At 57.2% G+C, this 113,968-nt stretch carries 108 protein-coding genes, 1 tRNA gene and 2 pseudogenes (1 of these 111 running past the window's edge); 69 read left to right on the top strand and 42 right to left on the bottom strand.

Annotation, left to right across the window (positions count from 1 at the left end; translation table 11 throughout):
- Positions 1–23: 23 nt before the first annotated feature.
- Positions 24–266 (top strand): glycine zipper 2TM domain-containing protein, encoded by a 243-nt coding sequence (locus ACR0DK_RS17550; RefSeq protein WP_170720688.1) that lies wholly within the window; start codon positions 24–26, stop codon positions 264–266.
- A 261-nt stretch (positions 267–527) separates the two neighbouring features.
- Here the strand turns inward: ACR0DK_RS17550 and ACR0DK_RS17555 are convergent, their stop codons facing one another.
- The 6 genes from ACR0DK_RS17555 to pepN all read right to left on the bottom strand — a co-directional run bounded on the left by ACR0DK_RS17555 (position 528) and on the right by pepN (position 8,417).
- Positions 528–974, bottom strand: coding sequence for a DUF4177 domain-containing protein (locus tag ACR0DK_RS17555; protein ID WP_480737352.1), 447 nt, complete (start codon positions 972–974; stop codon positions 528–530).
- A 98-nt stretch (positions 975–1,072) separates the two neighbouring features.
- Positions 1,073–2,311, bottom strand: a complete 1,239-nt coding sequence (gene pepT, locus ACR0DK_RS17560) for a peptidase T (protein WP_170424176.1) — start codon at positions 2,309–2,311, stop codon at positions 1,073–1,075.
- A gap of 153 nt (positions 2,312–2,464) precedes the next feature.
- The gene (gene gatB / locus ACR0DK_RS17565) at positions 2,465–3,976 is read right to left on the bottom strand and encodes an Asp-tRNA(Asn)/Glu-tRNA(Gln) amidotransferase subunit GatB (protein WP_170511261.1); all 1,512 of its coding nucleotides are present in this window, start codon (positions 3,974–3,976) and stop codon (positions 2,465–2,467) included.
- 77 nt (positions 3,977–4,053) lie between these two features.
- Complete coding sequence (locus tag ACR0DK_RS17570; RefSeq protein WP_170404131.1) at positions 4,054–5,313, bottom strand: hypothetical protein; 1,260 nt, start codon at positions 5,311–5,313, stop codon at positions 4,054–4,056.
- Between the two features lie 126 nt (positions 5,314–5,439).
- Positions 5,440–5,868, bottom strand: a complete 429-nt coding sequence (locus tag ACR0DK_RS17575; protein WP_170397141.1) for a hypothetical protein — start codon at positions 5,866–5,868, stop codon at positions 5,440–5,442.
- Positions 5,865–8,417 (bottom strand): aminopeptidase N, encoded by a 2,553-nt coding sequence (pepN, locus tag ACR0DK_RS17580; RefSeq protein WP_223118254.1) that lies wholly within the window; start codon positions 8,415–8,417, stop codon positions 5,865–5,867. The genes ACR0DK_RS17575 and pepN overlap by 4 nt, the downstream gene beginning before the upstream one ends.
- Before the next feature lie 204 nt (positions 8,418–8,621).
- Between pepN and ACR0DK_RS17585 the strand changes: the two genes are divergently transcribed.
- From ACR0DK_RS17585 to ACR0DK_RS17600, 4 genes are all read left to right on the top strand, one after another.
- On the top strand, positions 8,622–10,757 hold the full coding sequence (locus ACR0DK_RS17585) for a malate synthase G (protein WP_223117755.1): 2,136 nt from the start codon (positions 8,622–8,624) through the stop codon (positions 10,755–10,757).
- Between the two features lie 81 nt (positions 10,758–10,838).
- A complete protein-coding gene (locus ACR0DK_RS17590) occupies positions 10,839–11,264 on the top strand; it encodes a GlcG/HbpS family heme-binding protein (RefSeq protein WP_170466015.1) in 426 nt (141 codons plus the stop codon).
- Between the two features lie 134 nt (positions 11,265–11,398).
- Positions 11,399–12,178 (top strand): gamma-glutamyl-gamma-aminobutyrate hydrolase family protein, encoded by a 780-nt coding sequence (locus ACR0DK_RS17595; RefSeq protein ID WP_170397133.1) that lies wholly within the window; start codon positions 11,399–11,401, stop codon positions 12,176–12,178.
- 403 nt (positions 12,179–12,581) lie between these two features.
- The gene (locus ACR0DK_RS17600) at positions 12,582–13,943 is read left to right on the top strand and encodes an autotransporter outer membrane beta-barrel domain-containing protein (protein ID WP_480737356.1); all 1,362 of its coding nucleotides are present in this window, start codon (positions 12,582–12,584) and stop codon (positions 13,941–13,943) included.
- 51 nt (positions 13,944–13,994) lie between these two features.
- Here ACR0DK_RS17600 and ACR0DK_RS17605 read toward each other — a convergent pair whose 3' ends face one another.
- Entirely contained in the window at positions 13,995–16,235 is a 2,241-nt protein-coding gene (locus tag ACR0DK_RS17605; protein ID WP_480737358.1) for a xanthine dehydrogenase family protein molybdopterin-binding subunit, read from the bottom strand.
- Between the two features lie 3 nt (positions 16,236–16,238).
- The gene (locus ACR0DK_RS17610) at positions 16,239–16,703 is read right to left on the bottom strand and encodes a (2Fe-2S)-binding protein (RefSeq protein WP_480737360.1); all 465 of its coding nucleotides are present in this window, start codon (positions 16,701–16,703) and stop codon (positions 16,239–16,241) included.
- A 99-nt stretch (positions 16,704–16,802) separates the two neighbouring features.
- Between ACR0DK_RS17610 and ACR0DK_RS17615 the strand changes: the two genes are divergently transcribed.
- Positions 16,803–17,381, top strand: coding sequence for a TetR/AcrR family transcriptional regulator (locus ACR0DK_RS17615; protein ID WP_170424159.1), 579 nt, complete (start codon positions 16,803–16,805; stop codon positions 17,379–17,381).
- On the opposite strand, the gene kynU is transcribed toward ACR0DK_RS17615, so the two are convergent.
- The gene (gene kynU / locus ACR0DK_RS17620) at positions 17,374–18,567 is read right to left on the bottom strand and encodes a kynureninase (RefSeq protein WP_480737363.1); all 1,194 of its coding nucleotides are present in this window, start codon (positions 18,565–18,567) and stop codon (positions 17,374–17,376) included. The genes ACR0DK_RS17615 and kynU overlap by 8 nt on opposite strands.
- A 196-nt stretch (positions 18,568–18,763) precedes the next feature.
- Here kynU and ACR0DK_RS17625 point away from each other — a divergent pair, with 196 nt between their 5' ends.
- From ACR0DK_RS17625 to ACR0DK_RS17650, 6 genes are all read left to right on the top strand, one after another.
- Positions 18,764–19,213, top strand: a complete 450-nt coding sequence (locus ACR0DK_RS17625) for a methyltransferase family protein (protein WP_170397122.1) — start codon at positions 18,764–18,766, stop codon at positions 19,211–19,213.
- Positions 19,214–19,345: 132 nt separating this feature from the next.
- Positions 19,346–20,917 (top strand): Re/Si-specific NAD(P)(+) transhydrogenase subunit alpha, encoded by a 1,572-nt coding sequence (locus ACR0DK_RS17630; protein ID WP_170397119.1) that lies wholly within the window; start codon positions 19,346–19,348, stop codon positions 20,915–20,917.
- A 13-nt stretch (positions 20,918–20,930) separates the two neighbouring features.
- On the top strand, positions 20,931–22,385 hold the full coding sequence (locus ACR0DK_RS17635) for an NAD(P)(+) transhydrogenase (Re/Si-specific) subunit beta (RefSeq protein WP_170397117.1): 1,455 nt from the start codon (positions 20,931–20,933) through the stop codon (positions 22,383–22,385).
- A gap of 159 nt (positions 22,386–22,544) precedes the next feature.
- A complete protein-coding gene (locus ACR0DK_RS17640; RefSeq protein WP_480737365.1) occupies positions 22,545–22,901 on the top strand; it encodes a VOC family protein in 357 nt (118 codons plus the stop codon).
- 107 nt (positions 22,902–23,008) lie between these two features.
- Positions 23,009–24,286 (top strand): DUF3422 family protein, encoded by a 1,278-nt coding sequence (locus ACR0DK_RS17645; protein ID WP_170404096.1) that lies wholly within the window; start codon positions 23,009–23,011, stop codon positions 24,284–24,286.
- Between the two features lie 69 nt (positions 24,287–24,355).
- Positions 24,356–25,492 carry an MFS transporter gene (locus ACR0DK_RS17650; protein ID WP_170397111.1) on the top strand — a complete coding sequence of 379 codons (1,137 nt, stop codon included), beginning with the start codon at positions 24,356–24,358 and terminating at the stop codon, positions 25,490–25,492.
- 6 nt (positions 25,493–25,498) lie between these two features.
- On the opposite strand, the gene ACR0DK_RS17655 is transcribed toward ACR0DK_RS17650, so the two are convergent.
- The 3 genes from ACR0DK_RS17655 to ACR0DK_RS17665 form a co-directional block, all read right to left on the bottom strand.
- Positions 25,499–26,479, bottom strand: coding sequence for an ABC transporter permease (locus ACR0DK_RS17655; protein WP_170397109.1), 981 nt, complete (start codon positions 26,477–26,479; stop codon positions 25,499–25,501).
- Complete coding sequence (locus ACR0DK_RS17660) at positions 26,472–27,479, bottom strand: ABC transporter permease (protein WP_170397107.1); 1,008 nt, start codon at positions 27,477–27,479, stop codon at positions 26,472–26,474. Before ACR0DK_RS17660 ends, ACR0DK_RS17655 begins: the two co-directional genes overlap by 8 nt.
- Positions 27,480–27,573: 94 nt before the next feature.
- Positions 27,574–29,280, bottom strand: a complete 1,707-nt coding sequence (locus tag ACR0DK_RS17665; RefSeq protein ID WP_170404084.1) for a peptide ABC transporter substrate-binding protein — start codon at positions 29,278–29,280, stop codon at positions 27,574–27,576.
- A gap of 285 nt (positions 29,281–29,565) precedes the next feature.
- Here ACR0DK_RS17665 and ACR0DK_RS17670 point away from each other — a divergent pair, with 285 nt between their 5' ends.
- Genes ACR0DK_RS17670 through ACR0DK_RS17690 form a run of 5 tightly spaced genes read left to right on the top strand, consistent with a single transcriptional unit; the run spans position 29,566 to position 36,106 of the window.
- Positions 29,566–31,386, top strand: coding sequence for an ABC transporter ATP-binding protein (locus ACR0DK_RS17670; protein WP_170397103.1), 1,821 nt, complete (start codon positions 29,566–29,568; stop codon positions 31,384–31,386).
- A gap of 5 nt (positions 31,387–31,391) precedes the next feature.
- Positions 31,392–32,558 carry an acetylornithine deacetylase gene (gene argE / locus ACR0DK_RS17675; RefSeq protein WP_170397101.1) on the top strand — a complete coding sequence of 389 codons (1,167 nt, stop codon included), beginning with the start codon at positions 31,392–31,394 and terminating at the stop codon, positions 32,556–32,558.
- 22 nt (positions 32,559–32,580) lie between these two features.
- The gene (locus ACR0DK_RS17680; RefSeq protein ID WP_170818027.1) at positions 32,581–33,747 is read left to right on the top strand and encodes a M20 aminoacylase family protein; all 1,167 of its coding nucleotides are present in this window, start codon (positions 32,581–32,583) and stop codon (positions 33,745–33,747) included.
- Between the two features lie 14 nt (positions 33,748–33,761).
- Positions 33,762–34,925 carry a M20 aminoacylase family protein gene (locus ACR0DK_RS17685; protein WP_480705463.1) on the top strand — a complete coding sequence of 388 codons (1,164 nt, stop codon included), beginning with the start codon at positions 33,762–33,764 and terminating at the stop codon, positions 34,923–34,925.
- A gap of 17 nt (positions 34,926–34,942) precedes the next feature.
- Positions 34,943–36,106: a M20 aminoacylase family protein gene (locus ACR0DK_RS17690; protein ID WP_170404069.1), complete on the top strand. Its 1,164-nt coding sequence runs from the start codon at positions 34,943–34,945 to the stop codon at positions 36,104–36,106.
- Positions 36,107–36,180: 74 nt separating this feature from the next.
- On the opposite strand, the gene ACR0DK_RS17695 is transcribed toward ACR0DK_RS17690, so the two are convergent.
- Positions 36,181–37,479, bottom strand: a complete 1,299-nt coding sequence (locus ACR0DK_RS17695) for a 3-deoxy-D-manno-octulosonic acid transferase (protein ID WP_480737370.1) — start codon at positions 37,477–37,479, stop codon at positions 36,181–36,183.
- Position 37,480: 1 nt separating this feature from the next.
- On the bottom strand, positions 37,481–38,488 hold the full coding sequence (moaA, locus tag ACR0DK_RS17700) for a GTP 3',8-cyclase MoaA (protein ID WP_170404063.1): 1,008 nt from the start codon (positions 38,486–38,488) through the stop codon (positions 37,481–37,483).
- Between the two features lie 91 nt (positions 38,489–38,579).
- Between moaA and ACR0DK_RS17705 the strand changes: the two genes are divergently transcribed.
- A complete protein-coding gene (locus tag ACR0DK_RS17705; protein WP_170404060.1) occupies positions 38,580–38,993 on the top strand; it encodes a hypothetical protein in 414 nt (137 codons plus the stop codon).
- On the opposite strand, the gene ACR0DK_RS17710 is transcribed toward ACR0DK_RS17705, so the two are convergent.
- The 3 genes from ACR0DK_RS17710 to glmU are packed head-to-tail and all read right to left on the bottom strand — an operon-like array spanning position 38,981 to position 42,850.
- Positions 38,981–39,664, bottom strand: a complete 684-nt coding sequence (locus tag ACR0DK_RS17710; RefSeq protein ID WP_480737373.1) for a DNA alkylation repair protein — start codon at positions 39,662–39,664, stop codon at positions 38,981–38,983. The genes ACR0DK_RS17705 and ACR0DK_RS17710 overlap by 13 nt on opposite strands.
- 6 nt (positions 39,665–39,670) lie before the next feature.
- A complete protein-coding gene (gene glmS / locus ACR0DK_RS17715) occupies positions 39,671–41,494 on the bottom strand; it encodes a glutamine--fructose-6-phosphate transaminase (isomerizing) (RefSeq protein ID WP_480737375.1) in 1,824 nt (607 codons plus the stop codon).
- Between the two features lie 3 nt (positions 41,495–41,497).
- Entirely contained in the window at positions 41,498–42,850 is a 1,353-nt protein-coding gene (gene glmU / locus ACR0DK_RS17720; RefSeq protein ID WP_170424135.1) for a bifunctional UDP-N-acetylglucosamine diphosphorylase/glucosamine-1-phosphate N-acetyltransferase GlmU, read from the bottom strand.
- 134 nt (positions 42,851–42,984) lie between these two features.
- On the opposite strand from glmU, the gene ACR0DK_RS17725 reads away from it, so the two are divergent.
- The 3 genes from ACR0DK_RS17725 (at position 42,985) to ACR0DK_RS17735 (ending at position 46,213) form a co-directional block, all read left to right on the top strand.
- Positions 42,985–43,656, top strand: a complete 672-nt coding sequence (locus ACR0DK_RS17725) for an HAD-IA family hydrolase (protein ID WP_480737377.1) — start codon at positions 42,985–42,987, stop codon at positions 43,654–43,656.
- Between the two features lie 39 nt (positions 43,657–43,695).
- Positions 43,696–44,886: an aminotransferase class I/II-fold pyridoxal phosphate-dependent enzyme gene (locus ACR0DK_RS17730; protein WP_170424131.1), complete on the top strand. Its 1,191-nt coding sequence runs from the start codon at positions 43,696–43,698 to the stop codon at positions 44,884–44,886.
- 163 nt (positions 44,887–45,049) lie between these two features.
- On the top strand, positions 45,050–46,213 hold the full coding sequence (locus tag ACR0DK_RS17735; protein WP_223117768.1) for an isovaleryl-CoA dehydrogenase: 1,164 nt from the start codon (positions 45,050–45,052) through the stop codon (positions 46,211–46,213).
- A gap of 47 nt (positions 46,214–46,260) precedes the next feature.
- Here ACR0DK_RS17735 and ACR0DK_RS17740 read toward each other — a convergent pair whose 3' ends face one another.
- Positions 46,261–46,866, bottom strand: coding sequence for an OmpW family outer membrane protein (locus ACR0DK_RS17740; protein WP_170597050.1), 606 nt, complete (start codon positions 46,864–46,866; stop codon positions 46,261–46,263).
- A gap of 136 nt (positions 46,867–47,002) precedes the next feature.
- Between ACR0DK_RS17740 and ACR0DK_RS17745 the strand changes: the two genes are divergently transcribed.
- From ACR0DK_RS17745 to ACR0DK_RS17900, 32 genes are all read left to right on the top strand, one after another.
- Positions 47,003–48,529: an AMP-binding protein gene (locus tag ACR0DK_RS17745; protein ID WP_480737380.1), complete on the top strand. Its 1,527-nt coding sequence runs from the start codon at positions 47,003–47,005 to the stop codon at positions 48,527–48,529.
- The gene (locus ACR0DK_RS17750) at positions 48,526–48,990 is read left to right on the top strand and encodes a lysozyme inhibitor LprI family protein (RefSeq protein ID WP_170466002.1); all 465 of its coding nucleotides are present in this window, start codon (positions 48,526–48,528) and stop codon (positions 48,988–48,990) included. Before ACR0DK_RS17745 ends, ACR0DK_RS17750 begins: the two co-directional genes overlap by 4 nt.
- Entirely contained in the window at positions 48,987–50,594 is a 1,608-nt protein-coding gene (locus ACR0DK_RS17755) for a carboxyl transferase domain-containing protein (protein WP_480737382.1), read from the top strand. Before ACR0DK_RS17750 ends, ACR0DK_RS17755 begins: the two co-directional genes overlap by 4 nt.
- Position 50,595: 1 nt before the next feature.
- On the top strand, positions 50,596–51,021 hold the full coding sequence (locus tag ACR0DK_RS17760) for an ASCH domain-containing protein (RefSeq protein WP_170626412.1): 426 nt from the start codon (positions 50,596–50,598) through the stop codon (positions 51,019–51,021).
- 3 nt (positions 51,022–51,024) lie between these two features.
- Positions 51,025–52,956, top strand: a complete 1,932-nt coding sequence (locus ACR0DK_RS17765; RefSeq protein ID WP_480737384.1) for an acetyl/propionyl/methylcrotonyl-CoA carboxylase subunit alpha — start codon at positions 51,025–51,027, stop codon at positions 52,954–52,956.
- A gap of 79 nt (positions 52,957–53,035) precedes the next feature.
- Positions 53,036–53,890 (top strand): hydroxymethylglutaryl-CoA lyase, encoded by an 855-nt coding sequence (locus ACR0DK_RS17770; RefSeq protein ID WP_480737386.1) that lies wholly within the window; start codon positions 53,036–53,038, stop codon positions 53,888–53,890.
- 3 nt (positions 53,891–53,893) lie between these two features.
- Entirely contained in the window at positions 53,894–54,676 is a 783-nt protein-coding gene (locus ACR0DK_RS17775) for a crotonase/enoyl-CoA hydratase family protein (RefSeq protein WP_480612889.1), read from the top strand.
- A gap of 182 nt (positions 54,677–54,858) precedes the next feature.
- Positions 54,859–55,224, top strand: coding sequence for an NADH-quinone oxidoreductase subunit A (locus ACR0DK_RS17780; RefSeq protein WP_010442778.1), 366 nt, complete (start codon positions 54,859–54,861; stop codon positions 55,222–55,224).
- Entirely contained in the window at positions 55,215–55,748 is a 534-nt protein-coding gene (locus tag ACR0DK_RS17785) for a NuoB/complex I 20 kDa subunit family protein (protein ID WP_010442777.1), read from the top strand. The genes ACR0DK_RS17780 and ACR0DK_RS17785 overlap by 10 nt, the downstream gene beginning before the upstream one ends.
- A 12-nt stretch (positions 55,749–55,760) precedes the next feature.
- Positions 55,761–56,363 carry an NADH-quinone oxidoreductase subunit C gene (locus ACR0DK_RS17790; protein ID WP_170397059.1) on the top strand — a complete coding sequence of 201 codons (603 nt, stop codon included), beginning with the start codon at positions 55,761–55,763 and terminating at the stop codon, positions 56,361–56,363.
- Between the two features lie 3 nt (positions 56,364–56,366).
- Complete coding sequence (locus tag ACR0DK_RS17795; RefSeq protein WP_170397057.1) at positions 56,367–56,540, top strand: hypothetical protein; 174 nt, start codon at positions 56,367–56,369, stop codon at positions 56,538–56,540.
- Complete coding sequence (locus ACR0DK_RS17800) at positions 56,540–56,665, top strand: hypothetical protein (protein ID WP_010442774.1); 126 nt, start codon at positions 56,540–56,542, stop codon at positions 56,663–56,665. The genes ACR0DK_RS17795 and ACR0DK_RS17800 overlap by 1 nt, the downstream gene beginning before the upstream one ends.
- A complete protein-coding gene (locus ACR0DK_RS17805) occupies positions 56,665–57,888 on the top strand; it encodes an NADH-quinone oxidoreductase subunit D (RefSeq protein ID WP_480737389.1) in 1,224 nt (407 codons plus the stop codon). The genes ACR0DK_RS17800 and ACR0DK_RS17805 overlap by 1 nt, the downstream gene beginning before the upstream one ends.
- Entirely contained in the window at positions 57,888–58,988 is a 1,101-nt protein-coding gene (nuoE, locus tag ACR0DK_RS17810) for an NADH-quinone oxidoreductase subunit NuoE (protein WP_480737391.1), read from the top strand. The genes ACR0DK_RS17805 and nuoE overlap by 1 nt, the downstream gene beginning before the upstream one ends.
- Before the next feature lie 30 nt (positions 58,989–59,018).
- The gene (locus ACR0DK_RS17815) at positions 59,019–59,246 is read left to right on the top strand and encodes a DUF5337 domain-containing protein (protein ID WP_170397749.1); all 228 of its coding nucleotides are present in this window, start codon (positions 59,019–59,021) and stop codon (positions 59,244–59,246) included.
- Between the two features lie 7 nt (positions 59,247–59,253).
- Positions 59,254–60,552 carry an NADH-quinone oxidoreductase subunit NuoF gene (nuoF, locus tag ACR0DK_RS17820; RefSeq protein ID WP_170397053.1) on the top strand — a complete coding sequence of 433 codons (1,299 nt, stop codon included), beginning with the start codon at positions 59,254–59,256 and terminating at the stop codon, positions 60,550–60,552.
- Positions 60,553–60,557: 5 nt separating this feature from the next.
- The gene (locus tag ACR0DK_RS17825) at positions 60,558–60,974 is read left to right on the top strand and encodes an MAPEG family protein (protein WP_170424105.1); all 417 of its coding nucleotides are present in this window, start codon (positions 60,558–60,560) and stop codon (positions 60,972–60,974) included.
- Positions 60,971–61,474 carry a DUF3291 domain-containing protein gene (locus ACR0DK_RS17830; RefSeq protein ID WP_170403991.1) on the top strand — a complete coding sequence of 168 codons (504 nt, stop codon included), beginning with the start codon at positions 60,971–60,973 and terminating at the stop codon, positions 61,472–61,474. Before ACR0DK_RS17825 ends, ACR0DK_RS17830 begins: the two co-directional genes overlap by 4 nt.
- A gap of 76 nt (positions 61,475–61,550) precedes the next feature.
- On the top strand, positions 61,551–61,910 hold the full coding sequence (locus tag ACR0DK_RS17835) for a hypothetical protein (protein ID WP_170403988.1): 360 nt from the start codon (positions 61,551–61,553) through the stop codon (positions 61,908–61,910).
- 98 nt (positions 61,911–62,008) lie between these two features.
- The gene (locus ACR0DK_RS17840) at positions 62,009–62,413 is read left to right on the top strand and encodes a DUF5333 domain-containing protein (RefSeq protein ID WP_255612031.1); all 405 of its coding nucleotides are present in this window, start codon (positions 62,009–62,011) and stop codon (positions 62,411–62,413) included.
- 2 nt (positions 62,414–62,415) lie between these two features.
- Positions 62,416–64,437 (top strand): NADH-quinone oxidoreductase subunit NuoG, encoded by a 2,022-nt coding sequence (gene nuoG / locus ACR0DK_RS17845; RefSeq protein ID WP_223117776.1) that lies wholly within the window; start codon positions 62,416–62,418, stop codon positions 64,435–64,437.
- A 204-nt stretch (positions 64,438–64,641) separates the two neighbouring features.
- Complete coding sequence (nuoH, locus tag ACR0DK_RS17850; RefSeq protein WP_039534288.1) at positions 64,642–65,679, top strand: NADH-quinone oxidoreductase subunit NuoH; 1,038 nt, start codon at positions 64,642–64,644, stop codon at positions 65,677–65,679.
- A 1-nt stretch (position 65,680) separates the two neighbouring features.
- Positions 65,681–66,175 (top strand): NADH-quinone oxidoreductase subunit NuoI, encoded by a 495-nt coding sequence (gene nuoI, locus ACR0DK_RS17855; protein ID WP_170397042.1) that lies wholly within the window; start codon positions 65,681–65,683, stop codon positions 66,173–66,175.
- Positions 66,172–66,582, top strand: a complete 411-nt coding sequence (locus ACR0DK_RS17860) for a carboxymuconolactone decarboxylase family protein (protein WP_010442761.1) — start codon at positions 66,172–66,174, stop codon at positions 66,580–66,582. The genes nuoI and ACR0DK_RS17860 overlap by 4 nt, the downstream gene beginning before the upstream one ends.
- Entirely contained in the window at positions 66,579–67,181 is a 603-nt protein-coding gene (locus ACR0DK_RS17865; protein ID WP_170397038.1) for an NADH-quinone oxidoreductase subunit J, read from the top strand. The genes ACR0DK_RS17860 and ACR0DK_RS17865 overlap by 4 nt, the downstream gene beginning before the upstream one ends.
- A gap of 4 nt (positions 67,182–67,185) precedes the next feature.
- The gene (gene nuoK / locus ACR0DK_RS17870) at positions 67,186–67,491 is read left to right on the top strand and encodes an NADH-quinone oxidoreductase subunit NuoK (RefSeq protein WP_005984024.1); all 306 of its coding nucleotides are present in this window, start codon (positions 67,186–67,188) and stop codon (positions 67,489–67,491) included.
- 6 nt (positions 67,492–67,497) lie between these two features.
- Complete coding sequence (nuoL, locus tag ACR0DK_RS17875; protein ID WP_170397036.1) at positions 67,498–69,627, top strand: NADH-quinone oxidoreductase subunit L; 2,130 nt, start codon at positions 67,498–67,500, stop codon at positions 69,625–69,627.
- Entirely contained in the window at positions 69,627–71,171 is a 1,545-nt protein-coding gene (locus tag ACR0DK_RS17880) for an NADH-quinone oxidoreductase subunit M (RefSeq protein ID WP_170424095.1), read from the top strand. Before nuoL ends, ACR0DK_RS17880 begins: the two co-directional genes overlap by 1 nt.
- A gap of 15 nt (positions 71,172–71,186) precedes the next feature.
- Positions 71,187–72,629, top strand: coding sequence for an NADH-quinone oxidoreductase subunit NuoN (gene nuoN / locus ACR0DK_RS17885; protein ID WP_170424093.1), 1,443 nt, complete (start codon positions 71,187–71,189; stop codon positions 72,627–72,629).
- A gap of 56 nt (positions 72,630–72,685) precedes the next feature.
- On the top strand, positions 72,686–73,435 hold the full coding sequence (locus tag ACR0DK_RS17890) for a biotin--[acetyl-CoA-carboxylase] ligase (RefSeq protein WP_480737396.1): 750 nt from the start codon (positions 72,686–72,688) through the stop codon (positions 73,433–73,435).
- Positions 73,436–73,447: 12 nt separating this feature from the next.
- Positions 73,448–74,227 (top strand): type III pantothenate kinase, encoded by a 780-nt coding sequence (locus tag ACR0DK_RS17895; protein WP_223117778.1) that lies wholly within the window; start codon positions 73,448–73,450, stop codon positions 74,225–74,227.
- Positions 74,224–75,891: a ribonuclease J gene (locus ACR0DK_RS17900; protein WP_223117779.1), complete on the top strand. Its 1,668-nt coding sequence runs from the start codon at positions 74,224–74,226 to the stop codon at positions 75,889–75,891. Before ACR0DK_RS17895 ends, ACR0DK_RS17900 begins: the two co-directional genes overlap by 4 nt.
- Here ACR0DK_RS17900 and ACR0DK_RS17905 read toward each other — a convergent pair.
- Positions 75,888–76,589: an NUDIX hydrolase gene (locus ACR0DK_RS17905; protein WP_480737400.1), complete on the bottom strand. Its 702-nt coding sequence runs from the start codon at positions 76,587–76,589 to the stop codon at positions 75,888–75,890. The genes ACR0DK_RS17900 and ACR0DK_RS17905 overlap by 4 nt on opposite strands.
- Positions 76,586–76,984 (bottom strand): DUF983 domain-containing protein, encoded by a 399-nt coding sequence (locus tag ACR0DK_RS17910; protein ID WP_170647708.1) that lies wholly within the window; start codon positions 76,982–76,984, stop codon positions 76,586–76,588. The genes ACR0DK_RS17905 and ACR0DK_RS17910 overlap by 4 nt, the downstream gene beginning before the upstream one ends.
- Positions 76,985–77,205: 221 nt before the next feature.
- Here ACR0DK_RS17910 and ACR0DK_RS17915 point away from each other — a divergent pair, with 221 nt between their 5' ends.
- The 4 genes from ACR0DK_RS17915 to ACR0DK_RS17930 are packed head-to-tail and all read left to right on the top strand — an operon-like array spanning position 77,206 to position 79,089.
- Positions 77,206–77,661 (top strand): EF-hand domain-containing protein, encoded by a 456-nt coding sequence (locus tag ACR0DK_RS17915; protein WP_170403961.1) that lies wholly within the window; start codon positions 77,206–77,208, stop codon positions 77,659–77,661.
- 6 nt (positions 77,662–77,667) lie between these two features.
- Positions 77,668–78,282, top strand: a complete 615-nt coding sequence (locus tag ACR0DK_RS17920; protein ID WP_170403958.1) for an RNA polymerase sigma factor — start codon at positions 77,668–77,670, stop codon at positions 78,280–78,282.
- Positions 78,275–78,619, top strand: coding sequence for a hypothetical protein (locus ACR0DK_RS17925; RefSeq protein WP_170647710.1), 345 nt, complete (start codon positions 78,275–78,277; stop codon positions 78,617–78,619). The genes ACR0DK_RS17920 and ACR0DK_RS17925 overlap by 8 nt, the downstream gene beginning before the upstream one ends.
- The gene (locus ACR0DK_RS17930) at positions 78,616–79,089 is read left to right on the top strand and encodes a periplasmic heavy metal sensor (protein ID WP_170397015.1); all 474 of its coding nucleotides are present in this window, start codon (positions 78,616–78,618) and stop codon (positions 79,087–79,089) included. Before ACR0DK_RS17925 ends, ACR0DK_RS17930 begins: the two co-directional genes overlap by 4 nt.
- Before the next feature lie 4 nt (positions 79,090–79,093).
- On the opposite strand, the gene ACR0DK_RS17935 is transcribed toward ACR0DK_RS17930, so the two are convergent.
- Positions 79,094–80,500 (bottom strand): diguanylate cyclase, encoded by a 1,407-nt coding sequence (locus ACR0DK_RS17935; protein WP_480737403.1) that lies wholly within the window; start codon positions 80,498–80,500, stop codon positions 79,094–79,096.
- Between the two features lie 83 nt (positions 80,501–80,583).
- On the opposite strand from ACR0DK_RS17935, the gene ACR0DK_RS17940 reads away from it, so the two are divergent.
- From ACR0DK_RS17940 to ACR0DK_RS17960, 5 genes are all read left to right on the top strand, one after another.
- A complete protein-coding gene (locus ACR0DK_RS17940) occupies positions 80,584–80,868 on the top strand; it encodes a DUF3572 domain-containing protein (RefSeq protein WP_170397013.1) in 285 nt (94 codons plus the stop codon).
- 19 nt (positions 80,869–80,887) lie between these two features.
- The gene (locus tag ACR0DK_RS17945; RefSeq protein WP_170397011.1) at positions 80,888–81,583 is read left to right on the top strand and encodes an HAD family hydrolase; all 696 of its coding nucleotides are present in this window, start codon (positions 80,888–80,890) and stop codon (positions 81,581–81,583) included.
- Positions 81,584–81,696: 113 nt separating this feature from the next.
- Positions 81,697–83,256 (top strand): trimethylamine methyltransferase family protein, encoded by a 1,560-nt coding sequence (locus tag ACR0DK_RS17950; RefSeq protein WP_170564963.1) that lies wholly within the window; start codon positions 81,697–81,699, stop codon positions 83,254–83,256.
- 123 nt (positions 83,257–83,379) lie between these two features.
- Complete coding sequence (locus tag ACR0DK_RS17955; RefSeq protein ID WP_170403939.1) at positions 83,380–83,967, top strand: heme NO-binding domain-containing protein; 588 nt, start codon at positions 83,380–83,382, stop codon at positions 83,965–83,967.
- On the top strand, positions 83,964–84,962 hold the full coding sequence (locus tag ACR0DK_RS17960) for a diguanylate cyclase domain-containing protein (RefSeq protein WP_480737407.1): 999 nt from the start codon (positions 83,964–83,966) through the stop codon (positions 84,960–84,962). Before ACR0DK_RS17955 ends, ACR0DK_RS17960 begins: the two co-directional genes overlap by 4 nt.
- Before the next feature lie 25 nt (positions 84,963–84,987).
- On the opposite strand, the gene ACR0DK_RS17965 is transcribed toward ACR0DK_RS17960, so the two are convergent.
- The 8 genes from ACR0DK_RS17965 to ACR0DK_RS18000 form a co-directional block, all read right to left on the bottom strand.
- Complete coding sequence (locus tag ACR0DK_RS17965; protein WP_480737409.1) at positions 84,988–85,674, bottom strand: CbiX/SirB N-terminal domain-containing protein; 687 nt, start codon at positions 85,672–85,674, stop codon at positions 84,988–84,990.
- Between the two features lie 72 nt (positions 85,675–85,746).
- Positions 85,747–86,679: an AEC family transporter gene (locus ACR0DK_RS17970; protein ID WP_170424079.1), complete on the bottom strand. Its 933-nt coding sequence runs from the start codon at positions 86,677–86,679 to the stop codon at positions 85,747–85,749.
- A 44-nt stretch (positions 86,680–86,723) separates the two neighbouring features.
- Entirely contained in the window at positions 86,724–87,521 is a 798-nt protein-coding gene (locus ACR0DK_RS17975; protein WP_170511617.1) for an MBL fold metallo-hydrolase, read from the bottom strand.
- The gene (locus tag ACR0DK_RS17980; protein WP_480737411.1) at positions 87,518–88,324 is read right to left on the bottom strand and encodes a TatD family hydrolase; all 807 of its coding nucleotides are present in this window, start codon (positions 88,322–88,324) and stop codon (positions 87,518–87,520) included. The genes ACR0DK_RS17975 and ACR0DK_RS17980 overlap by 4 nt, the downstream gene beginning before the upstream one ends.
- A complete protein-coding gene (locus ACR0DK_RS17985; RefSeq protein ID WP_480737413.1) occupies positions 88,324–89,442 on the bottom strand; it encodes a DNA polymerase III subunit delta' in 1,119 nt (372 codons plus the stop codon). The genes ACR0DK_RS17980 and ACR0DK_RS17985 overlap by 1 nt, the downstream gene beginning before the upstream one ends.
- Before the next feature lies 1 nt (position 89,443).
- The gene (gene tmk / locus ACR0DK_RS17990; RefSeq protein ID WP_170403915.1) at positions 89,444–90,076 is read right to left on the bottom strand and encodes a dTMP kinase; all 633 of its coding nucleotides are present in this window, start codon (positions 90,074–90,076) and stop codon (positions 89,444–89,446) included.
- Positions 90,073–91,239 carry a D-alanyl-D-alanine carboxypeptidase family protein gene (locus ACR0DK_RS17995; RefSeq protein ID WP_170396992.1) on the bottom strand — a complete coding sequence of 389 codons (1,167 nt, stop codon included), beginning with the start codon at positions 91,237–91,239 and terminating at the stop codon, positions 90,073–90,075. The genes tmk and ACR0DK_RS17995 overlap by 4 nt, the downstream gene beginning before the upstream one ends.
- 18 nt (positions 91,240–91,257) lie before the next feature.
- Positions 91,258–92,571 carry an SPOR domain-containing protein gene (locus ACR0DK_RS18000; RefSeq protein WP_480737416.1) on the bottom strand — a complete coding sequence of 438 codons (1,314 nt, stop codon included), beginning with the start codon at positions 92,569–92,571 and terminating at the stop codon, positions 91,258–91,260.
- Positions 92,572–92,775: 204 nt separating this feature from the next.
- Here ACR0DK_RS18000 and ACR0DK_RS18005 point away from each other — a divergent pair.
- Positions 92,776–92,865: transfer RNA gene (locus tag ACR0DK_RS18005), tRNA-Ser, on the top strand.
- Positions 92,866–93,241: 376 nt separating this feature from the next.
- On the opposite strand, the gene ACR0DK_RS18010 is transcribed toward ACR0DK_RS18005, so the two are convergent.
- Positions 93,242–93,487, bottom strand: a complete 246-nt coding sequence (locus ACR0DK_RS18010; protein WP_223117786.1) for a hypothetical protein — start codon at positions 93,485–93,487, stop codon at positions 93,242–93,244.
- Between the two features lie 82 nt (positions 93,488–93,569).
- On the opposite strand from ACR0DK_RS18010, the pseudogene ACR0DK_RS18015 reads away from it, so the two are divergent.
- Positions 93,570–94,277 (top strand): annotated as a pseudogene (locus ACR0DK_RS18015) (IS6 family transposase).
- 88 nt (positions 94,278–94,365) lie between these two features.
- On the opposite strand, the gene ACR0DK_RS18020 reads toward ACR0DK_RS18015, so the two are convergent.
- The 10 genes from ACR0DK_RS18020 to ACR0DK_RS18065 all read right to left on the bottom strand — a co-directional run bounded on the left by ACR0DK_RS18020 (position 94,366) and on the right by ACR0DK_RS18065 (position 104,854).
- Complete coding sequence (locus ACR0DK_RS18020; protein WP_480737419.1) at positions 94,366–95,520, bottom strand: Gfo/Idh/MocA family protein; 1,155 nt, start codon at positions 95,518–95,520, stop codon at positions 94,366–94,368.
- A complete protein-coding gene (locus ACR0DK_RS18025; RefSeq protein WP_170819498.1) occupies positions 95,520–96,575 on the bottom strand; it encodes a sugar phosphate isomerase/epimerase family protein in 1,056 nt (351 codons plus the stop codon). Before ACR0DK_RS18025 ends, ACR0DK_RS18020 begins: the two co-directional genes overlap by 1 nt.
- Before the next feature lie 27 nt (positions 96,576–96,602).
- Positions 96,603–97,661: a LacI family DNA-binding transcriptional regulator gene (locus ACR0DK_RS18030; RefSeq protein ID WP_480737421.1), complete on the bottom strand. Its 1,059-nt coding sequence runs from the start codon at positions 97,659–97,661 to the stop codon at positions 96,603–96,605.
- A 7-nt stretch (positions 97,662–97,668) separates the two neighbouring features.
- On the bottom strand, positions 97,669–99,291 hold the full coding sequence (locus tag ACR0DK_RS18035) for a dihydroxyacetone kinase subunit DhaK (protein ID WP_170626548.1): 1,623 nt from the start codon (positions 99,289–99,291) through the stop codon (positions 97,669–97,671).
- Between the two features lie 11 nt (positions 99,292–99,302).
- Entirely contained in the window at positions 99,303–100,295 is a 993-nt protein-coding gene (locus ACR0DK_RS18040) for an ABC transporter ATP-binding protein (RefSeq protein ID WP_480737424.1), read from the bottom strand.
- The gene (locus tag ACR0DK_RS18045) at positions 100,288–101,385 is read right to left on the bottom strand and encodes an ABC transporter ATP-binding protein (protein WP_170734706.1); all 1,098 of its coding nucleotides are present in this window, start codon (positions 101,383–101,385) and stop codon (positions 100,288–100,290) included. The genes ACR0DK_RS18040 and ACR0DK_RS18045 overlap by 8 nt, the downstream gene beginning before the upstream one ends.
- A 2-nt stretch (positions 101,386–101,387) precedes the next feature.
- Positions 101,388–101,576, bottom strand: coding sequence for a hypothetical protein (locus tag ACR0DK_RS18050; RefSeq protein WP_170399676.1), 189 nt, complete (start codon positions 101,574–101,576; stop codon positions 101,388–101,390).
- The gene (locus ACR0DK_RS18055; RefSeq protein ID WP_010442361.1) at positions 101,573–102,511 is read right to left on the bottom strand and encodes a carbohydrate ABC transporter permease; all 939 of its coding nucleotides are present in this window, start codon (positions 102,509–102,511) and stop codon (positions 101,573–101,575) included. The genes ACR0DK_RS18050 and ACR0DK_RS18055 overlap by 4 nt, the downstream gene beginning before the upstream one ends.
- Positions 102,508–103,455, bottom strand: a complete 948-nt coding sequence (locus tag ACR0DK_RS18060) for a carbohydrate ABC transporter permease (protein ID WP_170403466.1) — start codon at positions 103,453–103,455, stop codon at positions 102,508–102,510. The genes ACR0DK_RS18055 and ACR0DK_RS18060 overlap by 4 nt, the downstream gene beginning before the upstream one ends.
- Positions 103,456–103,534: 79 nt before the next feature.
- Positions 103,535–104,854: an ABC transporter substrate-binding protein gene (locus tag ACR0DK_RS18065; RefSeq protein ID WP_223117787.1), complete on the bottom strand. Its 1,320-nt coding sequence runs from the start codon at positions 104,852–104,854 to the stop codon at positions 103,535–103,537.
- Positions 104,855–105,253: 399 nt separating this feature from the next.
- On the opposite strand from ACR0DK_RS18065, the gene ACR0DK_RS18070 reads away from it, so the two are divergent.
- Together ACR0DK_RS18070 and ACR0DK_RS18075 are read left to right on the top strand one after the other, a co-directional pair.
- Positions 105,254–106,033 carry an MOSC domain-containing protein gene (locus tag ACR0DK_RS18070; protein WP_480737426.1) on the top strand — a complete coding sequence of 260 codons (780 nt, stop codon included), beginning with the start codon at positions 105,254–105,256 and terminating at the stop codon, positions 106,031–106,033.
- Positions 106,034–106,476: 443 nt separating this feature from the next.
- Positions 106,477–107,099, top strand: a pseudogene (locus tag ACR0DK_RS18075) (IS6 family transposase); the annotation flags it as partial.
- A 306-nt stretch (positions 107,100–107,405) separates the two neighbouring features.
- On the opposite strand, the gene ACR0DK_RS18080 reads toward ACR0DK_RS18075, so the two are convergent.
- Together ACR0DK_RS18080 and ACR0DK_RS18085 are read right to left on the bottom strand one after the other, a co-directional pair.
- On the bottom strand, positions 107,406–111,020 hold the full coding sequence (locus ACR0DK_RS18080; RefSeq protein WP_480737428.1) for an autotransporter domain-containing protein: 3,615 nt from the start codon (positions 111,018–111,020) through the stop codon (positions 107,406–107,408).
- Positions 111,021–111,372: 352 nt separating this feature from the next.
- Entirely contained in the window at positions 111,373–112,275 is a 903-nt protein-coding gene (locus ACR0DK_RS18085; protein WP_170399690.1) for a LysR family transcriptional regulator, read from the bottom strand.
- 107 nt (positions 112,276–112,382) lie between these two features.
- On the opposite strand from ACR0DK_RS18085, the gene ACR0DK_RS18090 reads away from it, so the two are divergent.
- The 3 genes in view from ACR0DK_RS18090 to ACR0DK_RS18100 are tightly spaced (at most 26 nt apart) and all read left to right on the top strand, a layout consistent with a single transcriptional unit that may run on beyond the window.
- Entirely contained in the window at positions 112,383–113,006 is a 624-nt protein-coding gene (locus tag ACR0DK_RS18090) for a glutathione S-transferase family protein (RefSeq protein ID WP_480613026.1), read from the top strand.
- A 12-nt stretch (positions 113,007–113,018) separates the two neighbouring features.
- A complete protein-coding gene (locus tag ACR0DK_RS18095) occupies positions 113,019–113,495 on the top strand; it encodes a nuclear transport factor 2 family protein (protein WP_480613028.1) in 477 nt (158 codons plus the stop codon).
- A 26-nt stretch (positions 113,496–113,521) separates the two neighbouring features.
- Positions 113,522–113,968: the start of a pyridoxamine 5'-phosphate oxidase family protein gene (locus ACR0DK_RS18100; RefSeq protein WP_480737431.1), read on the top strand. The gene runs 1,527 nt beyond the window's last position; the window shows 447 of its 1,974 coding nt (coding positions 1–447); it begins with the start codon at positions 113,522–113,524; its stop codon lies off the right edge, out of view.

Consider the following 113,968-nt stretch of genomic DNA (forward strand, 5'->3'; position numbering starts at 1 on the left):
TTGGTATTTGAGAGGCAATCGAGATGAACAAAGCACTGATAACCTGTGCGCTTGCGACCTCACTGCTCTTGGCGGCATGCGGGGCTCCGACGACGCCAACTCAAGCGCAAGTACAGCATGACGCTCGCTGCGCTGCGGGAATCCTTGGTGGCGCTGCCCTTGGGGGAGTGGTTGGAAATCGGTTCGGCGGTGGTACAGGCAAGACACTCGCGACTGCAGCGGGTGCAGGCGTTGGGATGTATGCAGGCCAATCAGCGTGCAATTAACAACCTTGCAATAAACCCTCTTACCCCACCCTCGTTTTTGGCTCCGCAAATATTGGCTTCGCAGGTCATGTAGTTGCCCTGTCTGGTGGTTGCGCGCCTAGCTTCCCAGATGTGCCAAATTCATGGTCAGCTGGCTCAGCAGCAAAACCCTTACTGCGTCGTTTCTCGCCTCTGGGGTAACTGACAAAGCATGACTGTTATGGGGCAGGGTATAAGTGCCTTGCCCCTTCACGCGGTATCCTTCGATCGATTGTTATCTAATCACGGCTCGGCTGGGCGCGCGTGCTCGGGGCGCTCTTCGTCGTCCGCCACTTCGTCCGAAGGTTTCAAAGACAAGGGCGGGTCCTCGGGCTCTTCCGAGATTGGGGCAGGGGCGGCAGGTGTTTTGACCAAAACCTCTTCGGGTCCCGGGACTGCGCGCGCAGTTGGGGCGGCGTCCTCATCGACGGGTTCGGGCTGTTCAGGTTTTTCCAACGCCAGAGCCCGGCGGAATACCAGCACATTGCGCCAGTTGGTGGTGGATCCGGTCAGCCCCGAGCGTTCTTCGCTGGGCAGCAATTCGGCGCGCTGATATTCCCAGCCGTCCTGTCCCATCTGGTTCAGCAGTTGCTCGATCGAGGTGGCAAACCGGCCTTCGGGCGTTTTCACGCCTTTCGCCTTGGTGCCCTTTTGCGGAGCGGGGACAACTTTGTATTCGTAGCGCTGCATCAACTGGTCCTGATTGCCGTGTCGGGGCAAATTAACATTTTGACAGGCGGGCGAAAGCCAAGATCACGCATTGGCGAATTTCAGCCCGCACTGTTGCTTTAGCCTCGCGCTGCCTTGCTGACCAGCGACAGGCACGTTTCGGTTGCGACCGCCATGTCCTGAACCGAAATCCATTCCAACGGGCCGTGTATGCATTGCATGCCTGTGAAGATATTAGGTGTCGGTGTGCCAAATTCGGTCAGGCGCGAGCCGTCGGTGCCACCCCGGATCGGCACCGAGACCGGCTCGATCCCTTGTTCACGGCAGGCCTCGCGGGCCAGATCAACCGGCGTCATGTCATTTTCCAGCCAATAGCGCATGTTGCGATACTGATGGGAGATGTCGCAGGTGATGGTCGCACGCGGCTCGGTGGCCTGTACGGCGGCGCAGACTTGTCGGACGATCTCGCGCTGGGCTTCCAACGCATCCATCTCGAAATCGCGCAGGATCAGTTTTATCTCCATCTCGGACGAGCCGCCGTTCATATCGGTGACATGGATGAATCCCTGGCGCCCATCCGTCACCTCGGGCGTCATCGTTGCCTGAGGTAGGGTCTGCACGATCTTTGCAGCCAGATGTGCCGCGTTTACCATTTTGTCTTTGGCTAGCCCGGGGTGGATCGACACGCCGGTGATCTTGATTACCGCGCGGTCGGCCGAGAAGCTTTCGTATTCGATTTCACCCAGTTCCTGCCCGTCCAGCGTATAGGCGAAATCCGCGCCCAGATCTTTGGGCAGCTGTTCGGTAACACCGCGCCCGATCTCTTCATCCGGGGTAAAGGCGATGCGAATCGGACCGTGCGGCACGTCCTTGTTCTCAAGCAGGTGTCGCGCCATCGTCATCAGGATCGAAACGCCCGCTTTGTCATCGGCCCCCAGCAGAGTTGTTCCCGACGCAGTGATCAAATCATGCCCGATCTTTTCGGCCAGATAAGGGTGCTCTTCAGGCGACAGCACTAGCTCGGGATCATCAGGGAAAGTAATCTCGCCGCCATTATACCCTTTGATCACCCGAGGCTTCACGCCGGTTGCATTGAACTGAGGCGCGGTGTCGACATGCGCCAGAAACCCGATGGTCGGTCCTTCGGCCGTACCGGGGATGGTTGCCACTACGACGCTGTCACCAGTCATCTCAACATCCTGCGCACCGATTTCGGTAAGCTCTTGCTTCAGCAGGTTCAGCATGTCGAACTGGATTTCGGTGCTGGGGGTCGATGGCGAGGTCTCATCGCTCTGGCTGTCGATGGCGGCATAGCGCACCAGCCGGGTTTCCAGTTCCTGATCGAAACGATTTTTCATTGATGCTCACCTCTCTGACTTGGCGAGATGAGAATGCGCATTCGGGCAGGGAGTCAAGCCGATGGATTGCCCGATTTAAGCGCTCTGAAATTAAGTTTTCGTTATGTACAAGTCGAATAAACCCCTGTCCGGGGTTTGTACAACTCGGAAGATTTACGAACCCAGCTTTTTGCTGACCAGTTCGTTAACGGCCTTCGGGTTGGCCTTGCCGCCGGTGGCCTTCATCACCTGTCCGACGAACCATCCGGCCAGTTTTGGGTTCACCTTGGCCTTCTCAACCTGTGCCGGATTGGCCGAGATGATCTCGTCCAAAGCGGCCTCGATCGCGCCGGTATCTGTCACCTGTTTCATGCCGCGGTCTTCAACGATCTGCGCCGGGTCACCGCCTTCGGTATAGACGATTTCAAACAGATCCTTGGCGATCTTGCCCGAGATGGCATCCGACGAAATCAGATCAATGATACCCGCCAACTGAGCCGGAGACACCGGAGACTCGGTGATGTCGTGGTCTTCTTTTTTCAGGCGACCAAACAGTTCGTTGATGACCCAGTTCGCGGCCAGCTTGCCGCTGCGCCCCTTGGCGACCTCTTCGAAATAAGCAGCCGATTCCACCTCGGCGGTCAGCACCGATGCGTCATAGTCGGTCAGGCCGAACGCACTGATAAAACGAGCTTTTTTATCGTCTGGCAGCTCGGGCAGATTGGCGGCGATGTCATCCACCCATGCCTGTTCGATCTCCAGCGGCAGCAGGTCAGGGTCGGGGAAGTAGCGATAATCATGCGCCTCTTCCTTGGACCGCATCGAGCGTGTCTCGCCCTTGTCCGGGTCGTACAGACGGGTTTCCTGATCAACCGTGCCGCCGCCTTCAACGATGGCAATCTGACGGCGGGCTTCGACCTCGATCGCTTGCTGGATAAAGCGCATTGAGTTCATGTTCTTGATCTCGCAGCGCGTGCCCAGATGCGAAAAGTCCTGTGTTTCCTGATACTTCTCGTAAGCACCCGGCAAACAGATCGAAACGTTTACGTCCGCCCGCAGGTTGCCGTTCTGCATGTTGCCGTCGCAGGTGCCTAAGTAACGCATGATCTGACGCAGCTTGGCGATATATGCCGCGGCCTCTTCCGGCCCGCGAATATCGGGGCGCGAAACGATCTCCATCAGGCAGACGCCGGTCCGGTTCAGGTCGACAAAGGACATATGCGGATCCATGTCGTGGATCGATTTGCCCGCGTCTTGCTCCATGTGGATGCGTTCGATGCGGACCATGCGCGCGGTGCCGTCACCCATCTCGACCAGAACTTCTCCTTCACCTACAATAGGCTGATAAAGCTGGGAAATCTGGTAGCCCTGCGGCAGGTCGGGATAGAAATAGTTCTTGCGGTCAAAGGCCGATTTCAGGTTGATATCCGCTTTCAGACCCAGCCCGGTGCGCACGGCCTGTTCAACGCAATACTCGTTGATCACCGGCAGCATCCCCGGCATTGCGGCGTCCACGAAGGCCACGTTCGAATTCGGCTCGGCCCCGAATTGGGTTGATGCACCCGAGAACAGCTTGGCATTGGATGAGACCTGAGCGTGCACCTCCATCCCGATCACCAGTTCCCAATCGTGCTTGGCCCCGGCAATGGTTTTGGGTTTGGGCATTTCGTATGTCAGGTCGAGCATGGCGCGCCTCATTTCCGCAGAAGTCTAAGCCTGCGTATTAGGCCCGGCGCGCCAAAGGGGCAAGGGGCAATGGCGCTTTAGTTCCCCGAGAACTGCAGCCCCGACGGTGTAAAGGTCACACTCTGCCCACTGCGCAACTCATCCCGCAACAGATTGGCGATTGCCTTCAGCGCATCGCGGCGGCCACGGGCGGCAAAACGCTCGGCCGAGTTGACGCGAAGGCTGTTGTTGAACCCGTTTGCCGCGTGGGCCCAGATCAGCGGATGCAGTTCGGTCATGTGATCGCGGATCAGCCAGTTTGCGGCCTCGCAAATCTGTTTGCGGGCGATATCGGCGCGCGGGTTCTGGCCCATTCTGTTCTGCAATGTGACCGAGCAATAGGCCGCCAGCAGGTTGATTGTCTGCTGATCCGGACGACGTGCAACGATATCGCGCAAACCTTCAAGGAAGTATTCGACATCTACCCGCGCGCAGGCCTCGTCATCCAGCGCGATGGCGTCGAATTGCACCCAGGTATACCCACCCGCACCCCAATTTTTCTGGGTCCGTGCGGCGTTGCGCAAGGCTTGCACTTCAAGTTGTTCATAGCTGCCGAACCAGCGTGGCAGCAGGTGGCTGCCCATCGCGCGCATGTGGCGATGGTTCTGGGGATCCAGCGTGATCAGGGCCTCGTATTTATCAGCAACGCGGGTGCGCGGATCAATGTGTCCTGCCAGCAAGGCGCAATCCGCTGCAGCAATCGCCGGACTGTCGGGCAGCGCAGCGCGGCATTTCGGAAGCAGCGCAGCAGCCCGGTCGAAATGCGCGGCACAACGGGATTGGTGCAGCGCCGGCAGCGTGTCCGGGTGCGCCGTCCCGCGCCAGGCCCACGCCAAATCGATATGGGCCAAGGCAACCACAAGCGTGATCATCGGATCATCGGGATGGTTCTGAATCTCGCCTTCCAATTCCGAGATCCCGCCCAGCAGATCATAGTCTGACAGTGCTTTGCCGTCCGACAGCGCGTGCTCGGCCGCCAAAACCACATCGGACCGGGCCCCAAAGGCCAACAGCTCGGAGATCGGCTGCCCGCAAGGGGTAGCCTTGCGCCCCTCATCTGCAGCGCGCATCTCCAGCGACAGTTCTGCCCACATATCCTGCCGCGCCAGATGGCGGCCACGTTCGATCACCTGATGCCCGATCGCATCATTTTCATCTGATTCTGCGATTGGGATGTTCAACTGCCCCGAGGCGACAAGCCATGCAGTAGCATCGGCGACGGACGCAGGCAGAGGTGTAGGGGTGGGATCAGAAGAACCGACAATACGGGCGGCAAAAGCCTTCAAAGACCAAAACATGGCAAAACTCGAACTGGAACAAACTTGTAACCCGTCCAGTTTGCCAAAAAATCTGCTCAAATCAAGACTGCGTCGCGGAGAACCCGCGATTCAGGTGCCAATGTGGCCCAGACTCCATGAATCGTTTCAGAAAACTCTAAAATGATGTCGTTCGACCGCGAATCCCGCCTGATTCAGGACCATTTCGAATTGCTTGTGTGGCGGCAGTGATTCATCGGGTAAACGCACGCGTTTGTCGGATTTCAGAACCGCTGAGACGCGCACCGAGAAATCCCACCGCGTGTCAAACCGGAATCGATCCACCTCGGACAGCTTGAGTTGTCCCTGACGTTGGCCGGTGTGCCAACGCAGGGTTTCATCGGTCAGCTCCATACCTGCGCTGGTGTCCTTGATGACATCCCACAGCGCGGGCAGGGTAGTCAGGGCCAGAAGCGCCATCAGCCACCAGACCGCGTTCAGCAGGATCATCAAAGCGATCAACATCGCGTAAACGCCGATCAGGATCAGAACCGTTCGCTGATTTCGGTTCTGTCGAGTGAACGTAAACGCGGTCATGCGCCCAAGATGCGCGTGACCATTTCGGTCGTGTCCCGAGACAGGTTCGGCGTGTCGGCAATGCGATTCAGTTGTGCAAGTATTAAGGCCTGACGGTCGGCGTCATAGCGTTTCCAAGTTTGGAACACGCTGCACATCCTGGCGGTGGTCTGCGGGTTTACTGGATCAAGTCGGATCAACCAGTCTGCCAGCAGCGCGTAACCTGCTCCGTTCGCTTGGTGGAAGCCTGCGTGGTTGCCTGCTAGGGATCCCATCAAGGCGCGGAAACGATTTGGGTTTTTCCAATTGAAATCAGCATGCTCGGTCAACTTGTGCGCGGTCTCAACCGATTTTTCCGGTCCGGTCATCAAGACCTGCATGGCGAACCACTTATCCATGACCAGCCGGTCATGCTGCCATTGATCATAGAAGGCGGCCAGCTCACGTTCGCCTTTGCCCGCGCGTAGCAGACAAGACAACGCGGCCAACTGCAGGGTCATGTTGTCAGCACGTGCATATTGCTCTGCGGCCTTGGCACCTCCATCCAGTCTCGAGGTCAGCGCAAGCGCCGCGCTGCCCAAGGCGCGTTTGCCTGATTGATCAGCGTCCGGCTGATAAGGCGCGTCCACCAGCGTTTCACTGTTCAGACGGGGGAGCAGGTCTTGAACGTGTTGCGCCGTGGCTTGACGCAAAGTCTCCACCGCTCGCCAGATCGCCATCGGGTCGGGGGTGATGCCCTTGTCAAATAGTGTTGCGGCCAGTTCCGATTGCGTCGGCAGACCCAGCATCAGTGCCCGGTAGGCCGGGTCCAGCGCCTCATTCCGTAGCACTGCCAGCAAGCCGTCAAGATAGTCGGTATCAGGCGTTGCCTCATCGGTGATCATGCGCAGCAGGGTTTCCTCGGCTAGCGACCGCCCTGCCTGCCAGCGGTTGAACGGGTCGGTGTCATGAGCCAGAAGGAAGGCGCGTTCGGCATTGCTGATCTCATGTTCAAGGATCACAGGGGCCGAGAAATCACGCAGGATCGAGGGCACAGGTTTGGCCGTGAGACCGGTAAAGGTAAAACTCTGCTCGGCTTCGGTCAGTTCCAGCACTTCGGTCGCACGTATCTCGTCCCCGTTTGGACCAAGCAGACCCACAGCGATAGGGATGACCTGAGGTTGCTTGTCCTCTTGTCCCGGCGTCGGCTCGGTCCGTTGGTGCAGCGTCAGGGTATAGGTGCCATCGGTCCAGTCTTCGGCAACTGAGACACGGGGGGTACCGGATTGGCTGTACCAACGTTTGAACTGGGTCAGGTCGAGGCCCGTAGTGTCTTCGAATACTTTCAGCCAATCTTCGATCGTGCAGGCCTGCCCGTCGTGGCGATCGAAGTACAGGTCCAGTGCTTTGCTGTAGGCCTCATCCCCGACCAGCCGTTTCAGCATCCCGATCACCTCGGCGCCTTTTTCATAGACGGTTGAGGTGTAGAAGTTGTTGATTTCCTGAAAGCTTTCGGGGCGGACCGGATGCGAGAGTGGCCCGTTATCTTCGGGGAATTGCCGCGCGCGCAGGTCGATGGCATCGTGGATACGTTTTACAGGAGCCGAGCGCATATCCGAAGTGAACTGCGCGTCGCGGAACACAGTCAGGCCCTCTTTCAGGCACAGCTGGAACCAGTCACGGCAAGTGATGCGGTTGCCGGTCCAGTTGTGGAAGTACTCATGTGCGATGATCGCCTCGATCCGTTCGAAATTCATGTCGGTCGAGGTTTCAGGGCTGGCAAGAACGGCGGAGGAGTTGAAGATGTTCAGCCCCTTGTTCTCCATTGCGCCCATGTTGAAATCGTCCACGGCCACGATGTTGAACACGTCCAGATCGTATTCGCGGCCATAGACATCCTCATCCCATTTCATTGACTTCTTAAGGGCTTCCATGCCAAAGGCGCATTTGCCTTCATCGCCGGGGCGGACCCAGAGATTTAGTTCGACGTCGCGACCGGATTTGGTGGTGAACTGGCCGGGATGGGCGATCAGCTCTCCGGCGACCAGCGCGAACAGATAGGCGGGTTTTGGCCATGGATCGACCCATTCAGCCCAGCCCTCGCCTTTGCCCGAAGGGTTGCCGTTCGATAGCAGCACGGGAAGGTCGCCATTGATGCGCACCGTAAAGGTAGACATCACATCCGGGCGGTCGGGGTAATAGGTGATCTTGCGAAACCCTTCGGCCTCGCATTGGGTGCAATACATGCCGTTCGACATATACAGCCCCTCAAGCGCGGTGTTGTTGCCGGGATCAATCTCGACCACGGCCTCCCACACGAAAGGCGCGTCGGGCACCGTTGCGGTGAGGCCTTCGGCGGTCACTTCAGGCGTGATCACTTCACCATCAATTGCGGCACGGATCAGCTTTAGCTCTTCGCCATGCAGAAAAAACGTGCGGTCGGTCGCCTCGGGGTTCGGGCGGAAGGCGATGCGGGAAGTGACGCGAGTGGCGTGTGCGGCCAGATCGAAGGTCAGATGCACGCTGTCCACTAGAAACCCGAACGGAGTGTAGTCTTTCAGATAAATCGTTGTGGGGGCGGCGTCGCGCATCGGGGGCCTCATCGACTGGGAATCTGGCGCGACGTTATGGGCTTCGCGCGGACGCTGCAACCGATGTGCCATTGCCGCTGTTCATTTGAGACGGTTCGCGCTGGGTCAAATGCCCCTCATGTCGGGACAGAAGTTGCCTATCGGAAACGAACGCCCTAATTGAGGAGCGCATACAATGGCACACAATCGTAGGGGATTCGGAATATGAGCAGCAGAGAGACCCGCAACGGGCTGCAGATTGACCCGGTTCTGGTGGATTTCATCGAACAGAAGGCGCTGCCGGGCACGGAAGTTTCGGCAATTGATTTCTGGGCGGGTCTGGCGCGCTTGGCCAATGAACTTGGGCCGAAAAACCGGGCGCTGCTGGACAAGCGGGCTGACATTCAGGGCCGGATCGATGGCTGGCACGCGGCGCGGCGGGGGTTGCCCATTGACGCGGCTGAATATCAGTCTTTTCTGCGTGAGATTGGGTATCTGGTAGAGGAAGGCGACGATTTCGAGATCGAGACAGCCAGTGTCGACCCTGAAATCGCGCTAATCCCCGGACCGCAATTGGTAGTGCCGATCACCAACGCGCGCTTTGCGTTGAATGCCGCAAATGCGCGCTGGGGCAGTTTATATGATGCGCTTTATGGAACAGATGCGTTAGGCGATCTGCCGACAGGCAAGGCTTATGACGCCGGGCGCGGTGCGCGGGTCATCGCCTGGGCCAAGGCGTTCCTGGATGAGGCTGTGCCGCTATCCGAAGGGTCCTGGGCGGAGGTCTCCGGGTTAAGCGTTAGGGACGGTGCGCTGATACCGAAGCTCGCCGACCCGTCTCAGTTCGCAGGCTACGCTGGCGCAGCTGAAGCACCGGAGTTTGTATTGCTGAGCAACAACGGGTTGCACATTCAAGTCAGGATTGATGCGCATAGCACAATTGGTGCCACCGATCCTGCAGGTATTTCTGATGTCCGTTTGGAATCCGCGCTTTCGACCATCATGGATTGCGAGGATTCTGTTGCTTGTGTCGACGCGACCGACAAGGTGTTGGCCTATGGAAACTGGCTTGGCCTGATGGACGGAAACCTGACCGAAGAGGTTACGAAAGGCGGCACAACCTTCACGCGCAAACTTGCTGGGGATTTGGCCTACAGGGCTCCGAATGGCACGCCAGCCAGCCTGAAAGGTCGGTCGCTGATGCTGGTGCGAAATGTGGGCCATCTAATGACGAACCCCGCAGTGCTGGATGCCGAAGGGCGCGAGATTGGTGAAGGTTTGATGGACGCGCTCTGCACAACGCTGATCGCCATGCATGACCTGAAGCGCGAGGGCGGGAACTCGGTCAGGGGGTCTGTCTATGTGGTCAAACCCAAGATGCACGGGCCCGAGGAAGTGGCGTTTTCGGTCGAGATTTTCGACATGGTCGAGGATATCCTGGGCCTGCCGCGCAATACGGTGAAGCTGGGCATTATGGATGAAGAGCGGCGCACATCGGCCAACCTCAAGGAATGCATTCGGGCCGCAAAATCGCGCGTCGCCTTTATCAATACCGGATTCCTGGATCGGACGGGGGATGAGATTCATACTTCTATGGAAGCAGGCCCGATGCTGCCGAAGGGCGATATCAAGGATACGCCATGGATTGCGTCTTACGAGGATCGCAATGTGGATATCGGACTGGTCTGCGGCCTGAAAGGCAGAGCGCAAATTGGCAAGGGTATGTGGGCCATGCCCGATCGGATGGCGGACATGCTGGCGACCAAGATCGGCCACCCGCAAACCGGTGCAACCTGCGCCTGGGTGCCGTCACCTACTGCGGCAACGCTTCATGCAACCCACTATCACAAGATCGATGTGTTGGCGCGCCAGGATGAATTGGCCGCTGGCGGGGCTCGGGGTACGTTGAATGATCTGCTGACCATACCTCTGCTGGGCGGGCGTAATCTCAGCGCTGGTGAGATCACCCGTGAGATCGAAAACAACGCACAAGGAATCTTGGGTTATGTTGTGCGCTGGATTGATCAGGGTGTTGGCTGCTCGAAAGTTCCGGATATCAACGACATAGGACTGATGGAGGACCGCGCAACCTGTCGGATTTCTTCGCAGGCGCTGGCCAACTGGTTGCATCACGATGTGGTCAGTCAGGAACAGGTGATGGCGGCGATGCAGAAAATGGCCGCGGTAGTGGACCGTCAGAACGAAGGAGACCCGGCCTACAGGCCCATGGCACCGGGTTTTGACGGGGTGGCGTTTCAGGCGGCTTGTGATCTGGTGTTCCGGGGGCGGGTGCAGCCCTCGGGTTATACCGAGCCTGTGCTGCACGCCCGTCGCCTGGAACTGAAGGCAAGTTTGAGCTAGGGGCAAGGGCAGGAACGAGGGGGCTGTCTGCCCCCTCGTGCTCCCCCGAAGGTATTTTTGGCCAGATGAAAAGGATCGGGCATGAACATTTCATTGCGCAAAGCGCGGACCATCATTCGTAAAGCTCTGGAAAAAGGGCGCGAGATGGAGCTGAAACCGCTCTCGGTTGTTGTCCTGGACGCCGGAGGCCACGTGATCTCGTTCGAACGCGAAGATGGCGCCGCGCCGGGGCGTTTTGCAATCGCACATGGCAAGGCTTACGGATCGGTAATGCTAGGTATGGCGGGGACCGCGCAGATGCAGCGGGCCGAAGGGCAGGCCTATTTCATGGCGGCCGTGAACGGGGTTTATGGCGGTCAGGTTGTTCCGGTTCCTGGCGGTGTGCTGCTGCGTGACCGCAAGGGTGCGGTGGTTGGTGCCGTAGGTGTAACCGGCGACACTTCGGATAATGACGCAGCGGCCGCGTTGGCAGGTATCGAAGCCGCTGGGTTGACGGGCGAGATCTGACCCCTTTATCGAACTTCATCAGGGATGTGCGTCGCTGAACACGCGCTTGCGCTACCATGCAGGGTCTGTGCCGTTGCGCGCGGCCAAACCTGCCGATAGGTTTTGCAGGAAATGAGCGATACAAGGGACTTGGAATGGCGCGCCCCGTCGTTGGAATAATCGGCAACTCTTATCTGATGAATGATCAGTATCCGACCCATGCGGGCGGAACGATGAATTCCGAGGCGGTCTCGAACGTGTCTGACTGTCTGCCGCTACTGATCCCCGCCGACCCGCGTTATGTAGCGGTTGATGAGTTGCTCGAGGTTTGCGACGGCTTCCTGCTGACCGGCGGCCGTCCGAACGTTCACCCCGAAGAATATGGCGAGCCCGCAACCGAGGCGCATGGTGAGTTTGACCGCGCGCGGGATGCAATCACGCTGCCTCTGATCCGGGCCTGTGCCGAGCGGGGTCAGCCGTTCTTTGGGATTTGTCGCGGGTTTCAAGAAGTAAACGTCGCCTTGGGTGGTACGCTCTACCCTGAGATTCGTGACCTCCCGGGGCGTCAGAACCACCGGATGCCACCCGACGGCACTTTGGAGGAGAAGTTTGCTCTGCGCCATGTCGTGTCGCTAACCGAAGGTGGTGTGTTCCACCGCCTGCTGGGCGCGGCCGAAGTGATGACCAATACGTTACACGGACAAGGGATCAAGACGCTGGGCGAGAATGTGGTGATCGATGGCCACGCGCCTGATGGCACGCCCGAGGCGATCTATGTCGAGGATGCCCCCGGCTTTACCCTTTCGGTCCAATGGCACCCTGAATGGGACGCGGCGAATGACCCTGTTTCGCGGCCATTGTTCAAGGAATTTGGTCGCGCCGTATACGATTGGAAAAACGCGAAAACGGTCGGGGCGATCCGGCAGTCTGCTTAGTCACGCTAATCTGTCGATGGATCGTTCTAAGGTTTGCCGGCAACATTCGAATAAAAAGATAATTGGATATCTTCCCTGAACCGCGAATTTGCGCCGAGATACCCTTGGCCATATTCAAATCTGACTGGGTTCGGAGCAGTTCATGCACAGCTTTTCAGGAAAGTACCCTCGCGGTTTAAGAGAATTCGTTCCTGCGGCACTTTTTTTGGCGGTCCTGGGAACTGCTGGGCATGCGCAACAATGCAGCTCGGCCGGAGACCTGCTTTACATCGGGCGAACACCTGACTCTTCATCCTCATTGTGGTTATCGCAGACGGAAAGCGGTGCTTTTCGTCTGGAAGCTGCACAGGGCAACACGACCGTTGATACCTGGAGCCGATCTCGGCCCGGAGTTCATCTAAGCTTGTCTCCCTTCGTATCTAATGGATCAGGGGGCGTTCATCGTCTGTTCAAACGCGGAGGGGCACCAAATGGGCGCGACTGTCTGATCGATACGCAAAACCAAAAAAGAGATTGGACGCTGCCGGGTTGGGGTGGTGGCAATGGTGGCGGCGGGGGAGGAAACGGAGGCGGCTCGGGTGGATCCGGCGGTGGCTCTGGCGGTGGCTCTGGGGGCGGCGGCTCGGGTGGATCAGGTGGCGGATTCGGAGGCGGGGGCGGCTTTGGAGGCGGCGGTTCCGGTGGTGGCTTCGGCGGTGGCGGCGGCTCGGGCGGATCCGGTGGTGGCTCTGGTGGCGGATCCGGTGGTGGCTCTGGTGGCGGTTCTGGTGGTGGCTCTGGTGGCGGTTCCGGAGGGTCGGGCGGTGGAATTGGCAACATAGGCGAGACAGGTCGACCCGTTAATCCGCTCTACGTAAGTGGGCGACCTTCGGGCGATGATCAAGCCTGCGTGGCGGATGCGACGGGTAAGCTTGACCCTGCCTTGTGCGATCCGGTTGTCGGCCCTCCGCTGACGGAGGGGCGCGAGTTTGGGCCAGAATCTGTTTGGAATGTATGGACCAATTTCACCTACACAGACATTGAAGACACCCGTGGAAACAGCGAACTGGATGTGAACGACAGCTTTTTCGAAATTGGAATCGACCGTCTTGTCCAAGAAAACCTCGTGCTTGGTTTGCAGCTTGAATACGAAAACACCCAGCTGGACGGCTTTCAGGGGCAGTTTTCTCAGGATACTTCGGGATTCGCGATCGGACCCTATTTCGCCTGGCGGATGTCTGAGAGGTGGGTTCTAAACGGTCTCGCCACGGTCGGTCGCTTCTCCACGGATGTGGATGTGCTGGAGCTGAGCGGTGATTTTGATCGCACCCGTTGGCGCGCGAATCTCGAGGCAATCGGACAATATGAGGCTGGAGCTTACTTAATTCGTCCGTCGATCTCGTTTGATTACTATAATTACAGTGCCGAGGATTACGATCTCACCGGGACGTATCTGGGAAATCCAGCCGAGTTTATTGGTGAAATCCAAGAAGCAAAATACAGTGCCCTAACGCCCGAGGTCGAAGTAAGTCGTCCGTTCTTCAATGGCAGCTCCGTCATCTCACCTTATGCATCGCTCAGCGCGACCTATTGGTTTGAACGCGAGAACTTAGGGGGTGGAACAGTTGCAAACACTGACAATGATGTTGTTTGGTCAACCCGTTTGGGTGTGAGAGGACGCACAAGCAAGACGGTGTTTCTGGAGGCTTCAATCGGATATCTCGACATGTTCGAAAGTGATTTTGAAGCGACGGAAGCTGCAATCTTTCTCTCTGTCAACTTCTAAGGCCATCAGGAAGAGCGAGCGCCGACCCAGAGCCGGGTCGGCGCAAATTGATCATACGAGCAAGTCGAACTGCTTGTTCAGCGGCAAGCTGCGCGTGCGTTGGCCGGTCAGGTCGAACAGCGCGTTGCCCAAAGCGGGCATCGACGGCGGTGTTCCCGGTTCACCGACACCGCCCAGATGTTTGTTGGTCTCGAGTATCCGGACTTCCGTGATCGGTGTGCTTTGCATCCGTAACGCATCATAATCCGGGAAATTATACTGTTCGACCTCGCCATCGGCAAAGGTGATCTCTTCTTGAGCGGCGGCAGACAATCCGTAGATCATGCCGCCGATCATCTGCGCTTCGACTGTCGCCGGATCCAAAGCCAAGCCGACATCGCAGGCGATCCAGGCCTTGTTGATGCGGATGGTGCCGTCATCGTCAACCACTTCGATCACCTGTGCGACCAGAGTGCCAAAGCTGTAGGCCATTGCCACGCCACGTCCGACACCATCGGGGGTTTTGCCGGTCCAGCCTGACATCTCTTTCACGGCCTCCAGGCACCTCGCAGCCGGGGCGAACTCGGACCTTGCCAACTCCAGCCGGAACTCCAGCGGGTCGCGCCCGGCGGCATGGGCCATTTCATCCAGGAAGGTCTCGTGGAAGAAGGCATTATGGCTGTTGCCGACCGAGCGCCAGAAGCCCACCGGCACGGACAGATCGGCGACATGACCGCTCATGCGGTAGTTGGGCACCGCGTAGGGCTGGTTAAAAAATCCCTCAACCAGAACCTTGTCGGGGCCACCGCCTGAGAAACCCGTAACACGTTCAACCGCCTGATGGGTCGGCGATTGCGAGGCGACCTTGCCGTCGATCAGAACGGCCTTGCCATCCTTCACTGCCCCTCGCATGCGCGCCATCGCGCCGGGGCGGTAGAAATCGTGACGCATATCCTCTTCGCGGCTCCACGTCGTTTGCACAGGGGTGCCTGGAATGGCCATGGCGACCTTTGTGGCGATCTCGCCGAAATCCAACTCGCCCCGGCGGCCGAAACCGCCGCCCAGATAGGTGGTGTGAATCTCAACCGCTTCGGTATCTAGACCGGCGGTGTTGGCTGCGCGGATCTGGATCAGGGTCGGGGCCTGATTGCCGCACCACAGGTCCAGCTTGTTACTGGTATAGAGCGCCGTGGCGTTCATCGGTTCCATTGTGGCGTGGGCCAGATAGGGCACGGTATATTCTGCCGTAATCTCGGTGGCACCTTCAGGAAGCGTTTCGACATCGCCTTCATCGCGCATGGTCGAGTTCGGGGCGTCATCAAACGCTTTGGCAATTTGCGCGAATACCGCATCAGTATCGGGCGGATAGGGGGCATCGCCCCAATCCACGTCAATCGCCTCGACCGCCTGCATGGCAAGCCAAGTGTTGTTGGCAATCACCGCGACGCCCGTGCCCAGATCGACGATCTTTTCAACGCCGGGCATGGCTTCTGCAGCACTGGCGTCAAAGCCGTTCATTGCCCCGCCCAGCTTGGGGTTCATGCGGACCGAGGCGAATTTCAGGCCCTCTGGCCTTACATCGATGCCAAAGGTGGCGGTGCCGGTGGATTTGCCCGGAATGTCGACGCGGGGCAGGGATTTGCCGATCAAACGCCATTCGGACGGATCACGCAGGGAAACCTCGGGCGGTTCGATCTGGCCTGCGGCCTCGGCCAGTTCGCTATAGGGAATGCGCGTGCCATCCGGGGCAACCACAGCACCATTTTCGGTCATGAGTTGATCGCGATCGACCCCCAGTTGGTCCGCGGCAGCCTGCTTCAAGGTTTCTCGCGCAGTAGCGCCGGCCATCCGCATCCGTTCGAACCCGTCTTTCATCGAGGTTGAGCCGCCGGTAACCTGCAGGCTTAACGTTTTGCCCAGAACACCCAGTGCCTCACCCAGATTGTGCTGGAAATCCGAGATGTCATAGCCCTTGCCTGGCAGGCTTTCCCCCATAAGAGCATGGTTGTAATAGGCGGCAGCAGCAGGTCCGTGCAGCACACGGATTTCGTCCAGCTCAACATCCAGCTCCTCGGCGATCAGTGCTGCCCAGGTGGTCATAACGCCCTGACCCATTTCAGCGCGGGGGGCGAACAGGGTCACGCCCTGCTGGTCGATCAGAACAAAGGGGCTAAGCGCGGTTTCCCCGTCACGCGGTTTCAGCGGGTTCGCAGCTGGACGCGTGACGTAGTAGGCACCGAAGGCCACTCCACCTACGATGGCGGCAGATCCGATCAGGAATGTGCGGCGAACGATTTTACCGATACGTCCCATGGCTCAAGCCTCCTTCAACTTGGCAGCGGCATCATGGATGGCCGCGCGGATGCGAGGATAGGTGCCACAGCGGCAAAGGTTGCCTTGCATCGCATCGTCGATGTCTGCGTCCGTTGGGGCCGGGTTTTCAGCCAGTAGCGATGCGGCCTGCATGATCTGGCCCGACTGGCAGTAACCACATTGGGCCACTTGGTGGTCAACCCAGGCCTTCTGGATCGTTGCCATGGCGTCAGGCGTGCCAAGCCCCTCGATCGTGGTGACATCACCCCAAACATCCGAGAGCGCTACCTGGCAGGACCGCACGGCCTCACCATCAATATGAACGGTGCAGGCACCGCAGGCAGCCACACCACAGCCGAACTTGGTACCGGTTAGTCCAACCTCATCACGCAGAACCCATAACAAGGGCACATCATCAGGCAGATCAACCTGATGGGTCTTTCCGTTGATCTTAAGGGCCGTCGCCATGGCGCACCTCTCTTAGCTTTGGCTGGTTTCTGACATAATTAATGAAAAGTGTCAGCTTGTCAATTGACAAAATGAACAAGAAGTGTCAGAGGTTCTCGCATGACGAGTGTAAGTGAAGATTCCAAGACAGCGGCCATTCTGAAATCGGCATTTCAGGCCTTTGCGACCTATGGGTTTAAGAAAACTTCGATGGATGACATTGCCAAAGGGGCAGGGATGTCCCGGCCTGCGGTCTATCTGCATTTCAAGAATAAAGAGGCCATCGTTCGCGAACTGACGCAGTTTTATTATGGCGAGAAAGTTACCCTAGTCGCTGAAGCCTTGGCCAGCGAAGGTCCTTTGCCTCAGATCCTCGCTCAGGCGATCGAGGCGCAATCAAACGGGATGGCTGAAATTTTGGCCTCACCTCATGGGCTTGAAATGCTGGACGCGACCAAATCCATGTCGACGGATATCGTTCAGGAGGGTGAGGCCAAATTGACGCAACTTTACGCCGAATGGTTACGGCGCGAGGATGCGGCAGGTCGCGCGCATTTGCCTGTCGGCCCGGATGAGGCCGCAAAGACAATCACCACATCGCTGAAGGGCGTCAAGATGACGGCCTCCAGCGCTGAAGAGTTCGAACAAGGCATTTCGCAATTGGCCACGCTTTTGGGCGCGGCGCTTGAGGTCAGGTGACGCGCTGACGGATTTTGTATTCCGGTTTGTCCCACAGCTTGTTGGTTATGATATCGGCCAGAATTTGGGCGGCCTGTTCTACATCCCCTTCATCGACATATAGCGGTGTGAAGCCAAACCGCATGATATCGGGCGCTCGGAAATCGCCGATCACGCCACGCGCGATCAAAGCCTGCATGGCAGCGTATCCTTCATCAAAATGAAACGATACTTGACTTCCGCGCTGGGCTGGATCGCGGGGGCTTGCGAGTGTCAATCCCGGGCAGGTAGCCTCAACCCGGGTTATGAACAATTCGGTCAATTCGATTGACTTGGCGCGCACATCGGCCATTTTAGCCATGTCCCAGATATCCATCGCTGCCGACAGCGCTGCCATCTGAATGACCGGAGGGGTTCCGACCCGCATCCTCTCTATTCCCGCGCCGGGGCGATAGTCGAGATCGAAGGCAAAGGGGGCTTCATGCCCCAACCAGCCCGAAAGCGCCGGGCGCACGCGATCCGACAGACGCGGAGCGACATAGACGAACGCTGGCGCACCGGGACCGCCATTGAGGTACTTATACGTGCAGCCAACAGCGAAATCCGCGTTGCAACCGGACAGATCGACCGGGATTGCCCCCGCAGAATGGGCAAGGTCCCAGACGGTCACGACACCGTTCGCGTGGGCCAGTTCGGTCAAAGCCTTCATGTCATGCATACGGCCGGAACGATAATCGACCTCGGTCAGCATCAGAACGGCGACCTCTTCGGTGATATGTGCAGCGACGTTTTCGGGATCGACCACGCGCAGTTCATAATCCGTCCCCAGTGATCGCAACAGCCCATCTGCCATGTAAAGATCCGACGGGAAGTTGCCGTTGTCCGACAGGACGACCTTGCGGGTCGGGTTCAGTTCCAGCGCTGAGGCGACCGCCTGATAAACCTTGATCGACAGAGTATCGCCCACCACGACGCTGCCGGGCTCTGCCCCGATCAGCCGTCCGATCCGATCCCCCAGGCCGGTCGGCATACCCATCCACCCGGCTTTGTTCCAGCCGGTGATCAGCAACTGACCCCATTCGTCCTTCATCATGCTTCCTACACGGTCACCGGCTGATTTCGGCAACGGGCCCAGAGAGTTACCGTCGAGATAAAGAATGCCCTCGGGCAGGTGAAACATGGATTTGGTTTTGGCGAAATCGGTCATGGCGAGGCTTTGTCTTTCTGAAACAGTCAGGTTGTAACTGGCTATCTGATCCCGTTGTGTCTGTCTATTGGTGCGGGTTGTCCAGCGCCCTGGGTCGATGCGACACCCTGCGCTTTTGCCAATGCGGTCAGAAAACGATAGGAGAGCGATCAGAAGCGACATCTGCCACCATGTGTCGCCGCGTGAAGGGACAGCCATGCGCCTGATCGACATACCACCTGTTTGGCTTGTGGGCTTTGCCTTGCTCGCCTGGGTCCAGGCGCGCGTGTTGCCGCTGGGGTTGTCTCTGGATGGAGCGGTGACAGATCTGCTCAGCGGCATACTGATCGGTGGCGGTATCATTCTGGCCGTGATGGCGGTGATTGAGTTCCGCCGGCACAAAACCACGGTCTTTCCGCACGAAACACCCTCGACCATGGTGCAGACCGGGATTTATAAGCGCAGCCGCAATCCTATCTATGTGGGCGATGTGCTAATCCTGACCGGGCTGATCCTGCGTTTTGACGCGGTGTTGTCGCTGGTGCTGATCCCGGTTTTTGTCTGGGTGCTGGAACGCCGCTTTATCATACCCGAGGAAGACCGTCTGCGCCGCACATTCCGCGCCGATTTCGCCCGGTATGAACGCAAGACCAGACGATGGATATAAGGGTGTGGTCATCATGACACAGCGTCATAATTGCTGCGCTTGCGAAATAATCTTGCGCAGGATACATGTCTGCTTGTCATTCTATGCTGAACACCCACCTGGCCTGAATCAAAAATTAGGGGGAACCGACTGGTGAAAATTGGGACGCCAAAGGAAACGTACAAGGGCGAGAACCGGGTCGCGATGACTCCGGACTCGGCTGTGCAGTTGCAGAAACTGGGCTATGAGTGCCTGATCGAAAAGGGCGCAGGCGCTGCTGCGGGGTTTTCGGACGCCGCTTATGAAGCCGCAGGCGTTGAGGTCATGAAGACCGCCGCCTCGCTTTGGAAGGCGGCGGATATTATTGCCAAGGTGCGTCAGCCCGATGCCACCGAACTGAAGCGTCTGACCAAGGATAAGACCCTGATTTCCTTCTTTAACCCGGCTGGGAATGAAGATGGGATGGAGGCCGCCAAATCCAAGGGCGCGACCGTGATCGCGATGGAGATGGTCCCGCGTATCTCGCGCGCGCAGAAGATGGACGCGCTGTCTTCGATGGCCAATATCGCCGGGTACCGTGCTGTGATCGAGGCAGGCAACAACTTTGGCCGTTTCTTCACCGGTCAGGTGACGGCGGCCGGTAAGGTGCCGCCTGCCAAGGTGCTGATCGTTGGTGCTGGTGTGGCTGGTCTGGCCGCGATTGGGACCTCAACCTCGCTGGGTGCGATCACCTATGCGTTCGACGTGCGCCCCGAAGTGGCCGAGCAGGTCGAATCCATGGGGGCTGAGTTCGTCTATCTGGATTTTGAAGAAGAACAGCAGGACGGTGCATCGACTGGCGGCTACGCATCGGTCCAGTCGGAAGAATTCCGCAACGCCCAGCTTGCCAAGTTCCGGGAACTGGCACCCGAGATGGACATCGTCATTACCACGGCGCTGATCCCCAACCGTGAGGCACCTGAGCTTTGGACCAAAGATATGGTCGAGAGCATGAAGCCGGGTTCGGTCATCGTTGACCTTGCAGCGGAAAAGGGCGGTAACTGTAAACTGACGGTGCCGGATGAGAAGATCGTGACCGACAATGGCGTGACCATTATCGGCTATACCGACTTCCCCAGCCGGATGGCGGCGCAGTCATCGTCTCTGTACGCGACCAATATCCGTCACATGATGGCTGACCTGACACCCGAGAAGGACGGCAAGGTCAATCACGACATGGAAGATGACGTGATCCGTGGCGCGACCGTGACCCATGAGGGCGAGATCACCTTCCCGCCACCTCCGCCCAAGGTGCAGGCGATTGCGGCACAGCCTAAGGCCGAGGTCAAGGAACTGACACCAGAAGAGAAAAGGGCGCAGGAAATCGCGGCCTTCAAAGCGCAGACCAAGCAACAGTTCACGTTGCTGGGCGTCGGCGGTGCGTTGATGTTGCTGGTGGGGTTGATCGCTCCGGCCAGCTTCATGCAGCATTTCATCGTCTTTGTGCTGGCGATCTTTGTGGGCTTCCAGGTGATCTGGAATGTCAGCCATAGCTTGCACACACCACTGATGGCGATCACCAACGCGATCTCGTCGATCATTATCGTTGGAGCCTTGATGCAGATCGGATCGGGGTCGTTCCTGGTCATTCTGCTGGCGGCGCTGTCAGTCTTCATGGCCGGAATCAACATCTTCGGCGGCTTCCTCGTAACCCGGCGCATGCTCGCCATGTTCCAGAAATCTTAAGGAGGCCGGGCACATGGAATTTGGCTTCACTACTGCCGCCTATGTCGTTGCGGCTGTCCTTTTCATCCTGTCTCTGGGTGGATTGTCGAACCAGGAAAGCGCCAAGCGGGCGGTCTGGTATGGCATTGTTGGTATGGCGCTGGCGGTTTTTGCCACGCTGGTTGGTCCGGGTTCAGGCTTGTGGCTGCTGTCGTTGCTGCTGATCGCGGGCGGTGGTCTGATCGGTCAGTACGTGGCGCAACGCGTGCAGATGACCGAGATGCCGCAGCTTGTGGCCGCGATGCATTCGCTGGTGGGTCTCGCGGCTGTGTTCGTGGGATTCAATGCCCATTTCGAGATCGGCAATGTGGCGCAAGTCATGGCGATTGCTGACAGCGCGTCTCAGGCGGACCTGTCCGATCTGGGGGCGTTCGCCAAGCTGATCGCCAAGAAGACCGCGGCCGAACTGGCGATCCTGCATGTTGAGCTGTTCCTCGGTATCTTCATCGGTGCGATCACCTTTACTGGATCGGTCGTGGCTTATGGCAAGTTGGCGGGCAAGGTGACCTCGGCGGCGACCAAGCTTCCGGGCGGTCATGCTCTGAACGCGGGTGCGGCTGCTTTGTCGTTCATCTGCCTGATCTGGTACACCAATTCGGGCGGTTTCTTCCCGCTGTTCCTGATGACGCTGGCAGCGCTGTTCATCGGCTATCACCTGATCATGGGCATCGGCGGGGCCGACATGCCGGTGGTTGTATCGATGCTGAACAGCTATTCGGGTTGGGCGGCTGCGGCCATCGGCTTCTCGCTAGGCAACGACCTGCTGATCGTGGTTGGTGCATTGGTGGGCTCGTCTGGTGCAATCCTGTCCTACATCATGTGTAAGGCGATGAACCGTCACTTTGTCAGCGTAATTCTGGGCGGCTTTGGTGGCCCGCAGGGCGAACAGATGGCTGTTGAGGGTGAACAGATCGCCATCGAGGCAGATGGTGTCGCGGCGGCGCTGAATGATGCAGATAGTATCGTCATCATTCCCGGCTATGGCATGGCCGTGGCGCAGGCGCAGCAATCGGTGTCCGAGCTGGTTCGCAAGCTGCGCGCCAAGGGCAAGAACGTGCGCTTTGCGATCCACCCCGTTGCCGGTCGTCTGCCGGGCCACATGAACGTGCTGCTGGCCGAGGCGAAGGTACCGTATGACATTGTTCTTGAGATGGACGAGATCAACGACGACTTCCCGGATACGGATGTGGCGATCGTGATTGGCTCGAACGATATCGTGAACCCTGCGGCGCAGGAAGACCCGAACAGCCCCATCGCCGGGATGCCGGTGTTGGAATGCTGGAAAGCCAAGCAGGTGTTTGTGTCCAAGCGTGGTCAGGGCACCGGATATTCGGGTATCGAGAACCCGCTGTTCTTCAAGGAGAACACCCGCATGTTCTATGGCGACGCCAAGGCTTCGCTCGACAAGCTGCTGCCCATGATCGATTGATCAGAAGGGACAATCTGATTGAAAAGGGCGCCTGAGGGCGCCCTTTTCTTTTGTGATGAGATGGGGGCTCGCCTCCAACCCCCTCAAGGATTTTTAGCCATATGAAGCAAGCGGGCTGTGTTAAACTTGGCGAGTGTTCGGGATAGTCGGAGGCAGACCATGCAGAAGGTAAATGGAATTGGCGGGATATTCTTTCGGGCCCGTGATCCGCAGGCGTTGAGTGCTTGGTATGAGAAGCATTTGGGCGTCAATCACTACGATCCTGTGCCCTGGAAGCAGCGGGAAGGATATACGGTGTTCGCACCCTTTGCGCAGGACACCGAGTATTTTGGCCGCTCCGAGCAGCAGTGGATGATCAATTTTCGAGTTGATGACCTGAGCGCGTTGATCGACCAACTAAAGATCGCCGGAATCATCGTCGAGACGAACCCGGAGTGGGACAGCGAGGTCGGGAAATTCGCCCGCATCCACGATCCTGAAGGCAATCCCATCGAGCTATGGGAGCCGAATCAATAAGATAGCGGGATTGTATACCGTTGTATCCTTGTAAGTAATTGAAATAAATAAACAATTGATGTTGTGTCGGTCTGCCTTATAGTGCCGGTGATACACCGGAGCCTTACATGACGCCCATAGACAATCATCCGCTTCGCTATACGCTGGCCAATGAACTGCATGCACGCCCATTTCCGGTTGCACCCTTACCCAGCACGGTTGTGTTTCTGGCGATCAAGAAGCCCAAAGAAGCGGTTACGCGCGATCGTGGCGAGGATATGGCCCACCTGATCAATCTGCTGGATCGCCACGGCGCGCAGCACCCTCAGCCAGAAGCCACTCACTACGCGGGTCAGATCGGGCGTCATTGGCTGAAATGGGAACAACATACCGAGTTTGTGACCTATACCGCGATCACTCCGAACGTCAGTGAACGTGCATTCAATCCGGCAGACTTTGAGGTGTTTCCTCCAGACTGGTTGATGGCGAGCCCGGGGCAGCGGGTGACATCGGCCTTAATTCGCGTCGTCGAATACGAGGGAGATGAGGCGGCAAAGGCTTCGCTGGCTCAGTGGTTCGAGCCGGAAAGCCTAGCAGTGGCGCGGGTGCTGGATGATGCTGCGATCTGCGCTTGTGATTTCCGAATTGATCCGGCGGGGCATATGCGGCTTGCGATGTTTGTCAAGAAAGGCACCGGGCGGCGGCGGACCGGGCGGATCGTTCAGCGGCTGTGCGAGATTGAGACCTACAAGGCAATGTCGATGCTGGGATTTGCACGGGTCAAGCAACTGATGCCGCGCATCGGCGAACTGGATGGTCAATTGACCCGCCTGATGGGGCAGATGTCCGATGAAACAGCGCACCCAGACGAATTGTTGCCGGATCTTCTGTCTACCTCGATCGAGCTTGAGACACTTTCGGCACGGTGTTCTTTTCGGTTCGGCGCCACGGGTGCCTATGAGGCGATTGTCAATCAGCGCATCGAAGTGTTGCGTGAACAAAGATTCAATGGACGTCAGAGTTTTGCCGATTTCATGATGCGTCGTTATGACCCCGCGATGCGGACGGTTAAATCAACCGAGCGACGTTTGCAGGCCTTGTCCGACAGGGCTATTCGCGCCGGCGACCTGTTGCGTACCCGTGTCGATGTCGAACGCAGCGCTCAAAATCAGGCTCTGCTGGAAAGCATGGACCGGCGTGCTGATCTGGCCCTTAGATTGCAGCACACAGTCGAGGGATTATCTGTGGTGGCGATCAGCTACTATGCGGTGTCTCTGGTCAGCTACTTGCTCTACCCACTGACGCAGGCCGGTATTAGCAAAGGGATGCTGACGGCAATTGTGACCGTGCCTGTCATCCTTGCCGTTTGGTTCGGGGTGCGCCAGATCCGGAAGCGAATTGAATAAGCGGTCTATGCCGGGCGACGAATGATCTGTAGAACGGGTGGCGTTTGGCAGATTTTATGAGGATTCCCTGTGATCGGTATTGTTGCGGCGTGGCGGGCTGTGGCCGCCATGTTTATCCTGAACGGTGCGCTGTTCGGCATCTGGGCATCGCGCATACCTGCGGTTCGGGACAGGCTGGATCTGACGCACGAGGCGCTAGGGCTTGGTTTGCTGTTCATGGCAGCAGGGGCCGTTTGTTCGTTTCCGATCACGGGCCGTTTGACGGACAAGTTTGGGGCGGTGGCGATCACGCGGGTGATCGCGGTTCTCTACACCTTTTCCCTGATCCTTTTGGCTCTCGCCGGCGGGTTCTGGTCGCTTGCGGCGTTTCTGTTTGTATTCGGAGCCTTCCATGGCTCGATGGATGTTGCGATGAACGCCTGGGCGGCAGAGGTCGAACAGGCCTATGACAAGCCGGTCATGTCGTCCTTTCACGCGATGTGGAGCCTTGGAGCCGGACTGGGAGCGCTCAGCGGATACGGTGCCGTACAGATGGGGCTGTCGGTGTTGCAACATTTTCTGCTAGCGGGTGGCGTTGTCGTCGCGCTTGCGCTTGTTTTGTCTTGGGTACGCTGGACTTCGAAACGTTCGGCTTCGAAACCTGGATCGGTGTTCGCTTTGCCGTCGGGTGCCCTAATCCTTGTGGGTTTCACAGCGCTGTGCGGCGCTTTGGGCGAGGGGGCTGTTGCGGATTGGAGCGCGATTTTCCTGCGTGACGTTACCGGTGCGGCTGAGAGTATCGCGGCGTTAGGCTATGCGGTCTTCTCGGTCACGATGGTTGCGTTCCGGCTTGCGGGCGGGGTGGTGATCGCGCGTTTCGGGCCTGTTGCAACAGCACGATTTGGCGGCGTTTGCGCCGCGCTGGGCGTGTTTGGCGTAGTATCGGCGGGAGGCGCAGGATTGGCTTTGGCAGGTTTTGCTCTGATGGGAGTGGGCTATGCGGTAATCATGCCTCTGGCCTTTAGCCGTGCGGCCAACGACCCGCATGTCCCGCCCGGACAGGCGATCGCAAGCGTCGCGACATTGGGATACGGAGGGTTGTTGATCGGGCCGCCTCTGATCGGATTTCTGGCCGAGTTGATGACGCTGAGATTTGCCTTTGCAGTTCTTTTACCGCTGGCCGTTCTTATCATCGTATTGGCCGGCGCGCTGAAGCGCGCCGACTAAGTTCGCTTATCGTCCGCGAATACGTGGATCCAGCGCATCGCGCAGGCCGTCACCCAGATAATTTACACTGAGGACGGTAAGTGAGATCGCTAGTCCGGGCCAGAACACGCGCTCGGGGTATTGCTGAAGATAGTCGACGCCATCGAAGAGCAGCCGACCCCATGTCGGGAAGTCCGGCGGAAATCCGAGGCCGAGGAAGGAAAGCGCGCTTTCGGTGATGATCGCAGTTGCAATCCCCAGCGTGGCCGACACCATGATCGGAGACAGAACATTCGGCAGGATGTGCCGGGTGATGATCTGGCCATTGCTGGTGCCGATGGACCGGGCGGCCAGAACGAACTCACGCTCTTTGATCGCCAGCACATCGCCGCGCACGATCCGCGCTGTGGGCATCCATGAGGTGATGCCGATGGCGCAGACGATCAGGATGAAGATTCCACGCTCTAACCCGAAGGCAGCAGATAGCGGCTCGCGGAAGAGCAGCATCATGACCAGCAGCAGCGGTAGCAACGGCAAGGCCAAGAACAGATCCGTCAGGCGCATCAGTGGGCCATCCAGCCGTTTGAAGAACCCGGCCAGAACACCGATGAACGAGCCCAGAAACAGCGCCAACAGCATCGCGGTGATGCCGACTGACACCGATGTCTGACCGCCTGACATCATGCGAGCTAGGATATCGCGGCCCAACTGGTCGGTGCCAAAGGGATGCGCCCAACTGGGGCCCTGATTGCGCGAACGGATGTCGATCTGAGTGGGGTCGATGCTCCATAAGTATGGGCCCAGATAGACGCCTGCGACGATGAAGATGAACAGAATCGCTCCGATCATCGCGCCTTTGTGGGTCTTGAACTGATCCCAGACATCGCGCCATTGGCTCCGCGGTGGGGTGGCCAGTTCTTCCATCACATCGGTGGTTGGCAGCGCTGTCGAGGCGGGCGCAAGCCCTTCGTCCGGGACCAGTGTATCGGTACGATCATGATCAGTCATAACGAATCCTCGGGTCCAGAATGCCATAGAGAACGTCGGCGATCAGATTGAACAGGACGATCAGCACGGCAAAGATGAAGGTCAGGGTTTGGACCATCGGCAAGTCATTGGCCTGAATAGCCCCGATCAGCAACTGGCCGATTCCGTTCACTTTGAACACCTGCTCGGTAATGATCGCTCCGCCGAAGATGGCCGGAATACCCAGCGCGATAACGGTGACCACAGGGATCATCGAGTTGCGCAGGACGTGGACCATGACGACCGTATATTCGCTGAGGCCCTTGGCGCGGGCGGTGCGGACATAATCCTGATTAAGGTTGTCCAGCATCGAGGCGCGCATGAATCGGCTGAGCTGCGCGGTGATCTGCAGAGCCAGAACCATGACCGGCATGATCATCTGTTTCAGCTGTACAACAAAGCTGTCCCAGCTATTGACCACATGGGTGGTGTCATAGATCGACGGGAACCATCCAAGCTGGACTGAGAAGATCACGATCACCAATACGCCCGAGAAGAACGGCGGTACCGAGAAGCCGACCATCGACACGAATGTGCCCATTTGGTCGAACCAGGAATACTGCCGGTAAGCCGAATAGATACCGATGGGCAGGGCGATCAGGATGGCGACCACATAAGCGGTGCCAACAACCCACAGGGTCTGCGGGATGCGCTGAACGACGATGTCCATGACGGGTGAGCGGGTCTGCCACGAAATCACGCGCAGGTCACCTTCGGAGAAGGTTGTACCAAAGATCGAGTCGACCAGAACCTGCGGTTCGATCCAGAAGAACTGCACGATCCATTTCCAGAACCGGATATGCATCGGCTGACCGAGGCCCAGTGCCTCGCGCATCTTCTCTTTGACTTCGGGAGGGACGGTAAGTGGAACCTGCGCCATCGGATCGCCGGGTGCGAGTTCGAGGAGCAGGAAGATGACGAGGCTGATGAACAGTAGCGTGGGAACGGCCAGCACCAGTCGTCTGATGGTAAAGTTGAGCATTAAGAGGCGCCTTTATATGCGTCTTCTTGTTGGAGTGGTCTGCAAATGACCGCGCCCCGATATGGGTCGGGGCGCGGTTTTGCAAGATTAACGCTTAGGAACCGGTCTTGCGGTACCAGTCCGCAATGTTCCACAGCTCGCTGTCCCAAACGTTCAGGACAACGCCACCCAGCGTGTTAGCGTGTGCCGACAGTCGACCACGGTGCACCAGCGGGATCATTCCGCCATTTTCAACCATGATGTCGTTCAGCTGACGCGCGATCTGCGCGCGCTCATCCGCACCTGCGGTTTCGGCCAGCTTGCCATGCAGCTTGTCGAACTCTTCGTTGCAGAAACGGCTGATGTTCTCGCCCTGCCACTGGCTTTCAGGCTTGGGTGCCTTGTCGCACAGGCCGTTGCCCAGATAGGACTGCGGGTCGGTGCCGTTGAAGGTGTTGGCATACATTTCAACGTCGGCATAGAACTTCTGGAAGGTGTCAGGCGAACCCGGATCACCACCAAAGAAGACCGAAGCATTGATGTTGCGCAGCTCAGTTTCGATACCGATTTGGCTCCACCATTCTTTGATCAGCGCCTGGAAGTCCTGGCGAACTGCGTTGGTAGAGGTCTGGTAGACAATCTTCAGCGGTACACCATCTTTTTCACGGATGCCATCGCCATCGGAATCAACGATACCCGCGTCATCCAGAAGCTTCTTGGCACCTTCTATATCCTGAGTATCGCAGCTGAATGTGTCGGAATTCACCGCGGCAGGCGCAGGTACCCAGTTGCAGGTAACCTTACCGGCCTGACCGTAGCCGATTTCAACCAGCAGCGGCCGGTCGATGGCCAGCGACATGGCCTTGTAAACAGCAGGGTCCTGCAGGAACGGGTGCGGATGCTTTGCAGTCGAACGCTCGCCCTCCGGCAGATCTGGCGACGGGTTGGTCTGGTTCAGCATGATGCGTTCCACCAGCGGGCCGAAGCCTGCGACCGGAGTACCTTTGCCGCCTTCCTGCATCTGCGCGATCACTTCAGGCGCAAGCTGCAAGTTCCAGGCATAGTCAAATTCGCCGGTTTCCATGACCGCACGACCAGCAGCAGTTGCATCGCCACCGCCTTTGAATGTTACCGTTGCGAACGCAGGCTTTGCCGGGTCACGGTAGTTATCATTGGCCTTGAAAGTGATCACGTCATTCGGCTTGAATTCGGTGACAACAAATGGGCCTGTGCCGATCGGGTTAAAGTTCTGCTCGGTGCATTCGGGCGCTTTGGCTCCCATGCAATCCGCGAACTGTGCTGCCTGGATGATCGGGCTCTCACCACCCACGAACGGGCCGTAAGGGAACGGGGTCGGCGCATCGAATGTGACTTTGACGGTCAGATCATCGACAGCTTCGACATTGGTGACACCTTCAAATTTGGTCACCTGCGCACAACCGCCTTCTGGGTCCATGCAATAGTTTGCAGTGAACACAACATCAGCGGAGGTGAATGGCGTGCCGTCTGACCAGGTGATTCCCGGCGCGATTTTCCAAGTGATCGAGGTCAGGTCTTCGCTGACGCCACCATTTGCAACTGTCGGAATTTCAGATGCCAGGAACGGAACCATTTCGCCATCTTGATTGTACCGGGCGAGCGGCTCAATCACTAGCGACGCGGATTCCACATCCTTGGTGCCACCCGAAAGGAACGGGTTCAGGATCGATGGGGCTTGCCAGTAAATGATGCTGACATTGCCGTCCGATCCACGCTCGGCCATGGCCATCGGGGCCATTGCCGTGCTTGCAATCGCACCAAGCAAAAGGGTTTTGATTTTCATCATACACTCCATGTTGGACACATACGTGTCTCGATTATCTCCGCGATGCCCGCGGGTTAGGCGTGGCCGTCAAAAGGGATAAGGATTTGGAATCAAACGGAAACGATTGTATCGCCTTCGTGTATTCAGACCTCTCCCCAGAACGGTTACGCGGCGTATCGAAACAGAGTTTTGGAAAATTGCAAGCCTTGCCTTGCGAAATTTGACCTATCGGTTTGACTTTTCACATCTGCCCGCCTTAGCGTTTGGCACCCAATCCGAAAAGCCGCCAAGGGGAGAGCGCGCGTGCTGGATCAGCCAATTGCCCAGATCAAAAAACTGCGGGTCGAATTTCAAACTAAAGATGGCCCGGTGGTGGGCGTCGAGGACGTCTCGTTCGAGGTTAACCCAGGCGAAACCGTCTGTATCGTGGGCGAATCGGGGTCGGGCAAATCAGTCTCATCTCTATCGCTGATGCGCTTGGTCGAGTTCGGCGGCGGTGAAATTGCTGGCGGACAACTGCTTTTCGATCGCCGCGGCGGCGAGGAAATGGATCTGTCCCACGCCGATCAAGATCTGATGAAGCAGATTCGCGGAAATGAGATCGGAATGATCTTTCAGGAGCCGATGACGGCCTTGAACCCGGTTTTCACCGTCGGACGGCAGCTCACCGAAGGATTGCGAATCCACAAGGACATGAACAAAGCGCAGGCCGAAGAGCGCGCGCTGGAACTATTGCGTCAGGTGCGCATCCCCGAGCCCGAGCGACGTTTAAAGCAATATCCGCATGAACTGTCCGGTGGCATGCGCCAGCGTGTGGTGATCGCCATGGCCATGGCGTGTGAGCCTCGCCTGCTGATTGCGGATGAACCCACTACTGCATTGGATGTGACCATCCAGGCCGAGATTCTGGCGCTGATGGACCGCCTAAAGCGCGAGACCGGTACGGCAGTAATGTTTATCACCCATGACATGGCTGTGGTCGCGCAGATGGCGGACCGGGTGGTGGTCATGTTCCGCGGCAACAAGGTCGAGGAAGGCACCGTCAAAGAAATCTTCGAAAACCCGCAGCACGATTACACCAAGGCGTTGCTGGCGGCGGTTCCGAAATTGGGCGAGATGCAGGGTAAAGCCGCGCCCGAGCCAATGAAACTGCTGGGTGAGGAAGGCCAGAAGATCGCTCCGATCCCGGGTACGAACGAAGTGTTGCTGACGGTCAAGAACCTGACCACGCGATTTGCGGTGAAAGGCGGATTGCTGCGTCGGACTATCTCGAACGTGCATGCAGTCGAAGATGTCTCGTTCACGCTGAACCGGGGGCAGACTCTCAGCCTCGTTGGCGAATCTGGGTGTGGCAAGTCGTCGGCAGGGCGCTCGATCCTGCGATTGGTGGAGCCGATGGCGGGTGAGGTTGATCTGGACGGTGTCGACATCATGAAGCTGGACCAGGCCGGCCTGCGCAAAGCGCGGCTGGACATGCAGATGATCTTTCAGGATCCGTTCGCCTCGCTGAACCCGCAGATGCAATTGGTTGATCAGGTCGCCGAACCGATGCGGAACTATGGGGTTGCGTCGGGGTCAGAACTGCAGGACCGCGTGGCGCAACTGTTCGACAAGGTGCAACTGCCGCGCAGCTTCATGCGCCGCTTCCCACATGAGATGTCGGGTGGTCAGCGGCAACGGATTGCGATTGCGCGAGCACTGGCGCTGAATCCCAAGCTAATCATCGCGGATGAGGCCGTTTCGGCGCTGGACGTCTCGGTTCAGGCGCAGGTGCTGAACCTGATGATGGAGCTGCAGTCCGAGCTTGGCCTCAGCTATCTGTTCATCAGCCATGACATGGCGGTGGTCGAGAGGGTCAGTCACCATGTCGGTGTGATGTATCTGGGCCGCATTGTCGAACTGGGCCCGCGTGCTCGGGTTTTTGAGAACCCACAGCACCCTTATACGCAGGCACTGATGAAGGCGGTACCAATTGCCGACCCGAACAAGCGCAAGTCGGAAAAAGACTTGAACTTCAAACCGATCCCGTCGCCAATTCATCCGATTGGATACGCGCCCGAACCCTCGCAATACAACGAGGTTGAACCGGGCCATTTTGTTTTGACCACTGACAGCGGATATTGACCCTCATGGCTGAGCGCCTGTCTCCGCTAGAGATCATGACTAAGCTGATCTCATTCCCGACTGTCAGTCGCGATACGAATTTACCGCTGGTGGATTGGGTCGAGGCGTATCTGCAAAGCCACGGGATCGAACCGCATCGTTGGCCTGATCCGGATCAGCCGCATAAGGCGGCTCTGTTCGCGCATGTCGGCCCGTGGGAAGAGGGCGCGATTGTCCTATCAGGTCACACTGATGTTGTTCCCATCGATGGCCAGCCTTGGGACACCGATCCATTTGTCGTGACCGAGAAAGATGGCAAGTATTTCGGGCGTGGCACCTGCGACATGAAGGGCTTTGACGCGCTGGCGATCTGGGCCTTGGTCGAGGCGCATCACGCTGACACCAAACGCCCCCTGCAACTGGCGTTGAGCTTTGATGAAGAGGTTGGCTGCACCGGCGCGCCGCCGATGATCGCCCACATGCAGGAGGTTCTGCCCAAAGGATCAGCCGTGATTGTGGGCGAGCCGTCGATGATGCAGGCCGTCACCGGCCATAAGGGCGGGTTTGGCTTTGACACGCATGTGGTGGGGTTCGAAGTTCACAGCTCAATCATGCACACAGGCGTCAATGCGATCATGGAGGCCGCGCCGCTGATCAATTGGGCCAATGATCGGAACGCCGAGAATATGGCGGCGCAACCTTCAGACATTGCGTCAGTGTTCGATCCGCCTTGGACTACCTGCCATGTTGGTATGATCGAAGGCGGAACCGCGCATAATATCACTGCCAAAGACTGTCGCTTCATGATGGATTTCCGCACCGTTCCGGACGATGAAAAATCGGTCTGGCAGAAGGCCTATTTCGATAAGGTTCGTGAAGTCGAGGCGCGGATGCAAGCGGTTCATCCCGACGCCCGGATCGAGCTGTCCGAGCATTTTTCGATCCCAGGTCTTGTGCCTGAAGAAGATGGCGAGGCTGAGACGCTGGTGCGCGCGCTCACCGGTGACAATGCGACACATGTGGTAAGCTATGGCACCGAGGCGGGGCAGTTTCAGGAAGCTGGTTATTCCGCTGTTATCTGCGGCCCAGGTGATATCGCGCAGGCCCATCAGCCGAATGAGTTCATTACGATTTCTCAATTCAACGCAGGTCAAAAATTTATGGAGCGTCTGGTAAAGAGGCTCTGCGAATAACATCTCAAAGGAGAGGTTAAAGATGCCCGTCAAGAACCGGCTCGCCGAAATGCATGGCGAGATCACCAAATGGCGCCGTCACCTGCATATGCATCCCGAGCTGATGTATGATGTGGAAGAAACGGCAGGGTTTGTGGTCGACCGACTGAAGGAGTTCGGTGTGGATGAGATCACGCCCGGCATCGGCAAGACTGGCGTGGTTGCCGTCATCAAGGGACGTCAGGATACGCTAGGCCGTGTTATCGGGCTGCGTGCCGACATGGATGCGCTGCCCATAGAAGAGGCGACGGGGCTGGACTATGCTTCGACGGTTTCTGGTAAGATGCATGCCTGTGGTCATGACGGTCATACCTCAATGCTGTTGGGCGCGGCGCAGTATCTGGCCGAGACGAGGAATTTTGACGGTACCGTTGTGTTGATTTTCCAGCCTGCCGAAGAAGGCGGGGCAGGTGGTCTGGCCATGTGTCAGGACGGGCTGATGGAGCGCTGGGGTATTCAGGAAGTCTATGGCATGCACAACATGCCGGGAATGCCGGTTGGTGAGTTTGCCATTCGACAAGGCGCATTGCTGGCTTCTTCGGATGAATTCGAAATTGTTGTAACGGGTAAAGGCGGTCATGCTGCCGCCCCGCATGAGGCGGTAGATACAACGCTGATTGCGTCGCACATTGTTGTAGCTTTGCAATCAGTGGTGTCGCGTACCGTGGACCCTATCAAAAGGGTGGTGCTGACCGTCGGGACTTTTGAAACCGATAGTGTGGCCTCGAATGTGATTGCCCATACGGTGCGGTTGCGGGGAACTGTTCGTACACTTGACCCAGAATATCGAAAGGTCGCTGAAGAACGCGTGCGCAGGATCGCCGAGGACACTGCCTCGGCCTTTGGAGCTTCGGCTAAGATGACGTGGACACCGGGCTATCCGGTGACGGTGAATTCGGACGATGAAACCATCTATGCTGCTGAGGCCGCGCAGGCCGTGGCAGGCAAGGTCAATGACAGCACCGATCCAATTATGCCGTCAGAAGATTTTGCTTACATGCTTGAAGAACGGCCCGGAGCCTACATCTTTATCGGAAACGGGGACACGGCCATGTGCCATCACCCGGAATACAACTTCGACGACGACGCCATTCCCGCCGGTTGCAGCTGGTTTGCCGAGCTGGTGGAACGACGATTACCCGTCGCCTGATTTGGGAGGATCAGATGCCAATCAAGAACCGACTTGCCGAAATGCACGAGGAAATCACCGGTTGGCGGCGGGATATTCATCAACACCCTGAGATCCTCTATGACACCCACCGCACCAGCGCCTTGGTGGCTGAAAAGCTGAAAGAGTTCGGTTGCGATGAGGTTGTGACGGGCATTGGCCGCACCGGAGTTGTTGGCGTCATCAAGGGCAAGACCGACACGCAGGGTCGTGTGATCGGCCTGCGTGCCGATATGGACGCGCTGCCGATGCAGGAGCAGACGGGCCTTGATTATGCCTCGAAAACCGATGGCGCCATGCATGCCTGTGGCCATGATGGCCATACGGCGATGGTGTTGGGCGCGGCGAAATACTTGTCTGAGACGCGGAACTTCGACGGCACGGCCATTGTGATTTTCCAACCAGCGGAAGAAGGTGGCAATGGGGCCGAGGCGATGTGCAAGGACGGTCTGATGGATCGGTTCGGCATTCAGGAAGTCTATGCCATGCACAATGTGCCAGGTGTGCCGACGGGGCAGTTTGCGATCCGGTCTGGCCCGCTGCTGGCGGCTGCGGATGAGTTCGACATTCATCTGGAAGGCCGGGGCGGCCACGCGGCGAAACCGCATGAAACAATTGATACTACAGTGATGTTGTCGCAACTGATCGTGGCACTTCAGACCATCGTGTCGCGTAACGCGGACCCTATTTTACAAGCGGTTCTGTCTGTGACTTCGGTCGAGACCTCATCCAAAGCGTTCAATGTGATCCCTCAATCGGCGCAGGTGCGCGGTACTGTACGAACGCATTCGAACGAAATGCGCGACCTGATCGAGACGCGGCTGACCGAGGTGGCTGAGGGTATTGCTGAAACCTTCGGTGGCACTGTCAAAGTCTCATACACGCGTGGAGTTCCGGTGACGATCAACGCCGAAGAACAGACGGAATTTGCCGCTGAGGCCGCCATTTCCGTAGGTGGCAGCTGTGATGAGGCGCCGATGGTGATGGGGGGCGAGGATTTCTCGTTCATGCTGGAAGAACGCCCCGGGGCCTTCATCGTGCTGGGCAATGGCGACAGCGCCGGGCTGCACCACCCTGAATACAATTTCAACGATGAGATCATCCCGATGGGATGCTCATGGTTTGCCGAAATGGTCGAGCGCCGGATGCCGGCGGCTTGAATTAGGAGAGAGAAGACATGCCAGTTAAGAACCGCTTTGCCGAATTGCAGGCCGAAATCACCGAATGGCGACGGGATATTCATGAAAACCCCGAGATTCTGTTTGAAACCCACCGCACCAGTGCTTTGGTCGCGGACAAACTGAAAGAGTTCGGCTGCGACGAGGTCGTTACCGGGATCGGTCGCACCGGGGTTGTCGGTGTGATCAAGGGCAAATCAGACTCGAGTGGCAAAGTCATCGGTCTGCGTGCTGATATGGATGCGCTGCCGATTCACGAGGCGACGGGGTTGAATTACGCCTCGAAAACCGATGGGGCGATGCATGCTTGTGGCCATGATGGACATACGGCGATGCTGCTCGGGGCGGCGAAATACCTTTCGGAAACGCGTAATTTTGACGGCACTGTAGTGGTCATCTTCCAGCCCGCTGAAGAAGGTGGCGGCGGTGGTCGCGAAATGTGCGAAGACGGCATGATGGCGCGCTGGAATATTCAGGAAGTCTACGGCATGCACAACTGGCCGGGCCGTCCGGTCGGCAGTTTCTCGATCCGTCCGGGTTCGTTCTTTGCCGCGACCGATCAGTTCGACATCACCTTTGAAGGACGCGGTGGCCACGCCGCGAAACCGCAGGAGACCGTGGATACAACCGTGATGACGGCGCAGGCGGTTCTGGCGCTGCAGACGATTGCCTCGCGTAATGCTGATCCGATTGATCAGGTGGTGGTATCGGTGACGTCGTTCGAGACTTCTTCGAAGGCGTTCAACGTGATCCCGCAAACGGTGCAGATCAAAGGCACCGTACGCACCATGAGCAAAGAGATGCGCGATCTTGCCGAGAAACGGATCAACGAGATTTGCGCAGGAGTTGCAGCGACCTTTGGTGGCACGGCGGATGTGACCTATATTCGTGGCTATCCGGTGATGGTGAACAGTGACGAGCAGACCGATTTCGCGGCCGAGGTGGCGAAATCGGTCTCGGGCAGCTGTGACGAGGCGCCCCTTGTCATGGGGGGTGAGGATTTTGCCTTTATGCTCGAAGAGCGTCCGGGGGCTTATATTCTGGTGGGCAATGGCGATACGGCCATGGTTCATCATCCCGAGTATAATTTCAACGACGAGGCCATTCCTGCCGGGTGTAGTTGGTGGGCCGAGATTGTTGAGCAGCGGATGCCTGCTGCTTGATCGGAAGGGTGGGGGCTCTGCCCCCACACCCCCGAGGTATTTTTAGCCAGATGACGAGGGATCGGTGTGTTTTGTCAGCCGAGAGACAGGCGGGAGCAGAGCGTTTCGATCACCGCATCCAAAGCCGAACTCTGTGTTTTCACGCAGGCATCGGCTGCCATTCGAGCGGTGTGCAGTTCGGCTTTGTCCGACAGCCAGAGGGTGACAGCATCTGACAATGCATTGGCCGAGTTGATCCGGACGGCGCCGCCTGTTTTGATGAGCGGCTCAAATGTCTCGGCAAAATTGAAATAGCCGGGACCGGTGATCACCGCAGCCCCCGCCTGAACTGGTTCGAACGGGTTGTGGCCGCCGATCTCTTTCAGCGACCCCCCCAGGAAAACAATGGGGCAGAGGACGTACCAGGTTCCGGTTTCACCCAATGTATCCGCGACATAGACCTGTATGTCTGATGTTATCTGTTGATCAGCGCTGCGTCGTGCATGCGAAAGACCAGCATCACTCACCAATTTAGCAACGTCGTCTCCACGCTCCGGATGGCGAGGGATCAGCAGCAATAGCAGGTCGGGCCAGCGCTGCAGCAACGCTTTGTGGGCTGCCAGAACCGTTTCTTCTTCCCCTGTATGGGTCGAACTGGCAATCCACAGCGGGCGACAATCTATCTGCGCTTGGGTTTTGGTCAGGACATCCTGATTTACGGGCAGCGGGTCAGACATGGCCTTGAGGTTGGTGCCGGGCTGTACGCGATCCGCGTCGGCACCAATTGCGATCAGATTAGCGGCGGTTTTGTCGTTCTGGGTCAGAAATACCTTGAAATGATCCAGAATGAAGCGCGCAGTGTTCGGGCGCTTGTTCCAACTGTCCACTGACTTGTCAGATAGCCGGGCATTCAAGAGCGCCAGTGGCGTGCCGCGATTTGCGGCCTCTACGATCAGCCGGGGCCAGATTTCACTTTCTACAAAGATGCCTGCATCGGGTTTCCAGTGGTCCAGAAACTCGCGCACCGGAGCGGCGCTGTCCAATGGCGGATACTGGTGGCGCGTCCGCGCAGGTAAGCGCTTGGCAATCAACGTCGCCGAGGTCGGGGTGCCTGAGGTGATGAGAAACTCAGCATTCGGCAGGCGCTGCCCCAGACGGTTGATCAGGCTTAGAACCGATAGGCTTTCACCCACACTGGCCGCGTGAAACCAGATCAGCTGCCCATCTGGGCGCGGCAAACTGGCATGGCCAAGCCGTTCTTGCTGGCGGCTTTCGGGAACGCCCGCAGCGTGCAGTTTGCTGCGGACTTTTCGCCAAACCAAGGGTTCGGCCATTGAAATGAGGCCGCAGTACAGTTTGTACAGCAGCGTTGGCTGCGCGGGTGTGCCGGGCATCTCAGCCGCCCGTATGACTCATGTGGCGGCTCATCTGACCGTCGACGGCTTGCCGGGAATAGTCGAAATCATGGCCCTTGGGCTTGAGATTGATGGCTGCGCGGATCGCGTCTTCCAACGGTTTCTCGGTATCGGGATGATCGCGCAGGGGTGCGCGCAGATCAGCCATGTCTTCCTGGCCAAGGCACATGTAGATCTCACCAGTGCAGGTCAGGCGCACGCGGTTGCAGCTTTCGCAGAAGTTATGGCTGAGTGGCGTTATGAAACCGATCTTTTGACCGGTCTCCTCAAGCCTGACATACCGCGCCGGACCACCTGTCCGTTCGGCCAGATCAGTGACCGTATAGTGGTTCTGATATTCCTTGCGGACGTCTTTGAGCGACCAATACTGATCCAGCCGGTCTTCGTTGCCGATGTCGCCCATGGGCATCACCTCGATCCAGGTCAGATCCATATCACGTTCGGCACACCATTCGGTGATCTTGGGTAGCTCGGGCTCGTTGAACCCTTTCAGAGCGACAGCGTTGATCTTGATCCGCAGGCCAGCCTTCTGCGCTGCGTCAATGCCGTTCAGCACCTGTTTCAGGCGGCCCCATCGGGTGACCTTGGCGAATTTGTCTTCATCCAGCGTATCGAGCGATACATTCACGCGCCGCACACCCGCTGCGTAAAGATCATCCGCAAATCGGTGCAATTGTGATCCGTTGGTTGTCAGCGTCAGCTCCTTCAGGGCGCCGCTGTCCAGATGTCGGGTCATGCTGTTGAAGAATGACATAATGTTTCGCCTAACCAGTGGTTCGCCCCCGGTGATGCGCAATTTCTCGACGCCCAAATTGACGAAAGTCGTGCACATACGATCCAACTCTTCCAGAGTCAGAAGGTCTTTTTTGGGAAGAAACTTCATATCTTCGGACATGCAGTAAACGCAGCGGAAATCGCAGCGATCCGTAACGGAGACGCGAAGATAGGTGATGGCGCGGGCAAACGGGTCTATAAGCGGAGCTGTCATGGCTTATAGGTAAAGCGGAGGCATGTTCGCGGCAAGTGCCATCTGCGTTTTGGACTGGTACAGTTAGGCGCAGCGCTCTAGGTTTTGTGTCATGAAATATGCTTTGGTTTTAGCTTTTAGCCTCGTTGCCGGTTGCGATGCCGTTCGGTCCACGACGGATCGGGTGTTCGGAAGTTCATCCAACGAGACGGCGGCTGAACCCGTTACAGCAGAGGCGACGGAGGTAACTCCTGAACCTGTGGCTGCCGCAGGGTGGTCTGGCGCCAAAACGACCGTTGCCGGGCTGGGCGATCCCAACACTCCGGGGCGCTGGTTGCAGACGCCTCTGGTGCAAACTGAAATCAACGGCCGCGTGGTTGTGCCGCGCACGGGTGCGCAGGCCTATGTGACGCTTGTTCCCGCACCAGGCCCCGAAGGCGGTGGCGGACGGCTGTCGCTTGAAGCCATGCGCGCGCTTTTGGTGCCATATGACGAGTTGGTGGAACTGGAAGTCTATTCCGACTGAGCGCGCAGGTATTTCCCAGCCTCTTTGCGGGCAAAGGGTTTCATGTTTGCGCCGTGCGTTTCAAGAAACGCGACTACGCGCTCTGGATCATGCTTTGACAATTCGCGCAGCCACCATGCGATGGCCTTCTGGATAAACCATTCCCGATCGGAGACATACGTGGCAGCCCAGCCGAGTATACGGTCGCGGCATGCCAGGTCTTCCGGTTTGGGATGGTTCTGTTTGGTCCAGGGCAAGGTGGCGACCAGCGCGGCGCGTTTGGTCCACATGTGGCCCGACGTGGTCCAACGTTCGACCTGATCCAGCCGGGTTGGATCAGCCGAAAGGCGCTTTTGCATCGCCATACAGGCATGATCGGCCACTGCCCAGGCGTCAAAATCCGGTAGCCAGCTTTGCAGCAGGTCCCACACCGCGTCATCCGGTCGGATACGGGCTTGGGTCAGCAGCTTTGCTGCCGCGACCCGCGCTTCATGAATGTTGGTCTGCCATAAGCCATCGGCGACAGCGATGCGGTCGATGACTTCAAGTTCGCGCCGCCAAGCCTTGGTCAGATCATTCAAAACCGGGTTCGGAACGCCCAGATAGGTGCGGTCTACCTTATGGTAGGCCGCCACCTGTTCTGCGCGTTCGGGATCGGCATGGGCTTTGATCTGATCCAGATAGGCTTGCATGCCTGATCACTCAACCGTGACGGATTTTGCCAGATTACGGGGCTGATCAACATCTGTGCCTTTGGCCACCGCCGTGTGGTAGGCTAGCAATTGCGCGGGCACCGAATAGAGAATCGGGGCAAGGCTGGTGTGCACATGTGGCATACGGATCGTACTCCAAACTCCATCTTCTGCCTCAGCGATACCGTCATCATCCGAGACAAGTACAACCTTGCCCTTGCGCGCCATCACCTCCTGCATGTTCGAAACTGTCTTGTCGAAAACTGCGTCGCGTGGTGCCATGACAACAACCGGCATATGCTTGTCGATCAGGGCGATGGGGCCGTGCTTCAACTCACCCGAGGCATAGCCTTCGGCGTGGATATAGCTGATTTCCTTGAGTTTCAGCGCGCCTTCCATCGCCAGCGGGTACATGAGGCCACGGCCCAGGAACAGCACGTCGCGCGCTTCGGACAGGCGTTGGGCGGATTGGCGAATAGCGTCGTTCTGATCCAGCGCAGCATTCAGAACAGTCGGCAAACCGCGAAGGGCGGCCGCGTGATCGGCGATCTCTTCATCGCTAAGCGTGCCTCGATCTGCAGCGGCCTTGAGGGCAAGCATCAGCAACACGCTAAGCTGACAGGTGAACGCCTTGGTCGAAGCAACACCGATCTCAACACCCGCATGGATCGGCAACGCCACATCGCTTTCGCGCGCAATCGAGCTTTCCGCGACATTCACGACCGAAACAATCTTGTCCGCCTTGCCCTCGCAAAAGCGCAGGGCAGCAAGCGTGTCGGCGGTTTCGCCCGACTGGCTTACGAACAGCGCCAACGTCCGGTCAGAGATGGGAGGTTCGCGATAGCGGAACTCGCTGGCGATATCGACTTCAACCGGCATCTTGGCCAGCTGCTCGAACCAGTATTTCGCCGTCAGGCAGGCATAGAATGCGGTGCCGCAAGCCACCATGGTCAGACGGTCCAGCTTGGTGAAATCCAGACCGTCACCGGGCAATACGACCTGATCGCCTCCGGTCGGAAGATACGAGCGGATGGCTTCGGCCACCACAACAGGCTGTTCGGCAATTTCCTTGGCCATATAATGCTTGTGGCCGCCTTTGTCGGCACGGGTCTGATCGATTTGAATTTGCCGAATTTCGCGGTTGGCAAGCTCTCCCGATTCGGTTCGAATCTCAAGCGAAGTGCGGGTCAGAACCGCCCGATCGCCTTCCTCAAGATAGGTGATGCGATCCGTCAGGGGGGCCAGCGCGATCGCATCAGACCCAACAAACATCTCACCATCGCCGTGACCAATTGCAAGGGGCGAGCCCTTGCGCGCCGCAACAATCAGGTCTTCTTGACCGTCGAACAGAAAGGCGAGCGCAAATGCACCTTTGAGTCGATCAATGGTTTTAAACGCGGCGTCGACCGGAGACAGCCCTTCGGACATGTAGCGTTCCGTCATCAGGGCGACGGTTTCAGTGTCGGTATCCGTCACGAAACCGACCCCATTCTCGGCCAGTTCGGCCCGCAGTTCACGATAGTTTTCAACGATGCCGTTGTGCACTACGGCTACAGGCCCGGCCTTGTGCGGATGTGCATTGTTAACCGATGGGGCACCATGGGTGGCCCAGCGTGTGTGACCGATACCGGATTTACCTGGAAGGGGGTTATGAACCAGAAGGTCGCTTAGGTTCACCAACTTGCCGACAGCCCTCCGACGGCCCAATGCTCCATCGTTCACAGTCGCGATACCGGCGCTGTCATAACCGCGATACTCAAGCCGCTTCAGTGCTTCGACCAGGATAGGGGCAGCTTCGTGACTGCCCAGAACACCAACAATTCCACACATAACTCAGGCTCCTTTGTCGCGGCGAGCCTTCTTCGCCTTCAACATTTCAAACAATTTACGCGCATAGCCGGGTTTGTTTTCCTGCTTAGAACGCGCCACGGCTAGTGCGTCTGGCTCAATATCCTTGGTCACTACGGTCCCCGTGGCGGTCATCGCGCCATCACCCAGAGTGACCGGGGCCACCAGCATCGTGTTCGATCCAATGAACACGTTTTCCCCGATGGTTGTTTTATGCTTCATCACGCCATCATAGTTACATGTGATAGTTCCCGCGCCGATATTGGTCGCCGCCCCGACCGAAGCGTCGCCGATATAGCTAAGGTGATTCACCTTTGCGCCTTCGGCGATTTCGGCATTTTTGATCTCGACAAAGTTGCCAATTTTGGCGTTTTCAGCCAGCTCTGTACCCGGACGCAGCCGGGCATAGGGTCCGACCACCGAACCTCGGCTGACATGGCAGCCTTCGAGATGTGAAAACGCCCGGATCGTTGCGCCGCTTTCCACGGTCACTCCGGGGCCGAAAACCACATTGGGTTCAATGACCGTGTCGCGGCCAATGACGGTATCTGCGGCCAGATACACGGTTTCAGGGGCCATCAGAGTGACCCCCAGATCCAGCAATGCAGACCGTGCTTGCACCTGAAACACCGCATCAGCAGCCGCCAGGTCAGTGCGCGAATTGATGCCCAGCGTCTGAGCTTCGTCGCAGGCAACCGCAGTTACGGACAGCCCTTGGCTGCGGGCGATCTCGACTACGTCGGTCAGATAGTATTCACCCGAGGCGTTATCATTGCCAACTGCATCGATCAGTGAGAACAAGGTCTCGGAATCGCATGCCAAAAGTCCTGAGTTACAGAAGGTTATAGTGCGCTCTTCATCTGTGGCATCCTTGAACTCGACGATCCGCTCCAAGGCATCTCCGTTCATCACAAGGCGGCCATAACGGGCGGGGTCTGCAGCTTCGAATCCTAGAATGACCAGATCGTTTTTTGCGCGCGCTTCGATCATCCGCTGCAGGGTGTCGGGCTGTAGAAACGGGGTATCACCATAGAGGACGACCACATCCCCCTGAAAGCCCTCCAGCGCTGCACGCGCCTGCGCAACCGCGTGGGCGGTGCCAAGTTGTTCTTCCTGCACCGCAATGCTGGCGTTTTCATCTTCGGCTTCAGCCACACGCGCGACTGCTTCCGCACCGTGGCCGGTAACAATCACCGTGCGCTCGGGCGACAGGACAGCACCGGCCCGCATGGCGTGAACCAGCATTGGAGCCTGAGCGATCGGATGCAGGACTTTGGGAATATCAGAGTTCATCCTTGTGCCTTTTCCGGCGGCAAGAATGACAAGGGCAGTGCTCATGAAATCGTTTTCTCTTTTGTTTTGTCGCCGCCCGTTTTATCCGCTGTGGGCAAAGGCGCAAGCGGTTCAGCCATCAAAGAAGATTGCCGTTTGCAACACGACATGGCGGAATCCCGCCGGTTCAGGAGGTGAGCATGCGAACGGTAATCTTTGATCTGGATGGAACTTTGGCGGATACATCTGGTGATTTGCTGGCCGCTGCAAACCATTGTTTTCGCGAGATGGGTCATGGGGATGTTCTGTCGCCCGAGCTTGATGCGGCGGTATCGGTACGCGGTGCACGCTTGATGTTGTCCCATGGATTGAAGCGGGTCGGCGCCTATGATGCGGATATTGTCGAAGCCTATTATCCGGTCTTTTTGGACGTCTATGGGCAGGCGATCGATACGCATACCTATTTCTATCCCGGTGCGCTTGAAGCCGTCGAAACACTGAAAGATGCAGGTTATGGCGTGGGGATTTGCACCAACAAGCCCGAAGGCCTGGCTGATTTGCTGCTGACCCGGATGGGTGTCCGTGATCACTTTGCTTCACTGATCGGTGCAGACACATTACCGGTGCGGAAACCCGACCCTGAACCGTTACGCGAAGCAGCGCGTCGCGCGGGAGGGCACCCTGACCACTGTGTATTGGTCGGCGACTCAGATACCGACCGAAATACGGCGCGGGCTGCGGGAGTGCCGTCGGTACTGGTGACATTCGGCCCGTCGGGCGATGAGATGGCTGCGCTGGAGCCCGAGGCGTTGTTGCATCATTTTAATGATTTACCGAAACTGGTCTCCGATTTGATCGGAGCGGCGGCCTGATCCCTTGACCCGCTTAACACTCAGCATAAAAACGGATTCATGACTGAGACATTCACAGGTAATTTCACCCAGCAAGAACCCATTCCCGAAGAGGCGATCGAGGCCGCCATGGCCGTTTTGCGCCATGGTCGTTTGCACCGCTACAATGTTGCCCCTGGCGAGTTGAGCGAGACGGCTTTGTTGGAGCAGGAATTCGCCGCCCAGATGGGGGCGAAATACTGTCTGGCGGTCTCGTCGGGTGGCTACGCTTTGGCCACTGCGTTGCGTGCGGTGGGGGTCAAGCCGGGCGATCCGGTTTTGACCAACGCGTTCACTCTGGCGCCGGTGCCGGGGGCGATCGCGTCGGTTGGGGCAAAGCCGGTCTTTGTTGGTGTGACCGAAGCCCTGACCATCGATCTGGATGATCTTGAGGCCAAGCTGGATCAGGCGAAAGTACTAATGCTTAGCCACATGCGAGGGCATCTGTGCGATATGGATCGGCTGATGCAGATGTGCGACGCCGCCGGCGTGATCGTGATCGAGGATTGCGCGCATACCATGGGTGCGGCGTGGCGCGGACAACTGTCTGGGCGGCAGGGGGCCATTGGATGTTACTCGTGCCAGACCTATAAACATGTCAATTCGGGCGAGGGCGGGTTGCTGATCACGGATGATCCGGAACTGGCCGCCAAGGCTACGATGTTGTCCGGGTCTTATATGCTTTATGAACGCCATCTGGCCGCGCCTGGGCCGGAGGTGTTCGAGCAGATCAAATACACCACCCCCAATGTCTCGGGCCGGATGGATAATCTGCGTGCGGCGATCCTGCGCCCGCAGTTGCGCGATCTGGACCGGCAGGTGCAGCGCTGGAACGAACGCTATGTTGAGATTGAGCGTGGCCTGCGTGAAACGCCGGGTTTGACGATGGTGGAGCGGCCTGATGCTGAGACCTATGTCGGTTCATCGATACAATTCCTGTTGCTGGACTGGACACCCGAGCGCATTGCCGAGGTAATCCAGCGTTGCGCCGCGCGCGGGGTCGAACTGAAGTGGTTCGGGGGGACTGAACCGTCGGGCTTTACCTCACGCTATGACAGTTGGCGTTATGCCGACAGCGCCCCGATGCCGGTCAGTGATCGGATATTGGCAGGGATCATGGATATGCGCGTTCCACTGACCTTTTCGCTGGAAGATTGTGCCCAAATTGCACGCATTATCCGGGCTGAAGTCAGCGCTGTCTATCAGTCATAGTCCAGCGGAGTACGCTTTCAGCGCACGCTCGATTTATCTGAAAACGCCGCCCCTTGCTGGGCGGCGTTTTGCGTTGGCCTGCGTGTCGTCATTGACCCGAGGAGGAAACGCTGCTATCTGATTATTGAACGCTTGTTCATTAATGCAATCGGAGGAGCCCTGCATGTTTATGGCCACAATGCAATTCGATCTGGGCGAGGACGTGAACGCCTTGCGTGAGATGGTGCACCGCTGGGCTCAGGAACGGGTCAAGCCGATGGCGGCCGAGATCGACGCGTCCAATGCCTTTCCGAATGAGCTGTGGAAAGAGATGGGTGAGCTTGGTTTGTTGGGCGTCACAGTCCCTGAAGAATATGGCGGGGCCGGTATGTCCTATCTGGCGCATACGGTGGCAGTTGAGGAAGTGGCGCGCGCCTCGGCCTCGGTATCTTTGTCCTATGGCGCGCATTCGAACTTGTGCGTGAACCAGATCAAGTTGAACGGAACAGAAGAGCAGAAGAAAAAATATCTGCCCCGTCTGATTTCGGGTGAACACGTCGGGGCGTTGGCTATGTCCGAGTCCTCGGCTGGGTCGGATGTGGTTTCCATGAAGCTACGTGCAGAAAAGCGAAACGATCACTATCGGCTGAATGGCAACAAATACTGGATCACCAACGGGCCGGATGCAGACACTCTGGTCGTCTATGCCAAGACCGATCCGGACGCCGGGTCAAAGGGGATCACGGCCTTTCTGATCGAGAAAGAGATGACCGGGTTTTCGACTTCGCCTCATTTCGACAAGCTTGGCATGCGCGGCTCGAACACCGCTGAGTTGATCTTTGAAGATGTTGAAGTGCCGTTCGAGAATGTTCTGGGCGAAGAAGGGCGGGGTGTAGCCGTTCTGATGTCCGGTCTGGACTATGAGCGTGTGGTTCTTGCGGGTATTGGAACCGGGATCATGGCCGCCTGCTTGGATGAAGTGATGCCCTATCTGGCCGAGCGTAAGCAGTTCGGAAAACCGATCGGTAGCTTCCAGCTCATGCAAGGCAAGATCGCGGATATGTACACAGCCATGAATTCGGCGCGGGCCTATGTCTACGAAGTTGCCAAGGCATGCGACCGCGGGGATGTAACCCGTCAGGATGCTGCAGCGTGCTGCCTATATGCCTCGGAACAGGCGATGGTGCAGGCGCATCAAGCCGTTCAGGCGTTGGGTGGTGCCGGATTCCTGTCGGATTCGCCGGTCAGCCGGATTTTCCGAGATGCAAAGCTGATGGAGATCGGCGCGGGCACCAGCGAAATCCGCCGCATGCTGATTGGGCGCGAAATGATGAACGAGATGTTGTGACGGAAAACCCCGCAGTTCATTGAACCACGGGGCTTTTTGCGATTGGATCAGAAACGATGAACGTAGGACAGGCCAATCAGGAACGGGTCGATTTCGGCGGTGCCGATGTTGTTGCCGTCAAGTTTGACGTCCGAGTCGATGTCGAACCAGCGCACGTTCAGACGCACCGCGCCTTTTTCCGTGACCATGTAATCCAGACCGGCCTGCAGAGAAACGCCGAAGGAGTTGTCCAGATCGAGATCGCCCAAAGGCGAGTCTTCCTCGAAGAAGATGGTGTAGTTCAGACCAGCGCCGACATAGGGCTTCCACGCGCTATTGGTCGGGAAGTGATAGTTCAGCGACAGAGTAGGCGGAAGATGCTTGACGCTGCCCGCGTCAACGCTGCCACCGAGAGTGACGTCATGCTTGTAGGGGGTCGAGGCCAAGAGCTCGATCCCGAGATTGTCCTGAACGAAGTATTCGACGGTGAAAATCGGACGGGTGTCCGAGTCGATTTCGGCGTCGAACCCGGCCAGAGTCCCATTGTCGGATTTGGGGTCCAGATAGCCGACACCAACACCGACTGTCCAATCGCCTTGGGATTGGGCGAAGGCTGGGGCAGCCAGAGCGACAAGTGCGGTAGAAAGGGTCAAAGCGGCGAGTTTCTTTGTCATATTCGTGCCTTTGCTTGCGTTGATGCCGATGTTTTGGATGCCGCGGCGCAGAAATGCTCTGATCTGCATCAAACTCCGGAAATTGCTGAAGCGGGGAGGCTAGCTGCAACCGCTAATGAAATAAGGGAAAATCAGCATGCATCCCGCTGAGCGCATACCGGGTTTGCGCGGCGACCAAAGCTGGGCGATGCCTGATCGGCTGAACATGGCGCAGCAATGCCTGTCGCAACAATCCGATCGGGTTGCTTTGCTGGATCTGACCCGGGGCGATCCGAGCGTGGTAACATTTGGCGAACTGGAGCTTATGGTTGATGGCATCGCTCGCGCGTTGATAGCTCGGGTCCAGCCAGGAGACCGGGTTGGCGTCTTGCTCAGCCAGTCGCCGTGGTGTGCCGCCGCGCATCTGGCGATCTGGAAGATCGGTGCGATTTCGGTGCCGTTGTTCAAGCTGTTCAAACACGATGCGCTGGCATCGCGCGTCAGAGATTCAGGCGCCCTGATTGTTTTGACCGATGCGGAAGGGTCTGCGTTACTGGGTGAATTGGCCCAACCGCTTTTGGTTGATGAGATTAGGCAGGAAGGGCAACCGGTGCCCTTTGCTGATACCGGCCCCGAGGATCCGGCAGCCCTAATCTACACGTCCGGCACTACTGGCAGCCCCAAGGGTGCGCTGCACGGTCATCGCGTGCTGACGGGCCACCTGCCGGGCGTCTCGATCAGCCACAATCACTTGCGTGAAGGGGATTGCCTGTGGACGCCAGCAGACTGGGCGTGGATCGGCGGCTTGTTCGACGTTCTGATGCCCGGGCTTGCGCTGGGCGTTCCGGTGGTCGCCACGCGGTTGGACAAATTCACCCCACAGGCCTGCGCCGATGTGATCGCGCGGGCAGGGGTGCGGAACGTCTTCTTTCCGCCGACGGCTTTACGGATGCTCAAAGCTGCGGATCAGTCGATACCGGGATTGCGGTCGGTGGCGTCTGGGGGCGAGCCTTTGGGCGCTGAGATGTTGGCTTGGGGCCAGCAGGCCTTTGGTCTGACGATCAACGAGTTTTATGGTCAGACGGAATGCAACATGGTTGTTTCGTCTTGTGCCCACGACTTTCCCGTGCAACCCGGCTGTATCGGTAAACCGGTGCCTGGTCATGAGGTGGCGGTAATTGACGATCACGGCCTACCGACGACGGAGGAAGGCGATTTTGCCATCCGGCGCGGTTCGGCCTCAATGCTGCTGGAATACTGGAATAATCCGCAAGCAACGGCTGAGAAATTCCGAGGTGATTGGCTGATCACCGGTGACCGTGGCGTGTGGGAGGGCGATTATCTGCGCTTTGTCGGTCGGGATGATGACGTGATTACCTCGGCAGGTTACCGGATTGGCCCGGCTGAGATCGAGGATTGCCTGCTGACCCACCCGGCAGTGGCAACGGTGGGCGTGGTCGGCAAGCCCGATGAGCTTCGGACCGAGATCGTGAAGGCCTATGTGGTGTTGAAGCCGGGGGCTGAGGCGTCGGGCGCTGAGTTGCAGGACTGGGTTAAGGACCGTTTGGCGCGGTATTCCTATCCGCGTGAGGTGTCGTTTCTGGAAGAGTTGCCGATGACGGTGACAGGAAAGGTGATCCGGAAGGAATTGAAGGCGCGGGCTGCAGGGGAGGCAATTACATGATGCGAATTGCACTTGCTGCGATGCTAGCACCATCGCTTGTTTCCGCTCAGGGCGCTTGGGTAGACCAGTCGTATATTCAACAGTGTTTTTCTCAGACGCAGCAGGGCGATAGCATGTCATCATGTCTCGGCGCAGCTGCCAATGCCTGCCAAACGATACCGGGAAATGAAACAACCCTTGGCATCACCGAGTGTATTCAAGCCGAAACCCAAATTTGGGATTCATTTCTAAACGAACAGTATAAACTGCGTCGAGCAGAACTGGCTGAACAAAGTCCCGAACTTTCGGACCAGTTGCGAGATGCTCAACGCGCATGGATCGGGTTTCGGGATGCTGAATGTGCTCTGGCCTACGGCATATGGTCTGATGGAACGATACGCTCGATTGTTGCCGCAAATTGCCTGCTGACCGAAACCGCTGAACGCGCTGTGGAATTGCGCGACTTGGGGAAGATGGAATGAAAATAAAATCCAAAGCCATACCAACCTCTGAGGGGTTTAAGGCGAACCGAGCCGCACATCTGGATGCGCTGGCACATATTACGGATGCCGCCGAAGCGGCCCGCATGGGTGGCGGTGAAAAATCGCGGGCGCGGCATGAATCGCGGGGCAAGATGCTGCCGCGTCGTCGGGTGGCGAACCTGCTCGATCCGGGTTCTCCGTTCTTGGAAATCGGCGCGACGGCGGCACATGGGATGTATGGAGATGCCGCGCCCTGTGCCGGGGTGATCGCGGGGATTGGCCGAGTGCAGGGGCGCGAGGTCATGGTGGTGTGCAACGATGCCACTGTGAAAGGCGGCACATACTATCCGATGACCGTCAAGAAACACCTCCGCGCGCAGGAGATTGCCGAGGAAAACCATCTGCCCTGCATCTATTTGGTCGATAGCGGCGGCGCGAACCTGCCCAATCAGGATGAGGTGTTTCCCGATCGCGATCACTTTGGCCGCATCTTCTACAATCAGGCGCGGATGAGCGCGAAGGGGATCGCTCAGATAGCCGTCGTGATGGGCTCGTGTACGGCGGGCGGGGCCTATGTGCCTGCGATGTCCGATGTCACGATCATCGTAAAAGAACAGGGCACGATCTTTCTGGCCGGACCACCTCTGGTCAAGGCCGCGACTGGGGAGGTTGTGACAGCCGAAGATCTGGGTGGTGGCGATGTGCATACGCGTCTGTCCGGCGTGGCGGATTATCTGGCCGAGGACGATGCGCATGCGTTGGCCTTGGCTCGGCGGGCCGTCGGGTCGTTGGGGGGTGCCGGGCTGAAGCCTGGCCTACAGTTCGAAACACCGGAAGAGCCTGCCTATGATCCCGAGGAAATTTTGGGCGTAGTTCCGGCCGATCTGCGCACGCCCTATGACATTCGCGAGGTGATTGCACGACTGGTCGATGGCTCTCGGTTCGACGAGTTCAAACCGCGATTTGGTGAGACGCTGGTGACCGGTTTTGCCCATGTCAAAGGCTGCCCGGTCGGGATCATTGCCAACAACGGTGTGTTGTTTTCTGAGGCCGCGCAGAAGGGTGCGCATTTTGTCGAACTGTGCTCGCAGCGCAAAACCCCGCTGGTCTTCCTGCAGAACATCACCGGCTTCATGGTCGGCCGCAAATACGAAAACGAAGGCATCGCGCGGCACGGGGCCAAGATGGTGACGGCGGTGGCGACGACGAGCGTTCCAAAGATCACAATGCTTGTCGGAGGGTCCTTCGGAGCTGGAAACTACGGCATGGCAGGACGCGCCTATCAGCCTCGGTTCCTGTGGACTTGGCCGAATTCGCGTATCTCAGTGATGGGGGGCGAGCAAGCTGCAGGTGTCCTAGCGACTGTCAAACGCGACGGGCTCGAACGACAGGGCGGCACATGGTCGGCTGAGGAAGAAGCTGAATTCAAGCGCCCGACGCTGGACATGTTCGAAGAACAATCCCACCCGCTCTACGCGTCGGCGCGGTTGTGGGATGACGGCATCATCGACCCCCGCAAAAGCCGTGACGTGCTGGCCCTATCGCTGAGCGCCGCACTTAACGCCCCGATCGAGGAGACACGTTTCGGCGTGTTCAGGATGTAAGATGAGCGTTTCATTGAATGAAGTAATGGCCCGCTACCCGGGCGCGCAGACCTTCAAGTTTGGAGACAGCGCATCGCTAAGCGCCGAGCTGCTGGCGTTGGTAAGATTAGGCCGAAAAACGGCGACATGTGGTGCTTTGCGAGACTACCCAGAAGGTAGTGCTGATATTCCGGTCGTTGGGCGGCAGGATATTGCACTGGAATGGGATGATCGCCCGGCTTTGGTGATCGAAACTATCGAGGTCTCGACCTGCCGATATTGCGATGTGACCGAAGACTTTGCGTTGGCCGAGGGTGAGAATGAAACGCTTGAGGGATGGCGCGAGGATCATCGCCGGTATTTCGAACGCAATGGCGGGTTCGATCCCGAGATGGAATTGCTGTGCGAACGCTTCCGCCTTGTCGAAGATCTGGCGGTTAAGGGGTAAGCTATGTTTAACAAAATCCTGATTGCCAATCGCGGCGAGATCGCCTGCCGGGTCATGGAAACTGCTCAGAAGATGGGCGTATATTGTGTGGCTGTGTATTCGGATGCTGATGCATCGGCCAAGCATGCGCAAATGGCGGATGAAGCGGTGCATATTGGTGGCGCGGCCCCAGCCGAAAGCTATCTGAAGGGTGATGTGATCATTCAGGCGGCGCTGGATACAGGAGCGCAGGCGATCCATCCTGGTTATGGGTTCTTGTCCGAAAACCCGGATTTTGTGGATGCAGTCGAGGCTGCAGGTCTGACCTTCATCGGGCCATCGGCGGACGCGATCCGCAAGATGGGCCTTAAGGATGCAGCCAAGGTATTGATGGAGGACGCAGGAGTTCCCGTCGTCCCCGGCTATCATGGCGACAATCAGGACCCTGAACATCTGGCTGGCGCGGCAGATACCATCGGGTATCCCGTTTTGATCAAGGCCGTTGCAGGTGGTGGTGGCAAGGGGATGCGGCTGGTCGAGGCGCCCGAGGAGTTCTCGGCTGCATTGGACAGCGCGCGCGGTGAGGCAAAGACGGCGTTCGGTAATGATGCTGTACTTGTCGAGAAATTCGTCGCCAAGCCCCGCCATATCGAGGTGCAGGTGTTCGGCGATGGCACCCATGCGGTGCATCTGTTTGAACGCGACTGCTCGTTGCAGCGGCGACATCAGAAAGTGATCGAAGAGGCCCCAGCCCCTGGAATGACTGCCGAGATGCGTGAGGCGATGGGGCAGGCGGGCGTGCGCGCGGCTGAGGCGATTGGCTACAAAGGTGCAGGGACGGTTGAGTTCATCGTCGATGCCTCGGACGGGCTGCGCCCGGATCGGTTCTGGTTCATGGAGATGAACACGCGCCTGCAAGTCGAGCACCCGGTGACCGAGGCCATTACCGGCGTTGATCTGGTCGAATGGCAGTTGCGCGTAGCAGCGGGTGAAAGCCTGCCGAAGCGGCAGGGCGATTTGTCGATCCGCGGACATTCCTTTGAGGCGAGGCTTTATGCCGAAGATGTACCCAAGGGCTTCCTGCCCGCGACCGGTACGCTGACTCATCTGCGCTTCCCGGAAGGCTGCCGTGCCGACAGTGGCGTGCGCGGCGGGGATGCGATCAGCCCATGGTACGACCCTATGATCGCCAAGGTCGTGGTGCATGGCCCGACACGCGCGGTCGCTTTGGAAAATCTCCACCGGACCTTGCGCCAGACCGAGGTCGCCGGGACTGTCACAAATCTCGCCTTCCTTGGTGCTCTGACGCGGCACAGCGGGTTTGCGTCGGGCGACGTGGATACCGGGCTGATCGGGCGGGATCTTGATGATCTGGTGCAGGAAGCTGGCGTAAGCAACGCGTCGGCAGTGGCTTCGGCGATGACGGCGTTGGGTCTGGCCGAGACGGTCTCTGAAACGGGCTTTACGCTATGGGCACCGTTACATCGCGCTATGCAGTTTCTGCGGGACGGAGAGGTTGTTGATCTGGATGTCCAGGTCGAAGGCCCGGATCGGCAGATTTGGGAGATCGAAGGTGCGCAGCTTGTTGCGCAGCGGCGTGGCGCTGGCTGGACCATCGATGGGACACCCATGCCCAATGTTGTCATGGCCGGGTCACAGGTCACTGTATTCGACGACTATGGGCAGGTATTTGAGGTCATTGACCCTCTGGACCGCGATGCCAGTGCTGCAGGTGACACCAACGTGATCGAGGCGCCGATGCCCGGGCTGGTCAAGGCCGTCTTCGCCTCGGCGGGGCAGGAGGTGAAAGAGGGCGACCGGCTGGCCATTCTGGAAGCCATGAAGATGGAGCATTCTCTATTAGCCGCCCGCGATGGCGTGGTTGCAGAAGTGCTGGCCGAAGCGGGGGCACAGGTCGAGGCCGGTGCGGCGTTGGTTCGGTTGGCCGAGGATTGATCTGTTCGGCCCGTGGATTGCGTGGCACAGTCGGGCCATCCGCAATTGAAACGATAAGAAACCGGGAAGGGATGCGCTGATGAAAGCACGGGTCGAAATATTCGAGGTCGGGCCACGCGACGGCCTGCAGAACGAACAGCGCGAGATCCCGGTGGCCGAGAAGGTCGCCTTGGTCGATTGCCTCAGCCGGGCCGGTTTCAACCGAATCGAAGTTGCCAGTTTTGTCTCACCGAAATGGGTCCCGCAAATGGCGGGCAGCGGTGAAGTTATGGCTGGAATCACACGGACCGAAGGCGTGCGGTACGCTGCGCTGACGCCGAATATGCGCGGGTATGAGGACGCGTTGGCAGCCAAGGCAGATGAGATCGCGGTGTTTGCTTCGGCGTCCGAGGGGTTCTCGAAAGCGAACATAAACGCAACGATTGCCGAATCCATCGAACGGTTTGTGCCCATTCTCGAAGCAGCACGACATATTGATCTGCCCGTCCGGGGCTATGTCTCGTGCGTGACCGACTGTCCCTATGACGGCCCGACCCCGCCCGAGAAGGTGGCCGAGGTGGCGGACGCGCTGTTTGCCCATGGCTGCTATGAGATTTCGCTGGGGGATACAATTGGGCAGGGAACGCCGGACAAGATTGCTCATATGCTGCTGGCCGTGCGCGAACGAGTGCCGGTTACCCGGCTTGCAGGACATTTTCATGATACCAACGGGCGGGCAATCGACAACATAGACGCTTCGCTTGCCTTGGGTGTGCGGGTATTTGATACCGCCGTGGGCGGGCTGGGTGGTTGCCCTTATGCGCCGGGTGCGGCCGGTAATGTCGCAACCGAAGCCGTGACCGCACATCTGGAACGGTTGGGATATGAGACCGGTCTGGATGTGCCGGTTCTGGAACAGGCGGCGCGCATGGCGCGGGCAATGCGGGCGGAATAAGATATGTTCGAGACCATTACGCTGAACACAGACGCGCGTGGCGTGGCTACTCTGACGCTGGATCGACCCGAGAAGCACAACGCACTGTCGGCGCAGATGATTGCAGAACTAACCAAGGCCGCTGGGCAATTGGCAAATGATGATGCGGTGCGGGTGGTGGTTCTGGCCGCCGCGGGCAAGAGCTTTTGCGCCGGGGGTGATCTGGGTTGGATGCAGGCGCAGATGGCTGCCGATCCCGAGACGCGTTTTGCCGAAGCGCGCAAGCTGGCTGAGATGCTGAATGCCTTAAATACGCTGCCCAAACCCTTGATCGGCGCGTTGCAGGGAAACGCGTTTGGTGGAGGTGTCGGGATGGCCTCGGTCTGCGATGTGGCGATCGGTGTGGAAAGCCTGAAGATGGGTCTGACCGAGACGCGGCTTGGCCTGATTCCGGCGACGATTGGACCCTATGTCATTGCCCGAATGGGCGAAGCACGGTCGCGGCGCGTCTTTATGTCTGCCCGCCTGTTCGAAGCGGCGGAAGCGGTCGAACTGGGCCTGCTGGCCCGCGCAGTGCCCGCTGAAACGTTGGCCGAGGCGGTTGAAGCCGAGGTGCTTCCCTATCTGTCCTGTGCACCCGGTGCAGTGTCTTCGGCCAAGCAGCTGATCCAGTCACTTGGGCCGCGAATTGATGACGCGGTGATTGACCACACCATTCGACAGCTTGTCGCGCGTTGGGAAACTGATGAGGCGCAAGAGGGAATCGGCGCCTTTTTCGACAAACGAAAACCTGCATGGATTAGTTAGGTTTAGCCGATCACTTTGTTCCAGAAGTATTCTCCGCAATCGCCCGCTGGATGATTGTAACAATGCCGACCTGCGCGTTTCTGTTCGGTTGACCCTCTGACCCCACAGGGATAGAGAATGTCCAGTCAAATCGCCAATTGACGGCGCACCCTTTCGGGACTTGCGCAGGAAAGGAGCTATACGTGGAAGACCTGCTGCGGGAGTACCTCCCGATTCTGGTGTTTCTGGCCGTTGCCGTAGGCCTTGGAATCGTGCTGATTCTGGCTGCTGTGGTCTTGGCTGTCCGCAATCCCGACCCCGAAAAGGTCAGCGCCTATGAATGTGGCTTCAACGCATTCGACGATGCGCGGATGAAATTCGACGTCCGATTCTATCTGGTCGCGATTCTCTTCATCATCTTTGATCTGGAAATCGCCTTCCTGTTCCCCTGGGCCGTTGGCTTCAAAGACATCAGCGATGTTGGGTTCTGGTCGATGATGGTGTTCCTGGCGGTGCTGACCATCGGCTTTGCCTATGAATGGAAGAAAGGGGCCCTGGAATGGGAGTGATGACGGGCGCAAACACCGCCGGCGTCGACAAGGAAGTCGCCACCCAGGCCCTGAACGCCGAGCTGCAGGACAAAGGTTTCCTGTTGACCTCGACCGAAGACATCATCAACTGGGCCCGTACCGGTAGCTTGCACTGGATGACCTTTGGTCTGGCCTGCTGCGCGGTTGAGATGATGCACACGTCGATGCCACGGTATGACGCGGAACGGTTCGGCATCGCGCCTCGTGCGTCTCCGCGCCAGTCTGATGTGATGATCGTCGCTGGAACGCTGACCAACAAGATGGCCCCGGCGCTGCGCAAGGTTTATGACCAGATGCCCGAGCCGCGCTATGTGATCTCGATGGGCTCCTGCGCGAATGGCGGTGGGTACTATCACTATTCCTATTCGGTCGTTCGTGGCTGTGACCGGGTTGTTCCGGTGGATATCTACGTGCCCGGCTGCCCTCCAACCGCTGAGGCGTTGTTGTATGGGCTGATGCAGCTGCAACGCAAAATCCGCCGAACCGGCACCATCGTACGCTGAGGGAGAGGATAGATGAGCGAAGCACTCAAAGAACTCGGCGCTCAGTTGGAGCTGAAACGTGCAGATTGCGTTCTGGCCTGGGATGTGACCCATGGCGAGCTGAACGTCGATGTGGCTCCTTCGAATCTGGTGGAATTCATTGAGTTTCTCAAAAGTGACCGGACCTGCCAGTTCTCGACCCTGGTTGACATCACCGGCGTCGACTACCCCGAACGGGCCAAGCGGTTCGATGTGGTCTACCACTTCCTGTCAATGTATCAGAACCAGCGCATTCGCTTGCGAGTCTCGATCCGAGAAGATGACATGGTGCCTTCAATCGTGGACGTGCACCCCTCTGCCAATTGGTTCGAGCGCGAGGTGTTCGACATGTTCGGCATCCTGTTCTCAGGTCATCCAGACTTGCGACGCATCCTTACGGATTATGGTTTCCGCGGCTATCCGCTGCGCAAGGATTTCCCGACCACTGGCTATACTGAAGTCCGCTATGACGAAGCGCAAAAGCGCGTGGTCTACGAACCGGTCTCATTGGTTCAGGAATACCGTCAATTTGATTTCATGTCCCCGTGGGAAGGTGCGAACTACATTCTTCCGGGGGATGAAAAACAGGAGTCGTAAGTCATGGAGTTCCTGATCTGGATTGCCGTCACGGTTGCCACGATTATCCCGATGCTGAAGCTGCTACCGCATTTCGGGATCGAGAAATACTGGGTCGTAGCCTGCGTCATCCCGATTGGAACGCTGATCCTGATTTGGATCATGGCCATGAAACTGCAAGAGATGGAGCGCCGCTGATGGGTCTGGGGGAACTGATTGCGTTGGGGGCGCTTGGGGTTCTGTTGGCTGGGGCCGCTGCCAAGGCAGCTGAGGCGGAAAAGGTCCGGGTACGGGCCGAAGCGAAGAAGAAACGAGGGCGTTGATGGACGGCTCAAGATACGATGACGGCAGCACGGACGCGCTGAGCGGAGAACAGAAGATCCGCAACTTCAACATCAACTTCGGCCCGCAACACCCTGCGGCGCACGGGGTTTTGCGTCTTGTGCTAGAGCTGGACGGCGAGATCGTCGAACGCTGCGACCCGCATATCGGCCTGCTGCACCGTGGCACCGAAAAGCTGATGGAAAGCCGGACGTATCTGCAGAACCTGCCGTATTTCGACCGTCTTGATTACGTGGCACCGATGAACCAGGAGCATGCGTGGTGTCTGGCCATCGAAAAACTGACCGGGGTTGAAGTGCCGCGTCGCGGCTCTCTGATCCGGGTCCTCTATTCCGAGATCGGTCGTGTTCTTAACCACCTGCTGAACGTGACCACTCAGGCCATGGACGTTGGCGCGCTGACCCCGCCTCTGTGGGGTTTTGAAGAGCGTGAAAAGCTGATGGTGTTCTATGAGCGTGCCTGTGGTGCCCGCCTGCACGCCGCCTATTTCCGCCCCGGAGGCGTGCATCAGGACCTGCCGCCGGAACTGCTGGACGATATCGAGGCTTGGAGCCACGAGTTTCCCGCCGTTCTCGATGACATCGACGGCCTGTTGACCGAAAACCGCATCTTCAAACAGCGCAACGCCGATATTGGTGTCGTGACCGAGGATGACATTCAGAAATACGGCTTCTCGGGCGTAATGGTGCGCGGATCGGGGCTGGCATGGGACCTGCGCCGCGCGCAGCCCTATGAATGCTATGACGAGTTCGAGTTCCAGATTCCCGTCGGAAAGAACGGCGATTGCTATGACCGCTATCTGGTGCGCATGGAAGAGATGCGCCAGTCGCTGCTGATCATCCGTCAGGCCATCGCCAAAATCCGCAACTGTCCCGGCGACGTGCTGGCGCGCGGCAAGATCACCCCGCCGAAACGCTCGGACATGAAGACCTCGATGGAAAGTCTGATCCATCACTTCAAGCTGTATACCGAAGGCTTCCACGTCCCCGCAGGCGAGGTCTATGCCGCTGTCGAAGCCCCCAAGGGCGAGTTCGGCGTCTATCTGGTCGCCGACGGCACCAATAAGCCCTACCGCGCCAAACTCCGCGCGCCGGGGTTCCTGCACTTGCAAGCCATGGACCACGTCGCCGGAGGCCACCAACTGGCCGACGTCGCCGCGATTATCGGCACCATGGACGTCGTATTTGGAGAGATTGACCGCTAATGCTCCGCCGTCTTCACGCCGAACAACCCGAAAGCTTCGCCTTCACCGCTGCTAACCAGCAATGGGCCGAAGCGCAAATAACCAAATATCCCGAGGGGCGTCAGGCCAGTGCGGTCATCCCGCTGCTGTGGCGCGCGCAGGAGCAGGAGGGATGGCTGAGCCGTCCGGCGATCGAATCCGTCGCCGACATGCTTGGTATGGCCTATATCCGCGTTCTTGAGGTTGCCTCGTTCTACTTCATGTTCCAACTGCAGCCGGTTGGTTCGGTTGCGCATATTCAGGTCTGCGGCACTACGTCCTGCATGATTTGCGGGGCCGAGGACCTGATTGTGGTTTGCAAGGAAAAGATCGCTGCAAAGCCGCATGAACTGTCTGCTGATGGCAAGCTGAGCTGGGAAGAGGTGGAATGCCTCGGATCTTGCACCAATGCCCCGATGGCGCAGATCGGTAAGGATTACTACGAAGATCTGACGACCGAGAGCTTTGGCAAGATTCTCGATGATCTGGTGGCGGGCAAAGTGCCGACTCCGGGTCCTCAGAACGGGCGCTATGCGGCGGAACCTCTGAAGGGGCTGACCAGCCTGACGGAGTATGACAGCGGCAGAACGCAGTATAACGCAAGCGTTCAGCTTGCGAGCGATTTGGGCGATACGGTCAAGCGCATCGACGGAACCGAAGTTCCGATCCTGACGCCGTGGCTGGGCAAGGATGGCAAGGCTGCTGCTACAAAAGCTGCGCCGAAGCCGCCCAAAGCGCCAGCCTCGGCGAAGCCAGCGGTGAAACAAGCCGCTGAGGCGAAAGCAGCGAAAGAGGATCAGCCGGAAACGCTGAGCAGTGCGCGCGATGGCAAGCCCGATGATCTGAAGATGCTGAAGGGCGTAGGTCCGAAGCTGGAAGAGACTCTGAACGAGTTGGGCTTTTACCACTATGACCAGATCGCTGCATGGACACCCGAGCAAGTGGCGTGGGTGGATGCACGGCTGAAATTCAAAGGCCGGATCGAGCGGGACGGGTGGATCGAACAAGCCGCGAAATTGGCGACGGGTATAGAGACCGATTTCGCCAAACGTGCCAAGGAAGACGGCACTTACGAGGACTAGATGTGTGCCCGTTTGGGGCATCAGGACGAGATGGATAAAGACAAGGAACTGGCCATAGCCCGCAAGGGCCGACATATCGGCATCGTCATCGCCGTGACGATGGTGATTTGGCTGGCCATGAATTTGTTCATCGGCCCGGCGCTGGGCTTGACCGCGCGCTATGCGCTGCTGTTTGATTTTGCCGCTCTGGCAGGTTTCATCTATGCGGGCGTCAACATTTTTCAACTCTGGCGCATGCGTCAGGACAGCCAAAGGTAACTGAGCGATGCTGAAGGATCAGGACAGGATCTTTACCAACATCTACGGGATGCACGAGCGCACTTTGAAAGGCGCGCAGGCCCGGGGGCATTGGGACGGCACCGCTGGCCTGATTGAAAAGGGCCGTGACTGGATCATCCAGACGATGAAGGATTCAGGTCTGCGCGGCCGTGGTGGTGCGGGTTTCCCGACCGGTCTGAAATGGTCTTTCATGCCCAAGGAAAGCGATGGTCGCCCGGCTTATCTGGTGGTGAACGCGGATGAATCCGAACCCGGGACGTGCAAAGACCGCGAGATTATGCGTCATGATCCGCACACGCTGATCGAGGGGTGCCTGATCGCGTCTTTCGCAATGAACGCGAATACTTGCTACATCTACCTGCGCGGCGAATACATCCGCGAGCGTGAGGCTCTGCAGGCGGCGATTGACGAAGCCTATGACGCGGGTCTGCTCGGGAAGAATGCTGCTGGTTCCGGCTGGGATTTCGACCTGTTCCTGCATCACGGCGCTGGGGCTTATATCTGCGGCGAGGAAACTGCTCTGATCGAAAGCCTTGAGGGCAAGAAGGGTATGCCGCGCATGAAGCCTCCGTTTCCGGCGGGTGCGGGTCTTTATGGCTGCCCGACCACGGTGAACAATGTGGAATCGATTGCCGTTGTGCCCACGATTCTGCGGCGTGGTGCCGACTGGTTCGCAGGCTTTGGCCGTCAGAACAACGCGGGCACCAAGCTGTTTGCGATCTCGGGCCATGTGAACAACCCCTGTGTCGTCGAAGAGGCGATGTCGATTTCCTTCGAAGAGCTGATTGAAACCCATTGCGGCGGCATTCGTGGCGGCTGGGACAATCTGCTGGCGGTAATACCCGGCGGGTCTTCGGTGCCATGCGTGCGCGGTGAGAACATGCGCGACGCGATCATGGATTTTGACTATCTGCGCGGAGAACTGGGTTCGGGTCTGGGCACGGCAGCGGTCATCGTGATGGACAGGTCCACCGACATCATCAAGGCAATCTGGCGGTTGTCGAAGTTCTACAAGCACGAAAGTTGCGGCCAGTGTACGCCATGTCGTGAAGGCACTGGTTGGATGATGCGCGTGATGGATCGTCTTGTACGCGGTGAAGCCGAACTGGAAGAGATCGACATGCTGTTTGACGTCACCAAACAGGTTGAAGGCCACACGATCTGCGCCCTTGGCGATGCGGCGGCCTGGCCGATCCAAGGTCTGATCCGCAATTTCCGAGAAGAAATAGAGGACCGCATCAAGGCCCAGAAATCGGGCCGCATGGGTGCGATGGCAGCGGAGTAAAATCGATGGAAGTCTATGCCGAATATTCCCACGCGATCGCCGCTTTGGTGATCTTTACCCTGATCGTTCTGTTCATGTCGCCGTTCTCGGCGCTTGCAAAAGCGGGCAAGGGGCTGGCACCGGGGGCCACTCCGGATCAGGATTATTCGGACAGGGCCTATCGTTTGAACCGCGCTTATCTGAACGGCACTGAAACTCTGCCTGCCTTTTTGACTGTTACAGTCGCGGCGATCCTGTTGGGGGCCAGCCCGTTCTGGGTGAACCTGCTGGCCTCAGTAGCGCTGCTGGCGCGGGTTGTTATGTTGGTGATTCACCTGCGCGGGATCGGCAAGCCGCATAGCGGGGTCCGGTCTGTTGCTTATGTGGTTGGATGGGCCTGCATGTTCATTCTTGGCCTTATTGCGCTGGTGGCCGCGTTTTGATCCAGCCCGAAGGATATCATCTGGCCGAGTTGAATGTCGGCCGTTTGTTGGCGCCAACAGACGATCCGCGCGTGGCTGAATTCATGGCCAACCTGGATCGCGTCAACGGGCTTGGCAAGCGGATGTCCGGCTTTGTCTGGATGATGGAAGGGTCCGGAGAACCGGGAACAGGCAACACCGAAAACAGCATCGGGGATGATCCGCAATTCGTCGCGAACCTGACGGTTTGGGAAGACGTCGCCAGCCTTGAGAAATTTGTTTGGGGGACTATCCACAAACAGTTCTACGAGCGTCGGCAAGAGTGGTTCGAAATCCTTGGCGAACAACATTTTGTCATGTGGTGGGTGCGGGAAGGGCATTGCCCCAGTTTGGCTGAAGCGCTGGATCGTCTGGAAAAGCTGCGCTCGGAAGGACCCAGCGAGCATGCCTTTGGGTGGGCAGAATTGAAACAGGCCAGCAAGTGGCGCGACAATCGTTGCGTACAGGTCGCGGCGGAGTGAACGGGATGTTGATTCATACGCTTTCTCCTGCGCATCAGCGGATGCCACAAGCGCCAGCCACGAAACAGGAGTGGTCATGATGGCGAAACGCGTATTCGTAATGACAATGGTATTGGTGGGAAGCTTACTTGTATCTGCCTGCGGTACAGCGAAATCGAGGGCGACCCGCGTGGCGTTTGACGGCATTTTCTTCAACGCCAACGCTAAACACGTGGATAAGAAGACGACACCTACCGATTTCACTGTGACTGTGAATGGCGTTTCGCAGTCATTGGAAGGCGCACGCGAAGCAGGCCGTTATGAGGGCACAAAATTCTGCATCCAGAATTTTGGATCGTCCAGAATTGTATGGAAGGTTGGGCCGGAGACCGAGCCGCAAAATCTACGGATCGAAAACGATAAGCTGACATATGCCGGAAGCTGTCAGCGACCATGAGCCACCGTATCGCATATCACGGCAAAACCCATGGGCTGTTATTGCATAGCAGCCCGGCTGACCGCCGTCTTGGGAATCCCAAGACGAAAGGAAATGTCATGACTGTTGTACGACTTCTGGCCGCGATTTGCGCGATTTCGATGCCTGTAATGGCCGAAGCCAAACCACCCTTGAGGGATGTCAAAGAGATCGACAACGAACTCTACTACATCGCGATCGCAAATGAGATTTCGGAGTACTGTCCGTCGATCAGCGGGCGTCGACTTAAGGCGATTGGGGTGATGTGGGATCTGCGGTCCAAGGCGAACAAACTGGGATATTCGGACAAGGAAATCCGCGCCTATGTGGACTCGGATGCCGAAAAAGACAGGATGCGCGCCAAAGGTGAGGCGTATCTGATCCAAAACGGCGTGTCTTATGAAAATCCCAATTCTTTCTGCACGTTAGGGCGGAAAGAGATTGAAAGAAACAGCGCCATAGGCGTGTATTTGAGGGCGAACTAGCGATGTCTGACCTCCGCAAAGTCAATATCGACGGGCAGGAAATCGAAGTCGATGGCGCGATGACACTGATCCAGGCCTGCGAGCAGGCCGGGGTCGAGGTGCCGCGCTTTTGCTATCACGAGCGTCTGTCGATTGCCGGGAACTGCCGGATGTGTCTGGTCGAGGTCGTGGGCGGCCCGCCGAAACCGGCGGCCTCCTGCGCGATGCAGGTGCGCGATCTGCGTCCGGGTCCGGAAGGGCAGGCACCGGTGGTCAAGACGAACTCGCCCATGGTCAAGAAGGCCCGCGAAGGGGTGATGGAGTTTCTGCTGATCAACCACCCGCTGGATTGCCCGATCTGCGATCAGGGCGGTGAGTGTGACCTGCAGGATCAGGCCATGGCCTATGGTCTGTCAGGGACGCGCTTCAAAGAAGCCAAGCGTGCCGTGGATGATCTGGACCTTGGTCCGCTGGTTGGCACCGCGATGACTCGCTGCATCAGTTGTACTCGTTGCGTGCGCTTCACCACAGAGGTCGCCGGGATCACCCAGATGGGTCAGACCGGACGCGGCGAAGATGCCGAGATCACCTCGTACCTGAACCAGACGCTGGATTCGAACCTGCAGGGCAACATCATCGATCTGTGCCCGGTAGGGGCGTTGACCTCGAAGCCATATGCATTCACCGCTCGCCCTTGGGAACTGACCAAAACCGAGAGTATCGACGTGATGGACGCTTTGGGCTCAAGCATCCGTGTAGATACCAAAGGGCGTGAAGTGATGCGCTTTCTGCCGCGCAACCATGACGGTGTGAACGAGGAATGGATCAGCGACAAGACCCGCTTTGTCTGGGACGGCTTACGGCGTCAGCGACTGGACAGGCCTTATGTGCGCGAAAACGGCAAGCTGCGTCCTGCCACATGGCCAGAAGCACTGAACAAAGCTGCTGAGGTTCTTAAGGGGGCCGAGAAACCGGCTGGGATCGTAGGTGATCTGGCTTCGGTTGAGGCCATCTATGCGCTGAAACAGATGATAGAAGGGCAAGGCGGTATCGTTGAGTGCCGCACCGACGGCGCCAAACTGCCTGCGGGTAACCGAGCAGCCTATGCCGGGACCGCGGCAATCGAAGATATTGATGCAGCTGAACGTATCCTGTTGATCGGGACCAACCCGCGTGACGAGGCTCCGGTTTTGAATGCTCGTATCCGCAAGGCCTGGGCACACGGCGCCGAGGTGGCCTTGGTCGGGCCTGCCGTCGATCTGACCTATGAGTATCACCATGTAGGCAGCGACCGTGCCGCGCTGCAGACCATCGTTGATATGGGTGGTGATGATGAGATCAAGAGCAAGCGCTCTCTTGTCATCGTCGGGCAGGGCGCGCTACAGGAGGCCGATGGCTCTGCCGTTCTGGCCGCCGCGCAAGCCATTGCAAGCAATACCGAAAGTGGGCTGATCGTTCTGCACACCGCGGCATCGCGCGTAGGTGCGATGGATGTGGATGCGACCAACGAAAGTGGCATGGAGGCGGTCAACGCGGCCGATGTGATCTATAACCTCGGTGCTGACGAAGTCGAGATCGGCGAGGGTGCTTTTGTGATCTATCAGGGCAGTCACGGCGATCGTGGCGCGCACCGCGCAGATGTGATCCTGCCGGGGGCGGCTTACACAGAAGAAAACGGTCTGTTCGTGAACACCGAAGGGCGTCCTCAACTCGCCATGCGCGCAGGCTTTGCACCGGGAGAGGCCAAGGAAAACTGGGCAATCCTAAGGGCGTTGTCTGCCGAGCTGGGGGCTACTCTGCCCTACGATACATTGGCTCAGTTGCGCACCTCCTTGCTCGAATCTGTTCCGCATCTGGCGCGCATTGATGAGGTGATTGAGAATGAAGCAGCGGCGCTACAAGCCGGAAAATTGGGAGAAGCCAGCTTCCGCAATGCAATCAAGGATTTCTACCTGACCAACCCGATTGCCCGCGCCTCGCAATTGATGGCCGAACTATCGGCACAGGCGCAGACCCGCAAGACTGAGAAGATTGCGGCTGAATGAACCAGAAACGTTTCATATCGCAGACGTACGCGGTGCCCGGGTGGCAGATAGCCGCGCCGGATTTGCGTGTGAAATTGAAGATTAAGGGTGGCGTACAGACGGCAGATGCTGTTTACACCAACGCGCCGACCCAGCCGCAGATTGCGCAGGCATCTGGCCTTTGCATCGCACGCGGAAATCAAAATACCCACGGTGTGAGGACCAATGGCTGACTTCTTTAACACCCCAGGCGGAATAGCCATCATCATTCTGGCGCAAGTGCTTGCTGTTGTTGCGTTCGTGATGATCTCGCTGTTGTTCCTCGTTTACGGCGACCGCAAGATCTGGGCCGCCGTCCAGATGCGTCGCGGCCCCAACGTTGTCGGCGTATACGGCCTGCTGCAATCGGTGGCGGACGCACTGAAATATGTGGTGAAAGAGGTCGTCATTCCCGCAGGTGCCGACCGTACAGTGTTTATCCTCGCACCATTGACCAGTTTTGTCCTCGCGATGATCGCCTGGGCGGTGATCCCGTTCAACGATGGCTGGGTCCTGTCGGACATCAACGTCGCCATCCTCTATGTCTTCGCAGTCTCATCGCTTGAGGTTTATGGCGTGATTATGGGTGGTTGGGCGTCGAACTCAAAGTATCCATTCCTTGGGTCGCTGCGCTCTGCCGCGCAGATGATTTCATACGAGGTATCCATCGGTCTGATCATCATCGGCATCATCATCTCGACCGGTTCGATGAACTTTGGTGATATCGTCCGCGCACAGGATGGCTCGTTCGGGTTCTTCAGCTGGTACTGGCTGCCGCATTTCCCGATGGTGTTCCTGTTTTTCATCTCGGCATTGGCTGAAACCAACCGGCCACCTTTCGATCTGCCCGAGGCGGAATCGGAACTGGTTGCAGGCTATCAGGTCGAATACTCGGCCACGCCTTTCCTGCTTTTCATGGCTGGTGAATACATCGCCATCTTCCTGATGTGTGCTCTGACCACACTGCTGTTCTTTGGCGGCTGGCTGTCCCCGATCCCAGGCCTGCCTGACGGCGTATTGTGGATGGTTGCCAAGATGGCGTTCTTCTTCTTCATCTTCGCGATGGTCAAGGCGATCACACCCCGCTACCGCTATGACCAGTTGATGCGCCTGGGTTGGAAAGTGTTCTTGCCGTTCAGCCTCGTCTGGGTCGTCTTCGTGGCCTTCGCGGCGAAATTCGACTGGTTCTGGGGCGCGTTTGCCCGTTGGAGCGTAGGAGGCTGATATGACTCAAATCGACTACACCCGCGCCGCCAAGTATTTCCTGCTGCAGGACTTCTGGGTCGGAATGAAATTGGGCTTGAAATACTTCTTCGCCCCAAAAGCCACCGTGAACTACCCGCATGAAAAGGGGCCCTTGTCCCCGCGGTTCCGGGGTGAACATGCCCTGCGCCGTTATCCGAACGGTGAGGAACGCTGCATCGCCTGCAAACTGTGCGAAGCGATCTGTCCTGCACAAGCCATCACCATCGATGCCGAGCCGCGCGAAGACGGAAGCCGCCGCACCACGCGCTATGACATCGACATGACCAAATGCATCTATTGCGGTTTCTGCCAGGAGGCATGTCCGGTTGATGCCATCGTCGAGGGCCCGAATTTCGAATTCGCCACCGAAACCCGGGAAGAGTTGTTCTACGACAAGCAGAAACTGCTGGATAATGGCGAACGCTGGGAAGCCGAAATCGCTCGCAATCTGGAAATGGACGCGCCGTACAGATGAGTGACAGTCCGACAAATCCGTTCGAGCTGATGATGAAGCAAGCTCAGGACATGGCCAAGGCGATGAACCCGGCGATGGAGAATTTCTCGCCCAAAGGGTTTGAGGCGTTGTGGCCAACCATGCCCAAAGAGGTCATGGAGATGATGTTCGGCAATACCGTCAACAAGGACGGGCTGGACGCCAAAACTCGCCTTCTGCTGACGCTGGCCGGGCTGACCTGTCAGGGCGCTCAGGCGGACTCGGCGGTGCGTCAGACCGTGCGCCATGCGCTGGAAGCTGGCGCCAAGAAACAAGAGATCGTGGAAACGATCGGTCAGATGTCGGTCTTTGCCGGCATCCCGGCCATGACCCGTGCGCTGGATCTGGCGCAAGAGGTCATGGGTGATAACGAGGATGAGGATCAATGACCGTCTTTGCCTTCTATCTGTTTGCCATCAGCGCCATCACCGGCGGGCTGTTCACGGTGATCAGCCGCCAGCCGGTGCATTCGGTGCTGTGGCTGATCCTGTCCTTTCTGTCCTCTGCGGGCCTGTTCGTGCTGCTGGGGGCCGAGTTCGTGGCGATGCTGCTGATTATCGTTTATGTCGGCGCGGTTGCGGTTCTGTTCCTCTTCGTGGTGATGATGCTGGATGTGGACTTTGCCGAGCTGAAGGCCGAGATGGCGCGCTACATGCCGCTGGCGCTGTTGATCGGATTGGTGATCCTGATGCAGTTCGTCATGGCCATCGGAGCATGGGACAGCGCGCAGGGTGCCGCCGCCAATCTGGCGCAGCCGGTACCGAGCGACCGCCACAACACTGAGGCGCTCGGCGTCATTCTATACGATCAATACTTCCTTCTGTTCCAACTGGCGGGCCTGATCCTGCTGGTGGCCATGATCGGTGCCATTGTGCTGACACTGCGCCACCGTCAGGACATCAAGCGTCAGGACATCATCGGCCAGATGATGCGCGACCCGGCCAAAGCGATGGAGTTGAAGGACGTGAAACCGGGGCAGGGACTTTGAGACGATGATCGGACTTGAACACTATCTTACGGTCGCGGCGACGCTATTCGTCATCGGCATCTTCGGTCTCTTCCTGAACCGCAAGAACGTCATCATCCTGCTGATGAGCATCGAATTGATGCTGCTGGCGGTGAATATCAACCTCGTGGCGTTCTCTAGTTTCCTCGGCGATCTGGTCGGGCAGGTCTTTACGCTGTTCGTGTTGACAGTTGCGGCGGCTGAGGCGGCGATTGGCCTTGCCATTCTGGTCTGCTTCTTCCGCAACCGTGGCACCATCGCGGTTGAAGACGTCAATATGATGAAGGGGTAAGAGAATATGGAAACCACCATCCTCTTTGCCCCGCTCGTGGGTGCGTTGATCTGCGGTTTTGGCTGGCGCTTCATTGGTGAGAAAGCCGCCATGTGGACCGCAACGGGCCTGCTGTTTCTGGCCTGCCTGCTCAGCTGGATCGTCTTCCTTTCATTTGATGGCCACACCCAGCAGATCGAGATCATGCGCTGGATCGAAAGTGGTTCGCTGTCGACAAGCTGGGCCATTCGTCTGGACCGTCTGACGGCGATCATGCTGATCGTGGTGACGACCGTTTCGGCGCTGGTTCACTTGTATTCGTTCGGCTACATGGATCACGACCCGCAATGGCGTGAAGGCGAAAGCTATAAGCCGCGTTTCTTTGCCTATCTGTCGTTCTTCACCTTCGCCATGCTGATGCTGGTGACGGCGGACAATCTGGTTCAGATGTTCTTTGGCTGGGAAGGCGTGGGTGTCGCCTCGTACCTGCTGATCGGGTTCTATTATCGCAAGCCCAGCGCCAATGCAGCGGCGATGAAAGCGTTCATCGTGAACCGAGTGGGCGATTTCGGCTTTGCGCTTGGGATCTTCGCGCTGTTCTTCCTGACCGACAGCATCAATTTCTCAGACATATTCGCATCGGCCCCGGCATTGGCGGAGGAAAAACTGAGCTTCCTCTGGGGTGAGTGGACTGCGATCGAGGTGATCTGTGTTCTGCTGTTCATCGGCGCGATGGGTAAATCGGCGCAGTTGATACTACACACCTGGCTGCCGGATGCGATGGAAGGTCCGACCCCTGTGTCCGCGCTGATCCACGCTGCGACCATGGTTACCGCAGGTGTGTTCCTGGTCTGCCGTATGTCGCCGCTGATGGAGTTCGCACCGGGGGCCACCGGGTTCATAGCCTTCCTTGGCGCTTCGACTGCGTTTTTCGCAGCAACCGTGGGCTTGGTGCAGACCGATATCAAGCGGGTCATTGCGTATTCGACCTGTTCGCAATTGGGTTACATGTTTGTCGCCGCCGGCGTTGGCATGTACTCAGCTGCGATGTTCCATCTGCTGACGCACGCGTTCTTCAAGGCGCTGCTGTTCCTTGGTGCTGGTTCAGTGATCCATGCGATGCATCATGAGCAAGAGATGACCGAGTACGGCGGTCTGCGGAAGAAAATCCCCTATACGTTCTGGGCGATGATGATCGGCACGCTGGCCATTACCGGTGTGGGCATCCCGCTGACCACGTTTGGCTTCGCCGGGTTCCTGTCGAAGGATGCCATCATCGAAAGCGCCTTTGTAGGTGGCACAGGTTATGCCTTCTGGATGTTGGTAATCGCAGCGGTGTTCACCTCATTCTACAGCTGGCGTTTGATATTCCTAACCTTCTATGGCGAGCCGCGTGGCGACAAGCATACGCATGAGCACGCGCATGAAAGTCCGATGGTCATGCTGGTCCCGCTGGGGGTACTGTCTCTGGGCGCGGTATTCTCGGGGATGCTGTGGTACAACCAGTTCTTCGGCTACACCGATAAAGTGGCCAAGTTCTACGGTATTCCGCTGGCGGAAGAGACCGGCGGTCATGGCGAAGTTGCCGCAGACGCATCTCATGGTGAGGCCAAGGCAGATGACGACCAATTCGACGCGAAGGCTGATAAAGGCGAGGGTGACTACAAGGCGGACAAAAAGCATGCCAGCTTTGGCGGTGAGCCGGGCGAAGGCGCGCTGTATATGGCACCTGACAACAATGTCCTGAACGATGCGCATGAGGCTCCGAAATGGGTCAAAGTATCGCCTTTTGTTGCCATGCTGCTGGGTTTTGTCGTCGCCTATTGGTTCTACATCGTGAACACGTCGTTGCCCGCACGTCTGGCGGCGAACCAGCGGCCGCTGTACCTGTTTCTCAAGAACAAGTGGTACTTTGACGAGATCTACGACGCGATCTTTGTCAAACCTACCGTTGCGCTGGGTCGGTTCCTGTGGAAACGCGGTGACGGCAACACGATTGATGGCTTCCTGAACGGGGTTTCGATGGGCGTGGTGCCCTTCTTCACCCGCCTCGCAGGCAAAGCTCAGACGGGTTACATCTTTACTTACGCCTTCTGGATGGTTTTGGGCATCGCCGCTCTTGTCACCTGGATGTCGATCGGCGGAGGCGCAAACTAATGGACAATATCCTATCTATTGTCACCTTCATCCCCGCCATCGCAGCAGGCATTCTGGCCCTGTTTCTGCATGGCGAGGACGTAGCCGCGCAGCGCAACGCCAAATGGGTTGCGCTGGTTGCCACAACCGTGACCTTTCTGGTCTCAATCGGCATCTATACCGGCTTTGATCCGTCCAACACCGGCTTCCAGATGGTGGAAGAGGGCGAGTGGCTGCTGGGCCTGAAGTACAAGATGGGTGTGGATGGGATCAGCGTTCTTTTCGTGCTGCTGACCACCTTCATCATGCCGCTGACCATTCTGGCCAGCTGGCAGGTCACGGACCGGGTCAAGGAATACATGATCGCATTCCTGCTGCTGGAAACGCTGATGCTGGGCGTGTTCATGGCGCTGGATCTGGTGCTGTTCTACCTGTTCTTCGAGGCGGGCCTGATCCCGATGTTCCTGATCATCGGTATTTGGGGCGGCAAAGACCGCATTTATGCCAGCTTCAAGTTCTTCCTATACACCTTCCTCGGCTCGGTGCTGATGCTGGTGGCGATGGTTGCGATGTATGCGGATGCGGGCACCACGGATATCGAGGCGCTGATGAGCCATCAGTTCTCGTCCGAAGGGTTCAGCGTACTGGGCATCTATATCGTCGGCGGCATGCAGACGCTGATGTTCCTGGCCTTCTTCGCGTCGTTCGCGGTGAAGATGCCGATGTGGCCGGTGCATACCTGGCTGCCGGATGCGCACGTTCAGGCGCCGACGGCAGGGTCGGTCGTGCTGGCGGCGATCCTGTTGAAGATGGGCGGCTATGGCTTCCTGCGCTTCAGCCTGCCGATGTTCCCGGTGGGGTCTGCGGTGATGACCGATGTGGTGCTGTGGATGTCGGCGATTGCTGTTGTCTACACCTCTCTGGTCGCGCTGGTGCAGGAGGATATGAAGAAGCTGATCGCCTATTCCTCGGTCGCGCATATGGGCTTTGTGACCATGGGTATCTTTGCAGCGAACCAGCAGGGCATTGATGGCGCGATCTTCCAGATGCTCAGTCATGGGTTCATTTCCGCAGCGCTCTTCCTGTGTGTTGGCGTGATCTATGACCGGATGCACACCCGCGATATCGAGGCGTATGGCGGTTTGGTCATCCGGATGCCGGCTTACGCTCTGGTCTTCATGCTGTTCACCATGGCCAATGTCGGCTTGCCTGGTACATCGGGCTTCATCGGGGAATTCCTGACCCTGATGGGCGCATTCCAGGTCAACACCTGGGTGACGGCTGTGGCTGCAACCGGTGTGATCTTCTCGGCGGGCTATGCGCTATGGCTCTATCGCCGGGTAGTCTTTGGAGATCTGATCAAGGAAAGCCTCAAGGCCATCACAGACATGAGCTCGCGCGAGCGGCTGATCTTCGCGCCGCTGATCGTGATGACCATTCTGCTTGGGATTTATCCCTCGCTGGTGACCGATGTGATCGGGCAATCCACCGCAGCGCTAATCTCGAACTATGACACGGCTCTGGCCGCGGCTGAAGCCGCAACCCAGACAGCCGCTTCGCATTAAGGGGGCTTTGGAGACATGATCCAGGCTGATCTGACAATCATCCTGCCGGAAATTGTTCTGGCAATTTATGCGATGGCGGCGCTGATCGGGGCTGTCTACACCACCAAGGATGCTCTGGCTCCCATGCTGGTCTGGGCCACTTCAGGTCTGATGGCGGTGTTGGCAATCTGGATTGCGATGAATGGCGAAGGTACCAACGTGGCCTTCAACGGCATGTTTGTGGATGACGGCTTTGCTCGATTTGCAAAGGTTGCGATTCTGCTGTCCGCCGCTGCAGTATTGCTGATGAGCCAGGAATATATGGCGCGCCGCGATCTGCTGCGCTTTGAATATCCTCTGCTGGTCGCACTTGCGGCTGTAGGCATGATGATGATGGTTAGCGCAGGCGATCTGATGTCGCTTTATATGGGGCTTGAGCTGCAGTCGCTGTCGCTTTACGTCGTGGCCGCCTTGCGGCGCGACAGTGCCAAATCCACCGAAGCCGGTCTGAAATACTTCGTGCTGGGCGCGTTAAGTTCTGGTTTGCTGCTCTATGGTGCGTCGCTGGTTTACGGCTTCACCGGCACCACGCTGTTCTCGGGCATCATCCAAACGGTGCATCATGGAGATGTCTCGATTGGCCTCCTGTTTGGCCTGGTGTTCATGATCTCGGGTCTGGCCTTCAAGGTCTCGGCCGTGCCGTTCCACATGTGGACGCCGGATGTGTATGAAGGGTCTCCGACCCCGATTACCGCGTTCTTCGCCACCGCTCCGAAAGTGGCTGCGATGGCCTTGTTCGCGCGCCTGATGCATGACGCATTCGGAGGCGTGATCAAGGATTGGCAGCAAGTGGTCGTGCTGCTTTCGGTCCTGTCGATGCTGCTGGGCGCGGTTGCGGCTATCGGGCAGCGGGACATCAAGCGGCTGATGGCGTTTTCGTCGATTGCCCATATGGGATATGCTCTGATCGGACTGGCCGCCGGGACCGAGATGGGCATCAAGGCAATGCTGATGTATCTGGCCATCTATGTGACGATGAATATCGGAACCTTCGCATTCATCCTGATGATGGAGCGTGATGGCAAACCTGTCACCGATATCGATGCGTTGCGTCAGTTCTCGAAGCGCGATCCGGGCAAAGCTCTGGCAGTCCTGATCCTGATGTTCAGTCTGGCGGGCGTGCCACCGATGCTGGGCTTCTTCGCCAAGTTCGGCGTCTGGCAAGCGGGTATCGATGCCGACCTGTTCGGACTGGTGATCGTCTCGGCCATCGCCTCGGTCATCGGTGCGTTCTACTATCTGCGGATCGTGTTCTACATGTATTTCGGGGCGGAGAATGAAGACCCGATCGAGATCCGCTCGACCCCGGTTTTGTGGGCAGCGCTGATGGGCTCTGCGGCTCTGATGTTGATTGGCGTATTTTATCAGTTCGGTGTGGAAGGGGCAGCTGCAGCTGCTGCGGCGACGCTTGTCAACTGATACTGCCGCGTTTCGAACAACCGAGGCTCGGTCTCGCGCGACCGGGCCTTTTTGACATGAGCGAATGGCCGCAGGGATATGGCCTGCATATACTGAAAGAAGTCGACAGTACTCTGAATGAGGCGGTGCGGCTTGCGCCAACAGCGACCGGTCCGGTCTGGATCATGGCACATCATCAGACCGCCGCGCGTGGTCGGCGCGGGCGAGCCTGGGCCAACCCCAAAGGTAATCTGGCAGCGACTTTGCTGATGCGCCCGCCGGGTGATCCGGAACAGGCGGCCCTTCGAAGTTTTGTCGCAGCGCTCGCCCTGTATGATGCCTGTGTGGCGGTAACAGGGCGCGCAGTAGGTTTGGCACTGAAATGGCCCAATGACGTGCTGCTCAACGGCGGAAAACTAGCGGGTATCCTGCTAGAAAGCACGGGGCAGGGCCGGGGGGTGTCACATCTGGCGATAGGGGTTGGGGTGAACCTGTCCGAGGCACCGGGCACTGATCGCGTCGAAGCCGGAGCGGTGCGACCTGTTTCTCTGCTCTGGGAAACCGGCGCGCTCACCACCCCCGAGGATTTTCTGACCGAACTGGCGGTAGCTTATGCGCATTATGAGACCCAGTTCATGACCTACGGGTTCGAACCGATCCGCACCGCCTGGCTATCCCGAGCAGCGCGGTTGGGCGAAGTCATAACCGCTCGTACAGCCACGTCCGAAACGGTTGGAACCTTCGAAACGGTAGACGTGGGTGGCAGCCTTGTCCTAAACACCGCCAAGGGCCGGGTCAGCATTCCGGCTGCGGATGTTTACTTCTGAAAGGGGCGCGGGATGCTTCTGGCGATTGATTGCGGCAATACCAACACCGTTTTCTCGATCTGGGATGGCGAAAAGTTTCTGTGCACTCTGCGCACCTCAACCCACCATGCCCGCACAGCGGACGCCTATTTCACCTGGTATTCAACCTTGGTGAAACACTACGGTATCGAAGCTGATATCTCGGATGTGATCATCGCCTCAACCGTGCCACGCGTGGTGTTCAACCTGCGGGTCTTTGCTGATCGCTTTTTTGGATGCCGGCCGATTGTTGTTGGCAAGCCAGATTGCCTGCTGCCGGTCAATCCGCGCGTGGACGAAGGCACCGTGCCCGGTCCGGACCGGTTGGCCAACGCGGCGGCGGCGTTCGACCGCCATGGCGGCAATGTGGTTGTGGTTGACTTTGGGACCGCCACGAATTTCGACGTGGTCGCAGCCGACGGCGCCTACGTCGGTGGTATCATCGCCCCTGGCGTGAACCTGAGCCTTGAGGCACTGCATCAGGGTGCCGCGGCGTTGCCGCATATCGACATCACGAGGCCCGAAAAAGTGATTGGAACAAACACGGTTGGCTGTATCCAGTCCGGCGTGTATTGGGGATATTCCGGCCTGATCGAAGGGCTGATCTCGCGCGTGAAAGCTGAATACGGAATGGCGATGAAAGTCGTCGGTACCGGGGGCCTGGCGCCTCTTTTTGATCAGGCTGACGTGGGTTTTAACGCTATCGAGGATGATCTGACGATGCACGGGTTGACCGTGATACATCGCTATAACAAGGAAAATGGCTCAACATGAGCAGTGAACGACTGATCTATCTGCCGCTGGGCGGTGCAGGCGAAATCGGCATGAATGCCTATGTCTATGGTTACGGTAAGCCGGGGCAAGAGCGGTTGATCCTTGTGGATCTTGGCGTTGCCTTCCCGGACATGGACACCTCGCCCGGCGTGGATCTGATCTTTGCAGACATCACCTGGTTGAAAGAGCGCGCCGATCAGCTGGAAGCAGTTTTTGTCACTCACGCGCACGAAGATCATGTCGGGGCGGTGGCCCACTGTTATGAGGCTTTGGGCGCGCCGGTCTACGCGCGCGCTTTTACCGCCAATATCGCGCGTCGCAAGATGGAAGAACGCGGCCACCCGACCGAGGCGGTGCAAACTGCGTCTCCATGGCCCGAACAGATCAAGGCTGGCCCGTTTACCGTTGGCTTCCTGCCGGTTTCGCATTCCATCCCTGAAAGTGCAGGGCTCGTTATCGACTCGCCTGCCGGACGCGTGGTGCATACGGGGGATTTCAAGCTCGATTCCAACCCGGTCGTGGGCGAACCATTCGATCCCGATCTGTGGGCCGAGGTGGCAAAGCCCGGCGTCAAAGCGTTGGTCTGTGACAGTACCAATGTGTTCTCAAGCCATCCCGGGCGTTCGGAATCCGAAGTCGGCCCCGAGATCACCCGTCTGGTTCAAGAGGCCAGCGGCATGGTCATCGCAACCACGTTTGCCTCGAACGTGGCACGCGTGAAAACGCTGGCAGAGGCGGGACAGAAAGCCGGCCGTTCGGTCGTACTGCTGGGTCGTGCGATGCGGCGTATGATCGAGGCGGCGACCGAGACCGGCATCCTGACCGATTTTCCAAAGGTTATCAGCGCTGAAGAGGCCGTCGACGTGCCGCGCGCGAACCTGATGTTGATTGTGACTGGCAGCCAAGGCGAGCGCCGCGCGGCCAGCGCTCAACTGGCGCGTGGTAAATATCGCGGGCTAGAAGCGAAAGAGGGCGATCTGTTTCTGTTCTCGTCCAAGACTATTCCCGGCAATGAACGTGGCGTAATCCGCATCATGAACCAGCTCAGTGAGAAGGGCGTGGATGTGGTCGATGACAGCTCTGGTCTGTATCACGTCTCGGGTCACGCCAACCGGCCTGATCTTGAGAAGGTTCACGCCCTGATCGATCCGCAGATGGTCATCCCGATGCATGGCGAACACCGCCACTTGCGTGAGCATGCCAAACTGGCCGAAACGGGTGGTCGCACTGGGATTCTCGCTGTTAACGGCACTATGCTGGATCTGACTGGGAATGCGCCCAAAGTGGCGGATTATATCGAGACTGGCCGGACCTATCTGGATGGTACAGTCAAAATCGGCGCCTTGGACGGCGTGGTGCGCGACCGGATTCGGATGGCGCTGAACGGCCATATCATCATCACCGTGATATTGGACGAAGAAGACGAACCGCTGGGTGAGCCGTGGTGCGATACGATGGGCCTGCCCGAAACGGGATCATCCCGCGCGGGGCTGATTGAGGTGCTGGAAGAGGACCTGAACCAGTTCCTGATGCGTGCGGGCGCAAAGACGCTGCGTGATGACGACAAACTGGAAGAAGGGTTGCGCCGGATCGCACGTCAGACCGCGCAGGCCGAGATCGGCAAGAAACCCGAGGTAACAGTGGTTGTTAGCCGAATGCGTTAATCTGCATAGGGCATCGGATAGCCCCTAAGCTGCAGGAAAAGGCTGGCCTCTTCGTTGTTGAGAAAGAAGGGAACGGTTTCAGGCGGGTTCGGGTCCTCTGCACGGGCAGCGACTTCGGCCAGAACAACTTCGGTGATGAAGGGCAGGTCGAACTCCCGCGCTTGGCTGATCTTGACCCATTGCAAATGCGATAGCTCGTCCGAGGCATGGGTGAAGTCGTCAAGATCCCCCTGAATCGCGTCCGCATCGACCAGAAAGAACCTGGCGTCGAACCGGCGGGGTCGCCCCGGTGGTGTGACTGCGCGAAAGACAAATTGCAGTGCTTCCGCAGACGGCAGGTAGCCCATCGCCGCAAAGCTTTGCCAATCGGCTGGAATCGCGCCTTGCCAACCCCCTTGTTGTCCCAGAACAAGCCCGGTTTCTTCCCACAACTCTCGGATCGCCGCGACAGCCAGAGAGGTCTGCAAGTTTGGCGCTGATTGTTGTGACAGGCGATCGGTGCATAGATCGGGCAATGGCGTACTGAGCGGGATGCCTGCATCGGAAGCATCAACCGCGCCGCCCGGGAATACGAATTTGTTCGGCATGAACGCAGCCTTGGCACCGCGTTGGCCCATCAGGATCGACGGGTCTGTGAACCGATCACGCAATACGATTACGGTAGCAGCATCCCGGATTGCGGTTTTATCCGCCGTCATCCGGCCTTGCCAAACCCGTGCATCCGCCGCGCCCATTGATAGGCGACAACGGCCCCTTTGAGACGGGGCAGAAGGAACAGGGATAGCGCGACGCAGCCGATCGAGAATGCAATCGCCATGGTCCATGGATCGGGACGCCACTGCACGTAAGAGACATGAAGGGCGGGTGCCAGAAGGTGCCCCACCAGCAGGATCGTCAGGTAGGCCGGGCCGTCATCAGCGCGATGATGGAACAATTCCTCCCCGCATTCCGAACAGGTGTCATTCACCTTGAGATAGCTGTGCAACAGCGCACCCTCACCGCAATTCGGGCATTTGCACCGGAACCCTCGGATCAATGCGGGTTTTGTTGGGCGGTCTTCTTCGAGCGAACTGTCAATAGTTTGGTCAATCATATGTATCTCGCGCATCTTTCCTGGAGGCATATAGGCAGGATCAGACCCAACGGAAAAGGGGGGTGCGTCGCTTTGTGGCGCTGCTGCTTAGCGTATCATTTTCTATTGGCGTTTCAAATAAAGCAAAAAAAGTTGTGCCGGAAGCGACGGAAACCCGCCCAAGCCGCGTTTGAACAGGTATCAACAGCGGCAAATGGCCGCCAAATTCAGGGAACTATGTAATGAAAACCAAAAGCTTCATTTCGGCAATCGTCGTAGCTGCAGTTACTGTGACCGGCACTTCCGCTTTGGCCAAGGGCCCGCGTGCGACATTTCAGGAACTGGATGCCGACGGGGACGGGCAGGTGACTCAGGCCGAGATCGAGACACATCGCAACCAGAAATTCACCGCTGCCGATACGGATGGCGACGGCCAACTGAGCGTCGAAGAAATGCAGGCTGCGGCGCAGACCAAGGCCAACGAGCGTGTCACCAAGATGTTCGAAAAGCACGACGCAAATGCGGATGGTTTCCTTAGCGAAGATGAATTGCCGAAACCGCGCCGCGCCTCCAAGATGTTCGAGCGCATCGATGCCGACGGCAACGGTTCGATCTCAGAACAGGAATACGCGGATGCAAAAGACAAAATGGGCCGGAAACACAAGCGGCATCAGAAGTCGGACACCGACAACAACTGATACGGGATGGAGGATCTGACCTCTTATCCCGACATCGAGCATGGCGGAACACCTGCCATGCCCGAGCCCAGCGACGAAGAGTTGCTGGGCCGGTTTTCTGATGGCGATGCTACGGCGGCCCGCCTGCTGACCGGGCGGTTGGGGCCGCGAAGTTATTCCGTGGCTTTGCGAATGCTGGGAAACCCAGCAGAAGCAGAGGACGTGACGCAAGAAGCGATGATGCGCCTTTGGAAGATGGCACCTGACTGGGTGCCGGGGCAGGCGCAGTTATCGACCTGGCTCTATCGCGTAACACTGAATCTATGTGTGGACTTGCGCCGGAAAAAGCGGCCTCAAGCGTTGGACAATGTGGCCGAACCCGAAGATGAGACTGCCAGTGTGGTCGACCAGATGCAGGAGAGTGCCCGCAAGGACGCGTTGCAGGCTGCATTGGAGCATTTGCCGGACCGGCAGCGGCAGGCTGTGGTTCTGCGGCACATCGAAGAATTGTCCAATCCCGAAATCGCGGGGATCATGGATATTTCGGTCGAGGCGGTTGAAAGCCTGACCGCGCGTGGCAAACGATCTCTTACCGCGATACTGGCGGGGCGTCGGGATGAACTGGGGTACGAACATGGCTGATCAAGATAACGAACTCGACCATCTGTTTGCACAGGCGCGTGCGGCGCGGGATGTGCTTCCCGACGATCTGGCTGTTCGCATCGAAACGGATGCCGAAGCTATACGTCTGGCCCGGACTGCAAGACCGCAGCGGCGGACATGGCGGCAAAAGATAGGCGTTATCGGGGGGTGGCAAGGGTTGAGCGGTCTTGTGGCCGCAAGCGCAGCTGGCGTCTGGATCGGGTTCTCCGCGCCGACCTTCTTGCCGGACCCTGTTGATTATTTCATCTCACAAGAGACGACCTATCTGATGGCCGATCTGAATTTAGACGAAAACTATCTGGAGGACGCAGAATGAGCGATCATCCCGCACCCAAACGCAAATGGATGCCGATATTGCTGGTTGTCTCTCTTGCTTTGAATCTGCTGATTGTCGGAGTCATTTTGGGTGCGGCATTGCGCTTTAAAGGAAGCGCTCATGCCGATGCGCCTCCGGGATTTGGCCCGGCGCTGTATTATGCGCTGCCAAAGTCGGATCGAAAGGCTCTGAGGGGTGAGTTGTCGGACCTGCGCGGAAAAGGATCACATCGGCGCAAGCAGGATTTTACTGCTCTTAGTCAAGTGCTTAGGGCCGTGCCTTTCGATCCCGCAGCGGTTGCGAGTCTTTTGGCACAGCAGTCGAAGGCAACTGCTGATCTGCAGACTGCGCTTCATCAGCAATGGCTGGCCCAGATCTCGGCCATGAATGATGACCAACGTGCCGCTTACGCGGACCGGCTGGAGGACGTGGTTAAACGCGGCCCGCGCAAACACAAAAAACGGGACTGACTAGTCACGCTGCGCTTTGCCGAATCTGTACCTGGTTGCGGCCCGCTTTTTTGGCGGCATAAAGTGCTTTGTCCGCCGAGCTGATCAATCGACCAACCGGGTCTGCTTCGCCTGGATGAGAGAGTTCGGGCGGGGTACATAATTTCACCCCCACGCTGATCGTTACGGGTACTGGGGCCGGACGATCCGGCAGCTGAAAAGGTTTTTCGCAAATTGTTTCACAAATCTGTTTCGCTTGCTTCAGCGCTTGGTCGGTTGAGGTATTCGGTAGCCCGATCATGAACTCTTCGCCGCCGATACGCGCGACAAAACCGGTTTTTCCTATCACGACTCGCAGCCTTTTCGCGGTTTCGGTCAGAACCAAATCCCCCGCGGCGTGACCGTAACGGTCATTGATTGCCTTGAAGTGGTCCAGATCGGCCAGCATCACAGCGAATCCGTGTTCCGTTTCTGGGGCCTGATGCGCGATCTGGTCCAGCGCGCGCATCGCATAGCGGCGATTGAACAGTCCGGTCAGCGGATCGATCAGGGATTCGGCCAAATCCCTGCGCAATGTCGCTCGCAATCTGTCGTCTCGGGTCTTGCGGGCGATCAGAGTTTCAAGCCGCAAGCATATCTCATCTGTCTGAAACCCGCCCATGCAGACCGCATCAGCGCCTCGGTCCAGCGCCTCGGCCGCAAGTGCGGGATTATCATCCGGCAACACACCGATCAGCACCGTATTTCGTGTCGCACCGCGCGACCGAAGATCTGCCAGTAGGTTCCGCCCCGAGCTATTCGGTGCAAGCTCAACAACAATCGCGTCCGGGATCGTTCCGGACAGGATGCCTTTGAGATCAGGCAGAGTATGGCCGGTCACACGATGCCGGGTTTGATGGGTCAGAGCATAACTCCACAACGCGCTGGTTCGAACTGTTTGCGTCAGGATCGCGATCTCTGCCGTCGATGGCGGGGCGATCAGCACCTGTGGCGCCTCGCCAAAGCCAATGGTTTGGGCCGAACCTTCGATGTTTAATTCCTGCCGTTCGGCGCGCGTACGTAACAAGCTGCGCACGCGGGCCAATAGAAGAGTATCCTTGAACGGATAGCCAAGCACATCATCCAGCCCGTCCGACAGTGCCTTCAAACGCGCTGCTTTGTCGTTCTGCGGTGCAATCGCCACAATCGGCACATCGATCAGGGCAGGATCTGCCGTCATCACTTTCTTAACATCCGCAGCGGTTCCGTCGGGCAGAGTTTGCGCAGTAAGAACCAGATCAGGCCGTGTCCGCCGCAGTAATGCACCAAGCCCGGCCACTTTCTCACCCTGCACGACATGGTACCAGGCGGCCGTCAACTGAACCTTGAGCATTATGCGATTGGTCGAAACACCGTCGAGGACGAGTATGGTGCCTTGTACAGACATAGCCATTCACCGTTTGATTGCATGCGTTGCTAAAGTGTTTATGAGTCTGGTTAACAAACCCTTTCCAACACAGTGTCCGAGGCCAGTTTATGCCGATCTCCGCCAATTCCGCTGAAACTCTGGCCCTGAATGTGCTGGGCTGGCTGGTGGGAAATGATGAGTTGCTGCCCGTTTTCCTGGGGGCGACAGGTGCCTCGGAACAAGATTTGCGCGACCGTGCGGGTGAGGCTGAATTTCTTGGGTCTGTGTTGGACTTTCTGCTGCTTGACGATTCATGGGTGATCGCTTTTTGTGACGCCAATTCCGTGCCCTACGAAGAGCCGGGTCAAGCCCGTGCCGCGTTGTCCGGAATTTCGGATATGCACTGGACCTAACCCAAAGGAAATTTGTTTCATGGCAATCGACGCCCTCGTGTTCGACAAGGACGGTACTCTTTTTGATTTTGCAGCCACTTGGGGTGCGTTCGGGCGTATCGCGATGCTGCAGCTCTCTGATGGAGATGTGCAGCGCGCGACCGAGTTGGGGAAAGCCATCGGATTTGATTTTGAACAAGAGAGCTACGACCCGAATAGCGTAGTCATCGCCGGAACGGTCGATGAAGTTGCTGCAGCCCTGACACCGCATTTGCCTGAGGTATCTCTGGGGCACCTGATCGAAACACTCAACCGGGCGTCAGCGAACGCAGAGCAGATCCAAGCCGTTCCCTTGGCACCATTCCTTGCCGAGCTGCGTCGCGCCGGGCTGAAACTGGGCGTTGCGACGAACGATGCTGAAATGCCGGCCCTGCAGCACCTGCAGTCCGTTGGTGTGCGAGACCATTTTGATTTTGTAGCCGGATATGACAGCGGACATGGTTACAAGCCAGGTCCGGGGCAGCTATTGGCCTTTGCTCAGCATGTCGAGGTCGCGCCATCTCGTGTTGTGATGGTTGGTGACAGTCTTCACGATCTAGAGGCGGGACGCGCCGCGGGGATGGTCACCATCGGGGTTCTGACCGGCATGGCGACGGCCAAAACACTCGAACCGCTGGCGGATGTCGTCTTGCCCAACATCGGGCACATTCCCGGCTGGTTGTCGAAAACCGAATAACCTCGGTTCCAAATCGCCGGGTTGGATAATAAAACCGACAACTCTTGTCGCAGACAGAACGGCGATACTGAATCTTCGGGGCTTTCATAGGAGTGAAAGCGCGGAGGATGGTGATGGCTGAGAGCAAGACACGCAAACGTCGCGGTGGTGGACGCGCGGGTGCAGCCGCAAGGCGCGGCGCGGCGGTGATCGAGCAGATGCCCTGGAACCCGCCCACAAACATCGACAAGCCAATCGAGCCGTTGGGACCCGAGGGGATCGAAGCGGTTCACGAAGGTGCCATGCGGATTCTCGAAGAGATCGGCATCGAGTTCTACAATCAGGAAGCCATCGGGATCCTGCGCAAGGCGGGCTGTACAATTTCCGGCGACAACGTCCGCATGGACCGGGGTTTCGTGATGGAAATGGTGGGCAAGGCGCCCAGCAAATTTACCATCACGCCGCGCAACCCGGAGCATCAGATCGAGATTGGTGGCAGGACCATTCTGTTCGGCAATGTTTCATCCCCACCAAATTATTGGGACATGGAAATCGGAAAAAAAGTGCCCGGCACCCGGCGGATGTGTCAGGACCTGCTGAAGCTGACGCAATACTTCAACTGTATCCACTTTGCAGGTGGATATCCGGTTGAGCCGGTCGATATCCACGCCAGCATACGGCACCTTGATGTGCTTTATGACAAACTGACCCTGACTGATAAGGCAATGCATGCCTATTCGCTGGGGAAAGAGCGCGTCGAAGACGTGATGGAGATGGTGCGTATCGCGGGTGGCCTGAGCCACGAGGAATTCGAGGCCACGCCCCGGATGTACACTAACATCAACTCAACCTCACCGTTGAAACACGACCATCCAATGATCGATGGCTGCCTGCGGCTGGCGCGGCGTGGGCAGGCAATTGTCGTGACGCCTTTCACTCTGGCCGGGGCGATGGCCCCTGTGACGATGGCTGGCGCAGTGGCACAATCGCTTGCCGAAGCGCTGTGCGCGATTGCGTTGTTTCAGTACGTTCGCCCGGGTATTCCATGCGTGATCGGGACCTTTACTTCGAATGTCGATATGAAATCCGGTGCGCCTGCATTCGGGACACCGGAATACATGCGCTCGACCCAGATGACTGGGCAGATGGCACGGTATTATGGCTTGCCTATGCGGTCCTCGGGCGTTTGCGCGGCAAATGTGCCCGATGGGCAGTCGGTTTGGGAAACCTCGAATTCCCTTTGGGCGGCGGTGCAGTCAGGCACCAACATGGTATATCATGCGGCAGGCTGGCTTGAAGGAGGCCTTATCGCAAGCCCCGAGAAATTCATCATGGATTGCGAAATCCTGCAGCAGATTCAGCGGTATATGCAGCCGGAACTGACAGCAACGGGCCCGGATGACATCGCCCTTGAAGCGATCCGGTCTGTTGGAAACGACGGGCATTTCTTTGGCATCCAACATACGCAAGATCGTTATACTACCGCATTTTATCAGCCGTTCCTGAGTGACTGGAAAAACTTCGAAGCCTGGGAAGCAGCTGGTGGTATCTGGACTGCGGAACGTGCCCATCGGATGTTTAAGGAGATCGTGAACAATTTCGATGCCCCGAAGATGGATGAGGCGATCCGCGAGGAGCTGGCCGAGTTTGTTGAGCGCCGCAAGGCCGAAGGCGGTGCGCCGACCGATTTCTGATCGCTGCCCAATCAGCCCTTCAGTTTGGGATTAGATCGGATTCTCATAATCCCGTATCGGATTTTGGGTGTTTGTTAAGCTTTCTGCGATCACTTGAGAGTGTCTTTCAATCTGAGGCGACTCATGCACGGGCTGATCAACAGGGCGATCCAATCCTTTGTCTGCGCCACCTACGGGCGTCAATGCTGGTTGCGCGCGACTCATACGGCCGGGCTGGGATTTGACGAGTTCGAGGCGATGTTGATCTATGACGCGGAGATATCGACCCGAGTGCTCGACGCTTTGTGCGCTGACTTGAACCGCCCAAAATCCGAATTTCTTGAGGATTTGGGCACTTATCTGGTCTCACACTCGAACATGGAAGATCTACGCAGGTTATTGCGTTTTGGCGGGGTCACCTATTTGGAGTTTCTGCATTCGCTTGATGATCTGTCGGATCGCGTCCGCCTTGCTGTGTCCGATCTGAGATTGCCGGATTTGGAATTGCAGGAACACTCGCCCGGGGAATATCACCTGCATTGCACTCCTGATTTGCCGGGGTATTCCAGCGTCATGACAGGTGTACTACGAGCCATGGCGGATGACTATGGGGCGTTGGTGATCCTGTCCAATGAAGGGTGCCAAAACGGGGCTGAGTTGATTTCAATCACATTGATCGAAAGCGCGTTTGCCGAAGGGCGTCACTTTGATCTTGGGGCACGTAAATCATGATCAAGACCGCAGATCTTGGACAGTTGCTGGACACCTTATGTCCGATGTTCGTCCTTGTAGATGACATGGGGCGGATCGGGCAGGTTGGATCAACTCTGCAGAAGCTACGTCCGGATCGGCCTATGGTCGGCCGAAGCTTTCTGGATGTCTTTGAACTGGTGCGCCCTCGCTCAATCACGACAGTAGCTGCGCTGATGATGGTGCCGGACCGAAAGCTACACCTCAGGTTTCTAGACCGGCCGCAGACTGCGTTCAAAGGTCTGATTGCGCCGTTTCCTGGCGGAAGCGGGGCGGTCATCAACCTGTCGTTTGGAATTTCGATACTGGATGCGGTACGCGACTATTCTCTGACCAGCACCGATTTCCCGGGCACTGATCTGGCCATAGAATTGTTGTATCTGGTCGAGGCAAATTCTGCCGCGATGGAAGCGTCACGCTCACTGAACTTGCGTCTGCAAGGTGCGATGCTGGCGGCAGAAGAACAAGCCTACACGGACACGTTGACCGGGCTGAAAAATCGACGTGCGATGGATCATATTCTGGGGCATTTGATTTCGTCGAAATCGAGTTTTGCAATGATGCATCTGGATCTGGATTTCTTCAAATCGGTCAATGATCGATTGGGGCATGCTGCAGGGGACTATGTTCTGCAGCAAGCCGCAAAGATCATGCTGGACGTCACACGCAGCGACGACACGGTTGCCCGAGTCGGGGGTGATGAGTTTGTCTTGATTTTTAAGGGCATGAACGATCGTACAAAGCTTGATGGTATTGCAGGGCGCCTGATTTCACGCCTGTGCAAGCCGATGCAGTTCGATGGGGCAACCTGCCGTATATCGGCAAGTATTGGTACAGCACTCTCGACACAATTCGAAGTGCCCAAGGCCGAGGATATTCTTCATGCCGCCGATCTGGCTTTATACGCCGCGAAACGAAGCGGGCGATCCTGCCACCGTTTCTATTGCGAGCTATCGGATGCGCAGCAATCCGGTTGACTGCAGGTGGCCCCCCATTGCTTCGCTACTGTGTATCCAACATCGCCGCGATGTGTCGTTTTACCTGAGGAAGCTCTGAAATCACAGGCATTACGTGTCCATGAAAGCTGGCGCGGGCAAGCTCCTCGGGTACATCTTCCAAAACATGGCCTCCGGTGCAGGCAAAAAACGGCAGGCACAGCGCCTTGCCACCGCACCCGGTGGCGGCGTCCGCAATTGATGGGGTTTGCTCAACGAACCCGGTGCGAATGCTATTGAACGCGGAAAGCCGACCCAGATTCTCGGCGAAACCCTTTGCGACAATGGCCGGATTGGCGCTGCGGCCCGAGCCATGTGCAGCGATCACAAGATCTGTGTCCGCCGCGCTCCAAACCCTGTTCGTCAGTTCCTGATGTATGGCCGCTGTAATCAGGGCAGGCAGTTCGGGATCGATACCCATGGGGTCCAGAATCGTGACAGAACGCTGGCCAATCCGCTTTGGCAGAGCGCTGGTGACAAACCAGCCGCGCGCCATGAATAAGGGGTAGATAACCGTGTCGCTGGTCAATCCATCAAGGCAATTTTCCAACGCCTGCGGGGCTGCCAATGTGGCCGACGATACCGAAACCCGTTGACATAACTCATCTACCTCTCGCGCAAAGGCTGCTAGCGCGGCTTCTGCAGGTGCAGGGTCCGAGGGTTGGCCATGGGCGACGATAACGGCGTGTGTCATGCAGGGCTCCGGATAGGTTCTGCGATAGATGTATTGCTGGTGGGCAGAGTCAATGCGGTGTTGGCAATTTCGTCATCCCAGTAGAGTCAGCCACAACCAGACCGTCAATATTGACGCGGTCGTTCCGATCAGAACCGACGACGCGGCCACACGTTTGGCATGTCCGTACATGTTTGCGAAGATGTAGCTATTGATCCCCGGCGCCATCGCTGCGGTAAGAACGCCCGAGCGGAACAGGTCTTGCGGCAACGCCAGAGATGACCCGAAGAACCAAACCAGGCTCGGGTGCAGCATCAATGAGATACAGCAGACGAAAATAATGGTACGCAGATCGCCCTCGGGTCGGTACTTAACCAGCACACCCCCCAGCGCGAACAGGGCACCGGGCAAGGCCGCGCGGGTGATCAGGTTCAAGGCTTCGTCCACAACTCCGGGTATGGCCAGTCCAGTGAGGTTTACGACAAACCCCAACGAGATCCCAAGAATGAGTGCATTCTTGAACATGGCCGACAGCACGGATTTCAACATCAGCACTCCGCCGTTGCCGCGGTTTCGAAGCACCTCCATCACCGTGATGCCGAGGCAATAGCAAAAGGGTGAGTGGAACGCGATGATTGTGAAGTTGCCAACTAGATTTTCGACCCCATAGGCGCGCTCGGTAATAGGCAACCCCAAGAGGACCGAGTTTGAAAACAGACAGCAAAATCCAATAGCAACCGAATCCTCCCACGCTCGTCCGAAGATCAGGCGCGCACCGATCATACCAGCGACAAAACACAGGCCAGCTGCTGAATAGAAACTGACCAAAAGCCGAGGATCGAAGCTGGTGCCGAGATCGAGATTGGCAATGGCGAGAAACAGTAGGCAGGGAATGGCAAAGTTCTGCGTGAAACTCATTAACCCATCGATATGGGTTTCGCGAAAATAGCCGAACCTCGTCGCCGTGTATCCGGCACCGATGACCAGAAACACCGGCAGGATGACATCAATCAGGCTTTGTAACATGGCGGCGCCATACGGGGTATCGTAAGCGCGTGCAGCAGCATGCCTTACAGGGCGTGCCGGATCACCATGCCATCATAGGCAGGCGTGATATGATCCGGTGTTTCCGCATCGACCGTCGCATAATCCAGATCGATATGCATGTTGGTCAAAACGGCGCGTTTTGGTTTCAATTGGTCGATCCACTCCAGCGTCTTTTCCAGATGGGCATGTGTCGGATGCGGAGAGCGGCGCAGGGCGTCAATAATCAGGCAATCCAGATTCGCCAGTTCAGTCATGCTCTCATCATAAAGCTCTGCTACATCAGGCAGATAGACGATGTTTCCCATTCTGAAGCCAAGCGCATCAATCGATCCGTGGTTCACGCGAAATGGCCGAAGTGGGATCGTGCCACCAGGGCCGGAAATTTCGAACGGCCCATTGATTGTTTTGAGGTCGAGTATGGGCGGATAGGGCGATCCCTCGGGCTGAACGAAGGCATAGCCAAACCGGCTGAGCAGATCGTTCTGCGTGTCACCATCGGCCCAGACGGGGACGCGGGTTTTCATATTGAAAACGATCATCCGCAGATCGTCGATCCCATTCATGTGGTCGGCGTGGGAATGCGTGTAGACGACACCGTCCAATCGCCCCGTCCCGGTGTCCAGCAATTGGCTACGCATATCAGGTGAGGTGTCGATCAGAACCGAAGTTGTCCCGTCCGGCCCGTCCCGTTCGACCAGTAACGAGCATCGCCGACGCTGGTTTTTCGGGTTTTCCGGATCACAATCGCCCCAATGTCCCCCGAGACGGGGGACGCCACCGGATGACCCGCAGCCCAGAATTGTCAGGCGCAGCTCGCTCATGCAGCCGCCTTGTATGTGGCGGCTTTAGTGAAGAGCCGATCAAAATTGGCCTGCGTTTTTGCGGCGAAATCTGCGTAATCCAATCCGAAGACCTCAGCCCCTTTACGGGCGGTGTGTGCGGTATAGGCGGGCTCATTCCGTTTACCGCGATATGGTGGGGGGGCAAGATAGGGCGCATCGGTTTCGACCAGAATTCGGTCAACAGGTGCCGAAGCGAAGATATCGCGCAGTTCCTGGCTTCTTGGGAAGGCCGCGATGCCGGACATGGACAGGTAAAAGCCCAGATCAAGCGCGGCCCGGGCCAGTTCAGCCGATGAAGAGAAACAATGCATGACGCAGGAATAGGGCGCATCGCGATGCTCTTCGGCCAGAATGCGGGCCATGTCGTCATCAGCAGCGCGCGCGTGGATGATCAATGGCAGGCCAGTGCGCTGGGCGGCCTCGATATGGATGCGCAGTGATTGTTTCTGCACATCCGCCGACTCGGCCGTGTAGTGATAATCAAGCCCGCTTTCCCCAATGCCCACGAACTTGGGATGCTTAGCCAATGCGACCAGCTCATCGACCGTGGCCATCGGCTCATCAGCGGCGCTCATCGGGTGGGTGCCTGCAGCGTAGAAGACTGGGGCGTGAGCCTCGGCGATGGCGCGCACAGCGGGTTCGTTGCGCAGCCGGGTGCAGATGGTCACCATGCGGGTCACGCCAGCCTCGGCAGCGCGGGCGACGATATCATCCAACTGACCGTCGAAATCAGGGAAATCCAGATGGCAGTGGCTGTCGGTAATTTCGGGGGTGAGGCTCATCAGCTGTGACCGGCGGTTTCCTGTATCTTGAACACCGTATCTAGGACAAGCGAGGCAGGGTCAAGGTTCACCGCCTGCCCGTGTCGTGCGCGCGCCGTGATGAGCGCGGCGACCTCCGCCCATTGGCGGGCCTTGTGCTGCGAGTTAGAGAGGCGCGACAGAGTTTCAGCCTCATTCGGGGCGGCCTCGGGTATGGAGGCGGCACCTTTTGCACCTGTCAGCGCCAAACGCGAGAGCGCAACGTCGATCAGTGAAAGCAGCAGATCAAACCGTTCGGCAGCCCCCCGCTGAGCTGCCGCTTCTGCCAGTTTCAGGGCGCGCTGGCGGTCGAGCCGGGGAAGGGAGCCCAGAATTGCAATCAGCTCGGCATAAAGCTCTAGCCCGCCGAGATTGATCAAGCGGACGGCATCACCCACTGAACCGGCGGCGAGGGCTGCCAAATGCTCGGCCCGACTAGGGATTTCTGTGCCGGTCTGCGCTAGCGCGGCCTGCATGTCATCTGCGCCAAGGGGTGAAAGCCGCAGCGTGCGGCAACGCGAACGGATGGTCGGCAGCAGGCGCGAAGGTTGGTGTGAAACCAGCAGCAGCGTCGTGCGCGCTGGGGGTTCTTCGAGCATTTTCAGCAGCGCATTGGCGGCGCTGACATTCATTTCATCCGCTGAATCGACGATAACAACCCGGCGACCACCATCGGCAGAGGACAGGCCGAAGAACTTGCCCAGTTTGCGGATGTCATCGACAACAATTTCGTTGCGCAACCGTCCCTGATCGTTGAGGGACCGGGTGATTGCGGCAAGGCCGGGCTCGGCCCCCGCCTGGATACGGTGTGCGACAGGGTGGCCCGGGTCGATGTCCAACGTCTCAGGCGCAGGAGGGGCACCAAACAACCCGCCTTCATCTGCCGGAGGTGTGGCCAACAAAAACTGTGCAATGCGCCAGGCAAGGGTAGCCTTGCCCACGCCGCGCGGCCCCGTTAGCAACCAGCCGTGGTGCAGCCGGTCCGAGTTATACGCGGTTAAAAACGCCTCTTGGGCCGCATCCTGTCCGAACAGCTTGAGAGTTTCGCGCGGATGCGGGGCACCAGGGGCCTGATCCGGTGTTTGGATATCGTCGCTCATGTCAGCTCAATTGCAGGGACGCCATGACAATATCTGTCACATCCCGCGCAACGCTGTCCATGTCCCGATTGCCGTCGACCACGTGGAAACGGTCAGAGAATTCTTGGGCCAGACCCAGAAAACCTGCCCGCATCTGTTGTTGAAGATCCAAACCGAAATCTTCGAATCGTTCTTCGGTGCCCTGACGACCTTTGGCGCGCAACAGACCGGTTTCCGGGTCCATATCGATCAGCAAGGTCATATCTGGCTCTCGCCGGATCATCAAGCTGTGCAACTGATCCACCAAACCCCGCAGATCGCCGCGCGACAGACCTTGATACATCCGGGTACTGTCGGCAAAGCGATCGCAGATCACAACCTTGCCCTCTGCCAACGCGGGTTCAATCGTGCGCTCAAGATGATCGCGCCGGGCAGCGGTGAACAGCAGGATCTCGGTCTCGGCCGACCAGCGGTCCGGATCACCCTGCAGCACAAGGCTGCGAATTTCTTCTGCCCCGTCCGATCCGCCGGGCTCGCGCGTCAGAACGACGTCGCGGCCTTGATGCCGCAAGTGCTCGGCCAGCAGGCGCGCCTGCGTGGACTTGCCTGATCCGTCAATGCCTTCGAAGGTCAGAAACGTTCCGCGCGCTGTCACATTTGCTCCAGCGGGGTGTTGATCACTTCTTTCAGAACGATGCCACCCACGGTCAACATACGCACGACAAACCCGCCCAAGGGAACATCCTTTTCCGCCACCAGCGGGCGGCGGATTTCGGGCAATCCTTCGGGTTGGATCACCAGCTCGGCCAATTGCTGGCCTTTGCTGACCGGTGCGTTGATAGGGCCGTCATAGACAACCTCGGCCTTGATGTCCTTGTCGCCCAAAACGGGGAACAGCAGGGTCAGATCACCCTCGGGCACCAATCCCACAGTCTTTTCCGCCCCCATCCAAAGCTTGGCCTGGGCTACCGGTTCTTCTGATTTGGCAACTGTCCTCTCGACAAAATTTCGAAACGACCAGTTAACCACGGCCTCAGCCTCCTCTGCGCGCTTGGCGGTGCTGTCGAGCCCTGAAAGAACAAAGACAACCCGTCGGTCGCCTTGTTTGGCAGAACCGACCAAACCATATCCTGCCTCTTGAGTATGGCCCGTCTTGAGGCCATCGGCCCCGATATCCAGCTTCAGCAGCGGATTGCGGTTCCGCGCGTTCGAGGGCGCTCGGCCATCGAATTCGAACTCTTCTTCGGCAAACAGGGGATAGTACTCGGGGAAATCGGTGATCAGCCGGTCGGCCAGAACTGCCAGATCGTGCACTGACATCATGTGCCCAGCAGCAGGCCAGCCGTTGGAATTGGCAAAGTTCGAGTTGTTCATGCCCATCTGCTGCGCCCGCTGAGTCATGAAACGGGCGAATCCGGCTTCGCTTCCGTCGGGGCTGAGCGCTTCGGCGATCACGACACAGGCGTCATTGCCCGAAAGCACGATGATCCCGCGCAAAAGATCCTCGACCCGGACACGATCCTGCGTGTTCAGGAACATGGTCGAGCCGCCATAGCTCATTGCATGCTCCGAGACGGGCAAAGTTTCGTCCAGCGTCAAACGGCCATCGCGCAAGGCTTCAAACGCCACATAAAGCGTCATGAGTTTCGACATGGACGCTGGAGGCAGAGGCTGATCGGCGTCTTTAGACAACAGCACAGTGCCGGTTTTCTGGTCCATCACATAAGCCGCACGCGCGGTGGTGTCGAAGGCATGGGCGGGCAGTGCCAACAGCGCCAACCCGAGGGCCAGTGTGGTGGATCGCAAAGCGGAAAGCATCATGGGCCTCCTGTTTGATCAGTTCTTCGCCGTGAAAGCATCGGTAAACCCAAGGTCTTTCACATCGTTCAACATCGCCCGGCGTTCCGCGCGGGTTGCAACGGGTCCAACCAAAACGCGCCAGACCGACTTGTCCTCGCTTTTCAGTTCCATGACTTCGGCAGCCATGCCATTGCGCCGGATCTTGTCCACCGCGCTCTTGGCGTTGGATTCTACGCTGAATGTGCCCGCCTGAACAAAAGGTTTTGCCAACCCACTTGTCGCCGCAGCACTCGCCGTCGCTGGTGCCGCCGCCGTTGGTTCAGAGGCCTCGATGGCCGCTGCCGCTCCGGCAATCGGGTCCAGAGGCGTTTCGGTGATTGCGTTAGGGTCTTTCTTTTGCCACCACTTGCGCTTGGCCGGTTTTTCAGCCGGTGCCGTCAGTTCGGGATCCGACAATGCTGCCGTCTGTGTTTCTGACGAAGGGGATTCGGTCCCGGCAGCAGCTGCGGTTGCTGCGCCAGCTGCTGCGACTGCAGTCTCGTCGCTTGGCTTTTTCTGCCACCATTTGCGTTTGGCCGGTTTCTCTGGGGCTGGTGCCTCATTCGCGGCCAATTCACTGGTCGGTGCTTCTGCATTGGTCGGGGCTTCTGCACTGGGCGCATCTTCATCCGACGATGCAACAACGGCGGCCCCGGCAACGACCGCAGCTCCGGTCGCTGCTTCGGTGCTTGGCTTTTTCTGCCACCATTTCCGCTTTTGAGGCTTTTCAGCAGCGCCCGTTTCCGACGCTTCTGCGGTGTCGTTTGTTTCCGAACTCTCTGCACTATCTGTCTCTTCGGCAGGTTCCGCGGCGACAGGTGCAGGGGGTTCTTCAATAGCCTCACGTCGCAACGCGACAACCTGCACCCTGGTTGGAGCACCAGCCAGCATTCCCAATTGCTCGGCAGCGGATGACGAGACCTGCAGCGCGGGTCCCGGCAAATTCCGCTCACGGCGGAACAGGGCACCCGTTACCGATTTGTTGTTGGCTGTATTCTTGATCAGCACCCGCTCGGGTTGAGTCACATCAGGGTGCGCCACCCAGATACCACCCAGCGATGGCCGCCCGTCCCACAACCCTGCTTCGGTGACCTGAAAAACCTCGGGGGCTTCAACATCGCGCTGATTGGTCGCGGCAGCCTCGGGGAACAGTTCGAACCGGTTTGTGTTGTCCGCATCTTCGGCGGCCGTATCCTCAGGCGGGTCCTCTGTTGTAAGTAGCCCTTCTTCGCATCCAGCCAATGCTGCCATGGTCACGACCAAAATTGCCAGCCGTTGTGGCCCAAAGCGTGTGCCCGTAGCTCGCTCCATTTTCTCAATCCCTTGCCTGACAAGGCCATTCCGGCCGCGCCCCACCGCGTCATTGCTGGTTCTTGTTGCCAGTCTTGTGCGGTCTTTCCCGCAGATCATAGCGCGGGCATCGGGCCATGGAAAGACTGCTACATTCGCTTCGGCAAGATTTCCCGCTTTATGGCTTGCCTCCGCGCTCAACTCGTCATAGACCCAGCCTCACGCGGGGAGGTGGCAGAGTGGTCGAATGCGGCGGTCTTGAAAACCGTTGAACGTGAGAGCGTTCCCAGGGTTCGAATCCCTGTCTCCCCGCCACTCATACCTGTCTCACTTCAGTTGTGTTTTTTGACCCGGAATTGTGCCGCAATTCCCGCGAGTTGACGCATGCACTTTCAATCAGAGACGGAGCAGATCGTACACTCGGATCACGATTCAGGCCCCAGTCTCAGTGCCGCATTTTGGTGGGATCGCTTTGGGCGGGATTTCCCTGATACCCGGAAGTTTACAGGGAAATTTCGCAAAACGGGACTGAGTTCAGTAATTTCACCTGTCAGAACTGAATGTTTTACAGGGGGTTAATGTTGCAAATTCCCTAAAAGGTGGAGCAGGGAATTTTCTCGTGCGAACAGGGAATTGTTCCGCCGGATCAGGGAGGGCGAAGTCTGTATCAGTGACGCAGGATCTGGAGATGTCAGAAGCCGAACAGGCGTTCCTGTTCGGACCAATCAAGTGGGTGGGTCACGCTGACCAGACGCTTGAGTGTAAGTTCAGGCGGCTGGGTGCCGTCGAGTATCGCGGCCTGAATCTTCGGTGAGAGAAACGCGAGCTGGGCACGGGCAAGGATGAAAGCGCCGGGGACGCTTTCACGCCGCGCAACTTCCATCAGTTGAACTCCGGACTTCAGATCGTGGGTCCAGCCATGGGCGCGGATCAACATGGACCGGAGGCGGGGATCGGGTTGGGGTCTTGTCAGAAGAACGTGTCTTGAGCGGGGCAGGGGTGTTGCATAGCTTTTGCCCATGACCAGACCTGCCTCTTTCAAATACTTCAAAACCAGTCCCGATATCATCCGTCTTGCGGTAACGCTGTACATCCGCTTCCCGCTCTCGCTTCGGAATGTCGAAGACTTGTTGCACGAGCGAGGCATCGACGTGAGCCACGAAACCGACTGCTACTGTTGGAACAGGTTCGGTCCGATGTTTGCCTCTGAGATCCGAAGAAAGCGTGTTCAGCAATTGAGAGCATACTCCAGATGGAAGTGGCACGCGGACGAGGTTTTCGTGAAGGTGAATGGTAAGCGGCATTATCTTTGGCGGGCTGTTGATCACGAAGACGAGGTGCTGGAAGCCGTTGTCACGAAGCGCCGAAACAAAGCTGCAGCACTGAAATTCCTCAGGAAAATGATGAAGCGGCACGGTTGCGCCGAATAGATCGTCACAGATCGCTTCGCTTCCTACAAGGCTGCGCTCAGAGAAATGGGCGCGCTTGAAAAGCAACAGACGGGCGGGTGGCTCAACAACCGTATCGAGAATTCGCACCTGCCGTTTCGACGACGCGAACGCGCGATGCAGCGTTTCAGGCGGATGCGAAGTTTGCAGAAATTCGCCTCCGTCCATTCCTCTGTTTACAACCACTTCAACCAGGAAAGATCGCTAGCCAGTCGAGACACCTTCAAGCTGACCCGCGCGGCCGCTCTTAGCGAGTGGCGTCAACTTTGTTCCGGATAGTTTCGCGGTTTCCGCCGCAAACTGAGACTGGTTCGAATTCGCTTGACAGCACCCTCTAAGATGTCCGCTCTTTTCCCACAGCCAGACTTTACTCTAACTTGACCCAAGCCGCATTCCTTGAAGAGCTTTGCACGCATGCGGCTACAAACTTTACACCATTGAGTCCATCATGGACCGTTGGATAGACAACCGAAGTATCAGGTGAAATCCCGCCTCGGAAAGCTTGGATTGCCTCAGCAGCCTCTCCATAGATATTGGCGAAACCTTCAAGATATCCCTCTGGATGGCCCGGAGGGACCCTACTCAACCGATTGGCAGCATCGCCCGCTCCAGCTCCATTTCGGGTGATCAGCCGCTTGGGTTCATTGTATGGCGTGAACCAAAGGTAGTTGGGATCTTCCTGAGACCACTCCAACCCACCTTTCTCACCATAGACGCGCAAACGAAGTGCGTTTTCATTGCCGGGAGCCACCTGAGAAGACCACAGCATACCCCGCGCTCCGCCTTCGAAGCGAAGCAACACGTGCGCGTTGTCATCGACTTTTCGCCCCGGCACAAAGGCCTGCAAGTCCGCCGCCAAGCTTTCCGCTGTCAGCCCGGTTACAAAGCAAGCGAGGTTGTAGGCATGGGTTCCGATGTCACCGGTTGATCCACCCGCGCCCGAGCGTTCGGGATCGGTTCGCCACTCAGCCTGTTTGAAATCCTGCTGCTCGGTCAGCCAGTCCTGCGGGTACTCAACTTGAACCACACGAATCTTGCCAATTTCGCCGTTGGCAACCATTTCACGCGCCTGCCGAACCATCGGATAGCCCGTGTAATTGTGGGTCAAAATGAACAGTGCCTTCGCGCTTTCGGCCGCCTTCACCAGTCTTTTTGCATCCGCAAGGGTCGAGGTGAGTGGCTTGTCACAAATGACGTGAATACCGCGTTTCAGGAATTCACGTGCGGCTGCATAGTGAACGTGATTTGGCGTTACAATTGAGACCGCCTCGATCCCAGATTTCAATCGGGCTTCCCGGATCGCCATTTTCTTGAAGTCTTCATAAACCCGTTCGAGCCCCAATGCTTGACCACTTTCAAGAGATTTCTCTGGCGTCGAAGACAAAGCACCGGCGACCAGCTCGAACTTGTCGTCCAGTCGCGCCGCTATGCGATGAACACCCCCTATGAAGGCGTCGTTTCCGCCGCCAACCATGCCAAGCCGAATGCGTCCTGATGTTTCTTCACTGCGTCCTGTGACCATCACTCAATCCCCAGCATTTTCCGATTGGCGGCTTCGTCGGCGCCACTATCAGCGAAATCATCAAAGGCTTTCTCGGTCACACGGATGATGTGATCTGACACAAACTGAGCGCCTTCACGCGCGCCATCCTCGGGGTGTTTGAGACAGCATTCCCATTCGACCACAGCCCAACCATCAAAGTCATTCGCCGCCATTTTTGAGAAGACCGCACCGAAATCCACTTGGCCATCACCAAGCGACCGGAACCGCCCAGCCCGATCAACCCAGCTTTGATACCCGGAATAAACACCTTGCCGCCCGGTTGGGTTGAACTCGGCATCTTTGACATGGAACATCCGGATCCGATCTTTGTAGATGTCGATATTGTCCAGATAGTCGAGGCATTGCAGCACGTAGTGCGACGGGTCGTATAGCATGCAGGCCCGTGGGTGATTTCCCGTCCGTTCCAGAAACATCTCGTACGTCACACCATCGTGGAGGTCCTCTCCGGGGTGGATTTCGTAGCATACATCAACGCCGCAGTCTTCGGCGTGATCAAGGATTGGCACCCAACGACGCGCAAGCTCATCAAACGCCGTTTCAATCAAGCCGGCGGGGCGCTGCGGCCAAGGATAGACATAAGGCCATGCCAACGCGCCCGAGAATGTCGCATGTGCAGAAATACCCAAGTTTTTCGAAGCTGATAGCGCTTTCTTGACCTGGTCTACTGCCCATTCTTGCCGGGCTTTCGGGTTCCCTCTGACGCTTTCGGCCGCAAAGCCGTCAAATGCACTGTCATAGGCCGGGTGAACGGCCACAAGCTGGCCCTGAAGGTGCGTTGAAAGTTCAGTAACTTCGACACCATTGTCCCTGGCTTTTCCTTTGAAGTCATCGCAGTAACCGGTGCTGGACGCGGCCTGTTCCAGGTCGAACAGCCGGCCGTCCCAACTGGGCACCTGAACGCCTTTGTATCCACAGTCAGCTGCCCATTTAGTGATCGCGTCCCACGAATTGAACGGCGCTTCGTCCCCCGCAAATTGCGCAAGAAACAAAGCTGGACCTTTGATCGTCTTCATAAAATCTCCTCCCCAAAACCTGAGCCTCTATGGCGGTAAATTTTCCTTCAGATAGATGTCGATGCGGATACGTTCCTGCGCTTTGTTGAACGGAACCTTATCCGAAGTCGCGCGCAGCAGGCGGACGGCTGAACGTACAATGTGCCCAGTGTCTTGCGAGATCAGAGCGTCAAATGTACCGAGCGTGAGCGCCTCACGACTGAGCGGTGTAAGCTCATGAGCTATGATCACCAGATCTTCGCTGAGCTTGTTTTCTGAAAGGAATTGAATCAGGCCTGCGTTACCCGCTGCTGACGAGTATATTCCGACCAGATCTGGATAGGTTTCAAATATTTCGGGCATCATCCTGTAAATCAGATCCGGGTCATCTCGGCCCTCGACCGATGCTACGACTTCGAGGTGCGGAAATTCCTCAGCCACAACAAGGTCAAAGCCTTGACGTCGTTCGAGGTGGTCACGTGCCAAACGGGATCCTGTAAGTACCAAGACCTTGCCGTCACGATGCACAAATCGCCCCATTAGCTGAGCGGCGGTTCGTCCTGCCGAAACGTTATCGATTCCCACAAAGTGGTCTCGTTCAGAACTCGGCAAGTCAGACACCAACGCAACCACCGGAACGCCTTTGTCCCTGAGCCTTTTAACAGCATCCCGGACAGAAGGCGTTTCGGGCCCGAAAACGGCGACTCCGTCTACATCCAAACTGTCTACAGCATCCAGAATGTTGACGATATCTTGGGGCTCAAACGGAGCAACCTTCTTTATTGCAATGCGAGTCCGCTCGATAAATTGGTCGCGTGATTGTTCTGCGATCTGACTGCTGATTGCCTCCACAAACTCGTTGTCCGTGTCCGGCAGAACAAAGAGGAAGTTGTAAACTCGGTTACGCGCAAGGTTGGCCGCGGCCGTGTCGCGCACATACCCCAGCTCATCAATCGCCTTTTGTACTTTCTGTACGGTCACCGCCCGCACGCCGGGGCGTCTGTTCAAGACCCGGTCAACAGTCGCTAGGCTGACACCCGCAACGCGCGCGAGGTCATTAACGGTTGGCTTTTTCACCAATTCTAGTTTTTGTTTTTGGTCTTCCACGTGTTCTTCAGCCCTCAATCTCCCGCGCTAAGCCTTCAAACAACAAAGCAACAGCCTCAGCGCCGGGATCGTTATGTCCAACAAGGTTTTCTTCGGGAACATAGGCTGCGCGGCCTGCCTTAGCACGTCTAATATTTGCGGTGTTGTTCGCGCCTTTGCGGGCAGCCTCGGCCGCGTGCGTCAGACCAGATGGCAGCGCGGCAAGTGCCGGTGCTAGGGCGTCAATCATTGTCCTGTCACCGACCTTGGCACCCCCAACCTGGCTGACGCGATTCAGTCCTTCGACGAGAGATTTCGGTACCGATGCTCCGCTCGCACAGGCATCTCCAGCTGCGTTGAAGAAGATTGCGAGTATCACGCCGGAAGAACCACCCATTGTCTGACTTAACTCATTGCCCAACGCCGGAAACAGTTGTGTCAGATCAGCAAGCGGCATGCGGTCAAGGCTACCTTGCAATGCTCTTGCGGCAGTCGCCAATGTGCTTCCTGTATCGCCATCTCCAGATTTCGCGTCCAGTTCGTTGAGGTTCTTCTCTGCGTTGATGAGCAGTTCAGACAACCGGGTGATCGTTTCCCTTGTGGTGGGATTGTTCGAAGGAATTGGATCGATAGGGGTCAGGCCATCAGGCAATGGGGCCACTTTGATCGGGCCGATGGAATCGACCCCGGGCCATGCGGCCAGATCAACGGGTGTTTCAAGGGCTGACAAATCGTCCTGATCCACAGGCAGAATGGAAACCGAAAACCCGTGCATATCCAGCGACGTCATCATGGGTGCCGGGCCAATGATATGGTGGGCAAAACCAGTTTCGGACAACGCATGCGTAAGGACAGCCATTTCTAGCGGAGTTGTAGAACCCAGGTTGTTGACCAACGCCACGCAATCCCCGGACCCCACCCTTTGCTTCAGCTTCTCCACCACTGTGGACATAGCCGATACAGCATTTGAGAACTCGACTTGCTGTACACCGGGCTCGCCATGAATACCCAAGCCAAGCTCTGCTTTCCCGGGGGCGATCCGGTCTTCTTTTGGAGATCCCGGAACGGTACAGGTGTCCAAGCTCATACCGATGCTGACAACCTTCGCAATGGTGCTTCTTGCAGCATTTGTAACGGTGTCTAGGTCAGCACCGTCTTCAGCAAGCGCTCCGGCGATTTTGTGAACGAACAACGTACCCGCCACGCCACGTGGTTGCGGAAGATCGGGCAGGGCGATGTCATCGTCGACAACGACCATCTCTACCTTGCGGCCCAATGCACGGGCGCGTTCAGCTGCCAGTCCAAAGTTCAACCGATCACCGGTGTAATTTTTGACGATAAGCAGGCACCCAGCCTCACCCGTGACCGCAAGAATGCCCGCCAGAACCGCCTCGACTGACGGGGATGCAAACACTTCCCCGCACACCGCGGCTGTCAGCATACCGGCGCCAACAAAACCTGCATGGGCGGGTTCGTGACCAGACCCCCCGCCAGAAACCAGGGCGACCTTCGACTTGTCCCAATCCGACCTGTAAACAACCTTGATGTGCGGGTAACCGTCCAACCGGGTCAGTTGCCCTCCGGAAGACGCCAGAAGACCGTCTATGGCCTCTGTAACCAAAGTTTCTTTTGTGTTGAGGAACTGGGCCATGCTTTTGCTCCTTAATTCACGCGCGCGCCGGACGCGTCAAAATACAACGGGTTGTGTGGGCGGATTTTTATAAGTTTTCCAGATGGATAATCCTGATGTACATCAATCAAGGTCACAACAGGGTGACCGTTCAGGTCCAGGTGTAGCCGCGTTTGATCCCCCAGATGCTCTGCGCGTATTACCCGCGCTTCGCTGCCTTCTCCTTCGATGATGTTTTCCGGGCGAAGACCTATTTGCGGACCTTTGTGATTGCCTCCGAACAGCTCGGAAGGCAGAATGTTGATCCGCGGCAGTCCCAACCGGCTGGCGACATAAACGCTACCGGGGTTTTCATAGATGTCCCGGGGTGTTCCGTACTGAACCAGCCTGCCGTTTTCCAAAACGCCGATATGCGTCGCCATTGTCATGGCTTCGACTTGATCATGGGTCACGTATAGCAAGGTCGATCCCAGATCCGCCTGAATTCTTTTTAATTCGACCCGCAAATCCGCCCGAAGCTTGGCGTCCAAAGAGCTGAGGGGTTCATCCATCAGAAATATCTGGGGGTCTCGCACCAGCGCTCGTCCAATTGAAACGCGCTGCATTTCACCGCCAGACAGTTCAGTTGCTTTGTTGTTCAACTTGTGCGGAATCTGGAGGATGTCCGCAACTTCGTTAACCTTCCTCTTGATCTCATCCTCTGGCGTCTTCAGGATCGGCGACCTCAGAGGAAAAGTCAGGTTCTCCCGCACTGTCATATGCGGGTACAGTGAGTATTGCTGGAAAACCATGGCCACATCGCGCTGGGCTGGCGTTTCTATTCCAACATCCCGTCCAGCAATACGAACGGTTCCAGAATCCAGTTTCTCAAGTCCGGATATCAATCTCAGCGTCGTTGTCTTTCCCGCGCCCGTTGGACCCAATAGCACCACAAAGGCGCCGTTGGGGATCGTCATTGAGATATCATCCACCGCCTTTAGATTGCCGAATGACTTCGAGATATTCTCTAAAACGACTTCAGCCATTACTTAGTACCTCGTCGTTCAGAGCGGACCTCAACGCGCGTCCGGTGGCCTTTTCAAACAGTGTTACTGAGGGTGAGCGGAACTCTAACCCCACCGTCTCGCCGGGATTTACGACTTCGCGCGCATCAATCCGGGCTTTCAGCTCTCCGTTCGGGCTTTGCAGCGTCACGATCTGGGTGGTTCCCAAATATTCTGTCGCCAGAACCTTGGCTCTGTAGGCGCTCGCATCCGATAGAAAAACATGCTCAGGGCGAACCCCAAAAACTAAGTCACCTTCCGCCCCCTCCATCAGTTTGGGCACGGCTTCGTCATGGCCATTTAGTCGAACCATTTCCGAGTCAGGCGCGACCTTTCCTTGAAACGGCAGGAAGTTCATGGAAGGGGACCCGATAAAATCTGCAACGAACATTGTGGCTGGTTTGTCGTAGATTTCCTGAGGTGTGCCGAATTGCTCAATCACAGCGTTGTTCATCACTACGATCTTGTCGCCCATTTGCATGGCTTCCAACTGGTCGTGTGTCACGTAAACAGTGGTTGCGCCCATACGGTCATGAAGCGCGCGTAACTCTTCGGCCATGTGTTCTCGAAACTCGGCATCTAAGGCACCCAACGGTTCGTCCATCATGAATGCCTTGGGTTCGCGAACGATCGCGCGGCCCAGTGCCACGCGCTGCCGGTCGCCACCTGACAGTCCACCTACCGGGCTATCGAGGATGTCGTTGATCCCCAGAATTCCCGCGACTTCTTCTACTTTGGCTTTTACAGCAGCACGCGGCATGCCCTGCGATATCAGGGGGTAGCTGATATTTTTGCGCACGTTCATGTGGGGATACAGCGCAAACATCTGGAACACGAATGCAATGTCTCGCTCTGATGGGGGTCGCTGGCTGATTTCTTCGCCGTCGAGATAGATCTCACCCGATGTTGGAAGCTCCAAACCTGCGATCATCCTCAGCGTCGTTGTTTTGCCGCAGCCCGATGGACCAAGCAGCATGAAGAATTCACCATCTTCAATCGTGAACGAGCTTTCCCGCACAGCGGTGAAATCGCCGAACATCTTCTTTACGTTTTTGACAACGATCTGGGCCATTTCTACTCCGGAAAATGGCTGACGATGATGAACATGACAGTTCCGATCAGCGTAACGATGAAGGAATAAGTGAACGCCCAAAGGACGAACGGTTGCATCAGCATAAATACGCCGACCGCGATGAGGATGGTCGCGACCATCTCCCATGGGCCTCGGCGAAAACGCATTAATCCTGATAGAAACTCGCTCATTTGCGCACCGCTCCGAATGTGATCCCGCGCAGCAGGTGTTTGCGCATCAGGATGGTGAAAATCATGACCGGAATCAGGAAGATCGTGGCACCAGCCGCAACTGCAGGCCAATCCAGCCCACCGATCCCGATGATGGTGGGAATAAAGGGCGGCGCGGTCTGCGCATTCGCGGATGTCAGCAACACGGCAAACGCATACTCGTTCCATGCAAAGATAAGGCAGAAGATCGCTGTCGAAGCGATACCCGTCGCAGCCTGCGGCAGTACAACTTTGTAAAACGCCTGAAACCGGGTGTAGCCGTCTATTAGTGCCGCTTCCTCGTACTCTCGCGGGATTTCGTCGATGAACCCTTTCAGCAGCCAAACAGCCAACGAGATGTTCACACCCGTATAGAGAAGGATCATCCCCAAATGCGTGTCGCTTAGACCGAGGTTTCTGAACATCAGGAAGATTGGGATCGCAACGGCAACCGGGGGCATCATTCTCGTACTGAGGATGAAGAATAGAAGGTCATCCTTGAGCGGCACCTTGAAACGGCTGAATGCATAAGCAGCCAAGGTGCCAAGGAAGATGCTTAGGAACGTCGATCCAAACCCGATGATCACCGAATTCATAAAACGCTCGCCAAACTTGGATGGCCCGACAATAACCATGTCATATTGCCGGACGATCTCATCGGCCCAGTTCTGTGGCGGGTTTGCTTCCAGGAACTCCTGCGTCTGCCGTGTGCGAGTGGTGAAGAGATTGACATAGCCTTCAAGCGTTGGGTCAAAGACAACCTTGGGCGGATAGCTGATCGCGTCGGCTGGAGACTTGAAGCCAGTTAGCAAAATCCAAACCAGCGGGATCATCGTGATCAGCGCATAGGTGATAACCAGAAACCCGGCGATCCACTTTGAACGGTTCGAAGGTTCGGTGACGGAAAAACTGCTCATCTCTGTTTCACCTTGTTCAGGGCTTTGACGTAGATCGACGCGAGGCCGAACACGGTGACGAAAAGGATGATCGCATAGGCCGAGGCATAACCCGTGCGCCATTTCTCAAAGGCTTCGCGCTTCAAATTGATGGAGGTCAGCTCCGTAACAGACCCTGGCCCGCCGCCCGTCAGTTGCACCACCAGATCGAACATCTTGAAGTTCTCGATCCCTCTAAACAGCACCGCCAACATGAGGAATGGCAGGACCATCGGGATGGTAATCGTAAAGAACTGGCGCAGCTTGCTGGCCCTGTCGATCTCAGCTGCCTCGTAGATGTAATCGGGAATACTGCGCAGCCCGGCCAGACAGATGAGCATCACGAAGGGGGTCCACATCCAGGTGTCGACAATCACGATGGACCAGGGCGCCAGCGTTACGGACCCGAGCATCTCAAAGCTCGACGGGTCTTTGCCGGTAAACCACGATACGATGTAGTTAAACAGACCGATCTGGGGCTGATAGAGAAACTTCCAGAAGTTCCCGACGACGGCAGGCGACAACATCATCGGCAGCACGATGATCGTGGTCCAAAGATCATTGCCCTTGAATTTCTTGTTGATCAACCACGCCAGAGTAAATCCGATCAGGACTTGAAAAAAAATCGTCCAGAACAGGAAATGCGCCGTCGCCTGCATGTTCAGCCATGTGTCCGAGTCTGTCAGGATGCGCTCGTAATTCCTGAACCCGACATCTTTGACCTCGCGCCCGATCCGGTTGGCCTTGTAGTTGGTAAAGCTCAGTTGGATGGTCCAGATCAAAGGGAAGATATTGATCGCCAGCAGTAGAAATATCGTTGGGGAGATGAATATCCAGGCGATCGCGCGGTCGGATAACCCCCGAATTTTTCGCGCAACTCGCTCGGGCGTTGCCTGCGCAACGCGATCTACGGTCCTGTCAGACATCTCTTTGCCAGTTCTTGTTGGTTTAGGACTCACGGGTGAAGGTAGAGCGGGTTTGCACCCGCTCCTGCCTGTGTCCGGACTAAAGCTTGCCTTCGTCTTCGAAGACTTCCGTCCAATCTTCGATCAGAAGATCAAGCGCTTCTTGAGCTGTGCCTTGGTCGGCAACCACGTAGTCGTGGATGCGCTTCTGCATTGCCAGCAGCAGTTCCGCGTAGGCAGGCTCTTGCCAGAAATCCTGCACCCCGGCCATTGCTTCCAGGAAGTCACCGGCGAACGGTTGGCTGTCTACGAAACCAGGATCTTCCAGCACCGAATTATGTGCTGAGTAGCCGCCTAGTTCCCACCATTTGGCCTGAACTTCTGGCTGCGCGAACCACTTAATGTACTCAAGCGCGGCGTCCTGTTTGTCAGAGTAGCTGACAACAGAGATACCTTGTCCGCCCAGTGTCGAGCCTGCCTGATTTTGTGGTGGGTTGACGAAGAAGTCGATCTTGTCACCACCGGTATTGGGATCGGCATAGAGACCCGGGAAGAACGCAAACCAGTTCATAGCCATGGCGACCTGACCGGACTTAAAGGCGTCCAAGCTCTCGCCCATGTAGGAGTTTGTGTATCCTGGGGGTGTCGCTGTTTTGTAGAATTCTTTGTAAAACTCTAGCGCTTCGACTGCTTCGGGCGAGTTTACGGCACCCTCCATATCGTAGGATCCTGGTGTGTTTTCATATTTGAAGCCCCACGGATAGAGCGCTCCGGTCACACCCATGGTGATCCCTTCGGACCCACGCTCAGTAAAGATCGCCGCACCGTAGACCGTCTTTCCATCGATCTCACGACCCTGGAAAAACTGCGCGATTTGCAGCAATTCTTTCTGAGACTGAGGTTCACGCAAATCTTGCCCTGTTGCTTCCTTGTACGCAGCTTGGATGTCCGGATTCTCGAACCAGTCCTTGCGATAGAACCAGCCGTTTGCATCCCCCATTGCGGGCAATGCGTAGAAGTTCGGAGTACCTTTAGGCCATGTCGAATAGGCGTAAACCGTTGCCGGCGCGAAATCGTCCATGCTGATACTCTCGGCATCGAAGAAATCATTCAGTTTTACATAATGACCGTTTTCAGCGCCCCCGCCGATCCACTGACTATCTCCGATCAACAGGTCGCAGAGCTTCCCGCCGGAGTTCAGCTCGTTCAGCATCCGGTCGGCAAAGTTTGGCCAGGGAACAAATTCGAAGTTCATCGTGTGGCCGGATTCTGCTTCGAATTCTTTTGATAGCTCTACAAGCGCGTTGGCCGGGTCCCATGCAGCCCAACAGAGCGTCAGGTCTTCAGCATTTGCCTTGGTAGAAAGAGTAGTAGCGGCAAGGACTATTGCGCTGGCCGAAGCCAGTTTTGTGTAAGTCATCCATTCCTCCCTTTTTTGCACCGTCATTCGAGGATGTGCGAATCGCGGCATGTCTATAAGGCTATTTGAGGTACGCACCTCAAGTCCAGAAATATTTGAGGTTCGTACCTCAAAAAGGCGGAGAGGAACGTTCAATTTGCTTCTTAGTCGTTGATTATATGAGAATTTGTTTATTTTTCTTGATACGCATCTATTCTCGTCAGCGAGGTATTAAATGGCTCTATCGACTAAAATTGGCACAGCCTACAATCGCGGCCATCATGCGGCCAACGCGTTTAGCGAACCCTCTGCTGAAGCACTCACAGATTATTTGGTCGATACCTTTGAGAATTGGAGGTAGCGTCGAATAGCGCGGACCACTCGGGAACGTGTATAACTCGTTTGGTCAGGTGCAGACGTATGAACACACTCACTATCGTCAGATTGAACCGCTATCCAATTAAAGGATTGAGTGCCGAGCCTATGCAAACCGTGACGCTGCGAGCAGGGGAGGGGATTCCAGGTGATCGCCTTTTCGGGTTCGCGCGCTACAACTCCGGATTTAACGCACAGAACCCTCAGCCTCTGCCGAAAGATCGCTTTGTTGTTCTATTAAATGAGGCTGCTCTGGCAGGTGTTAAGACGAATTTTGATATTGAGACCCAAGATCTTGTGATCAAAGCGAGCGGCAAAACACACAGCTTTAACATGCAAGCTGCAGAAGATCGGAAAAATGCGTCAAATTTCCTTTCTTCAGAGATTGGCTTAAAAGATCCCGAACCGCCAATATTCGTTTCGTCGGCTCCTCATCGGTTTACAGATGTGTCTGTCGTATCACCCAAAATGATGAACGCGATATCCGTTTTAAATTTGGCGTCTGTGGAAAAGTTGGGTGAAAAACTGAACGCAGAAATCCACCCAGCGCGCTTCCGGGCGAATATCGAGATGGACGGTTTACCTCCGTTTTCTGAGTTGGATGAAGCTGGATCAGTTTTCAGATTTGGCGATGTTGAGTTAAAGATACTTTCACGTACGAAAAGGTGTGCAGCCACTGAAGTGAACCCGGAAACGGCCGAGCGGGACATGAAGATACCCTATCAAATTCGGGTGTTGATGGGTCATTCGGACATGGGTGTCTATGTTGAGGTTGCTAAAGGCGGAACGTTGAGAGTCGGCCAAACTGGGGAAATCTTAAATTGAATGTTACTCACACCGCCAAAGTAGCAACCCCGGGCGGTTTGTCCCGCGTTCTCTCAAATGATTTGTGTCTACTCTCAGCAAAGCGGCGATTTCTGCCATTTGAGGCGTTACATCATTTCGCTTCGCAATGAGAAATTCTGCTACGACTTTTTGAACTTAGGAGGGCCTGTCGTGTACCGCGCTGAGTAGGACCTCCTCTGTCCCAAAACTGCATTGTAAAAAATCCGGCGTTCACCGGGCTGCAATCTTTGCACACTATATTGATATTGGGCTGCGACCTCGGGTCCTGCTTCCTTCAGAACGTAACCTATGGCAGCTTCCACGTTGAAAGCATGAAGATCGGGATTGCTGACGTCCATGGGAGAACATGGGTTCCGGTGTTGAAGTCGTTGAACAACCTCAATCTACCGATCAGTCCCGCGGTGCCTCTTTGTCCACCCGGCGTTGCGCTTCGGAATGTCGAAGATTTGTTGCACGCGCGAGGCATCGACGTGAGCCACGAAACTGTCCGGTATTGGTGGAACAGGTTTGGCCCAATGTTTGCTGCTGAGATCCGAAGAAAGCGTGTTCAGCTATTCAGAGCATACTCCAAATGGAAGGGCACGTGGACGAGGTTTTCGTGAAGGTGAATGGCAAGAGACACTACCTCTAGCGGGCCGTCGATCATGAGGGCGAAGTGCTCGAAGCAATCGTTACCAAACGTCGAAACAAAGCAGCAGCACTGAAATTCCCCAAGAAATTGATGTAGCGATACGGTAAAGCGGAAACCGTCGTCACGGATCGCTTCGCATCGTACCGGGCCGCTCTTGGAGAGCTTGGCGCTACCGAAAAACAACAGACGGGCAGGTGGCTTAACAACCGAGTCGAGAATTCACACCTTCCTTTCCGACGGCGTGAACGCGCCATGCAACGTTTCGTGCGCATGCGAAGTCTGCAGAAATTCGCCGCCGTCCATTCCTCCGTATACAACCACTTCAAACAGGAAAGATCGCTAGCCAGCCGAGACACCGTCAAGCTGACCCGCGCCGCTGCTCTTAGCGAGTGGCGTCAACTTTGTTCCGGGTAGGTTCGCGGTTTCCGTGGCAAACTGAGACTGGTTCGAATTCGTCTGACAGCACTTTGGTCCCGAAGGGCGGGAGGCTGACATTCTCTGCAGTTGCAAACCTATCCGGTAGCGGAGGCGAAATCCGACCTTCGCGGTCGACGCCTACGGCTAGAATCGAAGATACAAAAAAGCCCCCTGTGATTTCGTAGGCGTAGATGGCTTGGACGTGCGTGACGAAACTAAACAGACGCTCCCATGTTAAGGCAGTCAGTTTGAAGAGGCTGTTAAGAACCAACATTTGACCAAACAATACGGCAATTCGTTGGTTTAGAACCTTATGGAAGCCGTGAGTTCTCCGACAACACTGGATCCACCACCAAAGGTTGATTGAAACTCGCCGCTGAAGCCTATCGATCGGTTTCCATCTGCAGAGGTATGTTCAAGCGTAAAGCCAAGAAACCCTGCAGCTGCATCTTCTGTTGAAGCTACGAAAGAAAAGGGTGTCGCTGCTACGATTGAGTCCACATCGTCGGATCCTGCATCAAAAGTTGCATCTACTCCAACGGCCCAGTTCAGGTAGGTACTCGATCCATTTGCGGCCTCGTAGAGGCGGGGCAAGTTCAATTGAGCCCGCGTGTTGAACAGCGAAACGTTCCGATCTTCGACAGTCAGCGGATACGCGGTTCCTGTTTCGGTATATTCATCAAGTTTCAGAAAGACATAGCTTGCGCGTGCACTGAAGAAGGCAGGAATTGGCAAGGCGTTGATGGGTGCCGAGATCGAGAGCGATGGCGAAACGAACGTGCCGTCAAAATCGCCTTTCGCTTCGCCGCCATCAACGTTTCGGGTCGCTTCATTGTCGGTTACGCCAGCAAGAAGCGCTGCGTTGAGGCTGTATCGTCCGTAGTCCCTTTCGAGGTAAACGCCCCCAAAATATGACGTGATATCGGTATCTCCTGCGTCTTGATCCAGCGAGACATGGCTGTCGTCATATCCGACAAGAGCACCAAAATCGCTGTTATCGATAAATTCACTCGTCTCGGCACCAACTACGAAACCGTACATACGATGGCTGAATCCAAGATTTGAACCGTCTTCTTCAACATCGCGATCTCCTCCGAAGGCTGAACCCCAGACATATGGGCCATTATCCTGTTCAACATACCCGAAAGGACCCAGGTTTCTGCTAACCTGGCCACCGGACGAGCCGGACGCATAGGGGCTGGCGGTGTCAATCGTATTGAACACCGCGTTGGTGAGATCGCTGATAAAGGTACCTTGGGCCGCGAATCCCGTCGTATCCACCGAAACCGCAGTGAGGCCATTGTTGGCCACAACGCCGGCCCCTTCAAAATTGACGACTTCGGGGGCGGACGCGAGGTCATTATCGTCACCCGATGCATCAGCAAAATTTACAACCGAATTCATCCCGCGCGCAAAGTTCAACGTGTCAATGTCATTCGGGTTCGTGCCCCCCATGCCATCGTTGCCATTGCCGAAATCGACCGATCCGTTCAGAATCGAGCCGGGCTCGAGATTCAACGTGTCGTTCCCGTCGCCGCCATATACGATGGAAAAGCCTTCTCGACCGGTGATGCGGGCGGAGTTTGTGATTATTGCAGCGGCGTTGTTGTCGCGATCTTCGATCTCGATACCGTATTCGAACGCATCAATATTTCCGGTGTTCACAATGGTGATTGAACCGGCTCCGTCCACGTCCACTTCGATCCCGTTATTGTCCAGCGAACGCAACGCCCCGCTGTTGGTCACACGGGCATCGCCGTCACCGTTTAGTTCGATATCGATCGCGTCGGAATCGGCGGTAAGCCGGGCAGAGTTCACAATGCTGACATCGCCGCTTCCCTCGACATCCACTTCGATCGCATCGTCTTCGCGAGAGGTTATCCGCCCAGAGTTTCTAATGAAGACATCGCCATCTCCGAAGATTTCGGCGTCAATTCCCTCGTCGTTTCTGGCGGTTATGGTTGCAGCGTTTGTAATGCTTATGTTGCCGTTCTCGGTCACATGGGCGAAGATTCCGTCAACTTCGGCATCGATGGTACCGGATGCCGAAATAGTAACATCGCCGTTTCCGTCTATTTCAGCGTTAATGCCATCAATATTTTCCGCCGCAATTTCACCCGACGCTTCAACCGAGATGTTTCCGTCGCCAGCAACAAAGCTGCGGATCCCGTGTTCGCTTGCTTCGATATCACCGTTCATCGTGATCGAGATGTCGCCGTCACCATCAACTTCGGCTTCGATGCCGTCATCCGAACCGGCGCGGATATCACCTGTGACCTGAATGTTGATATCACCGGAATCCTCGGCATCAGCGTCAATGCCGATCGCATCGCCAGTGATGTTGCCCACCACAGTGACGTCAATCACGCCTCCGGGGCTGCCGGTTTCCACATCAATTGCATCGCTATCGAGGGATTGGACGTCGCCCGTCACATTGACGGTCACATTCCCGTCCTCCGCGTCAGCAAAGATCGCATGTTCTTCTTCAGCAGAAATGTTGCCGTTAGAATTGACCGTTACGTTGCCTGTTCCATTTGCTACGCCGTAAATCCCGTATTCTCTGCCAGTAATATCCCCGATGCTGTCGACGACGACATCACCAGCGCCATTCACCGTGGCGTTGATACCGTCGCCCGCTTCTGCGCCGCTGACATCGCCCCGGTTCGAAATTGTAATGTCGCCATCATTGGTCAGAAGCGCGCGGATGCCGTCCCTTGCGGACGAAATATTGCCCGACGAAGTGACGCTGATATCTCCGTCTCCGCCCCTTTGGCGGGCAAAGATGCCGTCAGCGTTGTTTCCTTCTGTCGTGATATTTCCGGTCGAGCGGATCGTGATATCGCCGTCACCGTCGTCTTGCCGTGCAAAGATCCCGCGGGCGTTATTTCCAGAAGTCGAGAGGTTGCCCTCGGATTCAATGGAGATATCCCCATCGCCGCCATTTTGACGCGCCAAGACGGCGTTCGCGTTGTTTCCTTCTGTTGTGATGTTTCCGGTTGATAGGATCGCGACATCGCCATCGTCATCGCTTTGCTGTCCAAGTATACCGCCAGAGTTGTTTCCAGCCGTTGAGATATTGCCATTCGACACCACCGAGACATCCCCTTCGCCGCCACTCTGAAGAGCGGTGATGCCTGTTGATCGATTTCGAATTGTGCTGATATCGCCCGCTGAGTTGACCGATACCGTGCCGTCTCCACCGTCCTGATTGGCGTAGATTCCGTCTGAACGGCTGCCCGATGTGCTTATACGACCCGCTGAAACCACTGACACATCGCCATCACCACCTTGTTGCGTAGCGCCGATACCGGCGCTTCTGCTGCGTCCAGATGTCGTGATATTGCCGGTCGAGTTAACCGAAATGGCACCGTCACCCTCAAGATCGGATCGAATGCCAAAGGATCGACGTCCGTCGGTTGCAATTTCTCCCGTCGATGTGATCGAAACATCCCCGTCGCCGTCCGCATCCACAACAATCCCATCCGCGCCGTTCCCCGTCGTGACAATGCCGTCAGTTCCATTCGTCTGGATGTTAAGGGTTACGTTACCTGTTGGTGTGCTGAAAGCCACTCCGTCTGTTCCACCGCCCGGTGCAATTCCCGGAGCAGTCACGTTATTGATATTGAGCGTTTCGATTGCTGGCCCGTTTGCCTGAACACCCGTTGAAACATCTCCCGTACAGGTGGCGAGGTCACCCGCAACACTGCACGGACCGTTTGATGGGGGAACAACCGTTTGCGCGATCGAAGGAGTTGCCACTCCAATCGATGCACCCAAACCTATCGCACCGGCAGCAACTGGAGCAGCGAAAGCGCGATATGCAGCGGATTTTCCTTGATGGTATTTGCTCGTCTGCGCTTTGGAAAGTGCCGCTGTACGACGGCGCGCTTTGCGGTTCAAACCGCTTACTCGTAACATCTTGTTCACCCCTTAAGAGTGGTCTGGAAACCACCGCAACTTTTTTGCGCGAAAACCTCCGCGTATTTGTTAGCAGCAAAAAAAAGATGGCTTTTTGATGTTCCGATTAACGATATATTAACGAATTTCTGACTGGTCTTTTGTATGATGCAATTTGATCACATGCATGCTCTGAAAAAACCGGCCAGCGGCAGCTCCCTACTTGGATCCGGTGGAATGATAGAATTATTCAAATAACCTCCAACTGTCTGCATGAATGCCAAACGGGTTTAGAACTCGTGCCCACTCAAATTTCTGCTGAGCGCTCTTAGCGCAGAACTTCGGATACACGTCGAATGTCTGCAACGGGCCGTCAGCGCTTTCCATCAGGACATAAAGTCGTGTCGCCTGCTAGGTGATCCAGAAGCGCGCGCACCCGAGTTGTAATGCGCCTGTTCTGTGGAAATAATGCAGCGACGACATATGGCGACACCCGGTTCTCCGGAAACAGCTCGACCAGATCGCCGGACCGTAAGGCATCTGCGACTGTATATGCCGGGCACCGTGCGATGGCGGCGCCTTGTTCAGCAAGGCGAGCTGACGCAGCGGGAGCATTCATTCGGAAGCGTCCGGTCACTTGGATAGCCTCTTCTTGGCCGCCGAAGTCGAACCTCCACACTGTAGGCTCTGTCATATTGCCATCGAGGATACACTCATGTTTGGCCAGTGCCCGGGGATGGTCCGGGCGCCCTGCGCGTTCCAAATAGGTGGGTGAGGCACAGACAACCAAGGGCATGCGGCCCAATTGCCGAACCTTGAGCGAGCTGTCCCGCATTGGGCCAATCCTGACAGCAAGGTCGAGGCCTTCTTCAACAATCGACGCTCTGCGATCAGAAAACTTCAGATCGAGCTCTACATGGGGGTGTTTCTCAGCGAATTTGGCGAGCGAAGGTACCAACCGCAATGCGCCAAACCCCGTTGGCGCCGAGATATGGATCACACCGCGAAGGGACGCCTGCTCATTTCTGACCCTGTCTTCGAGTTCGTCGAATCCGTCGAGAAGCGGCTCGCACAACATCAGGTATGTTGCACCCGCATCTGTCAACGACACGCTGCGGGTCGTGCGATTGAGCAGCTGTACACCAAGCGCGTTTTCCAGATCAGCGACGTACTTACTGACCAAACGCGCAGACCGCCCCATGCGCTGCGCAGCGACGGTGAACGACATGTTCTTTGCAACCAGCGCAAAGGCCCGCATGCGGTCTATCTTGTCCATCCCATTGCGCCTTCTGAGGGCTTAAAGTTCGTCAAATATAGGGGATTATCATCAAGAAGCGCAATATGTATTGCTTGTTCAACACCCGCAACCAACCGGAGAAACCCATGTCCAACGCTGTTCGTATTCACCATTTCGCCAAATCTGGCCATGCACACCGCGCTTTGGTCTTTGCGAAACTTGCCGGGATTGCACATGAGGTTGTTCCTGTCGATCTGGCAGCTGGCGCGCATAAGTCGCCTGAATTTCTTGCCATGAACCCAAATGGGCAAGTGCCCGTCCTTGAGGATGGCGAGGTTGTTGTGTCCGACTCGAACGCGATTCTTGTCTATCTTGCGCGGACATATGCGCCTGATTGGATACCAAGTGATGCGGTCGGAGAAGCAAATGTGCAGCGTTGGCTTACTTTAGCGGCTGGAGAGATTGCGTTTGGTTCCTGCGCTGCGCGGTTGATCACCGTCTTTGGCGCGCCGCTGGACCCGAACTTTGCAGCCGCGACTGCGGAAAAAGCGATGCAGAAACTGGAGCGTGGTCTCACGGGTCGCGACTGGCTCGTTGGCGAGCAGCCCACCATCGCTGACGTGGCTAGCTACTCCTATACGGCACACGCGCCGGAGGGGAATGTCTCTCTCGAGCCATACCCGAATGTCCGTGCCTGGCTCGCTCGGTTTGAGGCCTTGCCCGGTTTTGAAGCGATGCCGGCGACGGCTGTTGGTCTTGTTGCAGAGTGAAAGGGCAAACCCATGGCGACCGAAGCCCAACGGCATCCTTTGCCACCGTTCTCAAAAGAAACCGCCATTCAAAAGGTGCGCCTGGCTGAGGACGGCTGGAACGGCCGGGATCCGGCCAAGGTCGCGCTGGCCTACACGCCGGACAGCAAGTGGCGCAACCGGATCGAGTTTCCCCAAGGGCGCGATCAGATTGAGGAGTTCTTGACCCGGAAATGGGCCAAGGAACTGGACTACCGTCTGATCAAAGAGCTTTGGGCACATGACGGCAATCGCATCGCGGTCCGCTACGCCTATGAGTACCACGATGACGGCGGAAACTGGTTCCGGGCCTATGGCAATGAAAATTGGGAGTTCGACAAGGATGGCTACATGGAACGCCGGTTTGCCAGCATCAATGAACACCCCATCCAAGAGGCGGATCGAAAGTTCCGCTGGCCGCCGGGGCGCCGTCCGGATGACCACCCCGGTCTGAGCGATCTCGGGCTCTAGCGTGGCTCAGGTGAAAGGATCAAGCGATGGCACAGATACATAAATCGCACAGAGGTGAGTTGATGCTGCAAGAGCGGCGTCACACTCCCAAAGAGGTGAGCGATGCGATTCCGCACTACATCGAAAGCGACATGCCGAAACAGCATGCGGATTTCTTTGCGGGTCTGTCCTATTTGCCGCTCGCAACGCTTGATCGTAATGGGCGTCCGTGGGTCAGCCTTCTGGTTACACAATCAGACAGCGACCCTTCTGTTGGCATTCAGGTTGCGGGCCAGAACACCACGCATGTGGTCGCGGAAACCAATCCGCATGATCCCTTTGTGCGTGCTGTGAGCCAGGATCCCGCATCGGGCCTTGAAGCGCGGCTCTTTGCCGGGGTTGGGATCGATTTCGGTAACCGCCGACGAAACAAAATTGCGGGCTCCATACGTACCGCAGATGTCGAGGGCGAGGAGAAGATCAGGTTACAACTG

The organism is Ruegeria sp. CE6, from assembly GCF_056537485.1.

Coding starts and splice junctions, on each gene's coding strand:
- ACR0DK_RS17930 (WP_170397015.1), top strand. CDS start 78,616: ATGAGCGATCATCCCGCACCCAAACGCAAATGGATGCCGATATTGCTG.
- ACR0DK_RS18055 (WP_010442361.1), bottom strand. CDS start 102,511: ATGAGCAGTTTTTCCGTCACCGAACCTTCGAACCGTTCAAAGTGGATC.
- ACR0DK_RS18070 (WP_480737426.1), top strand. CDS start 105,254: ATGAACACACTCACTATCGTCAGATTGAACCGCTATCCAATTAAAGGA.
- ACR0DK_RS18035 (WP_170626548.1), bottom strand. CDS start 99,291: ATGGCCCAGTTCCTCAACACAAAAGAAACTTTGGTTACAGAGGCCATA.
- ACR0DK_RS18010 (WP_223117786.1), bottom strand. CDS start 93,487: ATGTTGATCCGCGCCCATGGCTGGACCCACGATCTGAAGTCCGGAGTT.
- ACR0DK_RS17920 (WP_170403958.1), top strand. CDS start 77,668: ATGGAGGATCTGACCTCTTATCCCGACATCGAGCATGGCGGAACACCT.
- glmS (WP_480737375.1), bottom strand. CDS start 41,494: ATGTGTGGAATTGTTGGTGTTCTGGGCAGTCACGAAGCTGCCCCTATC.
- ACR0DK_RS17770 (WP_480737386.1), top strand. CDS start 53,036: ATGAAAGCACGGGTCGAAATATTCGAGGTCGGGCCACGCGACGGCCTG.
- ACR0DK_RS17890 (WP_480737396.1), top strand. CDS start 72,686: ATGAGCGAATGGCCGCAGGGATATGGCCTGCATATACTGAAAGAAGTC.
- ACR0DK_RS17815 (WP_170397749.1), top strand. CDS start 59,019: ATGGATAAAGACAAGGAACTGGCCATAGCCCGCAAGGGCCGACATATC.
- ACR0DK_RS17550 (WP_170720688.1), top strand. CDS start 24: ATGAACAAAGCACTGATAACCTGTGCGCTTGCGACCTCACTGCTCTTG.
- ACR0DK_RS18065 (WP_223117787.1), bottom strand. CDS start 104,854: ATGACTTACACAAAACTGGCTTCGGCCAGCGCAATAGTCCTTGCCGCT.
- ACR0DK_RS17975 (WP_170511617.1), bottom strand. CDS start 87,521: ATGAGCGAGCTGCGCCTGACAATTCTGGGCTGCGGGTCATCCGGTGGC.
- ACR0DK_RS17835 (WP_170403988.1), top strand. CDS start 61,551: ATGATGGCGAAACGCGTATTCGTAATGACAATGGTATTGGTGGGAAGC.
- ACR0DK_RS17610 (WP_480737360.1), bottom strand. CDS start 16,703: ATGGCGACGGCCCTTAAGATCAACGGAAAGACCCATCAGGTTGATCTG.
- ACR0DK_RS18025 (WP_170819498.1), bottom strand. CDS start 96,575: ATGAAGACGATCAAAGGTCCAGCTTTGTTTCTTGCGCAATTTGCGGGG.
- ACR0DK_RS18085 (WP_170399690.1), bottom strand. CDS start 112,275: ATGGACAAGATAGACCGCATGCGGGCCTTTGCGCTGGTTGCAAAGAAC.
- ACR0DK_RS17740 (WP_170597050.1), bottom strand. CDS start 46,866: ATGACAAAGAAACTCGCCGCTTTGACCCTTTCTACCGCACTTGTCGCT.
- ACR0DK_RS17800 (WP_010442774.1), top strand. CDS start 56,540: ATGGGTCTGGGGGAACTGATTGCGTTGGGGGCGCTTGGGGTTCTGTTG.
- kynU (WP_480737363.1), bottom strand. CDS start 18,567: ATGACCGATTTCGCCAAAACCAAATCCATGTTTCACCTGCCCGAGGGC.
- ACR0DK_RS17860 (WP_010442761.1), top strand. CDS start 66,172: ATGAGTGACAGTCCGACAAATCCGTTCGAGCTGATGATGAAGCAAGCT.
- nuoE (WP_480737391.1), top strand. CDS start 57,888: ATGCTCCGCCGTCTTCACGCCGAACAACCCGAAAGCTTCGCCTTCACC.
- ACR0DK_RS17695 (WP_480737370.1), bottom strand. CDS start 37,479: ATGCCCGGCACACCCGCGCAGCCAACGCTGCTGTACAAACTGTACTGC.
- ACR0DK_RS18090 (WP_480613026.1), top strand. CDS start 112,383: ATGTCCAACGCTGTTCGTATTCACCATTTCGCCAAATCTGGCCATGCA.
- ACR0DK_RS17805 (WP_480737389.1), top strand. CDS start 56,665: ATGGACGGCTCAAGATACGATGACGGCAGCACGGACGCGCTGAGCGGA.
- ACR0DK_RS17655 (WP_170397109.1), bottom strand. CDS start 26,479: ATGACTGATCATGATCGTACCGATACACTGGTCCCGGACGAAGGGCTT.
- ACR0DK_RS17905 (WP_480737400.1), bottom strand. CDS start 76,589: ATGACGGCGGATAAAACCGCAATCCGGGATGCTGCTACCGTAATCGTA.
- ACR0DK_RS17625 (WP_170397122.1), top strand. CDS start 18,764: ATGCGCCTGATCGACATACCACCTGTTTGGCTTGTGGGCTTTGCCTTG.
- ACR0DK_RS17995 (WP_170396992.1), bottom strand. CDS start 91,239: ATGCTTTCCGCTTTGCGATCCACCACACTGGCCCTCGGGTTGGCGCTG.
- ACR0DK_RS17915 (WP_170403961.1), top strand. CDS start 77,206: ATGAAAACCAAAAGCTTCATTTCGGCAATCGTCGTAGCTGCAGTTACT.
- ACR0DK_RS17765 (WP_480737384.1), top strand. CDS start 51,025: ATGTTTAACAAAATCCTGATTGCCAATCGCGGCGAGATCGCCTGCCGG.
- ACR0DK_RS17940 (WP_170397013.1), top strand. CDS start 80,584: ATGCCGATCTCCGCCAATTCCGCTGAAACTCTGGCCCTGAATGTGCTG.
- ACR0DK_RS18040 (WP_480737424.1), bottom strand. CDS start 100,295: ATGGCTGAAGTCGTTTTAGAGAATATCTCGAAGTCATTCGGCAATCTA.
- ACR0DK_RS17660 (WP_170397107.1), bottom strand. CDS start 27,479: ATGCTCAACTTTACCATCAGACGACTGGTGCTGGCCGTTCCCACGCTA.
- ACR0DK_RS18000 (WP_480737416.1), bottom strand. CDS start 92,571: ATGGAGCGAGCTACGGGCACACGCTTTGGGCCACAACGGCTGGCAATT.
- ACR0DK_RS17970 (WP_170424079.1), bottom strand. CDS start 86,679: ATGTTACAAAGCCTGATTGATGTCATCCTGCCGGTGTTTCTGGTCATC.
- nuoK (WP_005984024.1), top strand. CDS start 67,186: ATGATCGGACTTGAACACTATCTTACGGTCGCGGCGACGCTATTCGTC.
- pepN (WP_223118254.1), bottom strand. CDS start 8,417: ATGCGCGACGCCGCCCCCACAACGATTTATCTGAAAGACTACACTCCG.
- ACR0DK_RS17880 (WP_170424095.1), top strand. CDS start 69,627: ATGGACAATATCCTATCTATTGTCACCTTCATCCCCGCCATCGCAGCA.
- ACR0DK_RS17595 (WP_170397133.1), top strand. CDS start 11,399: ATGGCGCGCCCCGTCGTTGGAATAATCGGCAACTCTTATCTGATGAAT.
- ACR0DK_RS17955 (WP_170403939.1), top strand. CDS start 83,380: ATGCACGGGCTGATCAACAGGGCGATCCAATCCTTTGTCTGCGCCACC.
- ACR0DK_RS18060 (WP_170403466.1), bottom strand. CDS start 103,455: ATGTCTGACAGGACCGTAGATCGCGTTGCGCAGGCAACGCCCGAGCGA.
- ACR0DK_RS17795 (WP_170397057.1), top strand. CDS start 56,367: ATGGAGTTCCTGATCTGGATTGCCGTCACGGTTGCCACGATTATCCCG.
- ACR0DK_RS17935 (WP_480737403.1), bottom strand. CDS start 80,500: ATGGCTATGTCTGTACAAGGCACCATACTCGTCCTCGACGGTGTTTCG.
- pepT (WP_170424176.1), bottom strand. CDS start 2,311: ATGAAAAATCGTTTCGATCAGGAACTGGAAACCCGGCTGGTGCGCTAT.
- ACR0DK_RS18045 (WP_170734706.1), bottom strand. CDS start 101,385: ATGGCCCAGATCGTTGTCAAAAACGTAAAGAAGATGTTCGGCGATTTC.
- ACR0DK_RS17615 (WP_170424159.1), top strand. CDS start 16,803: ATGACGAGTGTAAGTGAAGATTCCAAGACAGCGGCCATTCTGAAATCG.
- nuoI (WP_170397042.1), top strand. CDS start 65,681: ATGACTCAAATCGACTACACCCGCGCCGCCAAGTATTTCCTGCTGCAG.
- ACR0DK_RS17645 (WP_170404096.1), top strand. CDS start 23,009: ATGACGCCCATAGACAATCATCCGCTTCGCTATACGCTGGCCAATGAA.
- ACR0DK_RS17785 (WP_010442777.1), top strand. CDS start 55,215: ATGGGAGTGATGACGGGCGCAAACACCGCCGGCGTCGACAAGGAAGTC.
- ACR0DK_RS17750 (WP_170466002.1), top strand. CDS start 48,526: ATGATGCGAATTGCACTTGCTGCGATGCTAGCACCATCGCTTGTTTCC.
- ACR0DK_RS17950 (WP_170564963.1), top strand. CDS start 81,697: ATGGCTGAGAGCAAGACACGCAAACGTCGCGGTGGTGGACGCGCGGGT.
- ACR0DK_RS17985 (WP_480737413.1), bottom strand. CDS start 89,442: ATGAGCGACGATATCCAAACACCGGATCAGGCCCCTGGTGCCCCGCAT.
- ACR0DK_RS17710 (WP_480737373.1), bottom strand. CDS start 39,664: ATGCAAGCCTATCTGGATCAGATCAAAGCCCATGCCGATCCCGAACGC.
- nuoG (WP_223117776.1), top strand. CDS start 62,416: ATGTCTGACCTCCGCAAAGTCAATATCGACGGGCAGGAAATCGAAGTC.
- ACR0DK_RS17575 (WP_170397141.1), bottom strand. CDS start 5,868: ATGACCGCGTTTACGTTCACTCGACAGAACCGAAATCAGCGAACGGTT.
- ACR0DK_RS17745 (WP_480737380.1), top strand. CDS start 47,003: ATGCATCCCGCTGAGCGCATACCGGGTTTGCGCGGCGACCAAAGCTGG.
- moaA (WP_170404063.1), bottom strand. CDS start 38,488: ATGACAGCTCCGCTTATAGACCCGTTTGCCCGCGCCATCACCTATCTT.
- ACR0DK_RS17665 (WP_170404084.1), bottom strand. CDS start 29,280: ATGAAAATCAAAACCCTTTTGCTTGGTGCGATTGCAAGCACGGCAATG.
- ACR0DK_RS17910 (WP_170647708.1), bottom strand. CDS start 76,984: ATGATTGACCAAACTATTGACAGTTCGCTCGAAGAAGACCGCCCAACA.
- nuoH (WP_039534288.1), top strand. CDS start 64,642: ATGGCTGACTTCTTTAACACCCCAGGCGGAATAGCCATCATCATTCTG.
- ACR0DK_RS17605 (WP_480737358.1), bottom strand. CDS start 16,235: ATGGGACGTATCGGTAAAATCGTTCGCCGCACATTCCTGATCGGATCT.
- ACR0DK_RS17730 (WP_170424131.1), top strand. CDS start 43,696: ATGACTGAGACATTCACAGGTAATTTCACCCAGCAAGAACCCATTCCC.
- ACR0DK_RS18050 (WP_170399676.1), bottom strand. CDS start 101,576: ATGAGCGAGTTTCTATCAGGATTAATGCGTTTTCGCCGAGGCCCATGG.
- ACR0DK_RS17925 (WP_170647710.1), top strand. CDS start 78,275: ATGGCTGATCAAGATAACGAACTCGACCATCTGTTTGCACAGGCGCGT.
- ACR0DK_RS17590 (WP_170466015.1), top strand. CDS start 10,839: ATGAACATTTCATTGCGCAAAGCGCGGACCATCATTCGTAAAGCTCTG.
- ACR0DK_RS17960 (WP_480737407.1), top strand. CDS start 83,964: ATGATCAAGACCGCAGATCTTGGACAGTTGCTGGACACCTTATGTCCG.
- ACR0DK_RS17735 (WP_223117768.1), top strand. CDS start 45,050: ATGTTTATGGCCACAATGCAATTCGATCTGGGCGAGGACGTGAACGCC.
- ACR0DK_RS17760 (WP_170626412.1), top strand. CDS start 50,596: ATGAGCGTTTCATTGAATGAAGTAATGGCCCGCTACCCGGGCGCGCAG.
- nuoF (WP_170397053.1), top strand. CDS start 59,254: ATGCTGAAGGATCAGGACAGGATCTTTACCAACATCTACGGGATGCAC.
- ACR0DK_RS17680 (WP_170818027.1), top strand. CDS start 32,581: ATGCCCGTCAAGAACCGGCTCGCCGAAATGCATGGCGAGATCACCAAA.
- ACR0DK_RS17965 (WP_480737409.1), bottom strand. CDS start 85,674: ATGACACACGCCGTTATCGTCGCCCATGGCCAACCCTCGGACCCTGCA.
- nuoN (WP_170424093.1), top strand. CDS start 71,187: ATGATCCAGGCTGATCTGACAATCATCCTGCCGGAAATTGTTCTGGCA.
- ACR0DK_RS18020 (WP_480737419.1), bottom strand. CDS start 95,520: ATGGTCACAGGACGCAGTGAAGAAACATCAGGACGCATTCGGCTTGGC.
- ACR0DK_RS17570 (WP_170404131.1), bottom strand. CDS start 5,313: ATGTTTTGGTCTTTGAAGGCTTTTGCCGCCCGTATTGTCGGTTCTTCT.
- ACR0DK_RS17755 (WP_480737382.1), top strand. CDS start 48,987: ATGAAAATAAAATCCAAAGCCATACCAACCTCTGAGGGGTTTAAGGCG.
- ACR0DK_RS17640 (WP_480737365.1), top strand. CDS start 22,545: ATGCAGAAGGTAAATGGAATTGGCGGGATATTCTTTCGGGCCCGTGAT.
- gatB (WP_170511261.1), bottom strand. CDS start 3,976: ATGCTCGACCTGACATACGAAATGCCCAAACCCAAAACCATTGCCGGG.
- ACR0DK_RS17685 (WP_480705463.1), top strand. CDS start 33,762: ATGCCAATCAAGAACCGACTTGCCGAAATGCACGAGGAAATCACCGGT.
- argE (WP_170397101.1), top strand. CDS start 31,392: ATGGCTGAGCGCCTGTCTCCGCTAGAGATCATGACTAAGCTGATCTCA.
- ACR0DK_RS17900 (WP_223117779.1), top strand. CDS start 74,224: ATGAGCAGTGAACGACTGATCTATCTGCCGCTGGGCGGTGCAGGCGAA.
- ACR0DK_RS17585 (WP_223117755.1), top strand. CDS start 8,622: ATGAGCAGCAGAGAGACCCGCAACGGGCTGCAGATTGACCCGGTTCTG.
- ACR0DK_RS18095 (WP_480613028.1), top strand. CDS start 113,019: ATGGCGACCGAAGCCCAACGGCATCCTTTGCCACCGTTCTCAAAAGAA.
- ACR0DK_RS17790 (WP_170397059.1), top strand. CDS start 55,761: ATGAGCGAAGCACTCAAAGAACTCGGCGCTCAGTTGGAGCTGAAACGT.
- ACR0DK_RS17865 (WP_170397038.1), top strand. CDS start 66,579: ATGACCGTCTTTGCCTTCTATCTGTTTGCCATCAGCGCCATCACCGGC.
- ACR0DK_RS17705 (WP_170404060.1), top strand. CDS start 38,580: ATGAAATATGCTTTGGTTTTAGCTTTTAGCCTCGTTGCCGGTTGCGAT.
- ACR0DK_RS17555 (WP_480737352.1), bottom strand. CDS start 974: ATGCAGCGCTACGAATACAAAGTTGTCCCCGCTCCGCAAAAGGGCACC.
- glmU (WP_170424135.1), bottom strand. CDS start 42,850: ATGAGCACTGCCCTTGTCATTCTTGCCGCCGGAAAAGGCACAAGGATG.
- ACR0DK_RS17840 (WP_255612031.1), top strand. CDS start 62,009: ATGACTGTTGTACGACTTCTGGCCGCGATTTGCGCGATTTCGATGCCT.
- ACR0DK_RS17825 (WP_170424105.1), top strand. CDS start 60,558: ATGGAAGTCTATGCCGAATATTCCCACGCGATCGCCGCTTTGGTGATC.
- ACR0DK_RS17635 (WP_170397117.1), top strand. CDS start 20,931: ATGGAATTTGGCTTCACTACTGCCGCCTATGTCGTTGCGGCTGTCCTT.
- ACR0DK_RS17980 (WP_480737411.1), bottom strand. CDS start 88,324: ATGAGCCTCACCCCCGAAATTACCGACAGCCACTGCCATCTGGATTTC.
- ACR0DK_RS17725 (WP_480737377.1), top strand. CDS start 42,985: ATGCGAACGGTAATCTTTGATCTGGATGGAACTTTGGCGGATACATCT.
- nuoL (WP_170397036.1), top strand. CDS start 67,498: ATGGAAACCACCATCCTCTTTGCCCCGCTCGTGGGTGCGTTGATCTGC.
- ACR0DK_RS18080 (WP_480737428.1), bottom strand. CDS start 111,020: ATGTTACGAGTAAGCGGTTTGAACCGCAAAGCGCGCCGTCGTACAGCG.
- ACR0DK_RS17945 (WP_170397011.1), top strand. CDS start 80,888: ATGGCAATCGACGCCCTCGTGTTCGACAAGGACGGTACTCTTTTTGAT.
- ACR0DK_RS17895 (WP_223117778.1), top strand. CDS start 73,448: ATGCTTCTGGCGATTGATTGCGGCAATACCAACACCGTTTTCTCGATC.
- ACR0DK_RS17775 (WP_480612889.1), top strand. CDS start 53,894: ATGTTCGAGACCATTACGCTGAACACAGACGCGCGTGGCGTGGCTACT.
- ACR0DK_RS17690 (WP_170404069.1), top strand. CDS start 34,943: ATGCCAGTTAAGAACCGCTTTGCCGAATTGCAGGCCGAAATCACCGAA.